General features: G+C 47.0%; 99 protein-coding genes and 1 riboswitch (1 of these 100 running past the window's edge). Of the genes, 73 read left to right on the top strand and 26 right to left on the bottom strand.

The annotated features are described in order from the left end of the window. The first annotated feature begins 396 nt into the window (after positions 1-396). Entirely contained in the window at positions 397-1,899 is a 1,503-nt protein-coding gene (locus tag AC58UW_RS26360; protein WP_497423532.1) for a LysM peptidoglycan-binding domain-containing protein, read from the top strand. A gap of 76 nt (positions 1,900-1,975) precedes the next feature. On the opposite strand, the gene sigW is transcribed toward AC58UW_RS26360, so the two are convergent. Further along, positions 1,976-2,587: an RNA polymerase sigma factor SigW gene (sigW, locus tag AC58UW_RS26365; RefSeq protein WP_145661437.1), complete on the bottom strand. Its 612-nt coding sequence runs from the start codon at positions 2,585-2,587 to the stop codon at positions 1,976-1,978. Positions 2,588-3,103: 516 nt separating this feature from the next. On the opposite strand from sigW, the gene AC58UW_RS26370 reads away from it, so the two are divergent. The 8 genes from AC58UW_RS26370 to yajC all read left to right on the top strand — a co-directional run bounded on the left by AC58UW_RS26370 (position 3,104) and on the right by yajC (position 11,284). Next, entirely contained in the window at positions 3,104-3,769 is a 666-nt protein-coding gene (locus tag AC58UW_RS26370; RefSeq protein WP_497423533.1) for a BofC C-terminal domain-containing protein, read from the top strand. 119 nt (positions 3,770-3,888) lie between these two features. Beyond that, entirely contained in the window at positions 3,889-4,392 is a 504-nt protein-coding gene (gene ruvC / locus AC58UW_RS26375; protein ID WP_167069201.1) for a crossover junction endodeoxyribonuclease RuvC, read from the top strand. After that, positions 4,389-5,018, top strand: a complete 630-nt coding sequence (ruvA, locus tag AC58UW_RS26380) for a Holliday junction branch migration protein RuvA (RefSeq protein ID WP_497423534.1) — start codon at positions 4,389-4,391, stop codon at positions 5,016-5,018. The genes ruvC and ruvA overlap by 4 nt, the downstream gene beginning before the upstream one ends. Before the next feature lie 49 nt (positions 5,019-5,067). After that, on the top strand, positions 5,068-6,075 hold the full coding sequence (ruvB, locus tag AC58UW_RS26385) for a Holliday junction branch migration DNA helicase RuvB (protein WP_497423535.1): 1,008 nt from the start codon (positions 5,068-5,070) through the stop codon (positions 6,073-6,075). 406 nt (positions 6,076-6,481) lie between these two features. Next, on the top strand, positions 6,482-8,674 hold the full coding sequence (locus AC58UW_RS26390; protein ID WP_497423536.1) for a SpoIID/LytB domain-containing protein: 2,193 nt from the start codon (positions 6,482-6,484) through the stop codon (positions 8,672-8,674). 10 nt (positions 8,675-8,684) lie between these two features. After that, positions 8,685-9,770, top strand: coding sequence for a tRNA preQ1(34) S-adenosylmethionine ribosyltransferase-isomerase QueA (gene queA, locus AC58UW_RS26395; RefSeq protein ID WP_497423537.1), 1,086 nt, complete (start codon positions 8,685-8,687; stop codon positions 9,768-9,770). A 44-nt stretch (positions 9,771-9,814) separates the two neighbouring features. Then, positions 9,815-10,954: a tRNA guanosine(34) transglycosylase Tgt gene (gene tgt / locus AC58UW_RS26400; protein ID WP_497423538.1), complete on the top strand. Its 1,140-nt coding sequence runs from the start codon at positions 9,815-9,817 to the stop codon at positions 10,952-10,954. Between the two features lie 15 nt (positions 10,955-10,969). After that, positions 10,970-11,284 (top strand): preprotein translocase subunit YajC, encoded by a 315-nt coding sequence (yajC, locus tag AC58UW_RS26405; RefSeq protein WP_497423539.1) that lies wholly within the window; start codon positions 10,970-10,972, stop codon positions 11,282-11,284. A gap of 48 nt (positions 11,285-11,332) precedes the next feature. Here the strand turns inward: yajC and AC58UW_RS26410 are convergent, their stop codons facing one another. Together AC58UW_RS26410 and AC58UW_RS26415 are read right to left on the bottom strand one after the other, a co-directional pair. Then, positions 11,333-12,172 (bottom strand): phosphatase PAP2 family protein, encoded by an 840-nt coding sequence (locus tag AC58UW_RS26410; RefSeq protein ID WP_497423540.1) that lies wholly within the window; start codon positions 12,170-12,172, stop codon positions 11,333-11,335. 94 nt (positions 12,173-12,266) lie between these two features. Then, positions 12,267-12,647 (bottom strand): TIGR04086 family membrane protein, encoded by a 381-nt coding sequence (locus AC58UW_RS26415; RefSeq protein WP_497423626.1) that lies wholly within the window; start codon positions 12,645-12,647, stop codon positions 12,267-12,269. A 109-nt stretch (positions 12,648-12,756) separates the two neighbouring features. On the opposite strand from AC58UW_RS26415, the gene AC58UW_RS26420 reads away from it, so the two are divergent. Then, on the top strand, positions 12,757-14,097 hold the full coding sequence (locus AC58UW_RS26420; protein ID WP_497423541.1) for an ArsB/NhaD family transporter: 1,341 nt from the start codon (positions 12,757-12,759) through the stop codon (positions 14,095-14,097). Between the two features lie 106 nt (positions 14,098-14,203). After that, complete coding sequence (locus AC58UW_RS26425) at positions 14,204-14,914, top strand: YetF domain-containing protein (protein ID WP_497423542.1); 711 nt, start codon at positions 14,204-14,206, stop codon at positions 14,912-14,914. 5 nt (positions 14,915-14,919) lie between these two features. On the opposite strand, the gene spoVB is transcribed toward AC58UW_RS26425, so the two are convergent. After that, the gene (spoVB, locus tag AC58UW_RS26430) at positions 14,920-16,485 is read right to left on the bottom strand and encodes a stage V sporulation protein B (RefSeq protein WP_497423543.1); all 1,566 of its coding nucleotides are present in this window, start codon (positions 16,483-16,485) and stop codon (positions 14,920-14,922) included. 166 nt (positions 16,486-16,651) lie between these two features. On the opposite strand from spoVB, the gene AC58UW_RS26435 reads away from it, so the two are divergent. The 10 genes from AC58UW_RS26435 (at position 16,652) to AC58UW_RS26480 (ending at position 28,631) form a co-directional block, all read left to right on the top strand. Beyond that, positions 16,652-17,008 (top strand): post-transcriptional regulator, encoded by a 357-nt coding sequence (locus AC58UW_RS26435; RefSeq protein ID WP_497423544.1) that lies wholly within the window; start codon positions 16,652-16,654, stop codon positions 17,006-17,008. A 101-nt stretch (positions 17,009-17,109) separates the two neighbouring features. Continuing rightward, a complete protein-coding gene (gene secD / locus AC58UW_RS26440; protein ID WP_497423627.1) occupies positions 17,110-18,342 on the top strand; it encodes a protein translocase subunit SecD in 1,233 nt (410 codons plus the stop codon). Beyond that, positions 18,332-19,258 (top strand): protein translocase subunit SecF, encoded by a 927-nt coding sequence (secF, locus tag AC58UW_RS26445; protein WP_497423545.1) that lies wholly within the window; start codon positions 18,332-18,334, stop codon positions 19,256-19,258. Before secD ends, secF begins: the two co-directional genes overlap by 11 nt. Before the next feature lie 65 nt (positions 19,259-19,323). Beyond that, on the top strand, positions 19,324-20,277 hold the full coding sequence (locus AC58UW_RS26450; RefSeq protein WP_497423546.1) for a cation diffusion facilitator family transporter: 954 nt from the start codon (positions 19,324-19,326) through the stop codon (positions 20,275-20,277). Between the two features lie 78 nt (positions 20,278-20,355). Continuing rightward, positions 20,356-22,800, top strand: a complete 2,445-nt coding sequence (recJ, locus tag AC58UW_RS26455; RefSeq protein ID WP_497423547.1) for a single-stranded-DNA-specific exonuclease RecJ — start codon at positions 20,356-20,358, stop codon at positions 22,798-22,800. After that, positions 22,797-23,309 (top strand): adenine phosphoribosyltransferase, encoded by a 513-nt coding sequence (locus tag AC58UW_RS26460; protein WP_497423548.1) that lies wholly within the window; start codon positions 22,797-22,799, stop codon positions 23,307-23,309. Before recJ ends, AC58UW_RS26460 begins: the two co-directional genes overlap by 4 nt. A gap of 232 nt (positions 23,310-23,541) precedes the next feature. Continuing rightward, positions 23,542-25,728: a RelA/SpoT family protein gene (locus tag AC58UW_RS26465; RefSeq protein WP_497423628.1), complete on the top strand. Its 2,187-nt coding sequence runs from the start codon at positions 23,542-23,544 to the stop codon at positions 25,726-25,728. 44 nt (positions 25,729-25,772) lie between these two features. After that, positions 25,773-26,213, top strand: coding sequence for a D-aminoacyl-tRNA deacylase (gene dtd, locus AC58UW_RS26470; RefSeq protein ID WP_497423549.1), 441 nt, complete (start codon positions 25,773-25,775; stop codon positions 26,211-26,213). A gap of 94 nt (positions 26,214-26,307) precedes the next feature. After that, on the top strand, positions 26,308-26,481 hold the full coding sequence (locus AC58UW_RS26475) for a hypothetical protein (RefSeq protein ID WP_175532206.1): 174 nt from the start codon (positions 26,308-26,310) through the stop codon (positions 26,479-26,481). Positions 26,482-26,666: 185 nt separating this feature from the next. Further along, on the top strand, positions 26,667-28,631 hold the full coding sequence (locus AC58UW_RS26480) for an FAD-dependent oxidoreductase (protein ID WP_497423550.1): 1,965 nt from the start codon (positions 26,667-26,669) through the stop codon (positions 28,629-28,631). Between the two features lie 106 nt (positions 28,632-28,737). On the opposite strand, the gene AC58UW_RS26485 is transcribed toward AC58UW_RS26480, so the two are convergent. Beyond that, on the bottom strand, positions 28,738-29,049 hold the full coding sequence (locus tag AC58UW_RS26485; protein WP_497423551.1) for a hypothetical protein: 312 nt from the start codon (positions 29,047-29,049) through the stop codon (positions 28,738-28,740). A gap of 348 nt (positions 29,050-29,397) precedes the next feature. Next, positions 29,398-29,787: a DoxX family protein gene (locus AC58UW_RS26490; RefSeq protein ID WP_497423552.1), complete on the bottom strand. Its 390-nt coding sequence runs from the start codon at positions 29,785-29,787 to the stop codon at positions 29,398-29,400. Between the two features lie 121 nt (positions 29,788-29,908). Between AC58UW_RS26490 and AC58UW_RS26495 the strand changes: the two genes are divergently transcribed. From AC58UW_RS26495 to AC58UW_RS26515, 5 genes are all read left to right on the top strand, one after another. Further along, positions 29,909-30,214, top strand: coding sequence for a winged helix-turn-helix transcriptional regulator (locus AC58UW_RS26495; RefSeq protein WP_497423553.1), 306 nt, complete (start codon positions 29,909-29,911; stop codon positions 30,212-30,214). A gap of 435 nt (positions 30,215-30,649) precedes the next feature. Next, positions 30,650-31,915, top strand: a complete 1,266-nt coding sequence (hisS, locus tag AC58UW_RS26500; RefSeq protein ID WP_497423554.1) for a histidine--tRNA ligase — start codon at positions 30,650-30,652, stop codon at positions 31,913-31,915. A 44-nt stretch (positions 31,916-31,959) separates the two neighbouring features. Beyond that, positions 31,960-33,738, top strand: a complete 1,779-nt coding sequence (gene aspS, locus AC58UW_RS26505) for an aspartate--tRNA ligase (protein WP_497423555.1) — start codon at positions 31,960-31,962, stop codon at positions 33,736-33,738. A 25-nt stretch (positions 33,739-33,763) separates the two neighbouring features. Then, complete coding sequence (locus AC58UW_RS26510; RefSeq protein ID WP_497423556.1) at positions 33,764-34,516, top strand: tRNA threonylcarbamoyladenosine dehydratase; 753 nt, start codon at positions 33,764-33,766, stop codon at positions 34,514-34,516. Between the two features lie 534 nt (positions 34,517-35,050). Further along, positions 35,051-36,370: a replication-associated recombination protein A gene (locus AC58UW_RS26515; protein WP_497423557.1), complete on the top strand. Its 1,320-nt coding sequence runs from the start codon at positions 35,051-35,053 to the stop codon at positions 36,368-36,370. On the opposite strand, the gene AC58UW_RS26520 is transcribed toward AC58UW_RS26515, so the two are convergent. The 3 genes from AC58UW_RS26520 to mnmA form a co-directional block, all read right to left on the bottom strand. After that, positions 36,365-36,739: a DUF3889 domain-containing protein gene (locus tag AC58UW_RS26520; RefSeq protein WP_497423558.1), complete on the bottom strand. Its 375-nt coding sequence runs from the start codon at positions 36,737-36,739 to the stop codon at positions 36,365-36,367. The two genes, AC58UW_RS26515 and AC58UW_RS26520, sit on opposite strands and share 6 nt — an antisense overlap. 143 nt (positions 36,740-36,882) lie before the next feature. Next, entirely contained in the window at positions 36,883-37,566 is a 684-nt protein-coding gene (locus tag AC58UW_RS26525) for an AlkZ-related protein (RefSeq protein ID WP_497423629.1), read from the bottom strand. A gap of 51 nt (positions 37,567-37,617) precedes the next feature. Continuing rightward, on the bottom strand, positions 37,618-38,706 hold the full coding sequence (gene mnmA / locus AC58UW_RS26530; RefSeq protein WP_497423559.1) for a tRNA 2-thiouridine(34) synthase MnmA: 1,089 nt from the start codon (positions 38,704-38,706) through the stop codon (positions 37,618-37,620). Positions 38,707-39,108: 402 nt separating this feature from the next. Between mnmA and cymR the strand changes: the two genes are divergently transcribed. From cymR to AC58UW_RS26555, 5 genes are all read left to right on the top strand, one after another. Beyond that, positions 39,109-39,528: a cysteine metabolism transcriptional regulator CymR gene (cymR, locus tag AC58UW_RS26535; protein WP_477499454.1), complete on the top strand. Its 420-nt coding sequence runs from the start codon at positions 39,109-39,111 to the stop codon at positions 39,526-39,528. A 10-nt stretch (positions 39,529-39,538) separates the two neighbouring features. Further along, positions 39,539-40,687 carry a cysteine desulfurase family protein gene (locus AC58UW_RS26540; RefSeq protein WP_497423560.1) on the top strand — a complete coding sequence of 383 codons (1,149 nt, stop codon included), beginning with the start codon at positions 39,539-39,541 and terminating at the stop codon, positions 40,685-40,687. 28 nt (positions 40,688-40,715) lie between these two features. Beyond that, positions 40,716-41,237 (top strand): PRC-barrel domain-containing protein, encoded by a 522-nt coding sequence (locus AC58UW_RS26545; protein ID WP_497423561.1) that lies wholly within the window; start codon positions 40,716-40,718, stop codon positions 41,235-41,237. Between the two features lie 10 nt (positions 41,238-41,247). Continuing rightward, positions 41,248-41,448, top strand: a complete 201-nt coding sequence (locus tag AC58UW_RS26550) for a YrzR-like zinc ribbon domain (RefSeq protein WP_079419326.1) — start codon at positions 41,248-41,250, stop codon at positions 41,446-41,448. Positions 41,449-41,595: 147 nt separating this feature from the next. Continuing rightward, positions 41,596-42,666: an AI-2E family transporter gene (locus AC58UW_RS26555; RefSeq protein WP_497423630.1), complete on the top strand. Its 1,071-nt coding sequence runs from the start codon at positions 41,596-41,598 to the stop codon at positions 42,664-42,666. A 232-nt stretch (positions 42,667-42,898) separates the two neighbouring features. Here the strand turns inward: AC58UW_RS26555 and AC58UW_RS26560 are convergent, their stop codons facing one another. Then, entirely contained in the window at positions 42,899-43,204 is a 306-nt protein-coding gene (locus AC58UW_RS26560; protein WP_497423562.1) for a DUF3951 domain-containing protein, read from the bottom strand. Between the two features lie 381 nt (positions 43,205-43,585). On the opposite strand from AC58UW_RS26560, the gene alaS reads away from it, so the two are divergent. From alaS to AC58UW_RS26610, 10 genes are all read left to right on the top strand, one after another. Further along, positions 43,586-46,213 (top strand): alanine--tRNA ligase, encoded by a 2,628-nt coding sequence (alaS, locus tag AC58UW_RS26565; RefSeq protein ID WP_497423563.1) that lies wholly within the window; start codon positions 43,586-43,588, stop codon positions 46,211-46,213. 113 nt (positions 46,214-46,326) lie between these two features. Then, a complete protein-coding gene (locus AC58UW_RS26570; RefSeq protein ID WP_028555746.1) occupies positions 46,327-46,587 on the top strand; it encodes an IreB family regulatory phosphoprotein in 261 nt (86 codons plus the stop codon). 17 nt (positions 46,588-46,604) lie between these two features. Beyond that, entirely contained in the window at positions 46,605-47,021 is a 417-nt protein-coding gene (ruvX, locus tag AC58UW_RS26575; RefSeq protein WP_497423564.1) for a Holliday junction resolvase RuvX, read from the top strand. Between the two features lie 6 nt (positions 47,022-47,027). Next, positions 47,028-47,336 carry a DUF1292 domain-containing protein gene (locus AC58UW_RS26580; RefSeq protein ID WP_056610485.1) on the top strand — a complete coding sequence of 103 codons (309 nt, stop codon included), beginning with the start codon at positions 47,028-47,030 and terminating at the stop codon, positions 47,334-47,336. After that, complete coding sequence (locus tag AC58UW_RS26585; protein ID WP_497423565.1) at positions 47,333-47,629, top strand: DUF1292 domain-containing protein; 297 nt, start codon at positions 47,333-47,335, stop codon at positions 47,627-47,629. Before AC58UW_RS26580 ends, AC58UW_RS26585 begins: the two co-directional genes overlap by 4 nt. A gap of 109 nt (positions 47,630-47,738) precedes the next feature. Further along, on the top strand, positions 47,739-48,839 hold the full coding sequence (gene mltG / locus AC58UW_RS26590) for an endolytic transglycosylase MltG (protein WP_497423631.1): 1,101 nt from the start codon (positions 47,739-47,741) through the stop codon (positions 48,837-48,839). Between the two features lie 38 nt (positions 48,840-48,877). Further along, on the top strand, positions 48,878-49,807 hold the full coding sequence (locus AC58UW_RS26595; RefSeq protein WP_497423566.1) for a peptidase U32 family protein: 930 nt from the start codon (positions 48,878-48,880) through the stop codon (positions 49,805-49,807). A 26-nt stretch (positions 49,808-49,833) separates the two neighbouring features. Next, positions 49,834-51,117, top strand: a complete 1,284-nt coding sequence (locus AC58UW_RS26600; protein ID WP_497423567.1) for a peptidase U32 family protein — start codon at positions 49,834-49,836, stop codon at positions 51,115-51,117. A 150-nt stretch (positions 51,118-51,267) separates the two neighbouring features. Further along, positions 51,268-53,484 (top strand): methyl-accepting chemotaxis protein, encoded by a 2,217-nt coding sequence (locus tag AC58UW_RS26605; RefSeq protein ID WP_497423568.1) that lies wholly within the window; start codon positions 51,268-51,270, stop codon positions 53,482-53,484. 151 nt (positions 53,485-53,635) lie between these two features. Next, entirely contained in the window at positions 53,636-55,453 is a 1,818-nt protein-coding gene (locus tag AC58UW_RS26610; protein WP_497423569.1) for a peptidoglycan D,D-transpeptidase FtsI family protein, read from the top strand. Here the strand turns inward: AC58UW_RS26610 and AC58UW_RS26615 are convergent. Beyond that, entirely contained in the window at positions 55,436-56,488 is a 1,053-nt protein-coding gene (locus AC58UW_RS26615; RefSeq protein ID WP_497423570.1) for an ATP-binding protein, read from the bottom strand. The two genes, AC58UW_RS26610 and AC58UW_RS26615, sit on opposite strands and share 18 nt — an antisense overlap. 411 nt (positions 56,489-56,899) lie before the next feature. Between AC58UW_RS26615 and AC58UW_RS26620 the strand changes: the two genes are divergently transcribed. Further along, positions 56,900-57,724, top strand: a complete 825-nt coding sequence (locus AC58UW_RS26620) for a lipoate--protein ligase family protein (protein ID WP_497423571.1) — start codon at positions 56,900-56,902, stop codon at positions 57,722-57,724. 734 nt (positions 57,725-58,458) lie between these two features. Here the strand turns inward: AC58UW_RS26620 and AC58UW_RS26625 are convergent. Further along, positions 58,459-59,190 carry an alpha/beta hydrolase gene (locus tag AC58UW_RS26625; protein WP_497423572.1) on the bottom strand — a complete coding sequence of 244 codons (732 nt, stop codon included), beginning with the start codon at positions 59,188-59,190 and terminating at the stop codon, positions 58,459-58,461. A 264-nt stretch (positions 59,191-59,454) separates the two neighbouring features. Here AC58UW_RS26625 and pdhA point away from each other — a divergent pair, with 264 nt between their 5' ends. The 4 genes from pdhA to lpdA are packed head-to-tail and all read left to right on the top strand — an operon-like array spanning position 59,455 to position 64,341. Beyond that, entirely contained in the window at positions 59,455-60,537 is a 1,083-nt protein-coding gene (gene pdhA / locus AC58UW_RS26630; protein WP_497423573.1) for a pyruvate dehydrogenase (acetyl-transferring) E1 component subunit alpha, read from the top strand. A gap of 36 nt (positions 60,538-60,573) precedes the next feature. After that, the gene (locus tag AC58UW_RS26635) at positions 60,574-61,554 is read left to right on the top strand and encodes an alpha-ketoacid dehydrogenase subunit beta (protein ID WP_497423574.1); all 981 of its coding nucleotides are present in this window, start codon (positions 60,574-60,576) and stop codon (positions 61,552-61,554) included. A 32-nt stretch (positions 61,555-61,586) separates the two neighbouring features. Further along, positions 61,587-62,921: a dihydrolipoamide acetyltransferase family protein gene (locus tag AC58UW_RS26640; RefSeq protein ID WP_497423575.1), complete on the top strand. Its 1,335-nt coding sequence runs from the start codon at positions 61,587-61,589 to the stop codon at positions 62,919-62,921. A 4-nt stretch (positions 62,922-62,925) separates the two neighbouring features. Then, positions 62,926-64,341 carry a dihydrolipoyl dehydrogenase gene (gene lpdA, locus AC58UW_RS26645; RefSeq protein WP_497423576.1) on the top strand — a complete coding sequence of 472 codons (1,416 nt, stop codon included), beginning with the start codon at positions 62,926-62,928 and terminating at the stop codon, positions 64,339-64,341. A gap of 92 nt (positions 64,342-64,433) precedes the next feature. Here lpdA and serC read toward each other — a convergent pair whose 3' ends face one another. The 4 genes from serC to AC58UW_RS26665 all read right to left on the bottom strand — a co-directional run bounded on the left by serC (position 64,434) and on the right by AC58UW_RS26665 (position 69,049). Continuing rightward, complete coding sequence (serC, locus tag AC58UW_RS26650) at positions 64,434-65,528, bottom strand: 3-phosphoserine/phosphohydroxythreonine transaminase (RefSeq protein WP_497423577.1); 1,095 nt, start codon at positions 65,526-65,528, stop codon at positions 64,434-64,436. Positions 65,529-65,811: 283 nt separating this feature from the next. After that, positions 65,812-67,197, bottom strand: coding sequence for an ABC transporter substrate-binding protein (locus AC58UW_RS26655; protein WP_497423578.1), 1,386 nt, complete (start codon positions 67,195-67,197; stop codon positions 65,812-65,814). 86 nt (positions 67,198-67,283) lie between these two features. Beyond that, positions 67,284-68,105 (bottom strand): carbohydrate ABC transporter permease, encoded by an 822-nt coding sequence (locus AC58UW_RS26660; protein ID WP_497423579.1) that lies wholly within the window; start codon positions 68,103-68,105, stop codon positions 67,284-67,286. Then, entirely contained in the window at positions 68,102-69,049 is a 948-nt protein-coding gene (locus AC58UW_RS26665; protein ID WP_497423580.1) for a carbohydrate ABC transporter permease, read from the bottom strand. Before AC58UW_RS26665 ends, AC58UW_RS26660 begins: the two co-directional genes overlap by 4 nt. A gap of 210 nt (positions 69,050-69,259) precedes the next feature. On the opposite strand from AC58UW_RS26665, the gene AC58UW_RS26670 reads away from it, so the two are divergent. The 3 genes from AC58UW_RS26670 (at position 69,260) to lplT (ending at position 73,739) form a co-directional block, all read left to right on the top strand. Next, complete coding sequence (locus AC58UW_RS26670; RefSeq protein WP_497423581.1) at positions 69,260-69,994, top strand: glycerophosphodiester phosphodiesterase; 735 nt, start codon at positions 69,260-69,262, stop codon at positions 69,992-69,994. A 402-nt stretch (positions 69,995-70,396) separates the two neighbouring features. After that, positions 70,397-72,556, top strand: coding sequence for an AMP-binding protein (locus AC58UW_RS26675; RefSeq protein ID WP_497423582.1), 2,160 nt, complete (start codon positions 70,397-70,399; stop codon positions 72,554-72,556). A gap of 13 nt (positions 72,557-72,569) precedes the next feature. Continuing rightward, positions 72,570-73,739 (top strand): lysophospholipid transporter LplT, encoded by a 1,170-nt coding sequence (gene lplT, locus AC58UW_RS26680; protein WP_497423583.1) that lies wholly within the window; start codon positions 72,570-72,572, stop codon positions 73,737-73,739. Here lplT and AC58UW_RS26685 read toward each other — a convergent pair. Beyond that, entirely contained in the window at positions 73,736-74,653 is a 918-nt protein-coding gene (locus AC58UW_RS26685) for a diacylglycerol/lipid kinase family protein (RefSeq protein WP_497423584.1), read from the bottom strand. The two genes, lplT and AC58UW_RS26685, sit on opposite strands and share 4 nt — an antisense overlap. Before the next feature lie 199 nt (positions 74,654-74,852). Here AC58UW_RS26685 and AC58UW_RS26690 point away from each other — a divergent pair, with 199 nt between their 5' ends. Next, positions 74,853-76,625, top strand: a complete 1,773-nt coding sequence (locus AC58UW_RS26690; RefSeq protein ID WP_497423585.1) for a methyl-accepting chemotaxis protein — start codon at positions 74,853-74,855, stop codon at positions 76,623-76,625. 877 nt (positions 76,626-77,502) lie between these two features. Here the strand turns inward: AC58UW_RS26690 and AC58UW_RS26695 are convergent. Further along, positions 77,503-78,192, bottom strand: a complete 690-nt coding sequence (locus tag AC58UW_RS26695) for a putative endonuclease domain-containing protein (RefSeq protein ID WP_497423586.1) — start codon at positions 78,190-78,192, stop codon at positions 77,503-77,505. 697 nt (positions 78,193-78,889) lie between these two features. Here AC58UW_RS26695 and AC58UW_RS26700 point away from each other — a divergent pair. The 15 genes from AC58UW_RS26700 (at position 78,890) to AC58UW_RS26770 (ending at position 96,679) form a co-directional block, all read left to right on the top strand. Continuing rightward, positions 78,890-79,420, top strand: a complete 531-nt coding sequence (locus AC58UW_RS26700; protein ID WP_497423587.1) for a hypothetical protein — start codon at positions 78,890-78,892, stop codon at positions 79,418-79,420. A 124-nt stretch (positions 79,421-79,544) separates the two neighbouring features. Beyond that, positions 79,545-80,000, top strand: a complete 456-nt coding sequence (locus AC58UW_RS26705; RefSeq protein WP_497423588.1) for a DMT family transporter — start codon at positions 79,545-79,547, stop codon at positions 79,998-80,000. Next, complete coding sequence (locus AC58UW_RS26710) at positions 79,981-80,436, top strand: OsmC family protein (RefSeq protein WP_497423589.1); 456 nt, start codon at positions 79,981-79,983, stop codon at positions 80,434-80,436. Before AC58UW_RS26705 ends, AC58UW_RS26710 begins: the two co-directional genes overlap by 20 nt. 76 nt (positions 80,437-80,512) lie before the next feature. Then, on the top strand, positions 80,513-82,333 hold the full coding sequence (locus AC58UW_RS26715) for a sensor histidine kinase (RefSeq protein WP_497423590.1): 1,821 nt from the start codon (positions 80,513-80,515) through the stop codon (positions 82,331-82,333). Then, entirely contained in the window at positions 82,330-83,955 is a 1,626-nt protein-coding gene (locus tag AC58UW_RS26720; protein WP_497423591.1) for a response regulator, read from the top strand. Before AC58UW_RS26715 ends, AC58UW_RS26720 begins: the two co-directional genes overlap by 4 nt. A 93-nt stretch (positions 83,956-84,048) precedes the next feature. Further along, a complete protein-coding gene (locus AC58UW_RS26725) occupies positions 84,049-85,389 on the top strand; it encodes an extracellular solute-binding protein (protein WP_497423592.1) in 1,341 nt (446 codons plus the stop codon). Between the two features lie 11 nt (positions 85,390-85,400). Beyond that, positions 85,401-86,285, top strand: coding sequence for a carbohydrate ABC transporter permease (locus AC58UW_RS26730; protein WP_497423593.1), 885 nt, complete (start codon positions 85,401-85,403; stop codon positions 86,283-86,285). Beyond that, positions 86,282-87,115, top strand: coding sequence for a carbohydrate ABC transporter permease (locus tag AC58UW_RS26735; RefSeq protein ID WP_497423594.1), 834 nt, complete (start codon positions 86,282-86,284; stop codon positions 87,113-87,115). The genes AC58UW_RS26730 and AC58UW_RS26735 overlap by 4 nt, the downstream gene beginning before the upstream one ends. Before the next feature lie 25 nt (positions 87,116-87,140). Further along, positions 87,141-88,787 (top strand): beta-N-acetylhexosaminidase, encoded by a 1,647-nt coding sequence (gene nagZ, locus AC58UW_RS26740; protein ID WP_497423595.1) that lies wholly within the window; start codon positions 87,141-87,143, stop codon positions 88,785-88,787. Continuing rightward, complete coding sequence (locus tag AC58UW_RS26745; protein ID WP_497423596.1) at positions 88,784-89,926, top strand: ROK family protein; 1,143 nt, start codon at positions 88,784-88,786, stop codon at positions 89,924-89,926. Before nagZ ends, AC58UW_RS26745 begins: the two co-directional genes overlap by 4 nt. Before the next feature lie 192 nt (positions 89,927-90,118). Beyond that, positions 90,119-91,354: an MFS transporter gene (locus AC58UW_RS26750; RefSeq protein ID WP_497423632.1), complete on the top strand. Its 1,236-nt coding sequence runs from the start codon at positions 90,119-90,121 to the stop codon at positions 91,352-91,354. A gap of 572 nt (positions 91,355-91,926) precedes the next feature. After that, entirely contained in the window at positions 91,927-93,540 is a 1,614-nt protein-coding gene (locus AC58UW_RS26755) for a LytS/YhcK type 5TM receptor domain-containing protein (protein WP_497423597.1), read from the top strand. A 6-nt stretch (positions 93,541-93,546) separates the two neighbouring features. Then, a complete protein-coding gene (locus AC58UW_RS26760) occupies positions 93,547-94,296 on the top strand; it encodes a LytR/AlgR family response regulator transcription factor (RefSeq protein ID WP_497423598.1) in 750 nt (249 codons plus the stop codon). A 114-nt stretch (positions 94,297-94,410) separates the two neighbouring features. Then, entirely contained in the window at positions 94,411-96,480 is a 2,070-nt protein-coding gene (locus tag AC58UW_RS26765; protein ID WP_497423599.1) for a carbon starvation CstA family protein, read from the top strand. A 4-nt stretch (positions 96,481-96,484) separates the two neighbouring features. Continuing rightward, positions 96,485-96,679 (top strand): YbdD/YjiX family protein, encoded by a 195-nt coding sequence (locus AC58UW_RS26770; protein WP_497423600.1) that lies wholly within the window; start codon positions 96,485-96,487, stop codon positions 96,677-96,679. Positions 96,680-96,729: 50 nt separating this feature from the next. Here the strand turns inward: AC58UW_RS26770 and AC58UW_RS26775 are convergent, their stop codons facing one another. The 5 genes from AC58UW_RS26775 to AC58UW_RS26795 form a co-directional block, all read right to left on the bottom strand. Beyond that, positions 96,730-97,485, bottom strand: coding sequence for a DeoR/GlpR family DNA-binding transcription regulator (locus AC58UW_RS26775; RefSeq protein WP_497423601.1), 756 nt, complete (start codon positions 97,483-97,485; stop codon positions 96,730-96,732). Positions 97,486-97,630: 145 nt separating this feature from the next. Further along, complete coding sequence (locus tag AC58UW_RS26780) at positions 97,631-98,368, bottom strand: (S)-benzoin forming benzil reductase (protein ID WP_497423602.1); 738 nt, start codon at positions 98,366-98,368, stop codon at positions 97,631-97,633. 676 nt (positions 98,369-99,044) lie between these two features. After that, complete coding sequence (locus tag AC58UW_RS26785; protein WP_497423603.1) at positions 99,045-99,275, bottom strand: hypothetical protein; 231 nt, start codon at positions 99,273-99,275, stop codon at positions 99,045-99,047. Between the two features lie 820 nt (positions 99,276-100,095). Further along, complete coding sequence (locus tag AC58UW_RS26790; protein WP_497423604.1) at positions 100,096-101,034, bottom strand: aldo/keto reductase; 939 nt, start codon at positions 101,032-101,034, stop codon at positions 100,096-100,098. Between the two features lie 44 nt (positions 101,035-101,078). Then, a complete protein-coding gene (locus AC58UW_RS26795; protein ID WP_497423605.1) occupies positions 101,079-102,074 on the bottom strand; it encodes a Gfo/Idh/MocA family protein in 996 nt (331 codons plus the stop codon). A 135-nt stretch (positions 102,075-102,209) separates the two neighbouring features. Here AC58UW_RS26795 and AC58UW_RS26800 point away from each other — a divergent pair, with 135 nt between their 5' ends. Further along, a complete protein-coding gene (locus AC58UW_RS26800) occupies positions 102,210-103,055 on the top strand; it encodes a helix-turn-helix transcriptional regulator (RefSeq protein WP_497423606.1) in 846 nt (281 codons plus the stop codon). Here AC58UW_RS26800 and AC58UW_RS26805 read toward each other — a convergent pair. Then, positions 103,044-103,859, bottom strand: coding sequence for a glycosyltransferase family 2 protein (locus AC58UW_RS26805; RefSeq protein WP_497423607.1), 816 nt, complete (start codon positions 103,857-103,859; stop codon positions 103,044-103,046). The genes AC58UW_RS26800 and AC58UW_RS26805 overlap by 12 nt on opposite strands. A 109-nt stretch (positions 103,860-103,968) precedes the next feature. Between AC58UW_RS26805 and AC58UW_RS26810 the strand changes: the two genes are divergently transcribed. From AC58UW_RS26810 to AC58UW_RS26840, 7 genes are all read left to right on the top strand, one after another. Further along, positions 103,969-106,410, top strand: coding sequence for an HAD family hydrolase (locus AC58UW_RS26810; protein ID WP_497423608.1), 2,442 nt, complete (start codon positions 103,969-103,971; stop codon positions 106,408-106,410). A gap of 96 nt (positions 106,411-106,506) precedes the next feature. Continuing rightward, positions 106,507-107,184 carry a DUF2238 domain-containing protein gene (locus AC58UW_RS26815; protein WP_497423609.1) on the top strand — a complete coding sequence of 226 codons (678 nt, stop codon included), beginning with the start codon at positions 106,507-106,509 and terminating at the stop codon, positions 107,182-107,184. Positions 107,185-107,253: 69 nt separating this feature from the next. Then, entirely contained in the window at positions 107,254-108,339 is a 1,086-nt protein-coding gene (locus AC58UW_RS26820; RefSeq protein ID WP_497423610.1) for a lactonase family protein, read from the top strand. 263 nt (positions 108,340-108,602) lie between these two features. Continuing rightward, positions 108,603-109,961, top strand: coding sequence for an MATE family efflux transporter (locus AC58UW_RS26825; RefSeq protein ID WP_497423611.1), 1,359 nt, complete (start codon positions 108,603-108,605; stop codon positions 109,959-109,961). 149 nt (positions 109,962-110,110) lie between these two features. Next, positions 110,111-110,551: a MarR family winged helix-turn-helix transcriptional regulator gene (locus AC58UW_RS26830; protein ID WP_497423612.1), complete on the top strand. Its 441-nt coding sequence runs from the start codon at positions 110,111-110,113 to the stop codon at positions 110,549-110,551. Positions 110,552-110,557: 6 nt separating this feature from the next. Continuing rightward, complete coding sequence (locus tag AC58UW_RS26835; RefSeq protein WP_497423613.1) at positions 110,558-111,817, top strand: MFS transporter; 1,260 nt, start codon at positions 110,558-110,560, stop codon at positions 111,815-111,817. Positions 111,818-111,901: 84 nt separating this feature from the next. Then, positions 111,902-112,312 carry a hypothetical protein gene (locus AC58UW_RS26840; protein WP_497423614.1) on the top strand — a complete coding sequence of 137 codons (411 nt, stop codon included), beginning with the start codon at positions 111,902-111,904 and terminating at the stop codon, positions 112,310-112,312. A gap of 1,009 nt (positions 112,313-113,321) precedes the next feature. On the opposite strand, the gene AC58UW_RS26845 is transcribed toward AC58UW_RS26840, so the two are convergent. Continuing rightward, positions 113,322-113,672 (bottom strand): LytTR family transcriptional regulator DNA-binding domain-containing protein, encoded by a 351-nt coding sequence (locus AC58UW_RS26845; RefSeq protein ID WP_497423615.1) that lies wholly within the window; start codon positions 113,670-113,672, stop codon positions 113,322-113,324. 168 nt (positions 113,673-113,840) lie between these two features. Further along, on the bottom strand, positions 113,841-115,274 hold the full coding sequence (locus AC58UW_RS26850; RefSeq protein WP_497423616.1) for an NAD(P)/FAD-dependent oxidoreductase: 1,434 nt from the start codon (positions 115,272-115,274) through the stop codon (positions 113,841-113,843). Positions 115,275-115,332: 58 nt separating this feature from the next. After that, positions 115,333-115,343: riboswitch (purine riboswitch) on the bottom strand (it continues 88 nt past the right edge of the window).

Here is a 115,343-nt window from a genome sequence, read left to right on the forward strand (position 1 = left end):
CACATCCTCGGGTCTACTTGGCATGCAATTGCAAGGAGCAATGGCTATATTTGCAGTGAATCTCAAGCGAATATTAAAATTAACGGATTGAATTTTATAGGGGAGATTCCCCAAATAAGACCTAAAAAAGAAGACATCTCCCACAAAAACTGGGGTAGATGTCTTCCTTTTTGATTTTGATCTTACCGCCGAAGAAAAAACAGTAAGTTTTTCAGTGCCCTCCTTTCAAGCGCGGGGGATTTTTTTTGTCCGAGAGGGGCAAAAGCCTAGAAACGTGCATAAGATGTAATATCATTGTGAATAAGTAGGTGGCTTAGCCAGCAGGTTTTCATGAGAAATTGCTTGTGAATAAGCTTTCAAAGCCAGTTTTTTCTAACGAAAAAAGGAGGTAAGGTGTTGAAAATCCATATTGTCAAAAAGGGAGATACCCTGTACGAGCTTGCAAAAAAATATCATAGTACATTGGATCAGATCATTGCAGTCAACCCGCAAATTGCAGATCCCAATGTGCTAGACATCGGCATGAAGGTGAAGATACCTTCCAAACCGAAGCCGGTCGATCCGCCTGCGTCAGAGTTCGTTTACAAGCACATTGTTCAGCAGGGTGACAGCTTATGGAAGCTTGGAAAAGCCTGGGATGTACCTCTTCAGGCGATGATTGGGGCTAATCCGCAGTTGAAGAATCCCAACGTACTTATGACAGGGGAAGTTGTCTTTGTTCCCAAAATGCATCATGAAGCTAATGGCATGAAGCCACATTCGCAGCCAAAAGCGTCGACGATGCCTTTCGATCATATGCCAGAGGCGCAGCCAATAGCTCCGAGTGATGCAAGCCCGCCGCCATATATCCCAATTCCGGAAGAAACGATGCCAGAGGCCATGCAACCGATGCCTACTGTTCCTACGCTAGAGCAGACTTTGATACCTGAAATGCCAATGGAGGATCCAGGGGTTATTACGCTGCAAGATCCATATGAGCAGCCAGCCGTTCATCCCTTCAAGCAGTTCCATATTAAAGCAACGGAAGTATTCGCCTATCCAGAGGCAACCCAGCAAGAATCCGCGACGTATCCGGCATTTATGCCGTATCAACAGAAACCGTGGGAACAAGCGCCTCATCATGCTCAGATGAATACGTTCCCTATGAACAACGAGGGTTGCGGCTGTGGAGGTCCTTCAATGATGGAACAACCATGGATGACATCCCCAGAAGGGTTTACGGCTGGCCCTGTAGGAAATCCATGGGATGGTTACCAGCACGGCTACCACCATGGCATGCCTGATATGCACACAATGCCAGCTATGCCTAACATGCCTGATATGCATACAATGCCAGCTATGCCTAACATGCCTGATATGCATACAATGCCAGCTATGCCTAACATGCCTGATATGCATACAATGTCGTCTATGCCTAACATGCCTGATATGCATACAATGCCATGTATGCCTAACATGCCAGATATGCATACAATGTCATCTATGTCTAATATGCCTGATATGCACACAATGCCGTCTATGTCTAACATGCCTTACATGCCTGACTTATACCCACAAGGCACTCCTTGGGACATGGGGCAGGCCGGACATAATCCGTATGCTTTTCAACCAGGTCCATATGGAATCCCTTATGCCGGAGGTCACTATCAAGCTCCCTTCGAGTCGCCAATGATGCCGCAGGTTCATACACATCAACTTATGAAAGAAAGCGACAAGGATGAAGTTGTAGAAATCGATATTCGCACTAACAAGCCTGCGAAATCCAAAAACAGCGGCAGCTCCTCCAAAAAAGTGAAATTGGCCGGAACTGACGCGCTCAATGCATTCGTAAGACGTCAGCAAAGAGCGACTTTGGAGACACAAGAAAGTAGACCGAACGTTCCTTGGATTAATTTCTGATAATAATAAAGAAGCCTCCTGAATCCACTGTCCGTGGATTCAGGAGGCTTCTTTATTATTGTAGCTGACGGAACACTTAAGCAATCATCCCGATGGTGAAGAAGACCATGAGGCCAACGACGAAATTCATGCCCCACTTCTTGCGGAGAAGCTCCCGCCCGCGGTGCAGACGTGTTTTGACCGTTGTAATCGGCAAGTTAAGCTTAGTACTGATTTCTTGCAGCGAAAGCTCTTCCAGATAGTAAAGCGTAATGACACTTTTATATTTGTCGGCCAGTTTATTAATAGAAGTGTGCATGTGATCTTGGATTTCTGTTTGCAGTACAGCGTGTTCAGGTGACTGATCCTGACTTGCGAGCTTACTGTAGTAGCTGTAATCATCGTCATGATCGTTCAGCTCAGCATCTAAAGACTGAACAGGCCGTTTTTTGCGCAGCAAATCAATGGCGACATTTTTGCCGATCCGATAAATCCAAGTAGAGAAGTTCTGGCTCTCATCGTAGTGATTCAAATTCAAGTAAACGCGAATAAATGTCTCTTGAACGATGTCCTCCGAATCAGGCCTGTTATGAAGCATACGGAAAGCAAGCTTTTGTATCTTGTTACGGTATAACTCGACTAATTCAACGAAAGCATTGCGATCGCCTCGTCTGGATAATTGAATTAATTGAAGTTCTGCCACATTCATGGTGTTTCCCCTCCTTAGAGTTTTCGTAAGAAAACTGTCTTCGAAAGCATAGGCTTAGCGTTTTCTTTAAGAAAACCGGCTGGTTGCCTTTTTCAAATATATATCGTTTTCCATGGATAAGTATGAGAATATTTCATCTACTTCTGACTATATCATTTCTGTGGCCACAGTCAAATTTTATAGCTATTTTATACTCAGAATATTCCCATTTGTTGCCTGATTTATGGATGTTTGGTTACTTTTCATGTCAGTGGTCGGGTATGAGGCTGAAGTTGAGCGCGGTGTGGAAACGCCTTTTTCAATTTTGAGCATTTCATTCCAAATGGCAACGACTCCCCATAATAGGACAACTCCTATAATCAGGAGTGTTGTACGCTTAATTCGTCTTTTACCTTTCATGATAGAGCTTCACCGTCCGTCTTGATTGGTTTGATGCTACTCTCCCTATGGTAAATGATGTATAGCGTCTCATGCAAATGGAAACAATACGGAAAAAGAGAATAGAAGGGGATACCAGTGAATGTACAACGTTTTTTGAAGCATTGGAAAAGAAGGCTGCGTTGGAAACGCAGTTGGTTGACATTAGGGATGATCTTCCTTGTAGGTACGGTTTGTTGGATCGGATATGCAACAGGCGGTTTTTCAGGTGCAGGCAATTCTTCGACTCAAGCTACGATGGCTCAATTAACACCGATAGACGATGAGCGTCTGAAAGAGGCGGAAGCGACGCTGAGGCGGATTACAGATACCAGAGAAAGCTACCTGCTTAAGTCTTACATTTGCGGCGAAGAGAAGAGTACACTCGGTTTGCAAACCTCAGAGCAGCTGCTGAATATGCAAATGAAGCATCCGAACTGGCTGCTCAGTGTCAGTTCCAACGGGGAGGTCACATTTACCGAAAACATCGAAGATTTGTCTCCGGCTTGCAAGGAGAAAGCGGTATTCGGCATCGATGGCAGCAGCAATCTCTCCTTGTTTAACGGCACTCCCGCGAAAGATAATGTGATACGGACATTTTTTCAACTAAACATTAAGCATTTAGAAAGCAGCCTACCTCCAGATACGGTGGAGAAGCTGCGCGAAGGCATTCGCATCTCTGATATGGAGGAGTATAATAGCGTATTATCAACATTCAGCGATTATGCCGTGGAAGAAACAGAAAAAGCGATGACAAGACCGTAAAAGAGCAAAAATAGTGAGGTAGATGAGGGGAAATCCCGAGTCTATCTCTTTTTTTTGTTATCTGCTATAATGAGAAATGACTACATATGTTCGCTTTTTTTGGATGGGAGAGAAATGCTGTGCGTATTCTGGGGATTGATCCGGGTATCGCGATTGTAGGTTTTGGCTTTATTGATAAGATTGGCAGCAAGCTTGTTCCTGTGCAATACGGTTCAATTCAGACGGAAGCACATACCGATCCAGGTCTGAGACTGAAGGATGTCTATGACGCTACAACGCAATTGATAGAAAAGTATAAACCGGACGCTATGTCCATAGAGAAGCTTTTTTTTAACCGAAATGTAACGACGGCATTCACTGTAGGGCAAGCGCGTGGTGTGATGATTCTAGCCGGTGTTCAGGCAGGTCTGCCAATTGCGGAGTATACGCCGCTTCAAGTGAAGCAGTCCGTTGTCGGCTACGGAAATGCGGAGAAGCATCAAGTCCAGGAAATGGTCAAAATATTACTCAAACTATCGCAGGTGCCTAAGCCTGATGACGTAGCGGATGCTCTGGCGATTGCTATTTGCCATGCACATTCTTCTGCTTTGCAATCTAGAATAAATGAGGTCAGAAAAAGATGATAGATTTCTTACGAGGAAAAGTTGCGCTGCGCGAGAGTGAATATGCTGTGCTGGATGTGAATGGCGTAGGTTATCGCGTATTTTGTCCTAATCCCTATGCGCTTTCGCATAAGGATAATGAGGATGTTACGATGTTTATCCATTATCACGTAAGGGAAGATGCTCATTTGCTGTTCGGTTTTATCTCGCGTGATGAGCAGGCTTTATTCCGCTTACTGCTGGATGTAACGGGGATTGGACCTAAGGTAGCTTTGGGCATTCTGGCGGCAGGCGGAAGACCGGAGGCTGTTATTTTGGCGATTAGCCAAGAAAACTTGGCATTCCTAACGAAGCTGCCCGGCATCGGCAAAAAGACGGCGCAGCGGATTATTTTGGACCTCAAGGACAAATTAGGTTCGGTGACGTTCTCAAGTCCTGAAGCTGCTGTAGCTTTAAGCGTTGTGGGCTCAGCCCAAATTACGGAGGGCGGCCAAGCTTGGACAGAAGCGAAAGAAGCTTTGATGACGCTGGGTTACACGGAAGCGGAAGCGGACCGCGCATGGCTGCAAGTGAAACCAAAAGCAAATCCTTCGGATTCTGTAGATGTTTTGATGAAGCTTGCCCTGCAAGCCCTGTATACGATGTAGCAATCAATGAAGATAGCTTTCCTAGGGGAAAGCTCTTAGGAGGATCACCATGGATAATGACCGGATTATATCAGCTAATTTGATGATGGAGGACAACGCCATAGAGTATAGTCTGCGTCCCCGTTATTTGGCTGAATATATCGGCCAGAAGCAGGCTAAGGAGAACCTCAAGATTTATATTGAAGCCGCCAAAATGCGCAAGGAAGCGTTGGATCATGTGCTGCTCTATGGACCGCCAGGGCTCGGGAAGACGACCCTGTCCAATATCATCGCCAACGAGCTTGGCGTGAGCATTCGAACGACCTCCGGCCCCGCGATTGAGCGGCCGGGCGATTTGGCTGCCATCCTGACGAATTTACAGGAGGGCGACGTGCTCTTCATCGACGAGATCCACCGCCTCCACCGTACGGTGGAAGAGGTGCTGTATCCGGCGATGGAGGACTTTGCCCTTGATATTATTATCGGCAAGGGGCCGAGCGCACGCTCGGTGCGGCTGGACTTGCCGGCGTTTACGCTGATCGGCGCGACGACGCGCGTCGGTTTGTTGTCTGCGCCGCTGCGCGACCGTTTCGGAGTCGTCAGCCGGCTGGAGTTTTATACGGTGGAGGAGCTCACCTACATCGTTTCCCGCACGGCCGACATCCTGCAGGTCGGCATCGTCGGTGAGGCTGCGCGCGAGATCGGCATGCGCTCGCGCGGAACACCGCGTATCGCGAACCGCTTGCTGAAGCGGGTTCGCGACTTCGCGCAGGTGAAAGGCGATGGCATCATCACGCTGGACATCGCCAAAGAGGCGTTGAAGCGCATCCAGATCGATGACCTGGGTCTGGATGAGATCGACCATAAGATGCTGAGGGCGATCATTCAGAGCTTCCAGGGCGGCCCTGTAGGGCTGGAGACGATCGCTGCCACCATCGGTGAAGAGAGTCAGACGATCGAAGACGTCTACGAGCCTTATTTGCTGCAAATCGGATTTTTGCAGCGTACTCCGAGAGGGCGAACCGTGACGCCGCAGGCCTATCATCATTTGGGCTTGCCGGTGCCGGAACAGCGGTGATAGGAAGAACATGAGAAGGAGCCGAGGGGCTCCTTTTTTCTTCTCTGATGTCCTCCCGCCGCACCCACCTAGTACTCCTCGTGCCCCAACAGCCCATATGGGAACTGTGATCCTCTATTCAGCGGGAATCCGGCATTTTAATTGCTGAAGCGGAACTACAGGACTCTATTTCGTCGTTTTTGACCTAATAGGGCAGTAAGACAGATCAATAAGGCCCTGTAGTTCCGTCCAATGCGCTCAACCAGCTATTTTCGACAAAATAGCGGCTCTGAGTTCCCCTAAACCACGCGCTGCGCCTGACATATTTCACACCTCAGCCTTTTTTCTTCTTCTACGAAGCAAAACTTCTGCGCCTTGCTAGAGTCTAACTTAATAGAATGCTGCAAAAGAAAGGAAATATTGTCGAATGAAACGAACAAAAAAGCTGTTAGCCCCTAGGACACTAGCTTTGATTACGACGGCTGCTTTAACTTTTGGAACAATTCCAGTGCTAGCTATTCCTGCGCAAGCAGCGGGATTATCGCATTTGGATGAAGTGCGTGTTGCCTTATTCATAGATTCTGCCAAATATAAATTAGTAGAACCGGTTACCACCCTAGGCTCGACAGGCGGTATGGATATCCTTGTACGCAGTTCAGCAGGAGCTGCCGAGCAGCTGTGGCTTTCCGTCCAAGAGAGCGCCATCCGTATGTCGCTAGATCAGTACAGTGTCATGATGCTGGAAACGACGGACTTTGCTGCAGCGAAGGGTTTAAGCGCGAAGCTCGCCACGATGTCGGCAGATGGTTATGTGCTAAGCCGGGTGAAGCAAGGGAAAACGGTGTTTCAAGTATTTTACGGCAGCTTCCCTGCGGTGGAAGCGGCAGAAAGCGCTTCAGCTCAAGCGCTTAGGGATGCGACAGTGGCTGCGTTTACGAAGCAAGCTCCTCCTGTGTTAACGGGGCCGCTACACTTAAGTGCTGGCACGTTTGCGTCAGAAGCTGCAGCTTTGCAGCAAGCGGCTGTTTATACAGGAGTTGGAATTCAAGCGGACCTGGCCTTGCAAGAAGATGCGACAGGCAAGCCAGCTTATAGTGTATGGATAGGCAATGAAGCGACTCCTGCCCAGTTAGAAGTGGTGAAGCAGGCTGCTATGCGAGCGATCCCTGCCATTCCTTTGCAAGCCGCCAATACGAAGGTATCCTATCTCATTCGCAAATCAGATGTAACAGCGTCAACGAATGGAACCACACCCGTTCCGCATTTCGCAGCAGGAGCAGGTCAGCAGAAAACGCTGATTCACTCCAAAAGTGACGCGATAACGGTAAAAGAAAAAGCAGACCGCAAGTATCGTGGCGACATGGAAATAAGTACATATCAGAATAAATTAGCATTGGTGAATGAAGTGCCGATGGAGTCATATTTATATGGCGTGCTAGGCGCAGAGCTTAGCTCCGATTGGCCTGCCGAGGCGTTGAAGGCCCAAGCCGTTGCTGCCCGTACGTTTGCCATTAAACAGGGAAATAAATACGAAATCGCTCAAGTGACGGATACGACGTTAGATCAGGCTTATTACGGTATGCAAAAAGAGTTTGCAGCAGGCAATCAAGCGGTTGATGCCACGAAAGATGAAGTCATTTCGGATAAAAGCGGATTGATTTCGCCTGTGTTCTCATCGAACTCCGGAGGCATGACAGCAGATCCGTCTGAGGTTTGGGGAAATCCTGTGGGTTATTTGCGTAGTGTGTCTAGCCCTGATCAAGGAGCGGAAAATGGCAAAGCGAACTGGTATCGCATTCAATTGGCAGATGGCCGGTTGGGTTATGTATCAGCTATGTATTTGAAAGATAGCGGCCAGAAAGATAAGAATGGCACTCCCTACTATGAGTGTACGGAACAAAACGTCAACGTTCGGTTGGCGCCGTACGTGGACAATACAGCGAATCCCTCAATTGATCAGCTTGCGGTTAAGGAAAGGGTACTCGTCGTAGGCCAGGAAAAAGAGTCAAATGCTTACTCATGGATGAGAGGCCCTTATACGGCGAGTGAGATGAAAAGTAAATTAGCAGCGGCAGGGGTAACGGTTAACGGGGAACTAACCTCATTAGAGGTATCTGCACGAGGCCCTTCTGGGAGGGTTACGGAACTCAAAGCGAATGGAGTTGTGGTGAAAGTGCCATATCCTGACGCCCTGCGCACCGTGCTTGGCGGATTACCCAGCACCCTGTTTGAAATTGAAGGAGCAGGAAGTTATACTGGTAATACCCCTCAAGGATCGAATTTGGCCATCGTGGGAGGAGGAAGTACCCAGACAGGCAACGTTAGCGCGGACTCCGTCTATGTGCTATCCGGTAATCAATCCCAGCCTACCCCACTCAAGAAAACGGATTTGACTGCTTTAGGCACCACAGGGTTGGCTAAACCAACGGATCCGTCAGGAACTCCAAACACACCTTCTGTTACCCCAACGAAAGGTAATCAATTCGTTTTCCATGGCACCGGCTATGGTCATGGCTTAGGAATGTCCCAATGGGGAGCAAAAGGTTTTGCTGAACAAGGCTATGATTATAAAAAAATACTTCAGACATATTATGCTGGAGTCAACATAACTAAGGAATGAATACACACACATGGATGTACAAGCATTTGACTTTGAATTACCTGAATCATTGATTGCCCAGACGCCGCTGCTTAATCGCACGGCGTCTAGATTGCTTACGCTGAATAAACAGACCGGAGCAATTGGTCATCAGACTTTTGAACAGCTCATTGACTATCTGGAAGCCGGGGACTTGCTCGTGATGAATGATACACGAGTTATTCCAGCACGGCTCTTTGGCGTGAAGAAAGACACGGGAGCTAAGGTCGAGCTTTTGCTTTTGAAACAGCTCGGCGAGGATCGTTGGGAAGCCCTGGTAAAGCCTGGGAAGCGCATGCAGCTGGGAGCTGTAGCCGTATTTGGCATCAACCAAGATGGCGCGCAGGATGAAGAGCCTCTATTAACGGCGGAAGTCGTTGAAGTTGGAGACATGGGAGCACGCGTGCTTCAATTCAGTTATAAGGGCATTTTTAATGAAATTTTGGATCGATTAGGGGAAATGCCCCTGCCTCCTTATATTAAGGAACAGCTGCCGGAGAGAGAACGCTATCAAACCGTGTATGCCAAACACGAGGGCTCAGCCGCGGCGCCGACGGCAGGACTTCACTTCACAGAGGCTTACTTGGATAAGCTGAGAGCGAAGGGAGTTCGCCTCGCATTCGTTACCCTGCATGTTGGACTAGGAACTTTCCGTCCTGTATCCGTAGACACCATTGAAGAGCATCAAATGCACGCGGAATATTACGTGCTTTCCTCTGAAACAGCAGCGGCGATCAATGAAACCAAAGCTACAGGTAACCGCGTAATTGCCGTAGGAACGACTTCTGCACGAACATTGGAAACCGCTGCAGGTCTCAGCCGTGAGCAAGCAGGCACGCAAGCAGGGAAGCAATTAGTTATCCAGCCCTCGCAGGGATGGACAAGCATCTTTATTTATCCGGGTTATACCTTTGGGGTCGTGGATGCTTTGTTAACGAATTTTCATTTGCCGAAATCAACTTTGCTTATGCTGATTAGCGCTCTGGCGGGCAGGACAAATGTGATGCAGGCTTATGAAGAAGCTGTTCGAGAACAGTATCGCTTTTTCAGCTTTGGGGACGCAATGCTTATTTATTAATAGAAACAAAGACTAGAGGAAGCTTAGAATAGGAAGTGGATGTAATGACAGCAGCAGTAACGTACGAACCGATTAAAACTTGTAAACAATCCGGTGCCCGCTTGGGCCGGGTTCACACCCCGCATGGTGTCATTGAAACACCGGCTTTCATGCCGGTAGGCACGCAGGCTACGGTGAAAACGATGAGCCCTGAAGAGTTGAAGACCATGGATGCTCAAATTATTTTGAGTAATACGTATCATTTATTCATTCGTCCTGGTCATGAAATCGTAAAATCCGCAGGTGGATTGCATAAATTCATGAACTGGGATCGCCCTATTTTAACAGATAGCGGTGGGTTTCAAGTTTTTAGCTTGAGCAACATGCGCAAAATCACCGAAGAAGGCGTTACATTTAAATCCCATCTGAACGGTGACAAGCTTTTTCTTTCGCCTGAAGTAGCAATGGAAATACAAAATGCGCTTGGCTCCGATATTATGATGGCCTTTGATGAGTGCCCTCCGTTCCCGGCAGAGTACGATTATGTGAAGAAATCACTGGAACGTACGACACGTTGGGCAGAGCGTTGCTTGAAAGGTCACAGCCGACCGGAAGACCAAGGTTTATTCGCAATTATCCAAGGCGGGATGCACGAGGACCTGCGCAGAATGAGCGCGGAGCAGTTGACTTCCATGGATTTCCCGGGGTATGCTATTGGTGGACTGAGTGTTGGAGAGCCTAAGCATTTGATGTATGAAGTGCTCGATTATACAGCACCTTTGATGCCGGCTAACAAACCGCGTTATCTGATGGGCGTGGGTTCTCCCGATGCATTGATTGAAGGCGCTATCCGCGGGATCGACATGTTCGACTGCGTACTGCCTACAAGGATCGCCAGAAATGGGACCTGCATGACAAGCGAAGGCCGTCTTGTGATTCGGAATGCGAAGCATGCGACCGACTTTGGTCCACTGGATCCCAAATGTTCGTGTTATACCTGCACAAATTATAGCAGAGCTTATATTCGACATTTAATTAAAGCGGATGAAACCTTTGGAATCAGATTAACAACGATTCATAACCTTCACTTTCTACTACAGCTTATGCGTGACGTAAGGGGGGCCATTATGGAAGATCGCTTGCTCGATTTCCGTGATGAATTCTTTGCTTCTTATGGGCTGAATGATAATGAAAGAGGATTTTAAGAAAGGAGGATACCTATGTTTCTATTGGCTGAAACTACAACTGCGAATACTGGAGCGGTAGGATATTTGTATACATACGGGCCGTTAGTGCTCATGTTCGTAGTTCTCTATTTCTTACTTATTCGTCCACAGCAAAAAAGACAGAAAACAAGAAATTCAATGCTTGGCTCTTTGAAAAAAGGAGATAAGGTCGTTACGATTGGCGGTCTTCACGGCACGATTATGGAGATCACAGACGACATTTGTGTGCTTCGTGTCAACGATGCAACGAAAATGACTTTTGATCGTTCTGCCATCAATGCTGTATCACAAACTGCAGCAAAGGAATAAAATAAAAAAGCGAGAACCTTCATCAGGCTCTCGCTTTTTGTTTGGCTTTTAAAGCTCATTGTTCTTTAAAGATCGTTTAAGCAGCGCTTGTTCGCCAAGAATTAGACGTCCTTCGGAAATGCGCAATCCCAATCTTGCGGCTACAACGCCGAGCACTACACCGGCACACATATCGGATAACCAATGGATACCCAGATAAAAAATGGTGAAAATGATAAAAGCAGAAGAAATCGGTACGAAAATTTTCCAAAATGTATTTCGGCTCTTCACAGCAATGACAGCCATCGATACGGAGATCGACGTATGCAGGCTAGGGAAGCAATTATCGAGCCCAGACAGCGGGCGATAGTCCTGCTCGAAGGTTGGGAATACATCCAGAATAAGCAGCTTAACACTTGGATGAAACGACCATACTTCGTTAACTGGAAAGAACAGATAAAACGGAATGGCTATCATATAGTTGAACATGAGTGCGTAACAAATCGCGTAGAACAGTTTATAGTTTTTCTTGAATGTATAAAGAGCAATGGATGTAATCATGACGGATGGAAAGATCACGACATAGAAATAACTGCTGATCACTGTCAATATATCATTATGGAAGTAATGTTGAATCGCTGAAACAAAGTTTCCTTCAATGCTGTAGATAGATTTGGTAAAATCAGCTTTATAGTCAATTCGTTTTTCGACCCACATTTCGAGCTTATTAAAAAAGAGGATTGTGATGAGTGCTACGAAGTGGATTAAATATTTACGGGACGTGAATATTTCTTGTACGAAGCTTCCGGCGATAACGAACGGATTTTTTCGTGTGGCGGCAATTAGAAAAATAATGACTGTGATAACTATATAGACCGTTGCATGTGTCATAGACTGAAACGGGCTCATGGTGTTTTCCCCCTAATATTGGAAATTATAGCGAATATAACTATGATATTATACCACAATCATAGGGGGATAGTGATATTTTCACGGAAACGTCTTATTTCTTCGTGTTAACGCCAAGGATGCCTCCAAGTGCTCCTGATGCAAATAAAATACCGAGCAATTGCAGGGATTGAAGATTCAATCCTGCGTCAAAAGCTAGAAAGCCAACCAAGAAAATAAGGATAAAATAGACGAATCCGACGAGTCCCCCGTGGTACCAGCCGCGGTTACCGGCTCTTTTGCCTGAAACCCAGCCTCCGATAAACAGCGCAGCAGCATGGATAATTGTACTTAACGTATGCAAGGAACTCTCTTGTGTGCTAGTTAGCAGCAAAAATAACGATGTTACTATTGTTCCAATTGTCATCATGCTTAATGAATAGGCGAGTCCGGAAAATAAAGGAGATGTTATTCGAACCTGACTGACCGTTTTCATGGGGTTCACAGGCACCAATCCTTTCGTATATTCGTTCTTTTCATTATCATCATTGTATGGCCAAGCACATAGAATTAGTACAGACTGTTCAAAGGGAAGGTGAATAATTATGGCGGAATTTTCTCAAGGACCCGCTCTATGGCAGGCTATTGCAGCTCTTATTATTTTTGTTGCCGCTTATGTTTGTATCTTGATTGAGAAGTGGGACCGCATGTATACGGCGCTTGGAGGAGCTATACTGATGCTTCTGCTGGGTATTATTCCGATTGGAAAAGCACTTACAACCTACGCAAATTGGCATGTTCTTATATTTCTTATTAGTTTATTTGTGATTGCCGGCCTTTTTCAGAAAACAGGACTTATCGCTTTTACGGCAAGCAAAATCATACGCGTGTTTCGGTTACAGCCCTTTACAATATTAATAGGTTTGTCGGTACTTGCAGCTGTAACTTCTGCCTTATTAAACGGTTTGCTCGCCATTGCTATTATCGTTCCGATACTGCTCAAAACGACGAAGATGATGAAATTGTCGCCTGTTCCTTTTCTGATTTCTGTGTTGTTATCAGCGAATCTCGGCGGTGCTTCAACGCTTATGGGCAATTGGTCCAATAGGTTGATTGGTGCAGCCGAGCATATAACAACCGGAGAGATGCTTATGAAGATCGGACCGCTTGTTGTTCTCATGCTGGCCATCGTGTACCTCGCGATATGGTTTCTCTATGGAAGGAAAATGATTATTCCTGAGACGTACAAGCGGGAGGTTCTTAGCTTACAGCCCGATGCTTACTTAGTAGAAGATCGTGTCCAATTTCTTGGTGGCTGCATCATTTCCGGAGCAACACTATTAGCCTTTTTACTTCAAGGTATTTTGGGCTGGCAGGCATCCTATATCGCTGCAGGTGGAGCAGTAGCGCTGCTCGCGCTCAACTACGATGACATCGTCCAACTTTTCAAAAAGAGAGACTACCGTTCCGTATGGGGTGGCTTACTCGAAACACAAGGGTTGTTTTTCCTAGGATTGTTTATCATGGTCGGTGGATTAACGTATGCCGGGATATCGGGATTCATCGCTGTTAGAGGGTTGGAAATGAGTCAAGGCTCTATTTCGTTCTTGTCGATTCTTGTGCTATGGCTAACAGGCTTTGGGTCATCGGTTGTGGATTATGTTCCTTACACCGCGGCTATGATTCCAGTAATCGAACATGTAGGAACGGACATGAAGAGTTTTTCCCAAGGATCCATCCAGCCGCTGTGGTGGTCGATCATCGTTGGTACTGCCATTGGAAGCGGGGTTACGCTCTTTGGTTCGATATCGAACATGTATGCGGCAGCGCTCACCGAGCAAGAAGGAGGAGGGCTGAATTCTCGTAACTATTTCATGATTGCAGGGCCGATCTCCTTGGTTTTATTCATCGTAGCTACGATCTATTTCAAGTTGTTTCTGCTCTAATTCCCAACAATTGAATACGTAAAATCTGCATGATGAAGTGCATCAGCGGTCAGAATACCAGTGAACTCCGAGAACAAGCAAGAAGCTTAGATCAGGGAGGCTAGCGATGGATATTCTGACCATTTTTTTACGTACCGTGCTGATCTACTTTGTCGTTTTTCTGATGCTCCGTCTCATGGGAAAACGAGAAATCGGGAAGTTATCGCTGTTTGATCTGGTTATTTCGATTATGATTGCAGAAATTGCTGTTTTCGTGCTTGAAGATGTTGAGAAGCCTGTCATGGATGGGATTGTTCCGATGGCGACACTGGTGCTCATCCAAATCATCATCGCCTATGTAACATTAAAAAATAGAAATCTCCGGATTCTATTTGACGGGGAACCTAGCGTGATTATTAAACAAGGATTGATCGACCGTGAGGAAATGAAGAAACACCGTTATAACCTGGATGATTTGATGCAGCAGCTAAGGCAGAATAAGGTCATGAATGTCGCGGACGTGGAGTTTGCCGTTCTTGAGCCTTCGGGGAAGTTAAGTGTAGTGGAGAAAAGCTTGAAAACGAAAGAGAAAGAGAAAGAGAAAGAGAAAGAGACAGCGATCGACGAACACGGCTTAAAAGGCACGATTCGTTACGAGGGTCTTCCGCTGCCTCTCATTATGGATGGCAAAGTACAGGATGATAATTTAGAGAAAATAGGAAAAACGAGATTTTGGTTAAAAAACCAGCTTCAATTCAAAGGAGCTCGCGATTTCAAAGAGGTATTTTACTGTTCCATCGATCACAGAGGCAGAATGTTTCTAGACCGTAAGAGATAAAGTAACTAACGGATTATTTTTTTACCCATATTTATAATCCGGGTCAGATCTTTCAAACTAATCAATCGGAAAACCGTAATGGAAAACATATAAACAATAAACCCTACGAGTGATGAGGTTACGAAGCGAAGCCATTCAACGGAAGTCCATGGGATATACATGATGAAGTAACAGCATAGACCGGAGAGGAACATAGCCACTCCAATTTTTCCGAAATCACTGCCTTCCATACGAAACTTCAGCAAACGCACAACACTGTTCCAATGCAGGAGTGTAACCAGCACGATATTTACATTGATGGCAAAAACAGCCCCTTGAATGCCGAGCTCCGGCTTGCTTGCCAGCCAATAAATGAGAATGAGCTTGACGGTGGAGCCTATCAAAGTATTAATCAAAGCGGACCCGGGTTTGTTCAAAGCTTGCAGAGTTGATTGCAGGGGTGCTTGGAAATAGATGAATATGGCAATAGGAGCCATCATTTTCAGCATGACACCTACATCGGGTTGATTGTACATATACCGACAGATGGGCTCAGCCAGCACGAACATGATGACAGCAAACGGAGCACCGGTGACTAAAGCCAGTTTTAAGGATTGATGCAGGCGCGCATGGATGGTTTTCATATCCTTGCGAGCAGCGGCTTCACTTAAGGAAGGGACGAGCGAGACCGATAAAGACATTGTTAGTGCACTTGGCAGCAGGATAATGGGGATGATCATACCTTGCAATGCGCCATACTGCGCTGTTGCCAGCGAAGTAGCGATGCCCGCGATAGCTAGACTCTGTGCAATTAGTATAGATTCGAACAAATAAGAGCTTGCCCCAATTAACTTACTGCCGGTAATCGGGATGGAAATGCGCATAATACGGCGGAAATTAGCTAACCGGCCATTCGTTTTCGTTGTCCCGATTTGAGCGGCTGGTATTTTTGGAGACGATTTCTTATCATACTTGAAATGGATGGCCAGGACGACAAGACCGCCAATTTCCCCGGCAAGAACGCCTATCATGGCGCCGGCGGCGGCATATTCGATCCCGTAAGGGATCATTACATACGAGCATACAAGCACCATTACAATGCGAATTAGCGTTTCCATGATCTGTGACGTAGCTGTGGGAATCATATTCTGTCTGCCTTGGAAGTATCCGCGATAAACAGCGGAGACCCCGATAATCGGGATCATTGGGCTCATGCACAGGAACGTATAATAGACGCGTGAATCGGTTAACAGATGGGAGGTGATCCAAGAGGCTCCCGCGACGCAAGCAATTGTAAACAGGATGCTCAGGCCAATTGTGATCGTTAAAGAAATTCGAAGAATACTGCGAATTCTCGATTCATTATGTTCGGCTTCGGCCTCGGCAATCAGCTTGGCAATCGCAATAGGTATTCCTCCTGTTATGATCGTCAGAATAACGGAAAGGAAAGGCCAACCCATCTGATAAATGCCAATGCCTTCTGCGCCGATGACACGCGGCAAAGTAATTCTAGGTATGAAGCCGAGAATACGGTTCAAAATGCCTGCGGCCAAAAGAATCATCGTGCCCCTGATAAACGACTGCTTGGTCATGCCATACCCTCTTCCGATACTTGTCTTACACTATGAATATGCGAGAGTTGGTCAAGCTCATGCTAACATTTTATGGACAGGTTAAAGCTAGGCAGGAAATAGGCAGGTGAATATCGAATGAAATGTCGAGTTAACGATGATAAACTGACCTTAGGAGGATCTCTCTATGAATGGAGAAGATAATGATCAAGTTCCTCATCATCCTGAGGACAAGACGAATACACAGCTCGAGGAAAGTGAATCACCCCCCCATAACGCGAACGAGGAGGAAGCTGAAGTTGCACTTTCTGATCTTGAACTGAATGAGATTATCGAGAATCTTTGCTTGAGTAAAGTTGAAGAATTTGTACTGCTTGGCTATGAACATGTCACTGGAAAAGAGATCTGGGATTGTGTGAGTGACAAATACCGTAAAACGGGTGTCCCTTCCCTACATCAAATCGTGAATGACATTTTATCACTGAAATCGACCCAGTTTATGAACTGGATGACGATAAGCATGTATAAAGGGGCCCAATTCTAAGAATAGGGCTTATTTTTTTATGAAACGACTTAAATTGACTCGATTTTCAGACCTGTATATAATAGGCATATTGAGTATTGAAGGGAGACAAGCAAGAGATGCTGGATTGGAAAAGAATATCGTTCTTTTTTCTTACGGTTGTTATTGTTCTCGGCGCAATCGGAGCAACAAGCCCTAGACTTGTAGAACGAATCAAGCTTGGATTAGATTTAAAAGGCGGATTTGAAATTTTGTACACCGCGGAGCCTCTAACGGCTGGGCAACCTTTAACGAAGGAAACGCTTACTGAAGCGGCGGAAAGTCTTGCCAAACGGGCTGACTCCCTTGGTGTAGCAGAGCCTGAAGTCTACCCGGAAGGATCAGATCGAATTCGTGTGCGTCTTGCAGGCGTGGAGAACGAAGAAGAAGTTAGAACCTTGATGTCCAAACCATCTGTTCTTACCTTCAGAGGTCCGGACGGGACAGTCTACATGAATGGTACTGACTTCGTGGAAAACGCAGCGAAATTAAGCTACGATCCGAACACGAAGCAGCCGATTGTAGAGATCAAAATGAAAAGCAGAGAGAAATTCAAGGAAGTTACGACTAAGCTAGTGGGCAGCACATTATCCATCTATTTGGATGATCAAGTGCAATCGACAGCATCCGTGAATTTCCCGATCGACAGTGATTCCGCTATCATTACACAAACAAGTGTAACGGAAGCGACTAAAGTAGCGAAAATGATTAACTTGGGGGCAATGCCGCTAAAGTTAACCGAAAAATATATTCAACGTGTTGATGCGACGCTAGGACAAGCATCCTTGCACCAAACAGCGAGAGCTGGGCTGATTGCATCGATTCTGATTTTCCTATTCATGGTTCTGTACTATCGCGCCCCAGGACTTGTTGCGGCTTTCACGCTAATCACGTACGTTTGGGTGCTTCTCGCGGTCTTCGACTTTATGAATGCAACCTTAACGTTGCCGGGTATTGCGGCTCTTGTATTAGGAGCAGGTATGGCGGTTGATGCGAACATTATTACATACGAAAGAATTCGGGAAGAAATTCGTGCGGGCAAGAGCATTCTTTCCTCTTTGAAGGCGGGCTCCAAGCATTCCTTCCGTACTATCATGGACGCCAACGTTACTAACTTGATTGCAGGTATTGTTCTTTACTATGTAGGGAACGGCGCAATTCGCGGTTTCGCGGTTATCACGATGTTAAGTATTATTATCAGTATTTTAACAAACGTTCTTTTCTCCAGATGGCTGCTTCATTTGATCATACGAGGCAACTTGCTGAAAAAGCCAAGTTATTTCGGTGTGAAGGAGGCAGAAATCCGTGGACTCTAAGAATAAATTTGATTTTGTAAGATCACGCAATAAATTTTTTGGTATTTCGATTGTTCTTCTTGTCATAGGATTAGCTGTTATGCTGTTCTCGGGGATGAACTTCGGGGTCGATTTCAAAGCAGGAACGAATATCGATCTAGTGGTAGGCAAGCAGTTGGATAAAGCCAAAGTCGATGAGATTTTGAATGGTCTTGCAACGAGCGGCGACTTGAAGTCACGCCATGCAGACCCGACAATCGGCGGGAATAATAGTGATCGCGTCTCGATCCGCTTCGATGACGTGCTTAACGATGACGCGGTTAATAAAATTCAAAAAGCGTTCGCAACAGCTTACGGGGTTGATGTTTCCAAAGAGATTAATACTGTTGACCCTCAATTAGCAAAAGAATTGCTGTTAAAAGCCGTATATGCGATAGCTATTGCCAGTGTATTGATTTGTGTGTACGTCAGCATCCGTTTTGAATGGCGTTTTGCGATTGCTGCCATTATTGCCATTCTACACGACGCATTCATGGTTATCGCCGTATTCACGATTTTCCGTCTAGAGGTTAACCTTCCGTTTCTGGCGGCGGTTTTGACGACAATTGGTTATTCCATTAATGATAAAATCGTTATTTTTGACCGTATCCGTGAAAATCTGAGATTCGCTAAGCTCAAAACGGACGAAGATCTCGTTGCCTTGGTCAACGACAGTATTTGGCAGACAATGGCGCGTAATATCAATACCGTTCTAGTGGTATTAATTGCAGCTGGCTGCTTGTACATTTTCGGAAGCGAGTCGATCAAGTTGTTCGCACTTGCGAAGCTAGTCGGATTAACGAGCGGTGCTTACTCCTCAATCGTTATTGCTTGTTCTCTATGGTACCTCTTGAAAAGAAAATCGTTACGGAGTTCTAAAAAGAAAGCTGCAGCGTAATAACCATAATAACCGGCCGCGTGAATGTTGCGCGGCCTTTGTATCCGTTCAGGGGGAGTGTCAGCGTGAAAGACGAGCGTTTTCAAAAAACGGAGCTCGCAGTATGGGGTGGTATCACCGGAAATGCAGCTCTTGCGTGTCTGAAAGGTATTGTTGGAATTATGGTGCAGAGCTCAGCCCTGTTAGCTGATGCCGCACATTCGGCATCCAGAGCTATAGCTTCATCTGCTGCACTAATTCAATTGAAATCAGATCAGCTGCCACCAGAGGATTTGGATTCCCAAGGCCCCGAAAAGAATATTTCTGTCGCAAGCATTCTGCTAGCTATCGTCGTTCTTGTTATAGGAGTCGAGATGGGGATTTCAGCGATAAATGGCTTATGGTCCGCCGAGGAACATACCAATAAGAATTACGCGCTCGCTGCGCTCGGACTTTCACTTGTCGTCAAAGAAATCATGTATCAATACATGAACAGATTGGGCAAACGAATAGGCTCTCAGGAATTAATTGCTAATAGCAGAGGGCATCGTTCCGATATATACTCAACTATTGTGGCTCTTATCGGTGTATTCGGCGACGTGTTGGCTAATCTTTTAAATGTATCATTCCTTTCCTATTTGGATCCGCTCACAGGAATCATTGTTTCTCTTTTGATCTTGAAAATGGGGTATTCGCTGATCAAGGAAGCTTTACATAGGAAGAAAGAGTACGTTCTACAGCAGGAAGATGCTGACGATCTGATTGCCGTTGTGCAACTGATTAAAGGTGTAATCACCGTAGATGACTTAAGGGCTAGAGAGCACGGACATTATGTGGTAATTACGGTCAAAATCAGCGTGAATCCAAGGGTAACCGTTTGGGAAGGGCATGAAGTTTCCAAAAGGGTCAAACAGCAGGTGATGAAAAGATTCCATCATGTTTCGGATGTGTTTGTTCATGTAGCTCCTTATGATGCAGGTTATCCTTATAAGCATTCAACGGATTCAGAGCTCAGCGAGCTCCCGTCCGTTATTCATTAATTTTGTATTACGCAATACTCTAAGCTAATGCTTACGAAGAAAGTTTTGCAAAAGCAAAACTCTGAGGAGGACACTCAAGTGCTAGCACCAAAGGCAAGATGGAGCATTGGCAATGCGGATGAAATGCTCATAGAAACTTTTGTGCGCGAGCTGCAGATCGACCCGCTTGTGGCCCGACTGCTTGTTCTCCGAGACATTCGGACGGTACCTGAAGCCGAGCAATTTATGCATGGCGGGGTTCAGTATTACCATGATCCCTATTTGCTCGACGGAATGCTCCCGGCAGTTGAACGTATCCGGAAAGCACTTCAGAACAATGAATTTATTCGAATATATGGGGACTATGATGCGGACGGCGTTAGCAGCACTTCGCTGATGTATCATTTGTTAAAAGGCTTAGGCGCCCGGTTCGATACGTATATCCCGCATCGCATTCGTGAAGGCTATGGTCTGAATCGTTCAGCGATTGACTTAGCCAAAGAGCAAGGTGTAGAACTATTAATTACTGTTGACACAGGCATTAGTGCCGTTCAAGAAATCGCCTACTGTCAAGAGTTAGGCATAGATGTAATCGTAACGGATCACCATGAGCCTCCTGAGCACCTGCCTCAGGCTTTGTCCGTTATCAATCCTAAGAAGCCCGGATGCCCTTATCCCTTTAAGCATCTTGCAGGTGTTGGTGTTGCTTTAAAGCTTGCACATGCTTTGCTGGATAGGTTGCCAGAGGAGCTGCTGGAATTTGCGGCACTTGGCACGGTGGCGGATCTAATGCCGCTTAATGGCGAGAACCGATTAATCGTCAAACAAGGGCTGCAGCGCATGCAGGATTCGGCTTACGTAGGATTTCGTTCTCTAATTGGCGTCTCGGGCATTGAACGCAAGGAAGTGACAGCAGGTCACATCGGCTTTTCGCTCGCGCCAAGAATTAATGCAAGCGGGCGATTGGAAGCAGCGGATATTGCGGTTAAATTGTTGACGACGCCCAATGAAACCGAAGCGGAGCAAATTGCTTTTGAATTGGATATGCTGAATAAAGAACGTCAGCTTATCGTTGAAGACATGGTGAAAGAAGCCTTTGTTCTGGCAGAGGAGCAGCAGACCAAAGGTTTGGACAAAGTGCTTGTCGTTGCAAAGGAAGGCTGGAATGTTGGCGTAGTCGGCATTGTAGCCTCCAAAATCGTAGAGAGATTTTACCGACCAACCTTGGTGCTCAGTATAGATCCGCAGACAGGCATTGCCAAAGGTTCAGCGCGCTCCATTGCTGGCTTTGATCTACACAAGGCTCTGACAGTCTGTGAAGAGTGGCTTGACCACTACGGGGGCCATCAAGCTGCAGCAGGAATGAGCTTAAGCAGCAGCCATTTGGAGGCTTTCACACTTAAGTTGAATGAGCTCGCAGCTGCGACTCTGACGGAGCAAGATTTTATCCCGCTTTTGAAGGCTGACGCTGTATGCAGCTTGCCAGAGGTTCCGATTGCCAGCATTGAAGCATTGGATAAGCTCGCTCCATTCGGGATGGGCAATCCGTCACCTAGATTCATGTTCACCGATTTATTGCTTGACGACATCCGGACCATGGGCAAAGAGAAGCAGCATCTGAAGCTTGCGCTCTCTCAAGCCATAGATGAAGTAAGCTGCTCGGTGGAAGCCGTTGGATTCGGCAAAGGTAGTCTGGCAGGACTCATCACGCAGTCCGCTAAGGTCGATGTGCTTGGCGAGCTGTCCATCAATGAGTGGAACGGGGTCCGCAAGCCACAAATCGTCATGCAGGATTTGAAGATAACGCATATGCAGCTCTTTGATTGGCGGGGAGCGGGGCAATTAAGCGCCAAGCTAAGTATGCTTCAAACTAACCTGGCTGCAAGCAGCGCCAACAATCAAGTACCTGGTATCGTGCTCTTTGACGAAGCGGATGTGCAAGCTTTTGCGGCCACGGCGTTCCAAATTGGCGACTCTATCCCTTACTGGGTCGTTCAAGACAGCGGCCAATTACGACCAGGCAATGAAACAGCCAGTCAGCTGGCTTTTGCTCATATGAAGGATATCATTCTGTACACGATCCCAAGGAGTTTAACTAGCTTACAAAGCGTGTTGCAGCAAGCCATTGGCATGATGCGCTGTTATCCTGTATTCGCAGAGTTAGGACCTGACAGTGGAAGCACACTGCCTTCTCGCGACATGTTCAAGATGATGTACGGCACTTTGCAAAAAGAGGGATCACTCAATGTGCAGGATGTCCGCTTAATGACCTCATTTAGCAAAAGATCGGGCCTGTCGCCAGCTATGATTCAATTCATATTATCCGTGTTTGAGGAGTTAGCTTTTATTGAAAGACAAGGCGCTTTCGTTAAGCTGCACGCATCACCCGCGAAGAAAGATCTTACGGCATCTCGCATTTATCAGCATAGAATGAATCGTCAGGAAGTTGAATCCATCGTGATGTATTCTTCAGCCAAAGAATTAGAGCAGTGGATTGCCCAGCATATCAATAAAGAAAACCACATATTGGAGGAAATTATATGAATTTCAAAGAGTACATTCGCGTCATCCCAGACTTTCCGCAACCAGGAATCCGTTTCAAAGATATCACCACGCTGCTTCAGAACGGTGCGGTCTATAAAGAAGCAATTGATCAACTGAAAGAAATGGTAAAAGAGAAAGAAATTGATGTCATTGCGGGACCTGAGGCTCGTGGCTTCGTAATCGGCGCTCCGCTTGCTTATGCACTTGGCGTAGGTTTTATTCCGATCCGCAAAAGCGGTAAATTGCCAGGCGAGACGATTGAAGTGGATTATGCCTTGGAGTACGGCAAAGATAAATTAGCGATGCACAAGGATGCCATTAAGCCTGGTCAAAAAGTTCTAATTGCCGATGACTTGCTGGCAACTGGCGGAACGATTCAATCCTCGATTGATTTGATTGAGCAGCTTGGCGGAGATATCGTAGGGGCGGCGTTCCTGATCGAGCTTTCCTATTTGGAAGGCAGAAATAAGTTTAAGGGTATAGATGTCGTTTCCTTAGTTCAATATTAAAATAAAGCGAAGAATCGAATGTTTTATTCGATTCTTTTTTGCACTTAGGTATAGGTCATTAGGAAGTAATATTTCATAGGTTTTGAGGCAAAATGATGTTTTTTGTCGAAAGGTTAGCATGGCATAGTTGACGCGGAGCCTGCCTTGCAGGCATAATGAATAAAAATCGACTAAAGATGAGCGTTTGAAAAGTTCGCTTTTTAAACAACCTCTAAAGGGAATGGGTAGATGCATGGGTATAGAGCAGCTGTTAGAGAAGGCAGCCACCTATCTGAAAGAGAATGATTTGCAGAGGATACGGGAGGCCTATGAGTTCGCGGATGAAGCCCATCATGGCCAAGTGCGCAAATCGGGGGAGCCCTATATTCTGCATCCGCTCGCTGTTGCAGATATACTGGTGAACATGCAGATGGACGTCACATCCGTGATTGCGGCGCTTCTGCATGATGTCGTTGAAGATACAACAGTTTCACTTGAAACTGTCTTAGATAAATTCGGGAAAACTTGCGCAATGCTTGTAGATGGTTTGACGAAGCTCGAACGGATTAAGTTCAAGTCCAAGGAAGAGCAACAGAACGAGAACTACCGCAAAATGTTTGTCGCTATGGCGCAAGATATTCGCGTTATTTTGATTAAGCTGGCGGATCGGCTGCACAACATGCGCACATTGAAATACCAATCGGAGGAAAGCCAGCGCCGCATAGCGGAGGAAACGCTGGAAATTTTCTGTCCGATTGCCCATAGGCTCGGGATTTCCACCATCAAGTGGGAAATGGAGGATATTGCCCTCCGTTATTTGAATCCTCAGCAGTATTACCGGATCGTGAATCTGATGCAGAAGAAGCGGACCGAGCGTGAGCAATATATTGAAGACGTCATTCATAGCATCAAAGAAAAGCTAGATGAGATGGGAATTCAAGGAGATATTTCCGGAAGGCCCAAACATCTCTACAGTATTTATAAAAAGATGAGCTCCCGCGGCAAACAGTTCAATGAGATTTATGATCTCATGGCACTGCGCGTAATTGTCGATGGCATCAAGGATTGTTATGCTTCTTTGGGCATTATTCATACATTGTGGAAACCGATGCCTGGACGATTCAAAGATTATATCGCCATGCCAAAGCCGAATATGTACCAATCTCTTCATACAACTGTGATCGGTCCCAAGGGAGAGCCTCTAGAGGTTCAGATTCGTACTTGGGAAATGCATAGAACGTCCGAGTTCGGTATTGCTGCACACTGGGCCTACAAAGAAGGCGGTTCCGTTGTCCCATCGGGCACTTTTGAAGATAAGATGAGCTGGTTCCGTGAAATTTTGGAGCTTCAGCATGAAACGAATGATGCTTCTGAATTTATGGAATCTATGAAGATGGACTTCTTCTCCGATCTTGTATTTGTGTTTACGCCAAAAGGAGAAGTCATTGAGCTTCCGGCTGGTTCTGTACCTTTGGATTTTGCTTACCGCATCCATACGGAGGTTGGGAATCGGACCATTGGCGCCAAAGTCAATTCCCGTATTGTCCCGTTGGATCACAAGTTGAAGACAGGGGACATCATTGAAATTTTGACGTCCAAACACTCTTACGGACCAAGTCAGGATTGGATCAAACTCGCGCAATCATCGCATGCCCGCAGTAAAATTAAGCAGTGGTTCAAGAAAGAGAAGCGGGAAGAGAACGTCGAAAAAGGGAAAGACATGATTGAGCGCGAGCTCAAGCGTCTAGCCATCGATCCGCCGACATTGATGAGCGATGATAAGATGATCGAAGCGGCGAAGAAGTTCAATTTTAACGATATTGAAGATATGCTGTCGGCAGTAGGTTTTGGCGGTATAACAGCTGCACAAATTTGCACGAAGCTAACTGAGAAGCTGCGTAAGGAAGCGGAAGAAGCGCAAGTGCTTCAGCTTTCTACGGAGGTTAAAGAAGTTAAGTCTCAATCCGCGACAGAGCGCAAAAGCCGACCTACAAACGGCGTGAGGGTGAAAGGTGTAGACAACCTCCTTGTGCGTTTTGCCCGTTGCTGCAATCCTGTGCCAGGTGATTTAATCATTGGGTATATCACTAGAGGTCGGGGTGTGTCTGTGCACCGTTCAGATTGTACGAATATCCCGACGAGCATGGGAGAAGAGGATCGGGTGATCGAGGTCGACTGGGCTGAAGCCGTCGAGTCTAATTTCAATGTGGAAATTGAAATTACAGGACATGACCGCCGCGGTTTCTTAAACGAGGTGCTTCAGGCCGTTTCCGAGAGCAAAACGAGCATTTCGGCAGTTTCAGGCCGATCGGATAAAAACAAGATGGCAACGGTTCATATGACCATTTTGATTAAAAATATTGATCATTTACAATCGGTTGTTGAGAAAATTAAACGTGTGAAAGACGTTTATTCCGTTCAGCGCATTATGCAAAGCTAGGCTGCTTGCTGCTGCGAACAAACGTAAGGGGATCTAGAGAAGCCATGAGAGTAGTCGTTCAGCGGTGCAAACGCGCCGAAGTAACTGTTAATGGAGCATCTGTCGGTCAGATCGAGCACGGTCTAATGCTATTAGTCGGCATTACGCACGAGGATACCGAGCAGGATGCGAAATATATAGCGGACAAAGTATCCGGACTGCGCATTTTTGAAGATGAGACCGGTAAAATGAATCTTTCCGTACTGGAGACAGGCGGTCAAATTTTATCCGTTTCCCAGTTTACGTTGTATGGGGATTGCCGCAAAGGGAAACGTCCGAACTTCATGGCAGCCGCTAGGCCTGAGATCGCGCAGCCGCTGTATGATAAGTTCAATGAACTGCTCCGCGCACAAGGCTTGCAAGTGGAAACGGGCGCATTCGGTGAAATGATGGATGTTTCGTTTACAAATTGGGGACCTGTGACTTTAATTATCGATAGCAAATAGTTGTGGATGCGAGTTGCGTAAATGGCGTAAAGGATAAGATGCAGACAGCCTGGATATACTAAAACTGTATATTCTTGCAGTTAGGAGCATCCAGATGCGTCAATCGATCAAGCACAAAGCCATGACGGCGCCAGAGCAGCAGCTGCTGCATACAACACTTGCTGAGCGGATGAGTCAGGCACCAGCGCTAGCGGACGTTGAAATTAGCGCAGAGTTCACATCCGAGCAGGAAAAGATGAAAAGCATTCCCAAGAAATCATATCGTTAATCGTAAAGCCTCGCGTTGCCTCATCAGCAATGCGAGGCTTTATTTGTTGTAGGATACAAGATTTCTCTACAACTTTAAAATGTGGTAAACTAACAAGTGATGTTTTTGGCTGACAAATTAATCGACTGCTAAAGAAAGCTTATCAAACCTTTAACCGGTAAGCTGTATGAAAAGCAGGGGACAAGGTGGGTGCTTTCGTTTTAATGGCAAATCCGAATCGTAACAATTCCGCTTCCAAAGGATGGCTTTGGTTGATGGGGATCTTGATTCTGCTCGCGGTGCTGGCAGCTGCAGCGTCATTGTATTATCAATATAAACACCACATAAGCGGTGGGCAAAGTCAGGCTAAGCAAGAAATTGAAGAAGTGAAATCCGTGAAGAAAACGAAGGAGTCGTATGACGTCATTGTCGTTGGTACCGACCCTGAGGGGGTTGCTGCGGCCGTTTCAGCTGCGCGTAATGGACTTAGTACCCTTCTGGTGGATGGACGGAATCGTGAGGTTCTGGGAGGACTGATGACACTCGGCTGGATTAACTCCATTGATATGAATTATTCCCCAAACAAGAACCTTATAGGGAAAGATGATGTGTTTAATAAAGGCTTCTTCTCTGAGTGGTATGCCAAAATTGAAGGGGATTCCTTCGATGTGAATACAGCCGCTAATGCGTTCTATGATTTGGTTAAAAATGAATCTAAAATCGATCTGCTGCTCAAAACGAAGAAGATCGATCCGCTCCTTTCCCAAGATAAAAAAGCGGTGCAAGGCGCTACAATTACCCTCGAAAATGGCAGCACGCAAGTTGTGAAGGCTGCTTCTGTCATTGATGCGACGCAGGATGGGGATTTCGCGGCAGCAGCAGGGGTTCCGTTTACGATCGGGCATGAGGATATCGGGGACCCGAATTCCAAAATGGCTGTGACGCTTGCGTTTCGTCTGAAAAATGTAACACCGGAAGTTTGGAACCTGATGGCCAAAAGGTTGAACGGCGATAACAATCCGGATACAGGAGTAAATGAAGTAAGCGTATTTGGCTATGGTGAAATGAGTAAATACCCGCCACTTAACAAAGAAAGAGCTAAGATGAGAGGGCTTAATATGGGTAGGGAAAATGACAATACCGTCCTTATTAATGCTTTGCAAATTTTTGGGGTAGATACCCTTGATCCGAAGTCTGTTCAAGAAGCTTTCGACATTGGGAAAAAAGAGCTGCCTAATATTTTAACTTATATGCAAAAAACATTCCCTGAATTCGCAAGCCTTGAGCTGGGTGGATCCGCACCAGAGCTATATGTTCGCGAAACGCGACATATGCAGGGAGAATACCGACTGAATATTGTTGACGTTTGTACGAACAATGATCAATGGGACCGCATTGGTTTCGGTTCTTATCCCGTGGATATCCAAAGGATCTCACCGACGGATTCCGGCAACGTTGTTTGTAAACCGAAGCAGTACGCGATCCCTTTCCGCAGCTTAGTGCCGCAGAAAGTGGATGGACTGCTTGTAGTAGGCAGAGCGGCCAGTTATGATACACTGCCGCACGGAAGTGCCCGCGTCATGCCTACAGGCATGGCCGAAGGGGAAGCGGCAGGAGCTGCAGCGATGTTTGCGAAGCAGGAGAAGATGACGTTCCGCCAGCTATCGGCGTCCAAAGAAGTGATTGCGAAGCTGCAGGAGCAATTGAACAAGCAAGGCATGGAGATTCATCCGATGACGCTCAAGCCGCAGCCTTTTATGGAGCACAAAGCCTATGAGGGCTTAAAATCCGCTCTTATGCTTGGTTTGGCTTCCGGTGCGTACGACAACAATTTCCACTTGGATGACCCAGCGAATCCCAAGCGGATGGTCAACCTCGTTAGCGGCGCGAAGAAAATGAAGCCGGATGCTTTCAAAGGCGATGTATCCCAGGCGATTGCGAATCTGGAGAATGCCGACAAAATCGCGTTATCTCTTGAGCAGGCTGCTTATACGATAACGCAAGCTTTGGGACTGACGGCTTCGCCAAAAGAGGCGCAAGCAAAGTTGATGGAGAATAAGCTGCTAACAGACGCTTCATTGAAGCTAGTCGAGGACAAGCAGAAATTAACGAATGCTGACACTTATGTAATCATCAAAGATTTAAAGGTTGGCTTAACAGGCAAGCCTTAATAAATAACAAATAAGAGCCTTATTACGCCGCAGTTGCATGTGGCGATAAGGCTCTTACCCTTTTTTTCGAAGCCAATGGAAGTTTTTTTGACTGCGCTTACAAATTTCAGTCAGTCTCTGAGGCATCCTCTTCGGCTTCCGCAGATTCTTCCGCTTCATCTTCGGCAGAATCATCACTATCTACTTCGGCTTCCTCGTCTGCATCAACTTCCGCTTCTTCATCCGCTTCGACTTCTTCTTCTTCAGCTGCTTCTTCTTCAGCTTCATCCGCTTCGTCCGAATCTTCAATGGCCTCTTCTTCGGCTGCTTCTGCTTCTTCGGCTACGTCATCTTCAACTTCAGCTTCGGTTTCGGATTCCTCAGAGAAGAGCACCACTAGATCCTGCCGTTCCTCTTGAAACTCGTTTTGTGTTGTCATTGTTACAGCCTCCTGGTGATAAATTCAAGGCCATTTGCCTTGTTGTACATGTATATGTGGAAAAAAGTCTGAATATACGAGGGGGAGCAAATGAAAATGATTGAAAATACAGGGAAAACACTTGTAATGAAATTGTAATTTAAATTTGACATGGCGTTAATTAACCGTGGTTATAATAAACCTCGACCCCCTTTAATTTATATATTGTCTAGAGGCCTGCCGCCACTCGTGCTGCAGGCTATTTTCTTTGTGGGCTTCGCCTGTCCACTACTTCGCCATCGAAATAGAAAAGGGCTATCACCCATCAAGTCATTTCTGACTTAAGGAGATAGCCCTTTATCTTATCTTTTAGAATAAAGCATCCAGTGAATAGTCGCCTGCACCAATAAGCGCAACGCCCAATGCAGCTGCAATCATAAGCAAGTTGTACTCGTACCCATTAGAAGTTGCCCAATAGCTTTTATAGTGAACCTTTACAATAGCAACAAGCATAGTAATGATAATAAGTGCAGCTGCAAGTGGTGTCCAAAGTCCAGCAGCAATGAGCAAGCCGCCTACAATTTCTGACAAACCGGCGACAACTGCCATCATAACACCTGGCTTAATTCCAATCGACTCGAAAAAGCCTCCTGTGCCTTTTGGTCCATAACCGCCAAACCATCCAAATACTTTCTGTGTGCCGTGCGCGGCTATTGTTAAACCTAACACCAAACGAATAATAAGAAGACCTAAAGCCATGGCTAACTACTCCTCCTTAAATAAATTTTATTTAATAACTTACTTTATGTTAGTATATTATTACCTAGCACTTACTTTTGTCAAGCGACTATGCTAAAATTGTTATAAGGAGATGATTTATATGGAAGACTATCAACTGTGCCCGAAATTCGAAAATGCATTTGAACTTCTGGGAAAGCGTTGGACGGGACTCATCGTACATGTCTTATTGACTGGACCGAAGCGGTTTAAAGACATATCCGTGCTTATACCAAGTATGAGCGATCGCATGCTTTCGGAGAGATTTAAAGAACTTGAGGCTGCAGAGATCATTGTCCGACATGTGTACCCGGAAACTCCAGTTCGTATTGAATATGAATTAACAGCTAAAGGAAAAGGGCTTAAGCCTGTTATGGACGAGTTGCAAAAATGGGCGGACACTCATTAATTAAATGAAGGCAGCAGTAAGTCGAATGGACGTATATCTCTTGACTTTACTTCTGCCAATGTTTACAATAAACAATAATTCAATACCTTTGTGATCCGTTGAAGGGATAAAGTATTTCGCCCCCACATTATCAGAGAAGGAAGTCCTGGCTGTGAGCTTCCTATGATGAGCGAATGAAAAGACCTCCCCGAGGACCTGCTGGGAACGACATGTCGACTTATATCGAACGTCTAGTAGCGGCTGTGCGTATTCGCGGGCGTTAACCGTAAAGAGCAGATTTCTGTTTGTTGTGCCTAAGGCGCAAGAGCGGACGATCTGAATGTGGGTGGTACCACGGGTGAATTTGTTAATCAAATCTCTCGTCCCTGACAAACGTCGGGGGTGGGGGGTTTTTTTGTTATATAACCAAGATCAAGATAAAGGGAGGTTGAACACATGAGCATTCAAAAGCCAAAAGGCACGCAGGACCTGCTTCCCGGCGAAGTGGAAAAGTGGCAGTACCTGGAAAGTAAGGCAAGAGACTTATGTCAAAGATTTAACTACAAAGAAATCCGTTCGCCCATTTTCGAGAGTACGGAGCTTTTCTCCAGAGGTGTTGGAGAAACTACGGATATTGTCGAGAAAGAAATGTACACATTTCTGGATAAAGGCGATCGCAGCATTTCCTTGCGTCCAGAAGGGACAGCTGGCGTTGTTCGGGCTTATGTAGAAAATAAGCTATACGGAGTGCCAGATTTGACGAAGTTGTACTATGTGGGACCTATGTTCCGCTACGAACAGCCGCAAGCAGGAAGATACCGTCAGTTCCATCAGTTCGGGATTGAGGCTTTCGGATCCGTTGATCCAAGCATCGATGCAGAAGTTATTGCGCTGGGGTACACCTTTTACAAAGAAATTGGATTAAAAGAAGTAACCGTGGAAATTAACTCAGTGGGCACACCATCCGTTAGAACGGTTTACCGCGAGAAGCTGCAGGAATTCTTTGCGCCAGTGAAACATTTGCTTTGCAAAGATTGTCAGTCTCGATTTGACCGCAATCCTATGCGAATTCTTGATTGCAAAACCGATCAGAAGTACGGGGAAGGCGCTCCTGAAATTCTGGATTATTTGGACGAAGAATGTTCCACACACTTCTCGTTGGTTAGAGAGCACCTAACCGCTATGGACATTCCATATAGGGTTAATCCTCGTCTAGTGCGCGGACTTGATTATTACACACACACTGCTTTTGAATACAAAGCAGCGGGCATTGGAGCTATCGATACAATTGGCGGCGGCGGCCGTTACAACGGTCTCGTTGAGCAAATTGGCGGTCATGGTACAGATCAGCCAGGCGTAGGTTTGGGATTAGGACTTGAGCGCATTCTGCTAGTGCTGCAAGCGCAAGGTGTTGAGATCCCGAAACCGGAGCCGCTCGATGTATACCTCATCGGATTAGGTGAGCCTGCCGAGAAAGAAGTCACGAAGCTGCTGCACCAGTTAAGGATTCAAGGCCTCAAAGCTGAGAAGGATTACCAAGGGCGCAAATTGAAGGCGCAAATGAAATCAGCAGACCGTTTTCAAGCGAAGTATGTGGGGATTCTCGGAGACGATGAGTTGGCCCACGGCGAAATTACGCTGAAGCAAATGGAAACAGGTTCTCAAGTCATTGTAAGTCTAGTGGATCTTGCCTCAAATGCTGCAAAGACACTATTCGAATAGATAGCTTTGAATGATTTAACTACTCATGAGGAGGCAATAATATTATGATGCTCAAAACACATCATTGCGGGCAGCTTACGAAAGCCCAGGTAGGACAGACTGTTATTTTAAACGGGTGGGTACAAAGAAGACGTGACTTAGGCGGCGTTCTATTTATTGATCTTCGTGACCGCAGCGGGCTTGTACAGACTGTATTTAACCCAGATTTCTCAGGGGACGCGCTAGCTATTGCTGACCGTGCACGTAACGAATATGTGCTTGCCGTAAAAGGGAAAATCGTAGAACGTGATGCGGAAACCATTAATAAAAACATCCCAACAGGTGAAATTGAAATTCAAGTAACGGAAATCGAAATCATGAACGCAGCCAAAACACCTCCGTTCTTCATTGAAGACGGTGTAGACGTGGATGAAGCCGTTCGTTTGAAATACCGCTATTTGGACCTTCGTCGTCCGGAAATGCAAAGAACATTAATGCTTCGCTCGAAAGCGTCCAAAGTTTTCCGCAATTTCTTGGATGACCAAGGATTTGTGGAAGTTGAAACACCGATTTTGACGAAAAGCACACCGGAAGGCGCTCGCGATTACTTGGTGCCAAGCCGTGTTCACCCTGGCGAATTTTTCGCACTGCCGCAATCTCCACAAATTTTCAAACAGCTGTTGATGGTTAGTGGTTTGGAGCGTTACTACCAAATCGCACGTTGTTTCCGCGATGAAGACCTTCGTGCAGACCGTCAACCGGAATTTACACAAGTCGACATTGAGACTTCATTCCTAGCACAAGATCAGCTGCTGGACATTTTGGAAGAGCTTGTCGTTAACTTGATGAGAGAGACTGCGCAAGTCGAAATTCCACGTCCATTCCAACGTATTACGCATGCAGATGCGATGGCGAAATATGGTTCAGACAAACCGGATCTGCGTTTCGGACTTGAGCTAGAAGATGTATCGGATATTGTTCAAACTTCCGGTGTTCAAGTATTTGCCAATGTGGTTACAGGCGGAGGCCAAGTTAAAGCGCTGAATGCCAAAGGTTGCGGTACTTGGAGCCGTAAAGAGATCGATGACCTGCTGCCTTTCGCGGCGCGTTACGGAGCCAAAGGCTTAGCGTGGATTCAAGTTAAAGACGGCGAATTCAAAGGGCCTATCGTGAAATTCTTTAACGAAGCTGAAATTGCTGCTTTAACTGAGCGTCTTGGCGCTGAAGAAGGAGATCTACTTCTTTTCTCCGCTGATAAAAAGAAAGTCGTAGCCGACGTTCTAGGGAATCTTCGTCTGAAAATCGGTCGTCAACTTGGACTTATCGACGATTCCAAGTTCAAGTATGCATGGGTCGTAGATTTCCCGCTGCTTGGATACGACGAAGAAGCAAAACGTTATGTGGCAGAACACCATCCGTTCACGCGTCCTAATGAAGACGACCTTCATTTCTTTGACACTGACCCAGGTCAAATTCGTGCGCAAGCGTATGACCTTGTTTTGAACGGCTATGAAGTAGGCGGCGGTTCCATGCGTATCTACCAACGTGATGTACAAGAAAAAATGTTCGGAGCACTTGGATTCTCCAAAGAAGAAGCAGCGGAGAAATTCGGCTTCTTGCTAGAAGCGTTCGAATATGGAACGCCTCCACACGGCGGTTTCGCATTCGGTTTCGACCGTTTGGTGATGCTGATTACAGGTCGTACCAACTTGAGAGAAACGATTGCATTCCCGAAAACAGCGAGCGCGACTGACCTGTTGACGGATGCACCGGGAACTGTAGATGACAAACAGCTTGATCAGCTGTCGATTCGCTTAGCGCTTAAGCAGCCTGCTAAAGCCTAAGAACATTGAAAGAGGACGTGTTTCTATGCTTCACCAATTTTCGCGGACTGAACTAGCCATTGGCCCTGAAGGTCTAGATATTATGAAAAACAGCACCGTCGCCGTTTTGGGTATCGGCGGTGTTGGTGCAATCGCTGCTGAAGCGTTGGCGCGTACAGGGGTCGGACGGCTCATTCTGATCGACAAGGATGTTGTCGACATCACGAATATCAACCGTCAGATTCATGCCCTTACGACGACCGTAGGGCAGCCTAAAGCCGATCTGATGCGCGATCGCATCAAATTGATTAATCCGGAATGCGATGTTATCTCCATGCGGATGTTCTATACAGAGGAAACCTATGAGGAAGTGTTCGCTCATCACATCGATTACGTGCTTGATGCAAGTGACACCATTTCTTATAAAATTCATCTGATTAAGCAGTGCCTGGAGCGGAAAATTCCGATCATCTCCAGCATGGGAGCCGCTAATAAAATGGACCCTTCGCAGTTTAAGGTTGCGGATATTTCCAAAACAAGCATGGATCCGATCGCTCGGGTCGTGCGTCAGAAACTGCGTAAAGAAGGCATCAAAAAAGGTGTCAAAGTCGTCTTCTCGACCGAAGAGCCGATGAAACCGCGTGAAGACGTCACGCAACAAATCGTACCAGCGAATGCGCCAGAAATTCGCAAAGCGAAGCAGCCTCCGGCGAGCAACGCTTTCGTTCCTCCGGTGGCAGGATTGATCATGGTGAGCGTCGCCGTGAAGGATCTTTTGGAGATTGGTTTGAAGAAGTAAGAAAGAGCGGAAGAGGGGCTATCTTAACAGGTCAGAAATGACCTATTGAGATAGCCCCTTTCTGCTGTCGGAACATCGTGCGAGGGAACTACAGGGCGCCACCCCAACCCCAACCCCAACCCCAACCCCAACCCCAACCCCAACCCCAACCCCAACCCATCCTGTAGACTGCGACTTGACCTGACTCCCCCTACCATTGAGCCGTACCCAACTCGACCCGTGCTAGTCCCAGTTTGATGTATTTTGTACATCAAATATGTGTACTCCAACCCTAAACCGCTCAGATCCTGCAAAATGTGCAGCAAATTCCGAGTGATTGCCCGATTTCCAACCAATTCGCGATTATTACTGTAGGTAATACAGTAACCTATCTCGAAATATCCATTTCGTATCAAACTTACTGTACAAAATACAGCTTCCCATCGCGCCTATGCCATGCCTAGCACTCATCAAAGCCGTAAGACATGACAGTCTATCCCATGAAGGGTATAATGGAAAATGTCTATTTAAACCCAATGCAAAGGAATAACCAACATGGACTTGTTTACATATGCCTCATCGCAAGAACCGACCGGCAAGCTGCTCGCCGACCGCATGCGTCCTACAACGCTGGATGAATACATCGGCCAGGAGCAAATTGTCGGCAAAGGCAAGCTGTTGCGCAGAGCCATTGAAGCGGATCAGGTGAGCTCTATCCTGCTATATGGTCCACCAGGCACAGGGAAAACCACCCTCGCGAATATCATCGCGAACCGGACAAAGGGCGAGTTCATGAAGCTGAACGCTGTCGATGCTTCGGTCAAGGATGTGCGAGAAATCATCGAGCTCGCCAAGACCAATAAAGCGATGTACGGCCGCAAGACGATCCTGTTCCTGGACGAGGTGCATCGCTTCAACACCTCGCGGCAGGATGCGCTGCTGCCTGCCGTAGAGCAGGGCATCCTCATCTTCATCGGGGCGACCACAGAGAACCCGTTTCACCATGTGAACGGGGCTCTGCTGTCGCGCTCGACGCTGTTTCAGCTCGAGCCCCTCACGGCGGAGCATGCGCTCATCGCCATGCGAAGAGCCATCGCCGATCCCGATAAGGGGCTCGGCTTCATGCGCCTCCAAGTGGACGAGGAGGCGCTAGAGCATATTGCGCAGATGGCCGTTGGCGACATCCGCCGCTCTTTGAACGCGCTGGAGCTGGCAGCGCTGACGACCTCGCCCGAACCGGATGGTACGGTTAGGATCACGCCCCTGGTGGCGGAGGAGTCGATCCGCCGCCCTATCGTGAAAGCGGACGAGTCGACGCAGTATGACGTCTTGTCCGCCTTTCACAAGAGCGTGCGCGGCTCCAGTGACGCCGCGCTGTTCTGGTTCTTGTATGCCGTCGAGAAGCTCGGCATGGACCCTATGACGTTCCTGCGGCGGCTTATCGTCGCCAGCAGTGAAGATATCGGCCTGGCCAACCCGCAGGCCATGGTGCAGTCTGTGACGGCCATGGACGCGTACCACAAGATTGGCTGGCCGGAATCGAAGTACGTCATTTCCCAGGCAATTTTATTCGCTGTAGAGAGTCCGAAATCGAATTCGATCCCAATCGCTATTTCTCGAGCGGAACAGTTGATGGAGCGCGTACAATCTGCGGACGTGCCGCTTCATTTGCGAGATACGCACTATAAGGGAGCAGAGAAGCTCGGACACAAAGGATATATGTATCCGCATGATTATCCGGGTCATTATGTGCAACAGCAGTATTTACCGGATGAGATTAAACATGAAATCATCTTTGCGGCCAACGAGCAGGGAACAGAAGATAAAATGCGGCAGAATCAACACAAAAGAAGAGGGAAGCCTGCAGATCTATAGGATCTGTAAGTTCCCTCTTCTTTCTTGTTCCATTTCAATGGTAAAAAGCTTTTCAGACACAGGGTCATACCGTATGGATACGATTAGCGGAAATTCAACGCCTTGATGTCTAACCCAGAAGCGAAATTGCTGCTGATCCACCCCAGGTGCTACATGAGAATGTCCCAAATACTTGTAATCTAGCAAGGTGTATACTTTGCCGGCTTCATGAAAAGCGATTCGGCTCCATTTGGCATAGAGGAGGTCAGGTTGTTGAGATGGAGCGGGTTGTCGGGCTATAGCTTCTAGGATATCTGTTTCCATGCTCGCTTGTGCTGCGCCGCACCAACTTAGTCCAAGCAGGAGAAACACGGCTGAGATTTTTCTCATTCGCTCACACCTTTCGTCTTTATGGTTCGCGTAGGCGCAAGGCTGCATACTTGCAGGTGCTGAGGTAAATTAGGGTACTTTTTGCAGATAGAGGGGATAAAAAAAGAGCCTCGTAAGAGGCCCTTGTCTTGTTTGCCAAACCCTTATAAATTAAAAATTTTTCCAAGATACTGAACAGCTTTTGAGCTATAACGCTCGTGCATATAGGCTCTAAACTGATTCTTCGCTTCAGGAGTAGGTGAAGAATTCACCGTTAGGCGATGAAGCTCCATCCAATGAAGTGCGGTCATGTAGCAGGTGCTATTCCAGCCGTTTTTGGTCCCATTGGCATTCAAACGCTCAGTAATTCCTGCTATGACAATGTCTGTTTTACTTTGCAGTTCAATGAGGGCGCGGTCGAAATCACTTTTGGATTCTTTGGCCTTCATCCCAATTTTGGATCGAAGTTCTTTGACATCAATACCTTCGTTCGCTTCAACAGCTTGATACAGCTCGACGGCAGATTTGGGAAGCTGCCCATCTTCATAGCGTTCTTCCACGGAGTAAGGGTCTTCTAACAAATTTTTCAACAACGGGAAGAGGTCCGCTGAAATTAATAATGGTTTCTTTGCAAAAAAACGTCCATAAGCTGCAAGTCCGTCACCTGGCAGACGATCCCGCCAAAGCCAAGGATCCGTGTCTAGGCCCGTATGCCATTGTTCTTTTGTTGTCATGGATTCAAGTGAAGGATGATCCGGTATGAAAGAAGAGAGAGGTAGAATGCCGACCTCTTTCACGATTTTTGTAACATCCTCGTACGTAGCAGCCTGCAGAGTCACTTCATTCATTTTAACCAAACTGATCATCCTTCCTTCTTGAAGTATCTATTTTACCTCGTATTATTTATGAACCTTATCGATCACACCGCCGCCTAAACAAACCTCACCATCATAGAAAACAACGGATTGTCCAGGTGTTACTGCCTTCTGCGGGGAATCAAATACGACTTGGGCCGTCCCATCCTCCATAAAGGTTAGAACAACACCTTGGTCAGGCTGACGGTAGCGGAATTTCGCTGTGCAGGTGAAAGCACCTTGGGGTCTCTTCGGAGAGATCCAGTTGACATCTGTCGCTGTAAGCCCCTTGGAGTAAATTCCAGGGTACTGCTCGCCTTGAACGACAAGAAGCTCGTTGGTTTCCAAATTTTTATCCACAACAAACCAGGGTTCGCCAGAACCTGAACCGCCAATGCCAAGACCTTGTCTTTGACCTAACGTGTAGTACATCAGCCCGTCGTGGCGGCCTTTTACCTCGCCGTTGCGGATATCAACCATGTTGCCGGGTTTAGCAGGCAAGTATTGGCTGAGGAACTCTTTGAAGTCGCGCTCGCCGATGAAGCAAATGCCCGTGCTGTCTTTTTTCTTTGCTGTTGCAAGACCAGCTGCTTCGGCAATTTTACGAACCTCAGGTTTCGGCAGATGACCGATCGGGAACATCGCTTTGGACAGCTGCTGCTGTGTTAGCACGTTGAGGAAGTAAGTTTGATCCTTGCCTGGATCATTGCCCCGCAGGAGCACGTACTCGCCATCTTGTTCTTTCACTTGGGCATAGTGGCCAGTTGCGATGTAGTCGCCGCCTAAATCTAGGACTTTCTGGAGCAATTCACCGAATTTGATTTCTCTGTTGCACATGACATCCGGATTCGGCGTACGACCTTTGGTGTACTCGTCCAAGAAATAAGCAAACACCTTATCGTAGTACTGTTTTTCAAAATTAACTGTATAAAAAGGGATTCCGAGCTGATCGCATACTCTTCGGACATCCTCTGCATCTTCTTCGGCTGTGCAATGTCCAAACTCATCAGTATCGTCCCAGTTTTTCATGAAAATGCCGATGACTTCATATCCTTGCTCTTTCAAGAGCAGTGCGGCAACAGAAGAATCGACACCCCCGGACATACCTAGAATGACACGTGTTTTTTTATTCATGGCTTGTGTTCCTCTTTTCTATCCTGTGAGACTTTTTTAGTAGATAAGAAAGTATACTTATTTTACTTTTGCTTCACTCTACCTTGACAAATGCGCTCGTCCTAAAAGGCCGGCGAAGTCGTTTATCCTTGAAACTCTTCCTATTATACATCTCTCTAGTTAAAAATTAAAATATTTCATGAGAATGTCATTGTTTTTCCCCCACAGAACAAGGAATTATGATACCATAGATACGATATACGGATGTTTAGGAATGTTTTTGTTAAAAATGGAAACGCTGTTTACCTAGATAGGGACGAGCATGATGTCTGAATATGGACAAAGCAGAAGGTAAACAACTCACAATTTCTCGTAATATCAATTAGCCCCCTTGATGGCATAAATGTTGAATGAGGTGTAATTTTGAAAATTTCCACAAAAGGCCGCTATGGTTTAACGATCATGATGGAGCTGGCCAATCGAGTAGGTGAAGGTCCGACTTCACTCAAAAGTATTGCCGAAAAGCATCAGCTATCCGAGCACTATCTCGAGCAGCTTGTTGCTCCTTTGCGTAACGCGGGATTGGTCAAAAGCATTCGTGGAGCGTACGGTGGATATATTCTCTCCAAGGCTGCTGATCAAGTGACAGCAGGTGAAGTGATTCGCGTGTTGGAAGGACCGATTAGTCCTGTTGACTTTACGGAAGAAGATGACCCGGCTAAGCGCGACTTATGGATCCGTATCCGTGACAGCATTGCGGAAGTACTAGATTCTACAACGCTTGCGAACCTAATCTCTTTCGAAGACGCAGGTCAGCACGACAATTACATGTTTTATATTTAAAGGTGATTTTATGAATCCTATTTATCTTGATCACGCGGCGACCACGCCGGTGCATCCCGACGTTATGGAAGCGATGCTTCCTTATTATACAGCCTATTTTGGCAATCCTTCCAGCACGCATAGCTTCGGCAGAGCGACGAGAACAGCACTTAACCGGTTTCGTGACGCTATGGCGAAGTCGCTTTACTGCCTCCCTGGTGAGCTCATCTTTACGAGCGGCGGGACTGAGAGCAACAATATGGCGATCTTTGGGATCATCCATGCGAGCAATAATGGCAAGAAACATATCATTACGACAGAGATAGAGCACCATGCCGTTCTGCATCCCTGTGAACGGCTGGAGAACCTCGGTTACGAGGTCACTTACCTTCCAGTAGGTCCGACTGGTCTTATTCAAGTCGAAGATGTGGAGTCGGCTATTCGTCCCGATACGGCTCTCATCTCCATCATGTATGTGAATAATGAAATTGGTACGATTCAACCGATTGTAGAAGTTGGCCGGTTAGCGCGAAGCCGGAACATTCCTTTTCACGTTGATGCCGTTCAAGCCTTAGGTAAATTGCCGCTGAATCTTCATGAATTGCCGATTGATTTACTAAGCTTATCTGCTCATAAAATTTATGGTCCTAATGGTGTGGGTGCCTTGTATGTGTCCAAGAACACGAAGCTTGTTCCTCATGTGTATGGTGGCGCACAAGAAAGAAAGCGTCGTGCGGGAACAGAGAATGTAGCTGCTATAGCAGGGTTTGCCAAGGCAATTGAGATGTTTCTCCCTATGACAGATACCCTTTATGAGCAAGCTGCTGAGCTTAGACAGTGTATGGTTGCTAGTTTGGAGCAGCAATTAGGCCGTGATCAATTTACGATAAATGGACATGCCGAGCATCAAGCTCCGCATATTCTGAACATCAGCTTTCCTGGCGTATCCACAGAGACGCTGCTTATGAATCTTGATCTAGCAGATGTGGCTGCAGCAAGCGGTTCTGCGTGTACCTCAGGTTCACTTGAGGTGTCTCACGTTCTACAAGCGATGAAACTCCCAGAAAATGTTATAGCCTCTGCCGTTCGATTTAGCTTTGGAATGGGGAATTCTAAAGATCAAATTGAAACAGCTGCCCAGAAAATTGCAACCATTGTCAAACGGCTGCGTACTAATTAGTACCGGGTGGTTCTAGGAGGAAAACACCTTGCGCAGAGCGCATGATTTGATCGGACTTCCCGTTCTGACGGTAGATTCCGGTAAACAAATTGGCCAAGTAAAAGATTTGATGATTGACCCTGAATGGAACATACGAGGCATTATTCTAGAAGCAAAGATGTGGTTTTCCTCCTTACGGTACGTACCGTGGGATGGAGTTGTCGCTGCAGGCGAAGATGCCGTTACCATACCGAACCAAAATGTCATAGTCGAGTTTGAGCAGGCAGATGAATGCCATGCTTTTCTGGAAGGAAGCCACCCAATTAAAGGTCTTCCAGTCGTTACAGTCGGTGGAGACAAATTAGGCGTGGTAGAAGATGTTTATTTAAACCAAGATTGGGGTAAACAAATAGTAGGTTATGAATTGTCCGAAGGGTTTATTTCTGATTTAAAGGAAGGGCGTAAATGGCTTCCCATGCCGGATTCGGCAACCAAAGGTGAAGATGCCATTATAGTGCCTGTACATTGCTCTCAGGAAGTAGAAGAACTCTTCGTATCCAAAGAAGAATAGGGTGAGCAAGATGCGTTGTCCAAACTGTAATTCCAAAGATATTGGAAAGATCGGTTCCCATCAATTTTATTGCTGGGGTTGCTTTATCGAACTCAGCGTTAACGGAGAGAAAATGTCCGTGTATCAAGTAGAGGAAGACGGTACGCTAAGTTCTCTGGATGATTTATTTTTTGAAGAAGAAATGCCATTGATCCAAGAACACGCTAATTAATCATAATAGCAAACGGAGACGTTACTTTTAGGCACATCTGTGCCCAAGAAGTAGCGTCTCTTTGTTTTCGTTCACAAGGTTAATTTGACCAGCATGTACATATACTGTATGAGCGTAGACATATTTAGAATCATTGGGGTGAACGAGATGGAACGTTTTTGGAGAAATCGCTGGTTTGTAGGGCTGGTGTACCTGCTTCTGGCACTGGCATGTGTGTATATGCTGCTGCTAATTAAACCAATTTTACTAAGCTTATTTACCTTTTTAAAAGCGATATTAGCGCCATTTTTCATCGCGGTGATTATTTCCTACATTTTGAATCCGATAGTGAACAAGCTGAACCAGCGCAAAGTGCCGAGAACGATTGCCGTGCTGCTGATTTATTGCGTTTTTATTTCATCACTCACTGTCATTATCATGAATATGACCCCCGTATTTATGACTCAAATCGCAGAGTTGAATGAGCACATGCCGCAGATGGAAATTCGTGCACAATCGATTGTGGATGGCTTTAATCAGAATCGGCTGCTGCCTGACAGTGTGCGAACGGGCTTTAACCACTCATTAACGAAGTTGGAAAATAGCATTTCCATGGCCATATCAAACTACATGAATCAAATTGGAAGCACGATCAGCATGTTGTTTATCGCTTTTATCGTGCCGTTCGTGGCCTTTTATATGATGAAAGACTTTCAGATTATCGAGAAAACGGCGCTTGCTATCGTACCGAAGGAGCATCGTAAGAAAACGGTTAAGCTCCTCATCGATATCGATACTGCGCTTGGGAATTATATTCGCGGCCAACTGTTGGTTTGCGTCATTATTGGAGGGCTTGCCTATTTGGGGTATTGGCTCATTGATATGCCTTATGCGCTTTTGCTCGCTAGCGTTGTGGCGGTTTTCAATATCATTCCGTACCTTGGACCATTTTTTGGAGCCGCGCCGGCGATCATCATGGCTTCAACGATTTCGCTAAAAATGGTGCTGTTCGTAGCGCTTGTGAATTTAACCGTCCAAGTTCTTGAGGGGAATGTCATTTCACCGCAGGTGGTGGGTAAAAAGCTGCATATGCATCCGTTGGTTATTATCTTTGCCTTATTGGTAGGCGGGGAAGTAGCGGGTATTGTCGGATTAATATTAGCGGTGCCCTTCTTCGCGGTCATGAAGGTTATTATTCAGCACGTGTTCTTGCATTATGTTCATAGGCCCACGACATAGCTGTTTAAGGTAAATGCACAAATAGACGCACAAAACCCCCGTGCATCATGACTTGCGGGATCATGGTACACAGGGGTTTTGCACGAGGGTTGAGGATATTAAAGGGTGTGGCGTACGTAAACCATCGAATGGGCTACGGAATAAATGTTACGTTGATTCTTATGTTGCTTCGTTCGATAATGAAAATCATTATCAATGAATTTAGTATATCTCCGTTGAGAACGATTGTCAACTACGTTTTTAGACCTTTATTTTTGTCGTCACCTTGATCGGTATTTTCTTCTTTTTCTTCCTTCTGCTCTTGAAATTCAACGCGGGTTTGACCTGTTATATAATCGAAAGGATTATATCGGCTATCCGGAATTTCCTTCTTGATGAGCGCTTTAGCCATAATATAGATCACGATTACAAAAACAGGTGTAATTAACCCTAGCAGCGTAAGTGTTGAGAAATCCATTAGCATCACTTCCTCGCGAATATGTTGGAACGTTCTTGTATTGTACTTACGATGCCCACACCAAACTGGTTCCGTGATCATTTATGAATATTGACACGGTTCAGGCATAAAGTTATAATTTGCCTTATCTAGATCTACTGCAAAAGCGTTGATGAAATTGAAGTAAGTCATAGTCCACTGTCAGAGATGAGGTTCCGGAATGCAGCTTTCATTGCGAATCCGGCTGGAAGAACCTCTCGGTGCTAGGATGGCTGAACGCTAATTTCGGAGTGTGGATGAACTCCACCGGATGGACCCGTTACAGATCCGCACAAGGAGATTGCTTGATTTCCTCTGCCGCAAGCTGGGTGGAAGGGAAACGCAATAACCAGGGTGGTACCGCGATGATTCGTCCCTGTATGTTACAGGGGCGTTTTTTGTTTGTTTTCAAACATTATAGGTAAATATGGAGGCTTGAGAGAGATGAAGGCAAGTGAAATTCGTTCCAAATGGTTGCAGTTCTTCGCAAGTAAAGGGCATAAAGTAGAGCCCAGCTCTTCGCTTGTTCCGCATAATGATCCGTCGTTGCTATGGATTAACGCCGGTATTGCGCCCTTAAAGCCTTATTTGGACGGACGGGAAATCCCGGAGAATCCGCGTATTACCAATGCTCAGAAATGTATTCGCACGAACGATATTGAGAATGTAGGGAAAACGCGCCGTCACCATACCTTTTTCGAAATGTTAGGCAACTTCTCTATCGGTGATTACTTTAAAAAAGAAGTCATTCCATGGGCATGGGAATTTTTGACGGATCCACAATGGATCGGTTTTGATCCGAATCGTATTTCCGTTACTGTACACGAAGATGATGAAGAAGCTTTTGAGATTTGGCATAAACAAATCGGTATCCCGGAAGAGCGTATCTACAAGCTCAAAGAAGATAATTTCTGGGACATCGGCGAAGGTCCATGTGGCCCTTGTACAGAGATTTTCTATGACCGTGGCGACAAATACGGCGATTTATCCGATCCTGAGTGCTGGCCAGGGGGAGAAAACGAACGCTTCTTGGAAGTGTGGAACCTTGTATTTACACAATTCAACCATAATAAGGACGGCAGCTACACACCGCTTCCTAACAAAAATATTGATACAGGAGCAGGACTGGAGCGCTTCGCTTCGATTCTGCAAGACGTAGATTCCAACTTTGACACGGATCTGTTCAAACCGATTATCGATAAGACTTGTGAGCTTACAGGTGTGACGTATCATGTGAACGATGACCACGATGTGGCGCTTAAAGTAATCGCCGATCACATTCGTACGGTTGCTTTCTCCGTCGGCGATGGTGTACTTCCTTCTAATGAAGGACGTGGCTATGTCATCCGCCGTTTGCTGCGCCGTGCTGTGCGTTACGGGAAAGTGCTTGGTCAAGATAAACCGTTCCTATTCAAACTGGTTGCTACCGTCGGTGAAATCATGGGCGTTTACTACACAGAGGTAGTAGACAAACGCGAGTTTATCGAGAAGGTCATCCGTACGGAAGAAGAGCGGTTCCATGAAACGTTAAGTGATGGTTTGGTCATCCTCGCGGAGATGGTTGAAAAGACGCGTCAAGCCGGCACGAATCAAATCAGTGGACCGGATGCTTTTAAACTATATGATACGTATGGTTTCCCGTTCGATTTGACGGAAGATTTCGCTTCAGAGAAAGGCTTAACGGTTGATCGTGCAGGATTCGACGCATCCATGCAAGAACAGCGTGACCGCGCAAGAGCAGCTAGTCAAAAAGAAGGCGGAATGAAGGTACAAGGCGGCCCGCTGTCTGAATTGACGGTTAAAAGCGAATTTGTTGGTTATAATGAATTGGTAGTTACTGCTAGTATTGAAGCTATTGTACATGAGAATGAGCTTGTTGACATCGTAGGCGTAGGCGAGACTTGCCAGGTTGTCCTGGACCGTACACCTTTCTATGCAGAAAGCGGCGGTCAGGTGAGCGACTTCGGAACAATCCGCAACAGTCAAGTTACGCTGAAGGTAGAAGATGTCATTAAAGCACCTCATGGGCAGCATGTTCATAAGGTCGTAGTGGAGTCTGGCGTTCTGCGCAAAGGTGACACGGTAGAAGCTATCGTAGCATCTGCTGAGCGTGGGGATATCATTAAGAATCATACGGCTACCCACTTGCTGCATAAAGCGCTGAAAGAAGTTCTGGGCTCGCATGTTAATCAAGCTGGGTCCCTGGTAGAACCGGATCGTTTGCGTTTTGACTTCTCGCATTTCGGCAGCATTAGCAGCGAAGAATTGCAGGATGTTGAGCAGCGCGTGAACCGACAAATTTGGAATAACATCAATGTCGATATTTCATTGAAACCAATTGCTGATGCAAAAGCGATGGGAGCTATGGCACTATTCGGCGAGAAATACGGCGATATCGTGCGCGTTGTGCAAGTCGGCGATTACAGCTTAGAGCTGTGCGGCGGCTGTCACGTTCAGAACACGGGGCAAATCGGTCTATTCAAAATCGTGAGCGAGTCCGGAATCGGATCTGGCGTACGTCGGATCGAAGCTGTTTCTGGCCGCAGCGCTTACGAGTACCTTGACGGGCAGCTGCAATTGTTGAAAGAAGCAGCAAGCATGCTCAAGACGAACGTTCAGGACGTTCCAAAACGTGTAGAAGCAGCTCTGCAGCAAGTGAAGGAGCTAGCACGTGAAAACGAGTCGCTGCGCGGCAAGCTGGGCCGTATTGAAGCAGGATCGTTAACGGATCAAGTGAAGCAAGTTGTTGGCGTTTCGATGCTAGCTGTCCAAGTGAACGCAGCAGATATGGATTCTCTTCGCAACATTGTCGATGAAATGAAGACAAAATTAGGCTCAGCTGTTATCGTTCTAGGCGCAGTGGCTGACGACAAAGTCAATTTAGTTGCAGCCGTTACACCAGATCTTGTTGCAAAAGGCTTCCATGCCGGTAAAATCATTAAAGAGGTAGCTACAGCAGTAGGCGGAAGTGGTGGAGGCCGACCAGATATGGCACAAGCAGGCGGTAAAGACGCTTCCAAATTGCAGGCTGCATTATCCGGTGTTGAGGGACTTCTGTCACAATTTGCATAATTATTTTTTTGGGGGACAGGAATTTTTAAACCCATAGAGAATATAAACCAGTATACAAGGAACAGTTTTCAAATTTTTACAAATGGTATCACAAGGAAAGTGAGGTGCTCCTGATGAGTTCCATGGATAAAACGATGAAGTTCAACGTGAAAGCAGAAGAAATTGAGACATCGCCCAAAGATGTGTTATTAGCGGTGTACGATGCTCTTCAGGAAAAAGGGTATAACCCGATCAACCAGATTGTCGGGTACTTGCTTTCCGGAGATCCTGCTTATATTCCACGGCATAATAATGCGCGCAGCCTCATTCGTAAACGGGAACGGGACGAACTGATTGAAGAGTTGGTTCGTGCTTATCTGGGTCAACACAAATAGAAGGAAATGAGAATTGCATGAGATGGATAGGCTTGGATTATGGGGATAAAACGATTGGTGTAGCGATGAGCGATGAGCTGGGATGGACCGCACAAGCGCTGGAAGTTATACATCGTCGTAAGCCAGGAGAAGACATTGACCGACTGGTTGCGATTGTCGAACAGTATGGTGTCACGAAAATTATCGTTGGCTTACCCAAAAATATGAACAACACGATCGGTCCTCGTGGCGAATTGGCCACCCAGTTCTCGAAAGAATTAGAACAAAAATTAAGTGTACCCGTACACTTGTGGGATGAGCGCTTAACGACCGTTGCGGCGACTCGCACGCTGCTTGAAGCAGATGTGAGCCGGAAGAAACGGAAGCAGGTCATTGATAAAATGGCCGCACAGATCATCCTGCAAGGGTATATGGATGCCAATATGAAGAGGTGAATGAACATGTCCAAAGAAGAATTGCGTGAAGAGGAACCAGAAATCATTTACATCCCGGACGATGAAGGCAACGAAGAAGAGTTCGAGGTTATCATGAAATTCGAAGTGGACGGTTCTGACAAGAAGTACATGATGGTGGTGCCTACTGACGGAGGAGACGAAGAATCCGACGAAGTGTATGCATTCCGTTATGAAGAAGATGACGACGGCGAAGATCTGAAGCTGTTCACCATCGACGATGAAGAAGAGTGGAATATCGTGGAAGAAACTTTTAACACATTAATGGCAGAATTCGATGAGGAAGAAGAAGCATGAGTACGACGCTTTCTGACGTATTGCGTAAAGCTTACGGGGATGATATTATTTTGTTTGATGAGCAAAATGAATCAACGGTTTATCATCTTCTTAAAGAATTCGTTTATGATAATAGAACGTATGCGGTTTTGCAATCCGATGAACTCAAGAAGGAAGACGAGGTTGCGGTTTTCCGAGTGACGCAGAATGCGGACGGCGAATACGAGCTGGAAACCATCGAAGATGACGACGAATTCGAAACCGTTTCGGAGCTTTACGACGAGATGGTATTTCCAGATCAGGATGACTTGTAAGAAGTAAACAACCGAGCGGAGCGCATCCGCTCGTTTTTGTTTGCTTGGAGAGTTTGCGATAGCAGGGTTTTGGTGCTGCAAAACGTTTAGGAGGATCATCGTGAACAACATGTTTGATCAAGAAAGCGCAGGGAATACGACGAAACGAAAGAAGCTGAAGCTAACTCTTCTGATTGCGGGTCTGTTTCTGCTCATCATTATCGGGACAGCAGGCGGTATAGGATTATATATTGCAAATGCACTGCAGCCAGTTGCAGCCTCTGAGCAAGAAGTGAGGGTGTCTATTCCCCAAGGAGCTGGATCTGTACAAATCGCGAAAGAGCTTGAAACGAAGGGACTTATTAAGAACTCATCCATTTTTACGTATTATCTAAAAGTTAAGAAGCAGGGCTCCAGGTTTCAAGCAGGCGAATACGAGATGAAGCCCGGCTTAACGTTTGATGAGATGATTGAAAAGCTGAATAAAGGGGAAACCGTTAAGGAAGAGGTTATTCGTATAACGATTCCTGAAGGATACACCGTTGATCAAATTGCTTCTAAGTTAAGTGAACAGACACCGTGGGACAAAGATGTTTTTCTGAAGCTGGCAGATGCACCTGCAGGCCTGACAGATGAAACCGCCGCGAGCGCCATTCCGGACAACAAGAATTTGAAGCACCGGCTTGAAGGGTATTTGTTCCCGGAAACCTATGAGTTTAAGAAGGGGTCGACGGAACAAGAGTTCATTGAGCGAACGCTGCAGCAGCTGGACAAAAAGCTTGCAACGCTGCCGCCAGACTGGAAGGATAAGCTCCAGGAGCGCGGACTTAGCGTGCATCAGATGCTGACGATCGCATCTTTAATTGAGCGAGAGGTTGTTCAGGACGAAGAGCGCTCTCTTGTTTCTGGTGTTATCCAAAACAGATTGAAAAAGAATATGCCCCTGCAAATTGATGCTACGGTACAATATTTATTTGATAAGTCCAAGGACCGGTTGTTGGAAAAGGATTTGCAAATACAAAGCCCTTATAATACGTACTTGAATACAGGGCTGCCCCCGGGGCCTATTGCCAGTCCGAGCCTTGCCTCTATGAAAGCTGCGATCTATCCGCAAGAAACGAAATATTTGTTTTATGTAACGAAGAAAGACGGCACGAAAGGGCATTTGTTCGCGGAGACATTTGAGGAGCACAAGAAGAATATTGCGGAAAGTAAAAAGGCCGCGAATTAATACCACGTTAGGAAGCTGACAGAAGGTAGGGTAAGCAAGTGAAAAAACCAGAGTTAGTAATTAGCTGCGGCACTGTCGCTGAATTAAAAAGAATGATTGACGCCGGCGCAGACAGCGTGATCATTGGAGAAGAGCGCTACGCTATGCGTCTGCCTGGAGACGTTAAGCTAGAGGAGATCAGAGAATCAGTAGCTTGGGCCCACGAGAAACAGGTAAAGGTGTATGTGTCTGTGAACAAAATTTTTGACAACGACTCCTTGGAGGGGCTGTCAGAGTATTTAAGCAAGCTGCAGGAGTATAACGTAGATGGCATTATTTTCGGCGATCCCGCAGTGCTTATGGCTGCGCGCACTTTACCCAAGCCGCTAGCACTGCATTGGAATGCTGAGATGACTTCAACCAATTTCGCGACAGCGAATTATTGGGGCAGACAAGGTGCAACCCGGGTTGTGCTGGCTAGAGAGCTGAACATGGAGCAGGTATTGGCTTTTAAGGAGAATACGGAGTTAGCCGTTGAAGTTCAAGTACATGGTATCACTAATATTTATCACTCTAAGCGAGAGTTAGTGAGAAATTATATCGAACACCAAGGGAAAGATGCATCCACGGAGGATCGCTCCATTGAACGCGGACTGTTCCTAATTGAGCATGAACGCCGTGATCAGCGTTATCCTGTGTATGAGGATGGTAATGGCACGCATATCATGAGTTCTGAGGATTTTTGCATGCTGGAAAATTTGCCTGAGCTTATGGATGGCGGTATCGATAGTTTCAAAATCGAAGGTCTTTTGAAATCACCCGAGTATAACGAAACGGTTGTTCGCAGCTATCGTGCTGTGATTGACGCTTATGCGGCAAACCCTGAAAACTTTGAGTTCCAGCAGGAATGGCTGGATGCTATAGCAGCATTGCAAGACCCTGAACGCGAATTGTCGTACGGGTTTTTCTATAAAGAACAGGTATATTGATAGATGGAAGAAGGTGCGTTTTCGAGATGACGACAGCATTAGAAGCACGAGCGAGAGGAAAGCGTGTTAGACTGCATAAGCCGGAATTACTAGCCCCTGCGGGCAATTTGGAAAAATTGAAATTCGCCATCCACTACGGAGCCGACGCGGTATATATTGGCGGGCAGAAATATGGTCTCCGTTCTAGCGCAGACAACTTTTCGCTTGAAGAAATGCGTGAAGCGGTTGAGTTTGCGAACGGGTACGGGGCTAAAGTGTTCGTTGCAACGAACATTTACGCGCATAATGAGGACATTGAAGGGCTGGATGAGTACTTACGGGGACTTCAAGAGGTTGGCATCTCGGCTATCATCGCAGCGGATCCGATTATTATGGAAACATGCCGGAGAGTGGCGCCTAAGCTGGAAGTTCATGTGAGCACGCAGCAGTCAGTGATGAACTGGCAAACGGTGAAGTTCTGGAAAGAGCAAGGCATTGAACGTGTGGTTCTGGCCCGCGAAGTGAGCATGGAGGAAATTGATCAGATTAAAACGCATGTCGATGTTGAGATTGAAGCTTTCATTCATGGCGCGATGTGCAGCTCTTACTCCGGCAGATGCGTGCTTTCCAATCATTTCACGGATCGCGACTCTAACCGCGGAGGCTGCTCGCAATCATGCCGTTGGAAATATGATCTATTTGCCAAAGATCAGCCTGAATCATCGCCGCTGGCGACGGATTTGCCTTTGTTTGCCGATGAAGATGATGCCTTTACGATGGGATCGAAGGATCTCAGCATGATTGAACATATTGCCGATATGATTGAATCCGGTGTAGATAGCTTCAAAATTGAAGGAAGGATGAAGAGCATTCATTATGTGGCGACGGTTGTTAATGCTTACCGACAAGCCATTGATGCTTACTTTGAGGATCCGGAACATTTCGAACTCAATCCTGTTTGGCAGGAGGAGATCCATAAAGCGGCCAATCGACCTTTGAATGAGGGCTTCTTCTACGAAGCTCCAGGTCCTGAAGATCACATTTTTGAACCAGAGGATAAAGTAGTCGGTTTTGACTTCGTCGGTCTTGTGATGTCCTATGACGAGGCAACGGGCACCGCGCTGATTCAGCAACGAAATCATTTCAAACCGGGGCAGGAAATTGAGTTCTTCGGACCAGAAGGCACGCATTTTAAACAAAAGGTTGGCGTAATCTGGAATGAAGAGGGTCAGGAGCTGGATGCAGCGAGGCATCCGCTTCAAGTGATTAAACTTAAAACGGAATTTCCTGTAAGAAAATGGGATATGATGCGTAAGAAAACAGGAAAATAGTACCATGGAAGCTTTCTCCAGACTGGGTTATATTGGAGAAAGTTTCTTTTTTTTATTTTCTTTTAGAACGAATATTAAAGGAAATTGTTACATGTTGTCGAAATGAATAAAAAAGATCAATTGTAACCCTTTTCATTTTAGGACGAAAGTATGGGGAACAATGAACAGAAACTAATGGCGGTGAAAAAGATGAAGAAGAGACTCCAAAGTATTCTCGCATTTGTAAACAAAATTGTCGTTCAAACAATCCGAACTGTTCCATGGAATCGTATGGCAGGGGCGACAGGCAAGACATCTAAGCAAATGGGCACAGTCGCTTTTAAAGAAATGAAGCAGGTTAAGCTGGAAAATCCGGTGAAGTCCGTAGGCATGAAGCTGTTTTTAATGTTTTTTATCAGCATTTTGTTCTTCGTTCTCATTGTGGGTATGATTTCTTACAGCGTGTCCAAAAGTGTCATTAAGAACAAAGTGGCAGAATCCTCATTGCAAACTGTCACACAAGCAGGTCAAAAGCTGGATTTTCTTTATCAGACCTTTGAAGACACATCTTTACAAATTATGCTAAACAAAGAGCTGCAGGACCTTCTTGAGAAAGTTCCTACGCTAGATCCAAGCTCGTACGAATCGCTAGAGGTTGTTCGCCAATTAACGGATAAATTGAATGTGGTGACCTTTGCTAACAAGTCTATTAAAACGCTTCATCTTTATCGACCGGACGGCAAACTTATTGTCATTACAGGCTCTGGCGGAAGTACGTTAAGCGAAAATTCCGGTTCGAGTGATTGGTTTAAGAAGATCGTGGAGAATGGGGGAAAAGTAGCGTGGTTGGATAGTAAAGTTAAAGGATATTCCAGCTCTTCCACCAATACATTTGCCATTGGCCGTCTTATGAGAAATACACTAACGAACAGCACGACTGCCGTGTTAATGTTGGAGCTTAGCACAGATCTCTTGAATAAAGAAATTACGGGCATGTCTCTGGGAGATGACAGTAAGGTTGTCATTACGAATGCAGAGAATAAGAACGTTGCAGTTGCAGAAATTGCAGAGCTCGAAAAAGATGCAGCCATTCAATTGACGAAAGAGCAAAGGGAAGAAGAACATGGCTCTTTTGTAACGAAAGACGATCATCTAGTAGCCTATTATAAATCAGCTCTATCTGGCTGGAATCTAGTTGGGGATATCCCAGTTAGTTCACTTGTGAAGGATGCTAAGAAAATCTTCAACTATACGCTTCTAATCGCTTTATTTGCGGCTATTGCGGCAGTATTAATCGGATTATTCGTTGCCAGAATGATTGGACGGCCGCTGATTAATCTTCGCAACTTGATGCAGCAAGGCGCAAAAGGAAAATTAACAGTGCGCGCAAACTATACAACGCAAGATGAGATTGGACAGTTGGGCGCAAGCTTCGATGTTATGATGCAGCAAATTACAACATTGGTTCAACAAACCAGCTCCTCTGCTCAGGCCGTCTTTGAAACAGCGCAAGAGTTGACGAATTCCTCCAAGGTGACAGCTACAGCGGCTAGAGAAATTGCGGTGGCTACGGATGAAATTTCCAACGGTGCCGGAGGCTTAGCGACGGAGTCCGAAAGAGGAAATGAGCTGACGCATCATATCGGCATTCAGATGAAGCAGGTTATCGAGGCAAACCTCGAGATGGGGACAGCTGCGGCAGATGTGCAGAGCTCCAGTGAGCAAGGAACGAAATATATGTCCGAGCTCATTTCGAAGACGAATTTGACCGAAGAAATGATCCGCTCAATGGTTGATAAAGTCGACAACTTGAAGGACAGCACGCGTTCGATTCGCAAAATCTTAGATGTATTGAATAATATGACGAAGCAAACGAATATTTTGTCCTTGAATGCGACAATTGAAGCTGCGCGTGCCGGAGCTGCGGGCAAAGGCTTCATGGTTGTTGCGGATGAAATTCGGAAGCTGGCTGACCAATCCCGTCAATCGATTGATGTCGTAGGTCAAATTACAGAAACGATCCAGAAAGAAATCGATGAAACGGTGAAGGTGCTTTCAACAGCTACACCTATTTTCAAAGAACAGATTCTAGCGGTAAAAGAAGCCGATATTATTTTCAAACAAGTAACGAACCATATGGGCGGTTTCATTGAGCAATTGAGCACGGTAAGCGACTCGATCTCAACATTGGAACAATCGCAAGTCGTTCTATCGGATGCCATGACGAATGTAAGTGCGGTAGCGGAGGAATCTCTTGCTACTTCAGAGGAAGTTGCATCCTTGAGCTCTGAGCAGCTTAGCATTAGCGATGGTTTAGTAAAATTGTCGGACAAGCTAGATTTGCTTTCCAAATCACTAACCGACACCTTATCCAAATTCGAAGTCTAGTTGTATACAATTCGAAGTCCATTCTCTGTTTAAGAGGGTGGGCTTTTTTTTGTTTCTGAGAGGGCGCAAGGACGGTTTGTCTACGTGCAGGAATGACGATACTGAGAACATCTTGAGATTAGGATGAATGACATGGTTAGGAGTTAGATGTATGAGGGTCAAACAGTTATCTGCACTCGAAAAACGTCGTATTTTTCTTGTTCTTCTTATCATCGTACTCTTGTTTATTGGCATAGCTGGTAAGCTATTCTGGATACAGATCGCAGCAACGGAAAACTACAGCTCACACGGGGTTAACTTGCTTAAAAACTCGGTCGTTCAAAGACAACGCGCGCTAGTGCTCGAAAGCGGCCGAGGAGAAATCCTGGATCGCCATCTGCAGCCGATGACAGGGAAGATTGTGAAATCCCTGGTTGTGTTTCCCATTCATCGTGATCTGCAAGCAAAGCCCCAGGAAGTAAATCAGCTAGTCCGGATTTTGGGGACGAATGCAGTGTCTTGGCGTTTATTCACCAAAGATCTGAAAGAGCCGCAAGTGTGGAGCACTGCCATTGGGGGCAAGCCGGTCGAGCTAACAGAGGGACAGGAAGAGCAGATTGAAGCGCTTGATTTGCCAAATGTGAAGGTGGTGCAGATGGAAGATCGCTATCCGAGCGGAATGACTGCGCGGCAGCTGATTGGATTCATTGGGCAAAATCCGGATCGCGTGATGAACCTATACGGCGCGGATTTGGAGAAAGGCAAGGTCGCACTGACAACGAAGATTGGCGGAGCAGGCCTTGAGAAAACCTTCGATCTCTGGCTTCGCGGCATCGGAGAGACATCGATCTCTTATTTTATGGACGCTGGAAAAAGGCCGCTAACAGGACTGGATGCGCGTATGATTGCGCCGAATAATGCCTTTTATCCCGTCAAGTTAGTTACGACACTTGATGTCAGTGTGCAGCAGCAAATTGAGACGCTGATGGATAAATTGAAAATACGCGATGGAGCTGCCGTCGTTCAGGAAGTCGATCAAGGGGATATCGTCGCCATGGCGAGCAGGCCCAACTATGATCCTACGTCTGTGGATCTTGCTAGCAATAGCTGGAGCAACTATGCGCTTAAAGCAACGGCTCCCGGCTCTATTTTCAAAACAATTGTGGCAGCCGCTGCTCTGGATTTAGGTGTGGTTGATCCCAAAGAGACTTTCACTTGTGAAGGAGCTCTTGGCAAGTATGGTTTTACATGCTGGAGAAAAGAGGGACATGGCCCCTTAACCTTAGAGCAAGGGTTCGCACAGTCTTGCAACATCGTGTTTGCCAAAGTCATGCAGCGCTTAACTGCTGGTCAACTAGAAAGCTTCGCGCATAAGCTTGGCGTGCTTGATGAGGTGGGATGGACAGGGAAGACGGACACGAAGCTCCTGCTCCATCAATTAGATAGCGAAGAGAGCGGACAGCTCTTTGGCGCCCATACTCCGCATGATGATGAAGGGGTGCTTATGCAGACAGCCATCGGTCAAAGAGATGTCATGATGACCCCTTTGCAGGCGTCTAATATGATTGTTACCTTGCTGCATAATGGCAAAGGCTATTCGCCGAGAGTGGTCCAAGAAATCCGGTACCAAACCGATCGAGTGATGGAGAAGTTTGAACCGCAAACGGTAAAGGACAAAGAGGGATACGTGTCTGCCTCGACAAGCCGTACGCTTTTGAGCTGGATGAGAGAAGTCGTGACCGAAGGGACAGGCCAAGGGTTGAAGGCTGCAAAGTGGCAGCTCGCAGGGAAATCCGGTACGGCTCAAACGATGGTCGGCAAACAGGAAAAAGTGAACCAATGGTTTATCGGATATGGCCCTGTGGCTTCTCCCAAGTATGCGGTATCCGTTGTTATCAAAAACACGGATCCAACCGAAAGCAACAAAGCCATACCGTTATTCAAAGGGATTATGGATATTCTTGCAAGTGAATCAAACAGCAGGCAGTGAGATTGTAAAACAGGTACCTTGATTGGGCTCGCTCGTTACTTCAATGAGACCTCCAAAGGTGCGGATGATCCGATAGGAGACCATCATGCTGAGTCCTGTGCTTTTATTTTTGGTGGAATAAAAAGGGGTTCCAAGGCGATTGATCTGTTCAGCTGTCATACCCACGCCAGTATCTGTTATTTGTAGAATAACGCGGGGGCCCCTTTTGAAGCCCATGATTTGCAACGCGCCTCCGTTCGTCATAGCCTCAATACCGTTTTTAGTTAAATTGAGCAGGCATTGCATGATTTTTTCTTCATTAGCTTGGATGATCAGGGGGGATTTCATGTCGATTTGAATATCAACCCCCCGCATAGTGGCATATGGAAGAATCAGATTGTTTAGTTTGGATGACAAGTCAGATAGGTTAAGCGGTTCAAGCTTCTCAGCCTCGGGTTTGGCAAAGGACAAATAGTCGGTAATGATACTTTGGGCCCGATCAATTTCTTCGATGACCATGGATGTGTATACATGTTTCTTCTCTTCAGTGACTTGCGATTGACTGAGGATTTGCATAAATCCCCTGGCTACCGTCATGGGGTTGCGAATTTCATGAGCGACAGAAGCTGCCAATTCACTGAGGACATTCAGTTTCTCAGAGCGCTGTATTTCTTGGCGCAATGTAATATTTTCGCGGATTCGGGCAATTAAATACGTGAGCAGCCACATCGTAAATAAGTGAATGAGACAATAAAATATCCCGTATAGCAAGAAAGTACGATCTACCGCGGCAAAAGAACCGACTCTATACAGCAGGGTGATGCAGAAAGTTGCTAGAGCACTGATGAAAGCAAGCAGGGTGGGAAACATCACTTTGGGGGTTAGGTGCTTCCAATTGCTTAGCGCAATGAAAGCCAGGATGAAGGGGACAAGAAGAGCTAATAAGGTGACGATCCACACGAAATTCGGGCCATTCATGATGTACACATAGGCGAGTATGAATCCAGAAACCGCTAGTCCTGAGCGTATGCCGCCATATAGGAAAGCAATGAGCACGGGAATAATATGGAGATCGAAATGATTGCCTATGGGTTTAAAAAAAGGATGGGTCACACAAAAAATGGCGGCTAGCGAGCAGATAAATAGGAGAAATACCTGTCGATATTTATCATAACTGTCTAGTGAGCCGGGTTTTTCGAGCCAAAAGATGTGGGTTAAAACAATGGGGACGGTTAGAACAAGGATATTAAGGAGTAAGTCGTCAAATATGTTCAAAGATCTCGCCTACTTAACAAAAATTTGATGTTCCACTTTTTATTCGACAGAAAACTTGGAATTCCTTCGAATTGTATTCTAAAATTTGATGTTTTTTGACGAAAAGAACCGATTTTTCACATTGCGGCTAACGCTCGATTCGCTTACAATTCGGATGATGAACTTAAATAGCAGGCTCAGGAGAATATGTAAATGACGAATGCACCACTTTCTTCTTCCATGGTCATCCTAGACCGAACACAGGAAACAGACTCAAGATCCATTCTATATGCCTTTGCGCTGGAGGAACTTTTGTGCCGATCGATTGGTAAAATGGCACCTCCTATCCTCCACATGTGGCGGCACCCGCGAGCTTTTGTCATGGGACTTAGAGATAGCCGACTCCCGGAAGCGGCACTTGCTAACGAGTGGTTGCTCGATCAAGGGTATGATACGGCTGTAAGAAATTCAGGAGGAGCAGCGGTTCCGCTGGATCTGAACGTTGTGAATGTCTCTTTATTGCTGCCGAAAGAGGCAGGGGACATGGAGCATCGCAAGGATTTTGAAGTGATGGTGGCCCTGATCCGTGAAGTGATGAGTAAACTTACCGAACATATCGATCAAGGTGAAGTGATGGGCTCCTTTTGTCCGGGAGAGTTCGACTTGAGTGTAGGTGGTCGTAAGTTCTGTGGGATCGCACAGCGCAGGCAGCAGCTTGCTTTATCGGTTCAGGCGTTTATTATCGTCGAAGGTGAAGGAGAGGCCAAAGCAGCGCTGGCCAGAGGCTTCTATGAGCGCGCGGCTGAATCGGCAGACCCAAGGGATTATCCTGACGTGGCACCGGGGAGCATGGCGAGTTTAGCGGAATGCTTGAATATCCCTATAACGGCAGAACAATTTACAGCGAACTTAGTTGAAGTCATGGTTGCCAGAGGGCTTCAGGTAAGGAGTCCTGAAGCAATCCCAGGGTATCCGACGGAAGGACAAATCGGTGACATGGTGGAGCTGATGAAGGAGCGATACGCGATCAAGCAATAAAAAAACAGTCTGACATCGTCATTTGACGCAAGCGGGACCGTTTTTTTTGTAGCACACCTCCATGCAACTGCCGCCAGCCCATACTTTCGACCTTCTGGGGGAAATACATGGAAAATCTCCCACTAATTCATGCTCCAAAGTGGCAGGGAGACGGAATAGCAGGAGAAGCTCCATCTAAATCGTCAGCTGCTGGCGAGAACAGCGAGATTTCGCGAAATTAGCGGTAGAAAATCCAGTTATTACGCTAAAAGTGGAGGAATTGCATGGAATAGCTGGAGTAATCGGCGTTATTTGGCCTGATGTGCTCTAAGTAGCCTGAGTAGCTCTGAGTAGCTCCGAGTAACCGTAAGTAGGCCATAGTAGCATGAAGTAGCTCCCAGTAGCTCCCAGTAGCTCCCAGTAGCCCAAGTAGCCCAAGTAGCTCCAAGTAACCGCAAATAGCACGAAGTTGTCTCTTCACCTACTGGCCATGGGGAAGGCGATTAAGGCGCCTACCCCATGGCCAAGGTAGCGGGAACGAAATACATGGAAAATCTCCCGCTAATTCATGCTTCAAAGGGCAAGGAGACGGAATAGCGGGAGAAACTCCATCTAAATCGTCGGCAGCTGCACGAGAACATCAAGATTTACCGAAATTAGAGGTAGAAAATCCAGCTATTTCGCCAAAAGTGGAGGAATTGCATGGAATAACTGGAGAAATCGGCGCTATTTGCAAGGGAACCCCTCGCTCAATTTTACCCCAGAAAATAATGCAGCGCCGCGCTCAATTCCCCTTGCCAGAACCCCCACAAATGCTTGCCAGGTTTCTCGATATAATGTAGCACCGCATTTTTTCTTTCCAAATCCTCTTTGGCCAAACGATTTTCTCTGACGAAGTCAAAGGTGCCTCGCTCGGTTTTGACATCCATTTCGTCCAAACCAATCAACATATACATTTCAAGCCAGGATAAATCGTCTGCCGCTTTAAGGCGTTCGCGGGTAATGTCGAAAAATGCGCCAGATAAGGATATAACGCGGCAAAAAAGGCTAGGATAATCTAAGGCGAGATGCAAGGAAACGGTCCCACCGAGAGAATCACCTGCGACAATCCGTTCACTGCGCTCCGTACGTACAGGATAGCGGCTTTCCACATAAGGGAGCAGCTCTTCTGCGAAAAAGCGGCAATAAGCGTCATGACGCTCACCTTCCGGCGCATATTCGGAAGTGCGGTTAGCTGCGCTCACATCCACACCTACCACAATAGCTGGCTCGAGGTCTTCATCTAAAATGCAGCGGGTAATCGTTGTGGCAATGCGTCCGAAATTAAAGAATTGCTCGCCATCTTGGCAATAGATAACCGGGTAGGAGAGCAGTTCATTGTAACCGGGAGGCAAATAAATGCGAAGCGGTCGTGTTTCTTGAAGCAGGACAGAGGTGAGTTCATCTTTCACAATGGTTCTTTGGTAGTAGCGAGCGTCATCAGACATCAAGTAATCTCCTTTTGTATCCTAGTGGGGAAAAATGGTATGTGAAGCGTAAGTTGGTAATGGTTTGGGTAAGGTGTATTATATCAGTTGTTAATTTAATGTTAACTGTATTATATATTTTCCTAAACTGTACTATTCGATTCTACGAAAAAAGGTCATATATCATAAGGATGACGGTGTACAATTCACAAAAACAGGTTTATAATAATACTATAACAGAAGTGTAGCTAGCAGGCATCAAAATCATATAAGAGGTGAAATGGTATGAGTAAGCCACTTGTCAGCCAAGCAAATTACGAAGTGACCACAGAAAAGGTTGAGCCTTTACAAGTACTGGCTCCAGACGGCACAGTTGTAAATCCAGACAAAATGCCTAAACTTAGCGATGACCAATTAAGAGAGTTAATGAGAAGAATGGTATTCACACGTGTTTGGGACGAAAGAGCAGTAAATCTCGGTCGTCAAGGACGTCTTGGTTTCTACGCGCCGGTATCCGGTCAAGAAGCTTCCATGATCGGTAGTGAATTTGCTTTAAATAAAGATGACTTTATTTGCCCGGGTTACCGCGATATGCCGCAGCTCGTATGGCACGGACTTCCGCTTTACCAAGCATTCCTATATTCCCGCGGACACCAGCATGGCGGTCAAATTCCGCAGGATGTTCACGTTCTTATGCCGCAAATCATCATTGGTGCACAAATTCTGCACGCAACTGGTGTTGCTATGGCATTCAAAAAACGTAACCAACCGCGTGTAGCGATTACGTACACAGGGGACGGAGGAAGCTCCGAGGGAGATTTCTACGAAGGGTTGAACTTTGCAGGAGCATTCAAACTGCCTGCCATTTATTTTGTTCAAAACAATGGGTATGCGATCACAACGCCTTACTCCAAACAAACAGGCGCACTATCTGTTGCGCATAAAGCACTTGCTGCAGGTATCAAAGGCGTTCAAGTAGACGGAATGGACGTTCTAGCTGTTGTTCAAGCCGTGTCCGAAGCTGCTGAAAGAGGGCGCAAAGGCGAAGGCGCTACATTGATTGAAGCATTGACATACCGTTACCGTCCGCACTCCTTGGCCGATGATACGACGAAATACCGTACCAAAGACGAGGAATCTGATTGGGAGCCTAAAGATCCGCTTACGCGCATGCGTATTTTCCTGACCAAAAAAGGTCTGTGGAGCGAAGAAGAAGAGGCTAAAGTGAAAGAAGAAGCGAAAGCAACAGTTGCTGAGCACATTAAAAAAGCTGAAGAAACTGAGAAAATGACAGTTCCAGGCTTAATCGATTCCATGTTCGAAGTTACACCTGCACATCTCGAAGAACAGAAGCAAGCGTATAAATAAAATCTGGCAAAAACTCTTAGGAGGCACGGAGAAGTCATGGCACAAATGACGATGATTCAAGCGATTAAAGACGCAATGCGCGTTGAACTGGAAAGAGATCCAAATGTAATTTTGTTCGGCGAAGACGTTGGCCATGTTGGTGGCGTATTCCGTGCTACAGAAGGTTTACAAAAAGAATTCGGCGAAGACCGCGTATTCGATACGCCGCTTGCCGAGTCTGCTATCGGCGGACTTGCTGTAGGTCTTGGCGTTCAAGGCTTCCGTCCAATCGCTGAGATTCAATTCGTAGGTTTTATTTACGAAGCGCTTGACCAAATTTGCGTGCAAGCAGCTCGTATGCGTTACCGTTCCGGCGGCCGTTACAACTCGCCAATCGTATTCCGCACGCCTTTCGGCGGCGGTGTTAAAGCGGCTGAGCTTCATACGGATGCACTTGAAGGTTTGTTGGTGCAAACTCCGGGGATTAAAGTTGTTGTTCCTTCCAACCCATACGATGCGAAGGGCTTGCTCATTTCCGCGATTCGCGATAATGACCCTGTCTTCTTCATGGAGCATCTGAACTTATACCGCGCATTCCGCGCAGAAGTACCAGAAGGTGAATACACCATTGAACTTGGTAAAGCGAACGTTGTTCGTGAAGGTTCTGACGTAACAGTCATTACTTATGGAGCAATGGTTCACACTTCTGTGAAAGCAGCTGAAGAGATCGAGAAAACACAAGGTGTGAAAGTGGAAGTTATCGACCTTCGTACCCTGCTTCCGCTTGATATCGATACGATCGTCGCATCGATCAAGAAAACGAACCGTGCAATTATCGTACAAGAAGCGCAAAAAACTTCTGGAGTAGCCGCAGAGGTTATTGCTCAAATTAATGAAAAAGCAATCCTTCACTTGGAAGCTCCAGTTCTGCGTATTGCGCCTCCGGATACCGTTTATCCGTTCGCACAAATCGAAGATGCTTGGTTGCCTAGCCCTGCAAGTGTTATTGCCGGTATTAAACAAGTACTCGAATTCTAATTCACAGTCGAAGGTAACAGGAGGTAGTACACGTGGCATTGTTTGAATACAAGTTCCCAGAGCTTGGCGAAGGCATACATGAAGGCGAAATCGTTAAGATGCTCGTTAAAGCGGGTGACACTGTAACGGACGAAACAATTCTTATGGAAGTACAGAACGACAAAGCTGTTGTTGAAGTTCCTTGTCCTGTAGAAGGTAAAGTCGTTAGCGTTGCTGTAAAAGACGGTCAAATCTGTACGATTGGCGAGCTCGTGATGACAATCGAAGTAACAGGCGAGATGCCGGCTGAGTCCATGCATCACGGCAGCTCCAACAACGCTGCGCCTGCTCCCGCAGCGACACCTGCTGCTACAGCGGTAGCCGTAGCAGAGGCTCCTGCAGCAGCGCCCGCAGCAGTTGCTGCAGCACCTACACCAGCCGCGCCAAGCGCAGGCGCAGGCCGTGAAGTGCTTGCGACGCCTAGCGTGCGCAAGCTAGCAAGAGAAAAAGGCATCACACTCGCAGAGGTGACGCCTACAGGCAAGCACGGCCGCGTAACACGCGAGGACGTGCTTGGGTTTAACGGAGCGGGCAACGCCGCGGCTCCGGCAGCAACAGAGCCAGCAGCAGCGGAAGCAGCTGGCAACGCAGCACCTGCGGCTAGCACGCAGGTCGCTGTGGGCGATCGCGTAGAAGAGCGGGTTCCGTTCAAGGGAATCCGGAAAGTGATCGCGAACGCGATGGTGAAATCCGTGTACACGGCACCGCACGTGACACTGATGGACGAAATCGACGTGAGCGCGTTAGTCGCTCTGCGTGAGCGCACGAAGCCTCTTGCTGAGAAAAAAGGCGTGAAGCTGACTTATCTTCCTTTCATCGTGAAAGCATTGGTAGCGGCTTGCCGTCAATTCCCGGCTTTGAACGCGATGATCGACGAAGAGAAACAAGAGATTGTCTACAAAAAGTACTACAACATCGGTATCGCAACAGATACAGACAACGGCTTGCTCGTACCTGTTATCCATGACGCAGACCGCAAAAATGTATGGTCGATCGCTTCTTCTATCAAAGACTTGGCTACTCGCGGACGCGATGGCAAATTATCTCCGAATGAGATGAAGGGCGGTACGATCTCCATTACGAATATTGGTTCCGTTGGCGGTATGTTCTTCACACCGGTTATCAACTTCCCTGAAGTTGCAATCCTGGGTGCTGGCCGCATTACTGAAAAGCCTGTCGTGAAAAATGGTCAAATCGTTGCAGCATCGGTAATGGCTCTTTCCTTAAGTTTCGATCACCGTATCGTAGACGGAGCGACAGCACAAAGCTTCTTGAACTACATCAAACAGCTTCTGGCTGATCCAGAGCTTCTCGTCTTGGAGGTGTAACAGCATGGTAGTAGGAGATGCTTCTTTAGATATTGATTTGCTAGTCATTGGTGCAGGACCAGGTGGTTACGTAGCTGCCATCCGCGCAGCTCAGCTTGGTCAAAATGTACTTATTGTAGATAAATCGGAGTGGGGCGGCGTCTGCTTGAACCGCGGCTGTATCCCCTCCAAAGCGTTGATCTCCGCTGCTCACACGTATGAGCATGCGCAGCACGCGGATAGCATGGGTATCTCTGTAGAGAACGTGAAAGTAGACTTTGCAAAGGTACAAGCTTGGAAAAACAGCATTGTTGCTAAACAAACGGGCGGCGTTGGCGCACTGCTCAAAGGCAACAAGATCCAAACATTCCAGGGCGAAGTGATGTTCATCAACGAGCACGAAGCACGTGTGTTCAATGATGCAGAAGCTCCGCGCTACCGCTTTAAGCACTGTATAATCGCGACGGGTTCCCGTCCAATTGAGCTGAAAGCATTCCCTTACGGCGGAAGAATTATCTCTTCCACGGAAGCCTTGAACTTGCCTGAAGTTCCGAAAAGCATGATCGTTATCGGCGGCGGCTACATCGGAGTCGAGCTTGGTCAAACTTACGCGAAGTTCGGTACCAAAGTAACCGTGCTGGAAGGTTCGGATCACGTACTGCCAGGCTTCGAGAAAGAACTGACGAAGCTAGTAGCACGCAACCTGGAGAAAGTTGGCGTTGAGGTTCATACAGAAGCGCTAGCACAATCCTGCACGAAAACAGAGAACGACGTAACCGTAACTTTCACAGTTAAAGGCGAAGAGAAGCAAGTAACTGCTGATTACGTACTTGTAACAGTGGGTCGTCGTCCGAACACAGATGGCGAGCTTGGTCTTGATCTGATTAACTTGAAATTGACGGACCGTGGTTTGATCGAAGTTGATAACCAAGGTAGAACTAGCATCCCGCACATCTTTGCGATTGGTGATGTTGTACCTGGTCTTTCCTTGGCTCACAAAGCTTCTTACGAAGCAAAGGTGGCTGCAGAAGCAATCGCAGGTCACTCTAGCATTGTAGACTACAAAGCGATTCCTGCTGTAGTGTTCTCCGATCCAGAAATTGCTGGTGTTGGCTTGAGTGAAACGGAAGCCAAAGAAAAGGGCATCAACGTAACAATCGGTAAATTCCCTTACGCAGCTAATGGCCGCGCTAACTCTTTGAACGCAGGACAAGGTTTCGTGAAGCTTGTCGGCGACAAAGAAACAGGCCAATTGCTTGGTGGTCAAATTGTTGGTCCAGAAGCATCAAACTTAATTGGCGAGCTTGCTCTTGCGGTTGAGATGGGTGCTAACCTGGAAGATATCGCGCTTACGATTCACGCACATCCAACATTGACAGAGATGATCATGGATGCAGCTGAAGGCGCGCTTGGACACCCTATTCACCAACTTGGTAAATAAGCACCATTTGAGCGGTTACCATTACCTTTAGATAAAAAGTCCCGAGAGCATGGCGCAAGCCACTCTACGGGACTCTTTTATTTTGTAAATGTTTACCCGTTTCTACGGGCAAAATCAAGCATGAATTCAGCTAAAGCTTGGCAGGATTCATAAGGGACCGCATTGTATGCGGAAGCGCGCAGACCGCCGACGCTGCGGTGTCCGGCCAAGCCCTCGAAGCCGTGAGTCTCGGATTCCGCGATAAAACGGCGTTCAAGCTCTTCATTGGCCATGCGCCAAGTGATGTTCATGGGGGAACGGTCTTTTGCATCAATAATCCCTTGATAGAAACCGCCGCTCGCATCGATAACCTCATAAATGAGATCGGCTTTTACAAGATTACGACGTTCTAATTGTTCCACGCCACCTTGCTTTTGTGCCCAATTGAGCACCAGATTTGTCATGTAAATGGCGTGGACAGGTGGTGTGTTGAACAGGGATTTGTTTTTGACAAATGTGCTGTAACGCATGATTTCCGGAATATCGTTGGAAGCTTGCTCCAGCCAGCTTTCGCGGATAACGACAACCGTGACACCAGCGGGTCCAAGATTTTTCTGGGCGCCGGCATAGATCATCGAGAATTTCTGGAGATCCAGCTTGCGGCTCAGAATTTCGCTGGTCATATCAGCAACAAGTGGCGTATCGCCGACTTCAGGAATCTCCGCGTAACGCGAGCCTTCGATGGTATTGTTCATGGTGATATGCAAGTAGGCAGCGTCTGCGCTTAGGTCTTTTGTGCCCAAGGCAGGAATTCCGCGCCAACCTTGTTCTTTGGAGCTTGCCGCGGCATGGGTACGACCAAGATACGCAGCTTCTTTATAAGCTTTTTCTGCAAAGCTGCCAGTTAGGACGTAGTTTGCCGTTAGATGGGGTTTTAAGAAATTAATTGGAAGGAAGGCGAACTGCGTGCTTGCCCCTCCGCCCATGAAGAGCACTTCATACCCTTTGGACAAATCCAGCAGTGAGAGTAGGAGGAGCTGTGTTTCGTTATTCATTTCCTCAACTGTCCGGCTTCTATGCGACATTTCGAGCAGAGAAATTCCTTTTCCATCGTAATCGACAAATTGCTGCTGAGCTTCTTCCAGAATGTCTAAAGGCAATGCAGCCGGACCTGGATTGAAATTGTACCTGCGTTTTGTTTTGTTCATGTGTGTTGCCTCCCGTAACCGATTTTTGGCCAACAAAAAAAACGCTCCTCATCCGATTGGGACGAGGAGCGTTTGCTCGCGGTGCCACCCAATTTAAGAAACATGACGTGAATGTTTCTCCACTTGGTTCCGCGGTAACGGGCGGTGCCGGTTAACTTAGCATGACCATAGCCTAACAGGCATGCTTGGCGATAACGCCTCCGAGTTGGATTCTCATCATAGGCACGATCGAATATAGAAGTTGAATTAAAGTATATGCTTCCTGATCGAAAAGGTCAATGCCTTATTTTACTGTTTTGTTATAAGCGGCAAGCTTCTCAGCTATGCTTTTTGAAGCTGCATCCAAGGCTTCTTTTGGTGCTTTTTTACCAGTGAGTGCTTCTTCAATAGCCGTTTCAACGAGTTGACGGGCTTCAGGGAATACACCCATGACCGCACCTTGTGTTGCTTTGTTAGGTTTCGTGTTGTGCAGTTGGTCGATTGCCGTTTGGAATTGCGGGTATTTCGCTAAATTATCTTTTACAAGCTGCTCATCATAGGCTTTTTTCGTAATTGGGAAGTAGCCAGTGTTAACGTGCCACCATGCTTGCGTTTGCGGATTTGTCAAGAATTTGATGAATTCCCATGCGCCTTTTTGCTCAGCTTCGGATTTGTTGTTCAAGATATAAAGACTAGCGCCACCAACAACGACACCACCGTCTTTCGCATCAGAAGGTTTAGGCATTGTGCTTGTTCCAACTTGGAATTTGCCTTCTGCACCTGTAACAATTCCACGTAAAGAAGCTGTAGAATCTAATGTCATTGCAACTTGACCAGCGAGGAACGCTTTTTTCGTATCATCGGTTTTGCGTCCAAGATTCATAGAAGATTTGTTATCAACCATGCCCTTCCACCAAGTCAATGTTTTGACGCCTGCCTCATTGTTCAGGAGAGTTTCCGTTGCTGCAGCTGTACGGCCGTTTCCGTTATTCAAGAATTCTGCCCCTTGACCAGCGAAGAATTGCTCCATGAACCAACCGTAAATGGCGAAGGATGAGCCAGCTTTACCGTCTTTGCTTAATGCTTGTGCCGCTTTTGCGACTTCTTCATAAGTCGTTGGCGGCTTCTCTGGATCTAGTCCAGCGGCTTTGAACATGTCTTTGTTGTAGTAAAGGATTGGGTTTGATGTGTTAAAAGGCATGGAATTCAATTTATCGTCAACTTTGTAGTAATTCAAAATGTTCTCTTCGAGCTGTGAAAGATCGAATTTGTCGGCATCAACGAATTTTTGAACCGGTGTAATTGCCTTGGAATCGATCATGAAACGGGAACCGATTTCGTAGACTTGAATGAGGGATGGGCCGCTTTTTGTATCCATGGAAGCCTTCATTTTGTTCAAGCTTTCGTCGTAAGTACCTTGGAAGACAGCCTCGACTTGCACATTTTTCTGGGAAGCGTTGAAATCTGCGACTAGTTTGTCTACAGCTTTGCCAAGCTCACCACTCATAGAGTGCCACCAAATAACTTTAACTGGCTCTGCTGCTTTAGTTGGTGCTGTTGTAGCGGCAGTTGTGCTTGCAGGTGCAGTACTGTTAGCTGGTGCTACTTCTGCCTTGCCGCATGCGCTAGTTATCATCATCATGACTGCTGTCGCTGTAAGAACAGAGACTCTTATGTTTACGGATTTCATTGATTTGTTTCTCTCCCTTTTTTAACTTTATTTTTATTTATGGAAATCTGACACAGCTTCATAGCTGCGCAGAGCAGCCAACAAGATTACCCTTTCACAGCCCCAGCGGTGAGTCCGCGTACGAGCTGCTTTAAACCAAGTACGAGCAGAATAAGAGATGGCAAAAGGACAATTGTTACGCCTGCCAAAACGAGGTTCCACACGGTTAATTCTTCAAATTGCAGCATGGCGATGCCGATTTGTGCAGTCCGCATTTCTTCACTGTTCGTAATGAGCAGCGGCCAGAGGTACATGTTCCATGCGTTCAGGAAGGCATAGACAGCTAGAGTCGCAAGTGCGGGTCTTCCCAAAGGCAACACGATGCGGAAAAAGATGCGGATATGACCACAACCGTCGATGCGGGCTGCTTCGAATAATTCTTTGGGCAGCTGCAGGAAAAATTGGCGCAGCAGGAAGGTACCGAATGCTGTCGCTAAGAAAGGAACTGTTAGGCCCTGCAAGCTATCGAGCCAGTCCCACTTTTTGACCGTCAAATAGTTTGGAATGATCGTGACTTCCCAAGGAATCATCATCGTCGCCATGAACAATGAGAAGATGAAAGCTTTTCCTTTAAAACGAATATTGGCAAAAGCATAAGCCGCCATTGAGGAGGTCATCAGTTGCCCGATCATGATGAGCAGCGAGACGATCAAGCTGTTTGTAATAAATGTACCTATTGGGACGAGTTGAAAGACGGCTAGAATACTTCCCACATAGAATCCGCTCGGTAAGAAGCGTGGCGGATAAGCCGAAGCTTCCTCAGGTGTCATGAAAGTGGCTGAAAACGTGTAAAAGATCGGATAAAGCACAAGTGCGGCTGCAATAGCCAACAGGATATAAACAGCTGTTTTTTGTAAGGGACGGTTCATTGATAATGCACATTCCTTTCGAACACTTTGAATTGCACAAAGGTGAAAATCAGGATGATTGTGAACAGAACAAGGGCTTGCGCGCTTCCAGTTCCAAACCGGAAGTTAATGAAAGCGTCTTGATACAAGTTATAAACGAGCACATCGGTGGAGTTGATTGGGCCGCCTTTGGTAAGAATATGAATCTGTCCGAAGGACTGGAAAGCACCGATGATCGATACAATCGTGACGAAGAACACCGTTGGTGAAAGCAGTGGCATAATAATTTGCACAAACGTACGAATTGGGCCGGATCCGTCGATTTTTGCGCTATCGTAGATTTCATCAGGAATGCCTTGCAGGCCGCTGAACAGGACGATGTAATTGAAGCCGAGATTCATCCATACGGTCATCATGGACACGGAAAGCAGCGCCCATCTTGGATCTGTTAGCCAAGCAACAGGCTCTAGTCCCACAAGTTGCAGCAGGTAGTTAAGCATGCCGACACTCGGATGAAAAAGCATCATCCAGATGACAGAGGATGTTCCTACGGACAGAACGACAGGCAAGGAGAAAATAAATTGGAAGAAACGCATCCCTTTTAGATGATTGTGTGTGAGAGCTGCGAGCAGAAGCGCAAGGGCGATGTTGGTCGGTACCGTCAGTATCGTGAATAAGCCAGTGACCTCCAAGCTTTTATAAAACTTCTCTGACGTGAAAATAGCCGTAAAGTTATCAAAGCCTACGAAGGAAGCTACCCTGCCTCTAGGGTCAGTTTCGTGCATGCTGAGATAAAAGGTTTGAATCAAAGGATAGAACAGGAAAATGCCAAAGATCAGCAGTGACGGGAATAAGAAAATATAACCAAGCAGCGTCTCCGACCATTTCGATAAAAAGATGGAACGGGTAGGAAGCTCAGTGCGTGTTGTTATTTTTTTTGGAGCAGTTGAATCCAGCGTACTCATTTATTGCCCTCCACAAGATTATTAGACTGGTTCGATCTCTATTAGCTTAACGCCCGCTTATTTGACCAATGTTAAATAGATATAAATCATTTGTTAATTTCAACGGCTTGTTTACATAACTTTTACTAATATCTACTGGGCAAAAACGGATCTACTCTACTATAATTTGAGAATAAAGCTGTTAATGATGTGAGGAGCGTGTTACGTATAATGAGCACAAATCAACCGATTGTAATAGGACATAGAGGAGCAGCCGGGGAAGCACCGGAAAATACGTTAAGATCTTTTGCACTTGCATTCGAGCAGGGAGCAGAAGGCATTGAATTGGATGTGCACCTCACGAAAGATGGCGAAATTGTCGTTTGTCATGATACAACACTTGATCGCACGACGAATGGTTCTGGCCTTATTTGCGAAAAAAACTGGGAAGAAATTAAGGGACTCGATGCTGGCTCATGGTTCTCTGACGCTTTCATTGGGGAAAGAGTGCCTCTATTGCGGGAGGTTTTTGAACTAGTGCCGCCTGGGTTTCTCATCAATGTGGAAGTGAAGCATGCGTATGAAGGTCGAATGGAGAATGCGCTGCTCGCCTTTTTGCGTGAAAGCGGCAGAATGCAAGACGTGGTCATTTCATCCTTTGATCACAAGGTGATTCATCGAATCAAGTTGGCAGAGCCTGAGGTAAAAGTAGGATTGTTGTATGCCGCCAACCTGTTGGACCATGCTGCCTATGCACAGCAAATCGGATTCGAGGTGCACTCTTTGCACCCTCAACATCATCATTTTGAAAAAGAAGATGGAGTATCGGCGGCAGAAGCAGGATTAGCCACGTATCCATGGACAGTGAACGTTGTAAGGGATTTTCAGAAGATGATCGATGCTGGCGTGACGGGCATTATTACAGACTATCCAGCCAGACTTAAGCAGTTATTAAAAGGCGAGTAAGCGGTCACGGAAAACAGAAAACAGATCGATTTGTTTCAAAAATGGGTAATGCGGATATTTAGATGGCGTTCTTCCGGGACTCCGAGGGGAATACACTAGCTTTAACGAGTGAAGTTTAGAAGTGAATAAAAGCTACAAGAAGGGCCACTGCATTTCGGATGCTGTGGTCCTTTTTTAATAAACTTCACAGTGGGAAGGAGGTCAACGAAGGCTGCAGTAGCGCGAATCCAGCGGGTGATTGGTCGTAGTACTAGGTAAAGTTAGTACTATCAGAATCGCAGCAAATGCATACAATGGGATTATGACCTGGTATTAAGAGAAGCCCAATAAATGAATGGACTCTTCATCCGTTTTACCAAGGTATTCTCAGATTTGCCATGCGAACGCTTAGGAGGAGTCACCATGATCAAATGGTTGTTTATTGTACTGTTAAGGCTTCTGCTTCCCCTGCTGCGCCCTGTCATACTAGCTAGTTTTCGTGTAAAAGTGAAGGGGATGCAGCGGCTTAATTTTACACATAAAACGGTGCTCATACCTAACCATGTTTCCTTGTTGGATGCTGTTCTGCTTGCGTTGATCCTGCCCAAGGAAGTGGCCTTCGTCGTGAATACACGAATGGCCAAACGTTTTGCTTGGCCGCTCCATTTTCGCACTCATATTCCAGTAGATCCCTTGAATCCCTATTCCGTACGGAAAATGCTCAAAACAGTGCAGAGCGGTACGCCGCTTGTCATTTTTCCGGAGGGGCGTATATCGACCACTGGCAGCATGATGAAGTTATACGGCGGCATAGGTTACATTGCATCAAAATCTCAGGCACACATGGTACCGGTCGCGATTAACGGGCTGGAGCATTCAAAATTTTCGTATCTTCGTGGCAAATTGAAACAGATATGGTTTCCGGCTGTAACCATCACAGTTGGCGAATCCTTTCAAGTGCCTGTGAATGAGCGCCTTACTAGGAGAGTTCAGAAGGAGCGTGCAACGGACCTCATCTGCAGCCGAATGCAGAGTCATTTGGTGGACAGCCGTATGAAGCCGGAGCTTAATTTATTCAATGAAATGCTCATTGCAGCCAAGCAGCATGGCTACTCAAAAATGATATGTGAAGACATCCTATCGGATACGTCAATAAGCTACCGCAAGCTGCTGCTAACCACCTATACAATGGCGGAGCGATTGAAGGAGCTGCTTGGTAATCAGAAGCGCACAGCTGTCCTGCTGCCGAATGCGGCGGCGCATGTCGTCACTTTATTTTCATTATTTCGTTTAGGAATTACCCCGGCGATCCTGAATTATACCGCAGGAAAACAAGCCATGCTGGACGCCTGTGAAACCGTGTCTGCGAAGACGATTGTTACATCTCGAGCTTTTATCGAGAAGGCGGGATTGACTGATTTTATCCATAGTGCAAGTGAAGTTTATTCAATTATTTATCTTGAAGAGGTTAAAGAGAGCATCGCTTTTCAGCATAAATGGGTAGGAATCCGTCATTTCTTGATGAAAGCGCAAGGTCCTGCCGGCGAAGGAGAGAACGAGGTTGTTCTCTTCACGTCAGGGAGCGAGAGTAAACCGAAGGGGGTTGTTCTGGCTCACCGAAATATCTTTGCTAATATCCAGCAGGCTAAGGCTGTGATTGCTTTCAATGCGGCTGATATCCTTCTTGGGGCGATGCCCATGTTCCATTCTTTCGGCTTAACAGCGGGGACGATGCTGCCGGTTCTTTCTGGCATGAAGGTGGTCATGTATCCCAATCCACTGCATTATAAAGTTATTCCAGAGATTGTGTACGATCGGAATATTACGATTTTGTTCGGTACGTCAACGTTTCTATCGGCTTACGCGAGAACGGCACATGCTTATGACTTTGCCTGCTCGTTGAAATATGTCGTAGCTGGCGCCGAGAAGTTGAAGGAGGAAGTCCGTCAAACCTGGGCCGATAAATTTGGCATTCGGATTATGGAAGGCTACGGCACGACGGAGACAGCGCCTGTTATTTCACTCAATACGCCTATGCATGTTAAAAAAGGAACAGTAGGCCGTGTACTGCCAGGTATTCAGGTCCGGATCGAGAAGGTGGATGGCATCGAGCTTGGCGGCAATTTGCTTGTCAAAGGTCCTAATGTGATGAAGGGATATTTGATTCATGGTCAGGGATTTGTTCCTTGTCCGGATTGGTACAGCTGCGGCGATATTGTACAAATCGATGAAGAAGGCTACCTGTCGATACAGGGGAGGATGCAGTCCTTTGCCAAGATTGGCGGGGAAAAGGTGTCGCTGCCGATGGTCGAGGAGCTCGTGTCGTCCAGCTTGCCGGAACAAGCTGTGTGCGCAGCCGTTGCAGTTCCAGATGCGCGAAAAGGAGAGCGGATTGTAGTGTACCACAACAGCGCGGATACGCAGCTCCAACCTCTTCGAGAATCGATGAAACAGAAAGGTCATCCGGGGATTTATATGCCTTCCGAGCTCCGATATGTGGAGAAATTACCGCTTTTGGGCAGTGGGAAAGTAGACTATGTAACCATTAAGCGAATTGCGCTAGAGGAGCATCATGCATCTTAAGGGAGAGAATAATATGAAAATGAAACCGCTTCAGACGCTAAACTTGACCCAATTTCTTTCCGCTTTTGCCGATAATATGATCCTCTTCATTACTTTGGCGATTATTAAACAGAATGCGTATCCCGACTATTACATCGGTGTTGTTCAAGCTTCCTTTCTAGTTGCTTTCGTCCTGCTCGCGCCTTTTGTCGGTGCCTTGGCTGATAAAAACTCCAAATCACGGGTTCTTCTCGTCGGAAACGCGATCAAAAGCGTTGGTATTATCGCGATGTTCCTTCATGTTGATCCTGCTGTCAGCTATGGCATCGTTGGCATAGGAGCCGCAGTTTATTCACCGGCTAAATATGGTATTCTGCCTGCGCTTACGCATTCCGATTATGGGCTTTTGAAAGCCAATGCACGCATGGAAGGCTATACGATAATGGCCATTTTGCTTGGTTCCGTTTGCGGCGGTATTTTGGCTAAAATGTCGGTATCCGGTTCGATGATCGCCTGTCTCGCACTTTACTTGATTTCTTTGCAATTGACGCTGCAAATGCCGAAGATGCAAGGAGATAGTACGATCCGTTATGGGAAGTCAGCGAGATTATTCTTTTCCGACATGAGGTCCTTGTTAAAAGACCCTGCAACCCGTTTCTCGCTTGTTGGCACTGGCTCATTCTGGATGACGTCCTCGGTCGTCCGATTGGCGATCATCGCATGGGTACCGGCTCATCTCGGCATCCAGTCAGTCGATCAAATTTCTATGCTTGTCGCTGTAACTGGGGTAGGGATCATGATTGGGGCGCTGATGACACCGAAGCTTGTTCCAGCTCAGCGTTATTACAATTCATTCATATTCGGTATTCTCATGATCATCTGCATATTGCTGTTCCCGCTAATTACCAATTTGTATACAACAATAGGACTGCTCCTACTTGTAGGATTCAGCGGCGGCGTGTTTATTGTACCTATGAATGCCGTGCTGCAAGATCGAGGCCAGGGGATGGTCGGAGCTGGGAAAACGATAGCTGTTCAAAATTTCCTGGAAAATGCGATGATGCTTGCTGGCGTCGGTCTCTATACGCAAATATCCAAGGATGGGCTGTCACCGGACTTGTCGATTACAGGGATTGCTTGTATCCTTGCTGGTTTCGTCGTGTACTTGATTGTACAGCGTGAGCGGTTGAAATTATCCGTTTAGCAAATAACAGTGATAGACGCCGGTTCCAAAGTGACATGCAGCGGTGTAGCCCCCGCGTATTCGCCATCCGCTTGAATAAGCAAAGGCATTTGTGTGCGAAGTGAAATGGATGTCCCTTTATAAAATGAGACAGCAGGATGATGAGTGTGTTTGCCTTGATACACAGTGAATAGAACAGGTAACAGCCGGAAGCGCCCTCTGCTTTGAATGATGACGATATCAGCAATACCGTCGTGAGGCGAGGCAGAAGGGCAGATTCGAATGGCGCCTCCATAAAAGGGAATATTGGCGACTGCAGCGAGCCACATATGAGGCAGCTCATGAACGGTTCCGTCCACTTCTAGCCAAGCGGTACACGGCTTATAGGTGGCGAATACACGAAGAATCGTCAGAAAATAGGACAGTTTGCCAAGTCCGAGGCGATTCAAATATTTTTTGTAGCTGGATTCATTCGTTAGCTTGGCTACCATGCCATCGAATCCGGCTCCAATGCTGTTTACAGCAATGAGCTCATTAAGGCCGCGGAGGAGGTCGATTTGCACCTTCTTTTTCTCCGATAAGGCCATGTTCAGTGCTTGAATCGGCTGTTTGGGAATGCTGTAGGCTTTCGCGAAATCGTTGCCAGTTCCCGCTGGAATGACAGCAAGGCTGCAGTGGATTCCTTCTTTTTGCAAATGTGCTAGCCCGCAGGCGGCCTCATGTATCGTTCCATCCCCTCCGATTAAGATGAGTTTACTTACCGAATGTTCCTGAATGATAGAGATGGCGAGCTCATTGGCTTCGCCAGCTTTTTTCGTTATTTTAGCGACATAGGGAATTTGGTTCAACTGAAGATACGTTTCAATCTCCTTCCAGATGCTAGCTCCTCTGCCATCACCAGAAAGCGGATTCACAATAATTCCTATTAATTGCATAACAAATATCCCCGATCTATAGATAAAGTGGTCTTAATTTACTAGGAGGAAAGTTCTATAGATATACGTTTTGTGACGAATTTTGTCTTTACATAATGTTCACTTGTTTGTAAAATAAACCATAGGTAAATTATTTTTTCTGTGTAAGGTAATCTAACATTTGGTTAGAGTATCTGCATGTGGGGAGGAGAACTGGACTTTGAAATTCAACGAGAGTTTGAATGTAAATCAACGAAAGAACGCAAGAAATAGGAAAGTCAACCTGTCCATCCTTCGCAACCTTAAACTTCGTTACAAGCTGCTATTCATGAATGCTATTGCTATTTTATTCCTTCTAATTGTAGGTATTACGGGTTATTTCTTCATGGATAAGATGTCTAATAATTCTACTAGAATGTACGAGGAAAGCCTGTTATCTGTCAAATGGATTAATCAATTAAAAACGAACTTCAATGAAACCGAATCGAATTTGCTTGAAATGATGCTATCTGTTGATGTGAAATATAAAGGTAAGTTGAAGGCCAAACTTGATGAAAACAGTGCAATGAATCAGGAGCTTGTTACGAAGCTGGCAGGCATCCGGTTAACGGAAGAAGAAACGGCTGCTTTCAAAGATTTTGAAGAGCTGAATAAGAAGTACCGCGAAATCGTCACAATGACGATCGATCATGCTACGAAGAATAATCAAGTTGCCTACCAGGTTTATAATAATGAAGTGTCTCCACATGGTGATAAAACCATCGCAGCACTCGATAAGTTGGTGCAGCTCAAAGAGACAGCAGCTGAGAATTTTCAGAAAACGAGCAGCAGCGACTCAAAAACTTCCCACTGGGTCATCATACTTACGGTTATTATCGCCATTGTTGTTATGACGGTGAATGCTCTGGCATTGAATATGATTATTACAACTCCGATTCGTAAATTACAGGAGCATATGGAGAAAGCGGCTAGCGGAGATCTCTCCGTTAAAGGGGACTATCCGTATGAGGATGAAGTCGGTAAATTAACTGGTTCGTTTAATGTTATGACGGGGAGCCTTCACTCCTTGGTGTCTCAAATCGCTGACAATGCGCTAACACTTTCGGCAAGTTCCGAAGAGCTTCTAGCGAGCTCGGAGCAAAGTTCGCAAGCTGCTAAACAGGTCGCGACGTCCAGTCAGCAGCTTTCGGAAGATTTCGAGAAGCAGTTTGCGGGTGTGAATCAAGCGAATGAGGCTGTGCAGCAAATGCTTACAAGTACGAAGTTGATTGATGAATCTGCTCAAGAAGTAGCCAAGCTTGTAGGACAGGCCACGGCTGCCGCGCAAAACGGTAAACGTTCTGTCGTATCCATCGCAGGCCAGATGGGCCAGATTTCGGAAGCGGTGCAAGAAGTGAATGGAGTCATTGAAGCATTAGGGAAAAATGCTCATAAAATTGGCGAGATTGTCAATGTCATCAATGAGATTTCCACGCAGACCAATTTGCTGTCACTGAACGCGGCGATTGAAGCTGCACGCGCGGGAGAAGCGGGCCGCGGATTCGCGGTTGTCGCTGGTGAAGTGCGCAAGCTTGCGGAGCAATCTGCTTCGTCAGCGCGCAACATTACGAATCTGGTCTCGACGATTCAGAGACAGATCAATCACGCGGTAAGCTCCATGCAAGACGGAGCGGGCAAAGTGCAGGCCGGATTAACGATTTCCGGCGAGGCTCAAGAATCGTTCATTCACATTGAGACTTCCGTAGATGAAGTCAACGCGAAGGTGGAGAGTGTGAATCAGAACATTCACCAACTGGTGGATGCCAATGTGCGCATTGAGCAGGTGATGGGCATTGTCAGCAGCGTTTCGGAAACAGGCATTTCCGTTAGTCAGGAGACGTCCGCTGCCAGCCAGCAGCAGATGTCCACGACCGAGGAAATTGAGAACTCAGCTAAGTCGCTGGCAGGACTTGCTGAGGAACTGCAAATTTCGTTGCAGAAATTTACGGTGTAGTTTGGAACCGCGGGCTTTGGCTCGCGGTTTTTTTGTTTGGCGTGGGCGGCGGGCACTGCCTCGCGCGCGAGAGCCGAAAAGGCCGCCTCCGGAGGTGAGGCGGAGGAAAAGAAGCGTGAGCCGTCCGAAAACGCCGTCTCAGCGGTGCTGGGCAGTCGGCCGTGTGCCAACGGCGAACGAGAGAGCCGAGAAGGCCGCCTCCGGAGGTGAGGCGGAGGAAAAGGTGAGCCAGCCGAGAAGGCCGTCTCAGCGGTGCTGGGCAGTCGGCCGTGTGCCAACGGCGCACGAGAGAGCCGAAAAGGCCGCCTCCGGAGGTGAGGCAGAGGAAAAGAAGCGTGAGCCAGCCGAAAAGGCCGTCTCAGCGGTTCTGGGCAGTCGGCCGTGTGCCAACGGCGCACGAGAGAGCCGAAAAGGCCGCCTCCGGAGGTGAGGCGGAGGAAAAAAGCGCGAGCCAGCCGAGAAGGCTGTCTCAGCGGTTCTGGGCAGTCGGCCGTGTTTCAACGGCGCACGAGAGAGCCGAAAAGGCCGCCTCCGGAGGTGAGGCGGAGGAAAAGAAGCGCGAGCCGTCCGAAAAGGCCGTCTCAGCGGTGCTGGGCAGTCGGCCGTGTGCCAACGGCGAACGAGAGAGCCGAAAAGGCCGCCTCCGGAGGTGAGGCAGAGGAAAAAAGCGCGAGCCAGCCGAGAAGGCTGTCTCAGCGGTGCTGGGCAGTCGGCCGTGTTTCAACGGCGCACGAGAGAGCCGAAAAGGCCGCCTCCGGAGGTGAGGCGGAGGAAAAGAAGCGTGAGCCGTCCGAAAAGGCCGTCTCAGCAGTGAACGTCAGTCGGCCGTGTGCCAACGGCGCACGAGAGAGCCAAAAAGGCTGGATTTGCTGGAGGGTTAGCAATTGTTTTTCTCCCAGATTGCATAGGCTTGTTCATGCAAATTATAACCGCGAATGCACTTTCTACCGTCGCCGGAAGGCTTGAGTAATGATTTATCGGTCATTGCCTTCAGAATTTGGTAGGACTTACGTGAACCAAAGTCTAGCAAAGCGCATACGTCGCTTGGTTTTAGGGCTCTTCCAATATTGAGTGCAAAACGAATCACCTCTTTCTCCACATAATTCAACCTCATATCCGAATGAGTTTCGTGGCCTATATAACGTCCCATGAATTGCTGCAGCATTTGTTCACACATACGCGGGCGGGCTTTGACATCATCATAGGAAAATCGGAGGATTTTCCAGCCGTCGATGATGAGATGGTTTTGGCGAATCCATTGGTCGGCGAATTGGGTTCGACTGATTTGGGAAGCGTGAGGTCCGTAACCATCTATTTCGATGGCTAACTTCAGGGAGTGCCGGAAAAAAGCAAAGTCAATAAATCGAGTCCCATCCCGAAAGTCCTTAACCTCATACTCAGGGTGCAAATCCATAAAGCTGCCGAAGGCAGGCCACCAAACCTGTTGAAGAAATAATTGTTCGGCATGACCAAGGCCCTCCTTGAGTCTGCGATACCTCTCTCCATCCCTTTTCGCGAGATGTTTGGTAAGGAGATTCTCTAATGCAATGCGAAATTGCTCATTCATGTTTGTACCCTCCAATGGATATATGAATAAAATAAGCCGCCTCCCTAGATCAGCAACAGTCCATGCTGGATCTAGAAAAGCGGCGTGTGCTTCACAGCCGAATGATATAATTGTTAATTAATTCCATAATATCACATCTGGGTTATAGGAAGTAGTTGAATTAATAGTCTTGACACTTCCGTATCATTCGTGTATATTAGATAGATTGATTGAAGTGAACCATATAAACACTTTAGGCTAAACCTCATTTACCCCCATACGGACGATTAGCGAGTAGAAAGTAACCCCCTCTCCTTGTTTGATATTTCTCCCAATGACGCAGTAAAATCAGCTCATTTCTGGTAAACCCGAGGCAGTGTCATCGTGTTTCGGCAGCAGGTGTTTGTAAAGCAATTCGTACTGGCGCGGTCATTGGAGCCGCAAGGATGGAAGAGAGGTAGGGCTTTCATTGTTTTGATTCCAACACATGAAGTATGCAATTTCATAGAGATCAATATTCGCAATTCTAAGAAGAGCCTAGCACACGAAGTGAGCAGCCTTCATCCATTGCGCTAATAGAACCGTTCTTGCCCTGAACACAGGGCGGGGGCGGTTTTTTAATTTGATGTACGATTATACATGAAAGAATACGGGCATCCATGGATTCATTTCTTCCTATTCGTTAAACTTTCAATAAATGAGTGATGGAGGAGTTGCCATGCATACGAAGTTGTTTAAATCATTGTGGGGGATGGAAGCGTACACCTATAGAGAAGCAATTGCCAAAATAGCTGGCATTCCAGTTGGCCATGAAACACACCGGCATCGCGCCATGTTTACGCCATGGACAACGGCGAGGCTGCTCCAAGCCATTCCTGATTTGAAGATCACAGCGGATTTCAGTCACTGGTGCTGCGTCTGTGAATCGCTTCTTGAAGATCAAGAGGATAATTTGCAGATCGCCTTCGGGCGGACGATTCATATCCATGCCAGAGTAGGTTACGCACAAGGACCGCAAGTTCCCCATCCAGATGCGCCAGAGTACAAGCGAGAACTAGAGACACACGAGATGTGGTGGGAGAATATCTTGAACGCTCGAACGAGCAGGGGTTTTGTTTCTACATCGATTACACCGGAATTCGGACCTCCGGGTTACATGCATACGTTGCCGTTCTCGAACGAGCCCGTGTCCGATTTATGGGAGGTATGCCTAAGAATGGCCGAAAGGCTTCGTATCAAATTTGCTTGAGATTTGATTCGATTAACAAAATATCAAAGGCTGCCGCGTGCAGCCTTTTGTTGATTTGATTAAGGTTAATTCTTGGACAACTTCTTGCCTAACGAACTGGTGAAACGCCCTCCATTCCTTTACAATGAAAACAACAAGAGTGGTGCAGAGGATGGATGAAATGGTTTGGAATTTGAATTGGACGTTTCTGCTGTTGGCTATCCTATTTGAAACGATAGGCACGACGGCGATGAAGATGTCATCTGGTTTTACAAAGGTTGGTCCCGCGGTTGTGATGGGGATTTGTTACATCGTATGTTTCACGTTGTTTACGCTAGCTTTGAAGCAGCTTGAAGTTTCTTTGGCCTATGCGATTTGGTCCGGGGCAGGGACAGCGCTGATTACGATCATCGGCATTTGGTGGTTCAATGAATCCGTATCCACGTTGAAGGTGATCTCCATTATTCTCATCATTTTAGGAGTCATTGGACTGCATATAAGCGGCGGAGATGAAACGAAAGGGAAGCAGTCTAGCAAGTCACAAGTGCCATCCGAGGCAACATTAAAAAGGAGCGATACCGATGAGCGAGCATCAATTTGATTTGAAAGCAGAGTGGACCGGCGGACTAGACGGCACAGGCTATATACGTGCGGGTAATCTGGGTGCACAGATTTCGGTACCAACACAGCTAGACGGTCCTGGCATAGGCACAAATCCAGAAGAACTCCTGCTTGGGGCCGCAGCAACCTGTTATCTCATCACGCTCGGCATGCTGGTGAAGCGTCAGGGTATTACCTCGCTTGAACTGAAATCGGAGATTTACGTTGAGAACAGCCCGGCAATGAAGGTAAATCGCATTATACACCGTCCGCTCATTTCAGTCCCCGCTCATACTCTCCCAGATCAACTGGATAAAATAAGCAGAGCAGCCTATCGCGCTGAGCAGGCATGCATGATCAGTAAAGCACTTAAAGGCAACGTAGAAGTCACGGTAGAACCCGAAATTCGATCCGATAAAGAGACGGGTCAATTATAATGTGAAAAAGCAGGTACAAGGCACCGGCACAAAGGATGGTGCCTGATTCGGGTTAGAAGGGGTCAGCCAAACGTCGATGAATTTGAACAAAAAGGTGTTTATCGGATTTCTATTTTTTATTATTATCCCTTTGTTTGTGCTGGGCACAGCTGTCTATACCGTATCCCAACAACTAATTGAGAAGAAATACGGTGATTTAACCGAAGTTACGCTGCAGGCGATTTCCCGTAATATTTATTACATGTTCAAAGAAGCAAATTATTTCTCAGACTTCTGGATGGTCAAGGATAGCATTCAAGGCATTTATCGAACGATCGATGAGGTTAGGGCGAACGAAGAAGCTCCGTCGTCCTATGATTTGAATACGTTCGATACGCTGCTGCGCGGCTCGATTTTGACCTACTCGCCGATTCAGTCGGTCGTTATTTATAACAATGCCGGCAAATCCTTCAGCGCGGGGAGAACGAGCGGAAATGCGCTGCCATGGAAGACGTTGTCGGGCAGCACGGCTTTTGAACACATAAAGGAATTGAACGGGAGTCCCATGTGGATTGGCCCCTCTGAATATAAGGAGCTGGGCGCCGGCCGCGGGGAGTTTTATCAAGCGAGGATCGTTAAGGATTTCTGGACGATGGACAATCTCGGCTACATGCTGCTGAAATTTAAGTTTAATGAGCTGGATCAAATTTTCAAATCGTTTAATACGAACGAAGATAGCTCGAAGCGGTACTTGCTCGTGAATAAGAGCGGACTTATTTTCTATGACAATAAGCAGCATTTGGAAGGCGCCAATGTGCTTCAGCTGCTGCAAGGCAAGCTGGATCTACAGCAAAGCAACCGAAGCTTTCAAGCAAATTTTCAAAATGAAAGAAGCCTAGTTTCTCTCTATCATTTAAATATTAATCAAATGGGTGTGCAGGATTGGAGTGTCGTATCGATTACGTCTTGGAAGTATGTGGCGGGAGAAATCGAAACGATCATGAAGCTAGTCGCTGGAATTACGTTTGTTTGTTTATTTTTTGCCCTCGTCTATAATTTAGTGTTTGTTCGCCGTATAGTTCAGTTAATTCTGCGTATGCTCAATTCCATGAAAAAAGTCGAACGCGGCGACCTGACAACGCGTATGGAGGAAAGCGGCAAGGATGAAACTACGGCGTTAGCTAGGGGTTTTAATAGTCTCGTTGTGAGGATCGAGGACCTTCTGGAAGAAGTCAAACTTCAGCAGGATCGTAAAAACAAGGCTGAGCTCATGCTGCTGCAGGCGCAAATTAAGCCGCATTTTCTTTTTAATACGCTGGAGTCTATCAATGTGCTCGCGATCCAAAACCAAGGGAAGAAAGTCAGTCAAATGGTGTATCGACTTGGTAATTTGCTGCGGATCGGCATGGAGAGCAAGGAAGAGATTTTGCTTAAACAAGAACTTGAGCATCTTAAGAGCTATCTCGAAATTCAGGAGTTCCGTTTTGAAGATCAGTTCCGTTATGAGATTGATTCGGACTCTGAGATTTTGGATTACAGCATTCTGAAGCTTACGCTCCAGCCTTTAGTAGAAAACGCTCTGCAGCACGGCTTTGAGCCTATCGATTATATGGGTGTAATCTCGATCAAAGTCCTAGATGAAGGGGAGCAAATCGGACTGTATGTCACGGATAACGGGATAGGCATCTCCAATGAGAAATTAGCTAAATTTCATTATAAAACAGAGCTGGAAACGCCTTTTCACGAAATTTTAGACGCCAATGTCAATGAAGAGCGCAGGGGCCTAGGCGTCAGCAATGTGGCTGACCGCATACGGATCCAGTACGGCCGGCATTACGGCATGTTTATATGCAGTATGGAAGGGCACGGGACGACAATAAAGATCGTAATTCCCAAAACAAAGGGGGCAGGCCTGTGAGACTAAAAGCGATTTTGGCGGATGATGAGCCTAACATTTTACGTAATTTACAGGCGGTTATTCCGTGGGCAGAGCTGGAGATTGATATTGTAGGTACTGCCAAGAACGGAGTCGAGGCACTGGAGCTTTCCAGTCTGCATGGGCCGGATTTGGTGATGAGCGATATTCGGATGCCTTTGATGGATGGAATAACTTTCGTCCAAAAGCTCCGTGAAATCAACGGGACATGCAAGGTGCTGATGGTGACAGGCTATCAGGATTTCGAGTATGCGCGCTCGCTCATGCGGGTTGGGGTCAGTGATTACATATTAAAGCCGATTAACTATGAAGAGTTAGAAAACTGTATACGTAAGCTAGCTTGCGAAATCAGGGAAAACAAGGCGATTAAGCAGCAGGAGCAGCAAAAGTGGGGTAAAATGAAAAATTTGGCTTATGAGAAAATCCTGCAGGATGTCCTCATGAACTATACAGAAATTTCTACGTATACGCTGCTTCCGATAGATAATATGGATTTGGAAACCATGAAGTATTCGTTCATGATGATCGATGTGGATGATTATTCGCAAAAGTCGCTGCCTTGGTCAGAGCAAGAGCGGAAGCTGTGGAATTTCGCCGTTCGAAATGTTATGCAAGATTCATTGGCCGATTTCAAAGCGGAATATTCCGTTCTCCAAATGCGTGAAGGGGAATGGTGCCTGCTTATTCAATGGGACACTTGTGGGGAAGAGACGGATGGAACCCAAGATAAGGAAGCCCATATACAGGCTAACTTATACGAAGTGGCGATTAAACTGCAAAAGGATGTACGTGAATCCGTCAAACTAGGCATTAGCGTGGGCTTTTATCCAAGTGCTGTAGGACTGCGAGCGCTCTCTGATACGTATCGGAAACTGCAGCGGTTCATGCAATTAAATCTGGATAAACAGGAGTCTGTGCTGCTATATAGAGAGTCCAAAGAGCCTTCGGATGCAAACAGCTCCTTATGGTATTTGGTTGAGGAGATTGTGACAGGTCTCAAGCAGCTGAATCGTGTGAAAACGGAGGACGCTCTGAATCGGCTGAAACTCTTGCTGGAGGGGCTGCCGAATAGTTCCTTTGCCAGAGCGTACCAAATGCTGCATTTCTTGATCCTGCATGTGCTTCGCGAATTGCGCGAGATGAATTCCCTTGATGTGCAGGAAGAAGAACAAGTGTGGCGCCAGTTGGATAAAAGCGAGAGCATTCAGCACCTGCTTCAAGTGATGGTGCAGCTCGCAGCTATCGGACTGGAAGGGACGAATAAGAAGAAGAATAGCGAGCTGCTGATGACGGCGGCGAAGGAATATATTCGAACCCATTACTCGAATGATTTCGGAATTGAAGATATTGCGAGCTCCCTCGGCATCTCCTCGAGTTATTTCAGTTTATTATTTAAGCAGCATTTCGGGGAAACTTTCGTTGAATATGTGACAAAGCATCGGATGGAGCTGGCGAAATCCATGCTGCTGCATAGCGATAAAAATATTACCGATATCGGACGATCCGTTGGTTATATGGAACGCCGTTATTTTACAAAAGTATTTCAGAAGTTTACTGGTGAGATCCCATCGGAGTATCGGGAGAAGCGCATGGAGCCGAAGTAGAGAATTTTGCCCCTATTTAAGGAATTTATCGGTCTTTAGGACGACTAGCCATTATTTTATACTTAACATGCAAGCTAAGGGAGATCTAGGAAGATGAAAATTAGAACGTTGTTACCGGTGACAGGGGTTGTGGTCGTATCGTTCATCCTGTCCGCTTGCAGCAGCTTAAACCTGACCAGCCCAAACAACGAAGCGCCTCCCCCAGGGGCAAAAGGCGAACCGGTCCAGCTGACCATCCGTCACACGCAAGTGAAAGATACGCAGAAGAAGCGTTTGGCGATGCTTCAGGAGGTTGTGAAATCTACGGAGGCGAAGGTGCCTGGCCTGTCGATTACACTGGATGGCGTAGAGGACAAGGTGAATCGGTTTGAAAAGCTGAGAGCCGAGATGGCTGCCGGGAATCCACCGGAGATCTTCGACTTGTTCGGCGGTACGGATACGAAGGATTATGTCAAAGCGAATAGGCTGCTTGATCTGACGCCCATATTGAGTGAACTGGGTTTAACGAACAAGTTCTACAGTTTTGAAGAGTTTACAGTCGACGGTAACATATATGGAATCCCGATGGCCGGATATGTCGAGGGCTTGTACTATAATAAAAAGATTTTATCGGAGCATCAAATCAAACTGCCTCAGAACTGGGATGAGCTGATTGACGCTGCGGCAAAGCTGAAAGCTCAAAAAGTAACACCATTTGCGCTGGCTGCCAAAGATTCGTGGGTCATTAACATGATGAGCAATACCATGTGGGTCCGAACGGCGGGACCCGATTCCGTCGAAGGGTTTCTGGATGGGCGCAAGCATTGGACAGATCCGGATGTCGTGGACGCTTTTGAGAAATATGATTACCTCGTGAAAAAAGGGTACTTCCAAGAGGGCAGCTTAGCACTTTCATATGCCGAGCAGCAAAACAAGTTCAGCAGCGGAGAAGCAGCGTTCATGTTTGACGGCAGTTGGGCTAACACGCCTCTGCTAGATCCGGAGAAGTCTGCCATCGTGAAGGATGTAGGGTTCATGAGCTTCCCTGACATGGGCGGCCCTGGAGACGGCTTCATCAACGGCGGGTGGTCGAACGCCTATGGTTTCTCGAAGAAAGTTACCCCAGCGCAGCTTGATGCCATTAAGGAATTCATCAGACAGATGTACACGGAGTCGATGCAAAAAAGACAGCTGGTGGAGGAAGGTATGCCGCCTGCCATGAAGCTGCAGGATACGAGCAATGTGAATCCATTGATTACGCAAATTTTGGATGTGTTTGCAAACAGCAAAGGGGCTTTCCCTGCTTTTGACTCACGCATTCAAACCAAGGTCCGTGAGAAATTGGAACGCGGTATGCAGGAATTAGTCGGCGGGAGAACAGATCCGGTCACGCTGATGACGGAAATACAAAAGCAGCAGGACGCTTCGAATAAGGAAGAAACTCATACGAATTAGTAGGATGAACCATGAACAAAGTAGGAAGAAATCGATTTGCTTATGCCATTTTTACAGTGCCTACACTGCTTCTGCTAGTGATTTTTTTCTATTATCCGATGCTGATGTCGATGCGTTACGGATTTACGGCATGGAACGGAATCCTACCTGCAAAGTGGAATGGCCTGGACAATTTCATCCAAGCGTTTCAGGATAAATATTTCTGGATCGCTGTGCGAAACAACTTATATTTTATTGCTTTTTCCATCGGCTTACAGATCCCGTTCATTGTCTGTTTAGCTCTGGTGGTGAGCAAAGTCCGGCGGTGGACTGGCTTTTATAAAACAATGATATTCCTTCCTACCATTCTATCGACGGCGGTCGTCGGTGTGTTGTGGGGATTCATTTATCATCCTGAAGCAGGCTTGCTGAATCAACTGCTGGAAGCAGTTGGCTTGGAGGCATGGAAGCATGCATGGTTAGCTGATGAATCGACAGCTATGATTTCCGTGCTCGTCACCAACGCCTGGCAGTGGGTTGGCTTTTATGTGATTCTAGTTTTGTCAGCCATTTATGCGATCCCCAAAACCATCCTGGAGGCAGCCGAAATTGACGGCGCGTCGAACTCTCGTCAAGCATGGTCAATTACGTTGCCCCTCCTTCGTCCTGTGATTATCGTGATGATCCTGCTTTCGATTACTGGCGCGATGAAAGCTCTGGATATCGTCTTTGTGATGACAGGGGGGAATCCGTACGGGATAACGGAAGTGATGGCAACTTATATGTATAAAAAGGCCTACCGAATCGGCGAATACGGCTATGCGAATGCCATCGCCTTACTCATTCTTCTGTTTACGGGTGTGCTCACTTCCGTGTTTGGCTGGTTGACGGCGAAGCAAGAGGAGGCGCGGTTTTGAAAATTTTGACCAAGCGAAAAGCAATCTCCCTCCGCGGTGCCGTCCCGCATGCTGTACTTATGGCATACATAGGAATCATCCTGTTCCCTCTGGGTTGGGTGCTCAATTCATCTTTTAAAACGAATAAAGAAATCATCGCATTCCCTTGGTCTTTCCCGGAAGAGTGGCTGCTGTCCAATTATTGGAACGCATGGACAGGCGCGCATGTCTCGCTCTATTTTACGAACAGTCTCGTGATTTCCGTTATTTCGGCTATAATGACAGTAATCCTCGGTACAAGCACCTCCTTTGCCTTGACACGAATGAAGTTCCCGAGACTGAGCAAGGTCATTAATCGAGTTCTGCTGCTAGCTTTACTTGTGCCTGCGGGCTCTTTGCTTGTCCCTCTGTATATGTTGCTTAGAAGCATTCAGCTGTATAATACGCCATTCGCCCTGATTTTGCCTTACATTACGGTGGGACTTCCGCTCACGATTTTCATGATTAGCGCGTTTTTTAAGTCCATCCCAAGTGAGCTGGAGGAAGCGGGCACAATGGATGGGTTATCCATCTATGGGCTGCTGTGCCGTGTTATTGTTCCAATTACCGTACCGCCGCTTATTCCCGTGTTTATGCTCAATTTCCTTAGCAATTGGAACGAGTTTATGATGGCGAACCTCTTCCTGACAAAAGAGAAATTTCGAACGCTGCCTGTTAGCATGGTGGCTTTTTATGACCAGTTGAATATGAACTATGGCTCGCTTTGCGCAGCTATCATGTTCAGCCTTATCCCAGTCGTGCTGATGTATGTCCTTTTGCAGAAACGAATTATTGCATGCATTAAAGCTTAACCACTATCCAAGGAGCGTGTCCACTATGTCATCGACATCCAGCAACCCGCATCAACCGTTAACGCTGCGTCAAAAAGTTGGTCAATTATTTGTTTGCGGCTTTGATGCTCTGGAGCCAAATGCAGCTATTACTCAGCTAATTGAGGAGTATGGGCTTGGCGGCGTTATCTATTTCCGGCGGAACGTGAAAGACGCGCATCAATTAGCTCATTTGTCCGCAGAATTGCAAGCGATGAGCCTTCACAGCGGGGGACAACCGTTATTTATCGCGGTAGATCAAGAGGGCGGAATGGTGTCCCGTATAGAAAAAGGAGCCACCTTGCTGCCAGGGAATATGGCGCTTGGGGCTGCTTTTGCGCCAGCAGGCGTGTACGCAAGCTCCAAAATTATGGGCAAGGAACTGCGTCAGATGGGGGTAAACATGAACTTTGCTCCATGCCTCGATATTAACAATAATCGCTTGAATCCGGTCATCGGGGTACGCTCTTACGGGGAGACCGCGGCCATCGTGGGCGATATGGGTACGCATGCAGTGAAGGGCTTGCAGGACATGGGCGTTATTGCGACGGTCAAACATTTTCCAGGTCATGGAGATACCTCAGAGGACTCACACCATGATTTGCCGCTTGTTCCACACAGCATGGAGAGGCTTATGGAGCTTGAGCTTGCTCCTTTTATCAAAGCCATTGAAGGCGGCGTTGACGCTATTATGACCGCGCATGTCGTATTCGCGGCATTGGAACAAAACGGTGTGCCCTCAACGTTATCGTATCGGATTTTAACAGAGTTGCTGCGTGAGGAACTGGACTTCAAAGGCCTTATCGTTACGGACTGTTTGGAAATGAAGGCGATTTCCGAAGGGATCGGAGTAGCTGAAGGCGCAGTTCGTGCCATAGAGGCAGGATCAGATATCATCCTGGTCAGCCATACGTTGGATCGCCAAGTATCCGCCATGGAAGCCGTAATCGCAGCTGTTGAAAGCGGGCGAATTTCGGAGTCTCGCATTGATGAGTCTGTCCTGCGAGTAATGACTCACAAATATAAACGAGATATCCAGTTTGATAAGCTGGCGCCGATTCCCGAAGGACCTATTTCAACGCCGGAGCATCAGCTTTTGGCTAAGGAGCTAAGCCGTAAAAGCATTACGTTAGTGAAGGACGAAGTCGGCAAGGTTCTGAATATGAACGAGTCGCTGCTAGTGATTTGGACGGAAGTGCAGGCGGGAACGGAAATCGATGAGGTCGTGGAGCGGCAGGGGACACTGGGCAGCACATTGTCTGAACTTACGGGGAAAGATGTCCAGGAGGTGTACTTGGGATTATCCCCTTCGGAGTCAGAGATTGCTGCGATACTTCAAGCTGCCGAAGGCAAGAAGCAAGTGGTGATGGTGACTTATAATGCTACATTTTCGCCAGGACAGATTCAGTTGGTAAAGGCTCTGGCGGTCAAAGATGATCGGCATTTCGTCGTGGCTGCAGGTAGAAATCCATATGATTTGCTTGAGTTTCCTGAGGTGAAGACGTATTTGGCCTGTTATGAGAATCGTCCGCTGGCGATGGTATCTCTGGCGAATGTGCTGCTGGGGCGTGAAAAGCCGGTTGGACGGTTGCCTGTTACTTTGTCGGAACAATATGCGATTGGATGGAGGCAGGAGGTAGGAGTGGGGAGATGAAATGGATGGAGGGACAGGACGTGAGTGAGCGGGAATTGAAGGAGGGGCAGGATTTGAGTGAGGAGATAAAACACATGAGAGGGGAGATAAAAGAGGTGAGTGAGGAGAGAAAAGACTTGAGTGAGGAGAGAATTGACATGAGTGGGGAGAGAATAAAACAAGACGTGTTCCTGCGGGAGTACTATGTTGGGGTGGACCTTGGCGGCACGAAGATGTTGGCCGCGCTCATTAGCGGCGATGGCAGCATCATCGCCAAGGAAGAGATCCCCACCCTGGCGCAGCAGGGTGAGGCGGCTGTGCTCGATCGGCTCGGCAGCCTGATCGAGGGACTGCTCGCGACCGCGCCCGGCGGTCGCGGCGTGCTCCGCGGGATTGGCGTCGCCACCGCGGGCACGCTTGATACGGCGAACGGTGTCGTCACCTTCGCCACCAATCTTGGCTGGCGCGACGTGGCCGTCGCCGCCGTGCTGACTGACCGCTTCGCTTGCGCGGTCAGGCTTGAGAACGACGCCACCGCAGCGGCGGTCGGCGAATGGCTGGCCGGCGCGGGTGAAGGCGCGCCGGACTGTGTGTTTGTGACGATCTCCACGGGGATCGGCGGGGGTATCATTTCCGGCGGGCGCTTGATCGCCGGCACGAACCATAACGCAGGGGAACTCGGCCACATTTCCATTGATGGCAATGGGCCGCTCTGTCCCTGCGGGAATGTGGGGTGCCTGGAGCTATACGCGTCAGGCACTGCCATTGGCCGCCGCGGCGCCGACTACGTGCGCCGGGCTGGCGAGGGCGCAGACGGCGCCCTCGTGCGGCTCGCGGGAGGCGACCCGAACCGCGTGGATGCGCGGTTGGTCGCGGCCGCAGCCGCGGAAGGGGATGCCGAAGCCAGCGGCATCCTGCGCGAAGCGGGCCGAGCCCTCGGCATCGGGCTCGTGAGCATCCTCCACCTGCTGAATCCGCAGGTGGTCATTCTTGGCGGCGGCGCGTCGCATATCGGCGAACCATTGTTAGGACCGATGCGCGAAATCATCGAGGAGCGCTGCTTGCCTTCGATTCGCGGCCCGGTCCGGTTCGCGGCATCTGCGCTCGGGTCCTCCGCTGGAGCGGTTGGGGCTGCGCTGCTCATGTCTCAGTCACGCTGAGACATTTAGGTTATGACTGGTCATATGACCTATGTCACTAGACGATAGGCATCTTTTTTCGTTAAAGTAGAAAAGGTTTATGAAACTTTTTTCTTCTTATTACGTAAGAAGAAGGTCTTGTTTTATAAGACTATCTTATTAATGAAGGGGTGTTCTTCTTTGTCACAAGCCATAGCTTCGGATACGCCGACGATGCGCTCGTTTTTTGCCAATCGTTTCGTGCAATCCATTATGCTGTCCGGTCTTCTTTTACAAATCGGAATCTGGGTTCGTAACTTTGCGATTCTTCTCTATGTCACCGACATGACTAATAATGATCCTTACTCGGTTTCTTTAATATCGGTGGCCGAGTTTGCGCCAATTTTTATTTTCTCGTTTATTGGCGGTGCCTTTGCGGACCGTTGGAGACCCAAATTGACGATGGTCTGGTGTGATATTCTCAGTGCAGTGTCTGTGTTTGCCATTATGGTTACACTGTATTACGGCTCCTGGAAGGCGATTTTCTTCGCCACGTTGGTCTCGTCAATTTTGTCTCAGTTCTCCCAACCGTCCGGGATGAAGTTGTTCAAGGTTCATGTGCCTGAATCCCAAATGCAGTTGGGGATGTCGTTGTTTCAATCGATGATGGCGATCTTTATGATCCTAGGTCCGATTATGGGGACATTTGTTTACTATCATTTTGGAATTGAAGTGGCGATTGCCATCATGGGCGTTTGCTTTCTGCTTTCTGCGCTTGTGCTCACATTTCTTCCTGCGGATCGTAAAAATGATGAAGCAGAAAAGTCATCTACGCATATTTTTACCGAAATGGGTCAAGGTTTTAAGTATGTCATGGGTAATAAAATGCTCGTCACCTTAGGCGGCTGTTTTGCAGTAGCAGGTCTGGCAATCGGTTTGATATCTCCGCTTGGCATCTTTCTGGTCACTGAAAATCTTGGACTGCCGAAGGAAGATCTGCAATGGTTTATGGCGGCCAACGGGATTGCGATGATACTTGGCGGCGGAGCGACTATGGGCTTCTCTAAGAAAGTGTCCTCACAAGCCCTGCTGATTATCGGGATGACGGTAAGTGTCGTGACTTTTGCCGTCTTGGGAATGACTCATTTGGTATGGCTGGCGCTCTTGATGCAATTTTTCTCTGGTCTAGTGTTGCCTGCGATTCAAATCGGGATCTCCACAATGATACTCGGTAACACGGAGGAATCTTTCGTTGGTCGTGTGAATGGAATTTTGAACCCGTTGTTTATGGGGGCCATGGTTCTTACAATGAGTTTGGCCGGAAGAATTAAAGCTTCCTTCTCGTTGGAGTCCATTTATGTCACTTCTGCCGTACTCTTCTTGATTGGTGTGTTTATCATGCTGCCTACGTTGAAGTACAAAGCAAATGCTGCACCTCAGCCGAATAACGATGAAGTTAAAGCCGGATAAGTTTTTTTGAAAAAAGGGGGACTCCCTGAGAAGGTCATTACTGACTTCTTAGGAAGTCCTTTTTTTGTTGAAGGTGGCGGCTCGCGTGTATGGCAACGATCTTTTTCAACGTTAAAGTAGTCGTAACAAGATATTACGGCGTTAATTAAAGTCCATTGGCAATTACTTTTAATGTGCCGATTGATACGGAAAGATCCCTTTTCTGATTTACATTATTGATTCTCACTGGTTGATCAGCAATAAAAGGAAATTCTACCGCTAATTTGACCCACGCAGAGCCAGAGAAAGAAACAACAGGAGAAACTACATCAAAATCGGAGATAGTTTGAGAAAAAGCTCCGATTTGACCGAAATAGCAGTAGAAATTCCAGTTACTGAGGCGAGAAATGGGTCGGAGGCGGGAATTAGAGGGAGTTATCGGCGTTAATTTTTCAAGCCATTGGCATCACTAGCCATAAGCTATGTAGATGCGATGAATAGGAGCAGAAAGTAGAAGTTAGCGTCCTAAAGCAAGCAAGCCCAACCAATTTCTGTTAGGATAACGATATGAGAATGCAAAAGGTGAGTGAGTCATGCTTCAATTGATTCAATTGTTCGTTGATATGATGGAGCGGGTTGGTTTTCTGATAGCGCTTGCGTTTGCATTTTCCCGCAGTCGATGGATGCGGAGCTATATGAGCTATCAAGGGGACAGGACGTATCAATGGCGCTTTCTGTTCTTTTTCTCCGCATATGCGATTCTTGCGACCTATTCGGGTGTGACGGTTTCCGACTATACGTACAGGCCGGCGCCATGGATTGGCGAGGTTTCGCCAACTGCGGCGATCGCGAATGCGCGTACCGTTGGTGTTGTCATAGCTGGACTGCTTGGTGGTGTCAAAAGCGGGTTTATCGTCGGTGTCGTGGCCGGCGTGCATCGCTACAGCTTAGGTGGATTTGTGGCCGTAGCCTGTATGATTGCTCCTATTCTTCAAGGTATATTGGCAGGGCTGTGCCGTAATGCTTTCAAGAAACGCTTTCGGAAGACAGCTTCCGTACAGCTGGCCTTTCTCGTTGGATTCATGGCCGAAGCCTTGCAGATGATTCTTATTCTAGCATTGGCCAAGCCTTGGGATGATGCGTTCAACTTGGTGTCGCTCATTGGTTTGCCCCAGACGCTTGCGAATAGCGTTGGTGTTGCTCTATATTTTGTGCTTTACAATACGATGGAACGTGAAGAGGCCAAAATTGGCGCGGAGCATGCGCATCAAGCGCTGCAAATTGCAGATATGACGATGCCGCTTTGGCGCTTGGATTTCGATAAGGCGGTAGCGGAAATTTCGAAGGTATTGAATGATGAAATGAAGTCTGTAGGCGTATTTTTCAGCAAAGATGGCATGTCATGGATTGCGGAGGGGAGAAAAACGCAGCATTCGAACGATCTCATCATCCGTGTGCCGAATCGGCCGCAGGTCGGGCAGTTCCGCCTGTATTTTGAGCGGGAGCAGGATGATAATCCGTCCCGCAGACGCATGCTTTCCTCTCTCGCTGAGCTGCTTTCTCAGCAATATGCGTTCGTTGAATCAGACAGGCAAACACAGCTATTGGCTGATGCGGAGATTCGTTCGCTGCAGGCGCAGATGAACCCCCATTTCCTGTTTAATGTGCTGAACACAGTCAAATCTTTTATCCGCACGAAGCCGGAAGAAGCCCGTCAGATGGTGATGCATCTATCTAAGTTTTTGCGCAAAAATATGAGCCACGGCAACCAGCGCCTAATCACCATACGTGATGAATATGAGCTGGTCATGTCATATCTGAGCTTGATCAAATCACGTCTAGGTGATCAGATGGAATTTTACGCGGAGATCGACGAAAGGCTGCTGGATCATGCCATTCCTCCGTTTACGATTCAGCCGCTGATCGAGAATGCCATTGAGCATGGTATCAAAAACAAGCGGGGCATCGGTGTCATTCGACTTTCAGTGAAGGAGGAATTGGACGAGGGTAAGCTCCATGCGCGTATTACTGTACAGGACAACGGAGTAGGTCTTGAAACGGCTGGACTGGGTAGTCAGACGGAACACGCGGGGCTAGCTTTGCGGAATATCGAGCAGCGTCTGAGTTATCACTACGGCAAAGAACATCCTTTGGAGATTGAAAGCAAGCCTGGGGAAGGCACAATCATTAAATTTTGGGTGAGGTGATGGTTGATGGGTTGGAATATTGTCATTGCCGATGACGAAGAGCCGGCTAGAGAAGAATTGATTTATCTTTTGGAAAGCAGTGAAGAGGTGGATAAAGTTACCGCGGCAACTGGCGGAATGGATGCAATTAAGAAGGTCAAAGAATTAGCGCCGGATGTCTTATTTCTCGATATGGACATGCCGGATCTTAGCGGCCTGCAGGTTGCCGAAATTGTAGGAGAAATTAACCCGCAAGTGAAAATTGTATTTTCCACTGCCTACGATCAATATGCCGTTCACGCGTTTAAGCTGCGTGCTTTTCATTATATGCTAAAGCCGTACGATGAGGAGGATATCGCGATAGTATTCAGGGAGCTGCGCAAAATACAGCCTCAGAACAGCGCAGCGACTGCGATCCAAGGCCAGACGACTTCCGTTAAGACAAGTGTAAAGCTCGCTTTAGAATTGGAGGAAGGGATCAGATATGTCTCCCCGAAGGATATTATGTATATCAGCAAAGAGGTTAAGCATGTGCAGGTTCACCTTCATGATAAGGCTTATGCTGTCTCATACACCTTATCGGAGCTTGAGCAGAAGTTGGAACCGTATGGATTTTTTCGCAGCCACAAAAGCTATCTGGTTAACCTCGCTGCCATCTCAGAAATGAAGACCTGGGTGAATGGCGCGTACAATCTACTTATGGAGGATGCTGGGCGAAGCAACATACCCGTCAGCCGAAATTATGTGAAACAGCTGCGTTTGAAACTAGAAATTTAACATCATGGGGCTCGAAAATGGCATGTTGCGCTACAGGTATTCCGCTTGTTCCCTAAACAAGCTATACTCCTTGTAAGCGCTAACAAACATGTTATCTGGAGGGTGATTATAGATATGTCACTATTAAAAAACAAATTTGCTTCCTATGTGATTTGGGCGGTCATCGCCCTGCTTGGCGCGTCAGGCTTCGCGATGCTCGCACTTTCGAGAGGCGAAAGCATCTCAGCGATATGGCTAATTATTGCTGCCATTTGTACGTATTCTTTCGGTTACCGATTCTACAGTCGTTTTATCGCTCGCAAGATTTACGAGCTTAGCGACAAGCGTGCAACACCGGCACACGTTCAAAACGACGGCAAAGACTTTGTGCCTACAAACAAGTATGTCCTCTTTGGTCACCATTTTGCTGCGATTGCAGGGGCAGGGCCGCTGGTTGGTCCGATCTTGGCCGCGCAAATGGGGTACTTGCCGAGCATCCTCTGGATTATTATTGGAGCAGTTCTTGCGGGCTGCGTACAGGACTTTGTGACACTAGTAGGCTCCATGCGCCGTGGGGGTAAGTCGCTCGGGCAGATGGCCAAGGATGAGGTCGGCCCATTCAGCGGTACTTTGGCCTCTATTGCAACGCTTGCCATTCTAATTATTATTGTCGCTGTTCTTGGGCTTGTTGTTGTGAAAGCGTTAGCAGAATCCCCATGGGGCATGTTCACCATTGCGATGACGATGCCGATTGCTATCTTTATGGGCTTTTATATGCGGTACATTCGTCCTGGTAAAGTGATCGAGGGCTCTATCATTGGCTTCGTCATGTTGATGATCGTTTTGTGGTCAGGTCAGTTTGTTGCGGAAAGTCCAGCTTTAGCTAGTATGTTTACGTTCAGTGCTCCGCAAATTGCAGTTTTGATGGTGATTTATGGACTTATTGCTTCTATTTTGCCCGTTTGGGTGCTGCTAGCTCCGCGGGATTATTTAAGCTCATTTCTGAAAATAGGCGTCATTCTTCTGCTCGCTGGCGGCATCATGGTGATTTTACCTGAACTAAAAATGCCTGCCGTAACGAAGTTTATTGATGGAACCGGACCTGTATTCTCCGGCAATTTATTCCCGTTCTTGTTCATCACGATTGCGTGCGGCGCGGTCTCCGGGTTTCACGCATTGATTTCCTCAGGCACGACGCCGAAAATGATTGACAGAGAAAGCCATGCGCCGTTTATCGGCTTTGCCGGTATGGCCGCCGAATCTTTCGTTGCGGTTATGGCATTGATTGCGGCTTGCTCCTTGGAGCCTGGTCTGTACTTCGCGATGAATTCCTCACCGGCTGTTATTGGAACCGATCCAGTTGCTGTCGCTGCCAAAATTTCATCCTGGGGCTTTACTTTGACGCCTGATCAAATTACGGGCACGGCCAAAGAAATCGGCGAGAAAACCATCCTCTCCCGAACGGGTGGAGCACCAACGCTGGCCGTAGGCATGGCGGAGATTTTCTCTTCTTTTTTAAATGGGGCCAAAGCATTCTGGTATCATTTCGCAATTTTGTTCGAAGCGGTCTTTATTCTGACTGCCGTAGATGCGGGGACACGCGTCGGCCGATTTATGCTGCAGGATTTAGTCGGCAACTTCTATAAACCTTTTGGTCAAACCAAAGATTTTAAATACAATTTCATCGCTTCTCTGATCGTTTGCTTGGCTTGGGGATACTTCCTGTATCAAGGAGCTGTCGATCCGTTTGGCGGAATCAACTCCCTATGGGCGCTTTTCGGTATTGCGAACCAAATGCTGGCTGCCATTGCTTTAGCCGTAGCGGTTACGATTATGATCAAAATGGGCAAAGCACGCTATGCTTGGGTAGGCATGATCCCTTTCGTGTTCCTGGCCGTGACGACGCTGACCGCTGGTTACCAGAAAGCATTTTCCGCGAATCCAACAATCGGATTTCTATCCGCTGCCAAAAAATATCAAGAGGGAATTGATAAAGGTCAAGTGATAGCGCCTGCCAAAAACATGGATGTTATGCACCAAATTGTAACGAATAACTATATCGATGCGGGGTTAACGATTTTCTTTGGTATCGTTGTCCTTCTGATGATCATCATTTCAATACGTTTGTGGTTCAACATTATTATTCAAAAACAAAAGCCCCAACTACAAGAATCGCCGTTCGTCCAATCCACATTTGGAGGGTGATCCCGTGAGAGCGATCGCAAGCTTTTCGCACAAGCTGAATACGACGATCAAAGTGATATTCAATATTCCGGACTATGCCAAATATGTGAAGCATCAGCAGGAACATCATCCGGGCAGTCCTATTTTGACGGAAAAAGAGTTCTACATGCAGTCTCTTCACGAGCGTTATGAAAGCGGTAAAATCAATAGGTGTTGTTAATATGAAAAAACTCGATCCCCGGCGATGAGCCGAGTGGTCGAGTTTTCTTTTTAAAGGAAGGGGGTGCCGGCGTCTTTGAAGGCTTCCTTCATTTCTGGCGTTATTTTGGAATCGCTAATAATTCCGGTCGTTTCCTGCACTTCACCGATAACGAATAGGGAGCTGCGACTGAACTTGGAATGGTCCGCCACGAGGTACGTCTCCATGGACTGTTTCATCATGCGGCGATTCGTTTCGGCTTCCAGCTCATTGTAGATCATCATACCGCGTGTTAAGGAAATACCGTCTACGCCCATGAACGTTTTGCGAATGCTGAGATTGTCGAGTGTCGCATTGGCGAGTGGTCCCGATAGCTCAAACGTTTGCGTGCGAATCACGCCGCCGGTCAGAATGAGCTGCAGCCCTTGCGTGCCAATCAGCTCGTAGGCGATATTCACCGCATTCGTGATGACGGTGAGGTTCTTGAATTGGTGCAGCTTTTTGGCGATGAACGTCGTGGTCGTCCCGCCGGTTAAGCCGATAATATCGCCGTCTTCGATGAAGTTAAGCGCTTTGTCGGCGATTTCTTTTTTTTCTTCTGTATAAAGGTCCATTTTGTTGAAAAAGGGGACTTCCACCTTTAAGCTTTCCAGCACGGCGCCTCCGAAGGTGCGGATGCAGCGTTTCTCTTGCTCCAGAATCTCAAGATCCCGTCTGGCTGTTGCTTCCGATACGCCAAATTGCTGAACGATATCGATCAAGGCGATGGAGCCTTTATCTTTGATGGCTTGCATAATGGCATCTCGGCGAATATCTGTCTTTCCCATGGAACCTCCTAAAAAGCTTTCCTCGTTGAAAGCTAGTTAACGATGTAAGTAGTGCTAGCTTCTATCTTATCATGTGGATGGATAAGCCGTCCATTGGGCGGAGGGTGAGGAACAGGCGTGGTTGCTTGCTTGATACTATGGCTAGCTAGAGGAGATCCTCAACAACTGTGCCTTGATGGAAGGAGGAGCCGAGTAATAAACTGATCAATTTGTCAGCTGTTGCATGGGGGGATGTCAGCATGCCGCGATCTTTTACCATTTTAAAAATATTAGGTGTATTCAATGCCTCGGTGCTTGTGTTCCTTGCCTGTTCTTGTAAACCTGTATCGATCATGCCCGGGTGAACGGAAACGATCTTGACAGCTGTAGATTCAGTACCCTGTTCCAATCCCACGCATGTTGAATAAATATCGAGACCAGCTTTGGCGGCCGAATACGCACTCATTCCTGGCAGTAACTGTTTGGCGGAGGCCGAGGAAATGTTTAATATGCGCTTTTCTAGCAGCAGGTGCTGCGTTAGGCGAATGAAGCTGGAGGTAAGCGCGATCGGAGCGAGTAGATTGATATGCAAGTTGTCCATTAATTCCTGGGAGGAAGCCTGCTCGATTCGGGAAAAAGGCGAGAGGACGGCCGCATTATTGATGAGATAGATGCCTTCGGCGTTAGCTAGATCGATCTTCTGGAACACTTGATCCATCAGTGTCTCAATTTCGTTGACTTTTCTTAGGTCGAATTCGTAGTAGTCTAGGTGACTACTAGCGGCTATTAAGTTATCGTTCCTTGTTCTCGAGACGCAGATCAAGTGATGATCAGGAGAGATGAGCTTAAGCGCCATCGCTTCTCCAAGACCGCGGGATGTGCCGGTAATCATAAAATATTTCATGTGGACAACTCCTTAATTAGAGTAGGTGGGGGTTAGGCTAATTTATGGAAGGTGAGACACACATGGGAAAGGGGGCTGTCTGCCTTAGCAGAGCATGAGTCCCAGTAATCTGTTGTATCTCCAGACTTTTTCGGCGAGAGAGGACTATAGTCCTCTATTTCATTCCTTGCCACCTAGCAGCGCAGATTAGGCATCTCAATCGGACGTCCCCTTGGCACTTAACGCCGATTACTCCTGTTATTTGCTGCAAATGATGCTGATTTTGGATAATAACTGGAATTTCTCCAGTTAATATCGGCAAATCAAGGTGATTTCGGCCGGCTGCCGACGATTTAGCTGGAGTTTCTCCTGTTATTGCGGTCCCTGCCACCGAGTAGCGCAGATTAACGCCAGTTTTTCCATCTGTTCTATTGGAAACAACTCAATCGGATCTTCTCCCTGGCGCAGGGCTGCTGGGGAGTTGTATTCCATTCATTAACGCCGATTACTCCTGTTAATTTCCGCAAATGAGCCTGATTTTGGATAATAACTGGAATTTCTCCAGTTAATATCGGCAATCAAGGTGATTTCGGCCAGCTGCCGACGATTTAGTTGGAGTTTTTCCTGTTATTGCGGTCCCTGCCACCCAGCAACGTAGATTAACGCCAGTTTTTCCATCTGTTTCATCGGAAACACTTCAATCCGATCTTCTCCCTGGCACTGAGGAGATGTAATCCCATTCATTAACGCCGATTACTCCTGTTATTTGCTGCAAATGATGCTGATTTTGGATAATAACTGGAATTTCTCCAGTTAATATCGGCAAATCAAGGTGATTTCGGGCTGCTACCGATGATTTAGCTGGAGTTTCTCCTGCTATTGCGTCTCTCTGCCACCGAGCAGCGCAGATTAACGCCAGTTTTTCCATCTATTCCATTGGAAACATCTCAATCGGATCTTCTCCCTGGTGCAGGGCTACCTTGGGGGGAAGTGAAGCGTGTGTGGGGGTGGAGTAACGTAATAGTGGTGAAAAGTAATTTAGGTGGGAGTAGTGATGAATAGTGGTGGGGAGCAGGTTAGGTGGGAGGAGTGATGAATAGTGTTGGAGAGTAGCTTATGTCGGAGGAGTGATGAATAGCTGGAGAGTAGCTTATGTCGGAGGAGTGATGAATAGCTGGAGAGTAGCTTAGGTGGGAGGAGAGATGAATAGTGTTGGAGAGTAGCTTAGGTGGGAAGAGTGATGAATAGTGTTGGAGAGTAACTTAGGTGAGAGGAGTGATGAATAGAAGTGGAGAGCAACTTATGTGGGAGGAGAGATGAATAGTGTTGGAGAGCAACTTAGGTTAGAGGAGTGATGAATAGTGTTGGAGAGTAGCTTAGGTGGGAGGAGTGATGAATAGTGTTGGAGAGTAGCTTAGGTGGGAGGAGTGATGAATAGCGGTGGAGAGTAGCTTAGGTGGGAAGAGTGATGAATAGTGTTGGAGAGTAACTTAGGTGAGAGGAGAGATGAATAGAAGTGGAGAGCAACTTATGTGGGAGGAGAGATGAATAGAAGTGGAGAGCAACTTATGTGGGAGGAGAGATGAATAGTGTTGGAGAGCAACTTAGGCGGGAGGAGTGATGAATAGCATTGAATAACAAGGCTAGACCGAGTGACAAGGTCGAAGAATCACCGAGTCTGCCGATGACACGGTGACAATCAACGTGAAAAAGCCCCGGCAATACCCGCCGGGGCTTCCATGATGCAGCTACACCGTAGCCGCAGTTAAATCAAGCCATGCCAACTCCTGCGGAGTGAGCACAAGCTCCGCGCCGTCGCGGCATGAGAGCATTTCGGCCTCGTTGCGCGGTCCGATGAGCGCGCAAGCCGGGAACGGCTGGCTCAGCACGTAGGCGAGCGCGATCTGAATCGCGGTTACGCCTTTTTCCTGCGCCAGTTGTTCCGCGCGGTGCAGCCGCGTCCAGTTCTCGTCGCTGTAGAACACGCGAACGAGATCGGCGTTGTCGAGCACGTCCGGCGTGTACCGGCCCGTGAAGAATCCGCGCGCCTGCGAAGACCAGGACAGCAGCGGCAGCTGTGTGGATTCGTGCCAGCGCAGCGCTTCCTCGTCGACGGAGACGCAGCCGCTCCAGAACGGCTCTTTCGCTTTCGCGAGGCTGAGGTTCGGGGAGCTGAAGCTGAAGCCGACAAGGCCGTTTTTCGCTGCGTAGTCGTTCGCTTCTTGCAGACGTGCGTGCGTCCAGTTGGAGCCGCCGAATGCGCGAATGCGTCCAGCTTCTACATGCTCGTTCAGCGCTTCCAAGATGACGCCAACCGGTACGGCCGGGTCATCGCGATGCAGCGCATAGAGGTCGATGTAGTCGGTGCGGAGACGCTCCAATGATGTGAAGAGGTCGCTGCGAATGGCATCTGCGTTCACGCGTGGACCGTTTTGATCATGGTGCGCACCTTTTGTGAAGATGTTAATGTCATCGCGGTTGCCCAGCTCATCCATCCAAATGCCAAGCGCTTGCTCGCTTTGCCCGCCGCAGTAAATGAAAGCGGAGTCAATGGTATTGCCGCCAATCGCTAAATAATGTCCAAGAACGTCACTGACTTCCTGACGGTTGTCCAGACGGAAAAAGTCAGAGCCCATAATCAGTTTGGAAACAGGTTTATCTAAGCCTTTAATTTGAATGTGTTTCATCGCAGTCATCCCAACCTTTCGTATGATAAGTCATTATGGATAGATTACAAAACAATGCGCGAACGTGTTCTTGCTGACTCCAGACAAGCGTCAAGTACTTTCATGTTAAGAATGGCATCATTTGCAGGATAGTTCGGCTGCTTCTCGCCCCAAGCGGCATAAGCCAAGTCGTCAACTTCTAACGCATATTGGTTCAGGAAAGGAACGGTTTCTACCCGACGCTCATTACGGAAATGGACAATGAATTGACCGGATTCATCCGTAGGGGTGACAAAGGCAGAAGGGACCTCAATACGGCCTGTCGCTCCGACGATTTCAATCGTATTACGGAAACCAGCCCACATGCCGCAGTCAAAGGTTAGCGCAACATTGCCGCTGAATTCCACAAGTCCGGACATCATCATATCGACATCATCATGCTCAGGGGAGAAGAAGGCGTGCGTCGTAACCGCTTCAGGCTCTCGGCCTAGAATCATTCTCGCTGCGCTGATTGGATAGCACCCAACGTCATATAGCGAACCGCCGCCCCATTCACGTTTGAAACGGACATTTTTGCTGTCGCCCGGGTTGCTGAAGGTGAACGCGCCATGAATGCCGCGAATATCGCCGATTTCTCCGGAATCAATGATCTCTTTAATTCGCGTGTAACGCGGATGATGGCGGTACATGAACGCTTCGGCAAACTGTACGCCGGCCTTCTCACAAGCCGCAACCATTTCTTCGGCATCAGCAGCAGTAAGTGAAGCGGGCTTTTCGCAAAGTACATGCTTTCCTGCCTCAGCAGCACGAATCGTCCACTCTTTATGGAGATGGTTCGGCAGAGGTATATACAAAGCGTCAATATCCGGATCAGCAATTAATTCCTCATAACTGCCGTAAGCTTTTGGAATAGTAAGCTTCTCCGCTACTTCTTGTGATTTCTGCAAATCGCGACTCGCTATAGCGCTTACAATACCAGTTTGTGACTGCACAATTCCGGGAATACACGCCCTAATTGCAATACCCGCACAGCCTAAAATTCCCCAACGAAGCTTTGTCATGACGTTATGATCTCCTTTGAAAAAAATATTTGATAGCGTTATATTGTTATTATAAAACGAGTTATTTAAAATGAATATGATAATATATTGCATTAGATATCGGAATATTGTCATTGAGGAAGGAGAGCGCGTGGAATGAAAAGGCAAGTCATGCTTCCGAGGCTGCAGCAATGTCCTTATTTTATTTTTCCAGAATCGGTTGGCTGGTATCAGGATTTTCCCGACCATTCGATTTATCGGCAGGAAGGTTATTATGATTCCTACAGCATTCATTTTATCCTGGCAGGCAAAGGCTATGTGGAGATTGAAGGGGAGCAGCACGTGCTTCAAAAAGGCGATGCTTTTCTTTATTTTCCGTTTCAAGAGCAGCGTTATTACTCCTCCAAGGATGATCCGTGGGACGTTCGTTGGGTTCACTTTTACGGGAGTCATCTGAAGGAGTTTATGTTGGAAAAAGGCTTTTTGCGTACGTTATGGACACTCAAAAGATGGAGCGAACTGGAAGAGGCGTTTCACGAGTTGCTGTTAGAAGCGGAATCGAATAGCATTCTGAAGCCGACGAATCTCTCGACGTTATCCTATAAGATTCTGAGTGAATTCATGAGCTATGCGGCACCGTTAACGAGCAACCGAGGGATAGAGTCCGTGGACCGAATTCTGGCTATACTCCCCATCATGCAGCAAAAAGCCTGCGAACCGTTCATTCTAGAAGAATGGGCGGAGCTCACAGGCGTAAGTACCTATTATTTCTGCAAATTGTTTCGCAAAGCGACCTCGATGACACCGCTCTCCTTCATTACCCTGTGCCGCATTCAATTTGCGAAGCAGCGCCTGATTGAGAAGGAAAGCCTAGCGATCAAGGAGATCGCGATTCAAGCCGGTTATACCAGCGCCAGTTATTTTAACCAGCGTTTTCAGGAGCAGGAAGGGATGACACCGAGCGAGTTTCGAAGCTTGTATGGCAAAGGTTTATTTGAATAGGCGCGAGCGAATCGGTTCTCCGTCCCAAATGATTTCGGTCTCGGCTTGACGGGCCTTAACTTCCGGTTCTTCAAGCAGGAGGAAAAAATTTTTGGTAGGCAAATCGCCGAGCCCATGCTTGACCGAGAGCATGTCCAAAAAGGGACGCATATTGTCAAGCTGCCCTGACATGTTGCTGGTGCCCGCTTGCGCAAAAGCGTAGAGGACACTGGCAATCGGCGCGCGCTTCACACGGAATTTCTCAGCAGCTCTTAAGAAGAAATCCCAGTCCCAGTAATGGAACACCTCTGTATCAAAAGGACCCAAAGCTTCAATCAACTCAGGGCGGAACATGCAGCCGGATGAGAAAAAGGTCGAGAATCTGCGCATCGCCGGCACATCGAATTCATAAGCGAAAACGAATCGGTTCGTGATGGAGCGGGCATTATTTTCATAGATATAATCGAAGATTTCGACATCCGGATAAACAAGATCATAACCTTCAACTTCTTGCAGCATGCGTTCAATATGAATGGGGAGCAGCAAATCGTCATCATCGCAGAGCATGATGTAATCGCCTTTCACCTCTTGCAGACCGCGGTTTCGAGCGTGAACGTGCTTGAGGTTTTGCGGCATATTAACGATTTGAATGGCGAGCTCTGGATAAAGCTCCTGAATGAAATCTACCGGGGGACCGGCATCGTTGACGATAATGATTTGCAGGTTTTTGTACGTTTGGCGGTATAATGATTCTGCGAGCTCAGCGAGTTCGATTCGGCGATTATACGTTGGGATAATTATGGACACCAAGGGTTGGTCAGACAACAAAGAACACCTCCGATTTATCATAGATTAAGCTTACCTCAAATTCGTCATATTTCTCAAATACATTTGTGCAAGTTGCTGCTTGCGCCAAACGCGAAGGAGGCTCTTGATGCCAAAGGAACTGCATACTCCGATAAGTTCAACTGATCTGCTTTTATGGGAAAAAGATCGTTATTTGAGCGTCTTAGCTGGACAATTACAGGATATTCGGCTGTTAAGTCTGGATATTTTTGACACACTGCTATTTCGTACATGTGCGAATCCGTCTGATGTATTTGCGAAAACTGCTCTTCAGGCACATCTTAACGGTTCACTGAAAACTTATGTTTCCCCGGAAGCATTCAAAGAAATGCGCATTCGTGCCGAGCACAAAGCGCGTGCGAAGCAAATCGCTCGAATTGGCTTCGGTGAAGTGACACTGGAGCTTATTTATGAGGAAATACCGGAAGCGATTTGCCAAAGGGACGAGCTGGTCCGGCTGGAAGTGGAAGTTGAAGCGGAAGCTTGCTATGTGAACCCGCACATCACCTCCTTGCTGTATGCCTGTAAAAAAAAGCAGATTCCAGTGGCGCTGCTATCGGATATGTACTTGTCGTCAGAGCAGCTTCGGCAAATTCTTGCGTCAGCAGGGCTTGATTTGTCTCAGGTGGATCTGCTGCTCGTTTCGTCTGAGGAGCACGAGGGCAAGTCATCGGGACATCTGTTTGCGAGACTCAAAGAGTTTTATCCGCAAATCGACAGTCGATTAATCGTTCACATTGGCGACAATGTGGCAGCAGACGTGGAAGGAGCAGCCAAAGCGGGGATCAGAGGGCTGCACTATCCAGTCATTCTGGAGCATTTTGAAAGTATTCATCATTGGGAATTTGTCAGACACGGGGATGTGCTGCCGGAATGGAAGTCCCTGCGGAAGCTGGCTGCAGCTTCGGATTTGACGGCTGGAAGCGGGGAAAGGGAGCGTACTTTCTATCAATTTGGCACAGATGTGATTGGGCCATTCCTGCACACTTTATGTGAGTGGGTGCTTGATATTTGCGTCCAAGAGGGCGTCACATGCGTGAATCCGTTGATGAGGGAAGCGTATCTGTTAGCTCCAATGCTTGAGCAAGCCGCACATTTGAGAGGCGTGGAGCTTCAAGTGAAGCCGGTTTATGTGTCTAGACAAGCTACTTTTATGGCGGGACTGGAGCATTTTGGGGAGGATGAGCTTGCTTATTTGTTAGGCATTCAAGGTTTGAAGGTGAGAGAGCTATTCGACGTGTTGGGTGTCGATTTGGGGGATGGACATTTCGAAGACTGCTTGGAAGAGTCGATTGAAACATGCAAGTACATAGCTGGTGATAATGGCGAAACCATGTATGATCTCCTGTGTAATTATCTGCTAAGCGAGCCTGGGCAAAGTATGATTTTAGCGTCTATTGAGCGTCATAGGCAGCTTTTGGTAGGTTACCTGGCACAAGAGTTTGGTTCTCCGGAACGTTTAGTGACGGTTGATATCGGGTTTCAGGGAACAATTCAGGGAGCATTAGAAAAAATTGTTAGACTCGCGGGACTGCAGCCGCAAATGATGCATCTACTCGCAGTTGGCACGAATCGGCTGGATGAGCTCCGACTGCAAGGCGTGGATATTCGCAGTATGCTTCGGTCAGGCAGTGGCGGAAGCGAGGCGGGGAAGCGGATCGCGAGGACACCGGCTTTTTTGGAGGAGCTCATGATGGGCGATTTCGGCTCAACGCTGCGTTACATCGAAGACGAGTCTGGCCGCATAAGCCCCATGCAAGCGCAGCTGCACAGAACGGAGGAAGAGTACGCAGGAAAACTAGCGTGTCAAAAAGGCGCGATCGCCTTCCAAAGCTACTATGCGTACCTGCTCCAGCAAAAAGACGGGCGGCTATCAAGAGCGTCCACGAATTCAGAAGAGTGGAGCAAGCCGCTGCATCGCGTTCTAGCTATGCCGAAGCCGGAAGAGGCGAGAGTTCTGGGAGATTTAACGCACCAGGACAATTTCTGCACGGAGTATATTGCCCCGATTTGTGGAGCTGTGGCCGAGGAGTGGTACCTGGCTGGACCGGAGGCTTTTCTGAATAGCTGCAATTATGCGCCGTCAGTGATGAATGTGAATTGGCCGCAGGGCATGGCGACCAGGAGGTTTCCCTACTATTTGTACCATTATTATTTGCAGCTGGCGGATGGATTTGGCAGTCAGGCCATGATTTTCGATACCCTTCAGAGGGTTAAAAAGGATGGCATTCACTCTTTAACGCTGTATGGAACGGGTGCATTTGCTGAGCAGGTGCTCAAAGCAGCTTGGTTTCATGGCATACATATTCCCTATTGGATTGATCCGGCTGTAGATGCAAATACGTCTCCTTGGGGTCGTTTTTCTTATAAGACCTTGGAACAGGTAAGGGAATTGTCAGAGACATCGGGAAGAACCTCCCCTGCTTTCCTGATCGCGACTCTATCCGAGCTTGAAACTTATCCGAATCGGATTTTGGAAGCTTATGAAGGTTCAAAAATAACACCAAAACTTTACCAGCTTCGTCCATAGCATAAGAGCTGTTCAGTACTACATAAAGTTAGTACTTTTGGAAAAGACTGTGGCGAGATAACCTAAGTTTGTAAGCTAAACTAGGGGGGCTCAGCCATGAAAGAGAAGGAAAACATAGGACAGAATCAGGCAATATCCTTTGGTACGAATTGGCCATTGCACGTGATGATCGTCATTTATACAGGCTTGTGGATATGGATGGCTGTTGCTCCTTACAGCAGGTTCGATTGGGTATTGGAAAATCTTTTGATTTGGGCCGCGCTTATTGCCCTCATCAGCACATATAAGCTTATAACATTCTCCAATTTTTCTTATGCATTAATTGGTTTGTTCCTGGCGCTGCATACAGTCGGGGCACATTATTCGTATAACGAGAATATCGTGGATGTTTGGCTGAAGCTGATTTTGCATACGGAGCGCGATAATTATGATCGCTTGGTGCACTTCAGTTTCGGGCTCCTGCTCGCCTACCCGCTAAGGGAAGCTCTGAGTGCGTGGACGCAGCTAAGCCGTAGATGGCTTTATGTGATGACTTGCATTACTATATTGGCGCTCGGAGCCTTTTACGAGCTTATAGAAATGTGGGTGGCTTTGCTTGTTGCTCCGGAAATTGGTACGTTATTTCTTGGAACGCAAGGTGATCAATGGGATACACACCATGACATGGCGCTAGCGCTGTATGGGGCTGTTATTGCGATGGTGGTTACGGCTGTGTTTAGGCGTAGGATGCGAAGAGCGGGCAAAGAGCAGTGTGAGGAACAAGGCGAAGAGTAATGTGAAGAGCAGTGCGGCAGCTTTTCGATACCGGGGAATTTATTATGCAAATGTGGAGGCTGATTGCTGGTGTCAGGTGAAGAACAGAAAGAATTGTATGGCTACATAGGTTCCTACACGAACGATGATCAAAAGACGGGAATTACCTTATTTAGGCTTGATCGGCAAAGCGGAGCAATCACACTGTTGGATACGTATAGCGATTTGCCCAAAGCTTCGTTCCTTGCGCTGAATGCGGACCGGACTGTCTTATATGCGGTCAGTGAGACAGATACTTATCTAGGCGGCTTCGGAGGCTCAGCCGCGGCATATGCCATCGAAGCTGAGACTTGGAAGCTGACGAAGCTGAACCAGCAGCCTACTGGCGGCACTGCGCCTTGTTATATTAGCGTGGATCAGACGAACCGTGCTGTGTTTGTGGCTAATTATTCAAGCGGAAGTGTGACTTCTTATAAGATTGAAGAGGGTGGAAGGCTGAGTGAGCCTACGCAGTTGGTCAAGCATGAAGGTACTTTAGGGCCGCGGACGGATCGCCAGGAGCGCCCGCATGCGCATTCGATTGTACTGGCGCCAGACAATCGGTATGCGATTTCCGCCGATCTGGGTCTAGATCGGCTGATCGTGAGCCGCATTGACGCGGAGGGCGGCACCCTTCAGCCGCACGGGGAAACGGCGGTGAAGCCGGGCACAGGCCCGCGGCATTTGGTGTACAGCGCGGACAGCCGGTTCGTGTACGCGGTTGGTGAGCTCGACAGCACAGTGACTGTGCTGTCTTATGAGGCGAGCGCGGGAACGCTGACCGCGCTGCAAAGTATTTCGACGCTGCCGGAGGGCTTCAGCGGCGAAAACACATGCGCGGACATCCATCTCTCCAGAGATGGCCGGCATGTGTATGCCTCAAACCGCGGACACGACAGTATCGCGGTTTATGCCGTTGACGGACAAAGCGGAACGCTGTCCGTCGTGGGTTGGCAGGCGACGCTGGGGCGGACGCCGCGGAACTTCGCCCTGACGCCGCAAGGAGACTTCCTGCTTGCGGCGAATCAGGGCTCGGACAGCATCACGGTTTTCCGCGTTGACGCGGAGTCAGGGATGCTGCAGGAAACCGGGCAAACGGCGGCGGTCCCGCGGCCGGTTTGCCTGAAGTTTCTCTAGCACATCATGTAAAAAGTGCAGCAAATTAGCGTGTTATCGTGATACTAGGAGATAATTATGTATTTCGTGCATCAAATTTATGCGATTTCCCCAGTGAATGGAGGATTTCGCCAAATTTGATGCACTTTTTGCATGATTGGGCCGAATATCGCGGAATGAGTATAACAAAAAGCATTGACTTCTCAAGAAGTGTTGTTAAAATAGATCATTGTATGTACATCGTGAACGCGTGTACACAATAATGTCAAGAACAGGAAACCGTTATGGAAACCGCAAAGAAAATGACGTTATTCGGTCTTGTATGGCCGATAATGATTGAATTATTTCTGCAATTTATGATTGGCACGGCGGATACGCTGATGGTGAGCCGGATTTCGGACGATGCGGTAGCAGTTGTTGGGATTAGCAATCAATTTTTCCAGGCGGTCATTATGCTATTCGTTCTTATTTCCAGCGGAGCGGGTATTGTCATCTCACAAAAGCTCGGAGCAGGCAAAGAGGAAGAAGCACGGAAAGTCGCTTCGATGGCTTTTACATTAACGCTGGGCTTGGGCGTCGTAGTTTCACTGCTGCTTTACTTCGGTGTGGATTTGTTCGTTTATTTCCTGCATGTCCCGGAATCTCTTCACGAGATGACACGGCAGTATATTCAAATTGTGGGCAGCGGAACGATCGTTATGGCAGCTGTACTAACATTAAGCACAATTATTCGCAGCACGGGAAACACGAAAGGCACGATGCTTGTTGCAATCGGTATGAACATCATCCACATTATCGGCAATTATGTGTTTATTTTTGGCGCGTTGGGCTTACCAAAATGGGGGCTTTTTGGCGTTTCCCTTTCCACTGTGGGAAGTCGCGTCATAGCGCTTGTTGTGCTTTTTTATATTTTTCGCAAAACATTTACCACACTTATCACTTGGAGTGACCTGCGCGTATTCCATAAGGGACTGCTGAAAGAGGTGGCGAAAGTTGGCCTACCGATGGCTGTTAGTTCAGCTTCCTGGACCCTGTCTCAGGTTGTCCTTTTTTCGATGGTCGCCACGATGGGCGCAGAGCAGCTTACGGCTAGAACCTATTTAAATACGATGGAGTCGTTCTCATTTCTGGCAGGCTGGTCCTTTGCGATGGCGGTCCAAATTCAGGTTGCGCATTTATTCGGTGCCGGGCAGATGGAGAAAGCTTATCGCAGCCTCTATAAAGCGTTATTTTGGGGCGAATTAGTCGTGGTTGCCAATACGCTCTTATTATTCTTATTAGGCAAACATATCGTAGGGGCATTTACTGAAAACAACCAAATTATCTCGATTGTCGTTGGAGTCATGGCCATGAATTTGATTCTGCAGCCGCTTAAAATGTGGAATATGCCGCTCAATAATGCGCTAAACGCTGTGGGCGACACCAAATTTGTCATGTACGTGAGCATTGGGATCATGTGGATCTTTGCGGTTGGAGGTACTTACGTATTCGGCCTAAAATTCGGATGGCTGCTCCATGGCGTTTATATCGCAATGATTTGTGATGAGGCGATTCGTGGATTCCTCGCTCAACGGCGATGGATGGCTCGTAAAAAGCTGCCGAAAGCAGCAGTTTCTACAAGTACGATGACCGCTCATTTCTGAGCAGCAATAAGACAAGGCCCTTTAAAAAGGGCCATTTTTATCTGAAAAATTGGTTGCGCATGCAACTAATCGAGCGTATGATGTATTAGTGGCAAGTGCAACGATTCGGTTAGTCCCACCATTTTGGCAGGAAGGAAGGAGATAGGATTATGATTGATGCCCGTAATAGCATTCCTAGATGGATCTCTCTGTTATATCGGTATGGACAAATGTATATAGGGGAGCATCTGAAAGCGTACGATATCGGTAAGGGGCAGCATATATTTCTCAACGCACTCTATAAGGAAGATGGACTCACGCAAGAAGATCTGGCGGACTATTTGAAGATCGATAAAGGGACGACGGCGAAAGCACTGAAAAAGCTGGAGGAGCAAGGCTACATAACGCGCACGGTCAGCGAAAAGGATAAGCGATGCAACGAAGTTCATCTGACTGAAAAGGCTCTTTTGATCAAGGAAGATGTGCGTAAAGTATTAACGGATTGGCGGGAGCGTTTGACCGACGGTCTCTCGGATGAAGAGAAGCAGATGGCACTAACCATTTTGGAGAAAATGGGTAATAATGCAGCTCGATTTGCAGAGGAGGCGTAGCTCAGAATGAATATGAGGGCAGCAGGTTCGGTTTTTATCGATCGACATTTCCATGCTTTAACTCATCGTAATTATCGATATCTTTGGACAGGGCAGTGTGTATCACTTATCGGGACATGGATGCAAAATATCGGGCAGTCTTGGCTCGTTCTTACGCTTACAGGTTCGCCGCTCAAGCTTGGTTTGGTCACCGCATGTCAATTTCTGCCGATCCTTTTATTTTCACTATTTGCGGGCATTATCGTAGATAAATTTCCAAAGAAGAATATCCTTTTGGTCACGCAGACTGTTTCCATGATTCTTGCTTTTACGCTGGCAACGCTGGTTTTGACGGACACGGTGAGGTATGAATATATTATTGTGCTTGCTCTTTTGCTGGGGCTAAATAATACGCTCGACATGCCGACCAGGCAGGCTTTTAACATTGAAATCGTTGGAAAAGAAGATCTGATGAATGCCATTGCGCTCAATTCCACAACGTTTAATATGGCAAGGATTGTAGGACCTTCCATTGGCGCAGTGATGATGGCTTGGCTTGGAGCAGGTTGGTGTTTCTTGCTTAACGGAGTTAGTTTTATTGCTGTGTTGTATGGCATACTTCAGATTCAAACAACACCTTATGTTCGGAAGAAAACCTCGCGGGATGGCGTTTTGAAGGAGATTAAAGATGGAATCGTATACATCGCAAGAGATCCAGTATTAGCTCAAACGATCTTGCTCGTTACGGTGATTGGCACTTTGGCTTTTAATTTTAACATCCTCATTCCAGTTTTCACGAGAAATGTCTTGCAATTGGGAGAGACCACATACGGTACCCTGATGTCATGCCTTGGAATCGGCTCTTTTGCAGGGGCGCTAACGATGTCATTTCGCAGTAAACAAGGTCCACGGATCAAAATAAGCATAATCGCCAGCCTAGTGGTTGCCACCTGCCTGATTCTGAATGGGCTTAGTACGTCTGTTTGGTTGTGTGGGGGATTGCTGGCTTTAACAGGATTCTTCAATATTATGTTCGCCACGAATAGCAATTCCAATCTTCAAATGAATGCCAAAGAGGAGTATCGCGCGCGGGTTATGAGTGTGTATGCGCTCGTATTTGCCGGTTCCACACCGTTCGGCAGCTTATTTGCAGGTTATGTCGCAGATCGCTATGGGGCGAATGGGGCTTTTGTCGTATGCGGGTTACTAACGGGTATTTTATGTTTAATTATTATCTGGAAATATCGGAAAACAGCCGAGAAAAAATCAATTGAGGTCATTAACTAATTTATCCAAATTTTGGATTGTCAATTAGAAGCGTTTCCATTACAATATGAGTTATATTCATGTCGTTATTGGGGAGGTAATCTTGTGCTAGGGTTTTTGAAAAGATGGATGCATTCACCTGAACATACGCCAAAGCAAGATCCTGCAAACGCTATGGATTATAAAACGATGGAGATTGACGTTGTTATTAAGTGCTTTGTGTCGGATAAGGACAGGCCTTTTCGTGTCATCTTCAAAGTAGAGAAACAAGGCTCTTTCTTTTCTAAAGATATTTTCGTGCAAAATGTGGATGCTAAGACACCTTACGAGTTGGTTCATAACTTTTCTACACTGGGTATGAATTACGAAGAGCTAAAGAAGTACGGAAGCACAGATTATGCGGAGTACAGCTTTGCTACTTTGGAAGAAGCTAAGAAGGTTAAAGATACAACAGTGGAATACATACGTTTTCTAATCCGTGAACATCAACAAGAGACAGTTGCTCAAATCTCATAGTAGGACCACATAAAGGTGTCAGCGATTTAGTCGCTGGCTCTTTTTTTATGTTCATAGGCTGAATAACTGGAATTTCTCCAGTTAAAAATGGTGTTGATGGAGGAATTGGGCAAATAACTGGAATTTCTCCAGTTAATTCTGTTGCTGCTACCTGATTCTAGGCATAACCTAAGGTATTAGCAGGATAATTTCCATTTAATCGCATGAAGTTAGCTTTAATTGAACAAATTAGCGGCAGTATTTCCCGTTAAAATTAGGGGGGGCTGGGTGTGGGGTGCTGGCTGCTGGGTGTGGGGTGCTGAGTGCTGAGTGCTGTGTGCTGTGTGCTAGGTGCTAGGTGCTGAGTGCTGAGTGCTGAGTGCTGAGTGCTGAGTGCTGAGTGCTGAGTGCTGTGTGCTAGGTGCTAGGTGCTAGGTGCTAGGTGCTAGGTGTGGGGTGTGGGGTGCTAGGTGCTGGAGGCTAGGTGTGGGGGGAGAGCTGTGAGTTATGGAGATTTAAGGTATGAGATATGAGGTGTGAGGTTTGAGGTATGGGGTACTGGGTATGGAGAATGTGAGGTGGATTTGATGTGTGAGGTATGGAGTATGGGGTAGAGATGTAAAGTGCTGGATGAAAGGTGAGGGTGTGAGGCTCGGCAGCAAGGTCGAAGTCGATGGCCTACGTTGCATTTTATACAACATAGTAGCGAGGTCAAACTGCCAATCCGCTCTTTCGTTGCACAAAATACAACCATTTGTTCCGAAAAGGTGAGATGCAAGCAGTTTACCGCTTAAATCGTTGTATAAAGTACACTATAGAGGCGCGTTAAGGCCCAATTACGGCCAAATGGTTGCACAAAATACAACATAGAACGCTGCCGTAACTTATTGCTTACTCCTAACAGCCCCAGAAGCTAAGCTCGATGTAACAAATCCCCTATGGCAATGCCGGGTTATCTCGATAACAAAAAAGCTTAGCAAGATCCCCAACATGGATCTAACTAAGCTTTTTTGCAGTTAGAAAGCGGCGATTACTTCTTCGCTGCTTCCGCTTTATGCTGCTGCACAATCTCTTTCAAACGGTATTGGCGAAGTTTGGTAACCGAGGTGAATTTGGAATCAGCGCCTTTGACCTCAAAAAATACTTTGCCATCTTGAATTTGAACAATTTTATGTGTGTTCACATAGCAATCTGTATTCACCTTGAAAAAAGCGCTGCCCGTTGTGATCTCTATAATCTGCTCAGTGGACATCCGTTTTTTGATGTGAAAATTTTTCCCATGAAAAGAGACCAGCCCATGTTCTCCGACCCGGAAGTACATTATATCTTTCTCCAGTACGAAATTCTCATAGCTGTTTCTAGTTTCGAGCGCTACAGTCATTTTATTATCCCCCTTTAAAATGATAACGCTTACAATTGAGAACGTTTTCATTATACCGCATTTATCTGGATTTTTAAAGTGTTTTTCATGTAAAAAACGGACCTCCATTTGAAAAAAAGGAGATCCGCAATCGTCTATTTCCTAGGAAATATTTAACAACATTAATGCTTATTTGATCCGCTCAAGCACGTTGCGTGCCACCCATACACCAGCCGCGCCGGCTTGGGCTAATCCTCTTGTAATCCCTGCACCGTCACCTCCGCAGAAAAGGCCTTTGATCTCAGTTTCAAAGCTTTCGCTGAGCTTCGGACGAGCGGAATAAAATTTCGCTTCAACACCGTAGAAGAGGGTATGTTCAGCGGCAATCCCTGGGGTTACTTTTTCCAGAGCGTGAATCATTTCAATTAAGCTTTTCATTGTATTGTAAGGCAGCACGAGACCTAAATCGCCAGGCACCGCTTCCGCCAAAGTCGGCTCAAGGAAGCCCTCGCGAATTCGATCAGCCGTAGAGCGGCGTCCCCGCATGATGTCTCCGAATTTCTGCACAATGACGCCGCCGCTTGATAAATCGTTCGCATGCTTGCAAATTTCCCGCGCATACTCATTCGGCTTATCGAACGGCTCAGTGAATTTGTGGGAAACGAGCAGAGCGAAGTTCGTATTGTTGGAGCCTAGCGCCGGATCCTTGTAAGAGTGACCGTTCGCGGCCATTACGCCGCTATGATTCTCAACAACAACATGACCGGACGGATTGCTGCAGAAGGTACGTACCCGTGTGCCCACAGAGGTATTGTAGATGAATTTCCCTTCATACAAATGCTCGTTAATTTCACGCATTACAACATCAGATGTTTCTATGCGCACGCCAACATCGACTTGGTTATTGTACATTTTTAAGCGTCGCTTTTTCAGTACTTGTGTTAACCACGCGGAACCGTCCCGTCCGGGAGCTAGCATCACATGATCACTATGGAGCTCCGTGCCATCTTTTAAGCGAATGCCCTGAATGATATGTTTGTCTTCCCGTTTGATCGTAATGATGTCGTCGACTTCGGCCTTGAACTGCATGTCGATTCGTGTTTTCAAATGTTCGTAGATGGATTTCAGAATCATTAAGTTCTGTTCGGTGCCTAGATGCCTGACCTGCGCGCGAAGCAGCTTAAGTCCTGCGGCGTAGGAACGCTGCTCAATATCTTTCACAGCTTCGGTCGTCGGGTCCGTGATGTTCTCCGTAGCACCATGCTCTAGATTAATACGGTCTACATACCGGATCAAATCAATTACTTGGCTAGGAGGTAATATATCCGTCATCCAACCGCCGAATTCCGTGGTGATGTTGAACTTGCCGTCGCTGTAAGCGCCAGCACCTCCGAAGCCAGCCGTAATGGAGCATGCAGGCAGACAGCCTGAGAACTCCTTTTTACCGGCAGGAGGAGGGCACAGTTTGATTTTGCTTTCCAGAATTGGACAACTACGATGGTAGATATCATGGCCTTTGTCGACGAGCAATACTTTAGCGGCAGGGTGAAGCAGTGTCATTTCATAACAAGCGAAAATACCGGCAGGTCCTGCACCAACTACGATCAAATCATAAGCGTTCATTGCGATCTCCTCTGGAACATTCATTATTGGACGCAAAAAAACCTAGCCACACGGGTATGCAAAAGCAAG

The sequence above is a fragment of the Paenibacillus sp. J22R160 genome (assembly GCF_059692135.1).

Excerpts from the sequence above, each read along its gene's own strand:
- AC58UW_RS26815 (WP_497423609.1), top strand. The coding sequence starts at position 106,507 with ATGAAAGAGAAGGAAAACATAGGACAGAATCAGGCAATATCCTTTGGT.
- AC58UW_RS26490 (WP_497423552.1), bottom strand. The coding sequence starts at position 29,787 with ATGGCTTTAGGTCTTCTTATTATTCGTTTGGTGTTAGGTTTAACAATA.
- AC58UW_RS26850 (WP_497423616.1), bottom strand. The coding sequence starts at position 115,274 with ATGAACGCTTATGATTTGATCGTAGTTGGTGCAGGACCTGCCGGTATT.
- AC58UW_RS26555 (WP_497423630.1), top strand. The coding sequence starts at position 41,596 with ATGGAACGTTTTTGGAGAAATCGCTGGTTTGTAGGGCTGGTGTACCTG.
- AC58UW_RS26560 (WP_497423562.1), bottom strand. The coding sequence starts at position 43,204 with ATGATCACGGAACCAGTTTGGTGTGGGCATCGTAAGTACAATACAAGA.
- AC58UW_RS26665 (WP_497423580.1), bottom strand. The coding sequence starts at position 69,049 with ATGAGTACGCTGGATTCAACTGCTCCAAAAAAAATAACAACACGCACT.
- AC58UW_RS26570 (WP_028555746.1), top strand. The coding sequence starts at position 46,327 with ATGAGTTCCATGGATAAAACGATGAAGTTCAACGTGAAAGCAGAAGAA.
- AC58UW_RS26710 (WP_497423589.1), top strand. The coding sequence starts at position 79,981 with ATGAGCGAGCATCAATTTGATTTGAAAGCAGAGTGGACCGGCGGACTA.
- lplT (WP_497423583.1), top strand. The coding sequence starts at position 72,570 with ATGAAAATGAAACCGCTTCAGACGCTAAACTTGACCCAATTTCTTTCC.
- AC58UW_RS26605 (WP_497423568.1), top strand. The coding sequence starts at position 51,268 with ATGGGGAACAATGAACAGAAACTAATGGCGGTGAAAAAGATGAAGAAG.
- tgt (WP_497423538.1), top strand. The coding sequence starts at position 9,815 with ATGACAGCAGCAGTAACGTACGAACCGATTAAAACTTGTAAACAATCC.
- AC58UW_RS26410 (WP_497423540.1), bottom strand. The coding sequence starts at position 12,172 with ATGAGCCCGTTTCAGTCTATGACACATGCAACGGTCTATATAGTTATC.
- AC58UW_RS26725 (WP_497423592.1), top strand. The coding sequence starts at position 84,049 with ATGAAAATTAGAACGTTGTTACCGGTGACAGGGGTTGTGGTCGTATCG.
- serC (WP_497423577.1), bottom strand. The coding sequence starts at position 65,528 with ATGAACAAAACAAAACGCAGGTACAATTTCAATCCAGGTCCGGCTGCA.
- queA (WP_497423537.1), top strand. The coding sequence starts at position 8,685 with ATGGATGTACAAGCATTTGACTTTGAATTACCTGAATCATTGATTGCC.
- AC58UW_RS26775 (WP_497423601.1), bottom strand. The coding sequence starts at position 97,485 with ATGGGAAAGACAGATATTCGCCGAGATGCCATTATGCAAGCCATCAAA.
- AC58UW_RS26810 (WP_497423608.1), top strand. The coding sequence starts at position 103,969 with ATGCCAAAGGAACTGCATACTCCGATAAGTTCAACTGATCTGCTTTTA.
- AC58UW_RS26510 (WP_497423556.1), top strand. The coding sequence starts at position 33,764 with ATGCTTCACCAATTTTCGCGGACTGAACTAGCCATTGGCCCTGAAGGT.
- AC58UW_RS26600 (WP_497423567.1), top strand. The coding sequence starts at position 49,834 with ATGACGACAGCATTAGAAGCACGAGCGAGAGGAAAGCGTGTTAGACTG.
- AC58UW_RS26460 (WP_497423548.1), top strand. The coding sequence starts at position 22,797 with ATGAATTTCAAAGAGTACATTCGCGTCATCCCAGACTTTCCGCAACCA.
- AC58UW_RS26845 (WP_497423615.1), bottom strand. The coding sequence starts at position 113,672 with ATGACTGTAGCGCTCGAAACTAGAAACAGCTATGAGAATTTCGTACTG.
- AC58UW_RS26745 (WP_497423596.1), top strand. The coding sequence starts at position 88,784 with ATGAAATGGATGGAGGGACAGGACGTGAGTGAGCGGGAATTGAAGGAG.
- AC58UW_RS26625 (WP_497423572.1), bottom strand. The coding sequence starts at position 59,190 with ATGTCTGATGACGCTCGCTACTACCAAAGAACCATTGTGAAAGATGAA.
- AC58UW_RS26750 (WP_497423632.1), top strand. The coding sequence starts at position 90,119 with ATGCGCTCGTTTTTTGCCAATCGTTTCGTGCAATCCATTATGCTGTCC.
- AC58UW_RS26465 (WP_497423628.1), top strand. The coding sequence starts at position 23,542 with ATGGGTATAGAGCAGCTGTTAGAGAAGGCAGCCACCTATCTGAAAGAG.
- nagZ (WP_497423595.1), top strand. The coding sequence starts at position 87,141 with ATGTCATCGACATCCAGCAACCCGCATCAACCGTTAACGCTGCGTCAA.
- AC58UW_RS26515 (WP_497423557.1), top strand. The coding sequence starts at position 35,051 with ATGGACTTGTTTACATATGCCTCATCGCAAGAACCGACCGGCAAGCTG.
- AC58UW_RS26420 (WP_497423541.1), top strand. The coding sequence starts at position 12,757 with ATGGCGGAATTTTCTCAAGGACCCGCTCTATGGCAGGCTATTGCAGCT.
- AC58UW_RS26660 (WP_497423579.1), bottom strand. The coding sequence starts at position 68,105 with ATGAACCGTCCCTTACAAAAAACAGCTGTTTATATCCTGTTGGCTATT.
- hisS (WP_497423554.1), top strand. The coding sequence starts at position 30,650 with ATGAGCATTCAAAAGCCAAAAGGCACGCAGGACCTGCTTCCCGGCGAA.
- AC58UW_RS26415 (WP_497423626.1), bottom strand. The coding sequence starts at position 12,647 with ATGAAAACGGTCAGTCAGGTTCGAATAACATCTCCTTTATTTTCCGGA.
- AC58UW_RS26785 (WP_497423603.1), bottom strand. The coding sequence starts at position 99,275 with ATGGAAAAACTGGCGTTAATCTGCGCTGCTCGGTGGCAGAGAGACGCA.
- AC58UW_RS26730 (WP_497423593.1), top strand. The coding sequence starts at position 85,401 with ATGAACAAAGTAGGAAGAAATCGATTTGCTTATGCCATTTTTACAGTG.
- AC58UW_RS26670 (WP_497423581.1), top strand. The coding sequence starts at position 69,260 with ATGAGCACAAATCAACCGATTGTAATAGGACATAGAGGAGCAGCCGGG.
- AC58UW_RS26755 (WP_497423597.1), top strand. The coding sequence starts at position 91,927 with ATGCTTCAATTGATTCAATTGTTCGTTGATATGATGGAGCGGGTTGGT.
- lpdA (WP_497423576.1), top strand. The coding sequence starts at position 62,926 with ATGGTAGTAGGAGATGCTTCTTTAGATATTGATTTGCTAGTCATTGGT.
- AC58UW_RS26695 (WP_497423586.1), bottom strand. The coding sequence starts at position 78,192 with ATGAATGAGCAATTTCGCATTGCATTAGAGAATCTCCTTACCAAACAT.
- AC58UW_RS26790 (WP_497423604.1), bottom strand. The coding sequence starts at position 101,034 with ATGAAACACATTCAAATTAAAGGCTTAGATAAACCTGTTTCCAAACTG.
- ruvX (WP_497423564.1), top strand. The coding sequence starts at position 46,605 with ATGAGATGGATAGGCTTGGATTATGGGGATAAAACGATTGGTGTAGCG.
- dtd (WP_497423549.1), top strand. The coding sequence starts at position 25,773 with ATGAGAGTAGTCGTTCAGCGGTGCAAACGCGCCGAAGTAACTGTTAAT.
- AC58UW_RS26760 (WP_497423598.1), top strand. The coding sequence starts at position 93,547 with ATGGGTTGGAATATTGTCATTGCCGATGACGAAGAGCCGGCTAGAGAA.
- AC58UW_RS26825 (WP_497423611.1), top strand. The coding sequence starts at position 108,603 with ATGGAAACCGCAAAGAAAATGACGTTATTCGGTCTTGTATGGCCGATA.
- pdhA (WP_497423573.1), top strand. The coding sequence starts at position 59,455 with ATGAGTAAGCCACTTGTCAGCCAAGCAAATTACGAAGTGACCACAGAA.
- AC58UW_RS26475 (WP_175532206.1), top strand. The coding sequence starts at position 26,308 with ATGCGTCAATCGATCAAGCACAAAGCCATGACGGCGCCAGAGCAGCAG.
- mltG (WP_497423631.1), top strand. The coding sequence starts at position 47,739 with ATGTTTGATCAAGAAAGCGCAGGGAATACGACGAAACGAAAGAAGCTG.
- spoVB (WP_497423543.1), bottom strand. The coding sequence starts at position 16,485 with ATGACCAAGCAGTCGTTTATCAGGGGCACGATGATTCTTTTGGCCGCA.
- AC58UW_RS26655 (WP_497423578.1), bottom strand. The coding sequence starts at position 67,197 with ATGAAATCCGTAAACATAAGAGTCTCTGTTCTTACAGCGACAGCAGTC.
- AC58UW_RS26685 (WP_497423584.1), bottom strand. The coding sequence starts at position 74,653 with ATGCAATTAATAGGAATTATTGTGAATCCGCTTTCTGGTGATGGCAGA.
- ruvB (WP_497423535.1), top strand. The coding sequence starts at position 5,068 with ATGGATAATGACCGGATTATATCAGCTAATTTGATGATGGAGGACAAC.
- AC58UW_RS26830 (WP_497423612.1), top strand. The coding sequence starts at position 110,111 with ATGATTGATGCCCGTAATAGCATTCCTAGATGGATCTCTCTGTTATAT.
- AC58UW_RS26485 (WP_497423551.1), bottom strand. The coding sequence starts at position 29,049 with ATGACAACACAAAACGAGTTTCAAGAGGAACGGCAGGATCTAGTGGTG.
- aspS (WP_497423555.1), top strand. The coding sequence starts at position 31,960 with ATGATGCTCAAAACACATCATTGCGGGCAGCTTACGAAAGCCCAGGTA.
- AC58UW_RS26610 (WP_497423569.1), top strand. The coding sequence starts at position 53,636 with ATGAGGGTCAAACAGTTATCTGCACTCGAAAAACGTCGTATTTTTCTT.
- AC58UW_RS26390 (WP_497423536.1), top strand. The coding sequence starts at position 6,482 with ATGAAACGAACAAAAAAGCTGTTAGCCCCTAGGACACTAGCTTTGATT.
- AC58UW_RS26525 (WP_497423629.1), bottom strand. The coding sequence starts at position 37,566 with ATGAATGAAGTGACTCTGCAGGCTGCTACGTACGAGGATGTTACAAAA.
- AC58UW_RS26540 (WP_497423560.1), top strand. The coding sequence starts at position 39,539 with ATGAATCCTATTTATCTTGATCACGCGGCGACCACGCCGGTGCATCCC.
- ruvA (WP_497423534.1), top strand. The coding sequence starts at position 4,389 with ATGATAGATTTCTTACGAGGAAAAGTTGCGCTGCGCGAGAGTGAATAT.
- AC58UW_RS26635 (WP_497423574.1), top strand. The coding sequence starts at position 60,574 with ATGGCACAAATGACGATGATTCAAGCGATTAAAGACGCAATGCGCGTT.
- AC58UW_RS26520 (WP_497423558.1), bottom strand. The coding sequence starts at position 36,739 with ATGAGAAAAATCTCAGCCGTGTTTCTCCTGCTTGGACTAAGTTGGTGC.
- AC58UW_RS26550 (WP_079419326.1), top strand. The coding sequence starts at position 41,248 with ATGCGTTGTCCAAACTGTAATTCCAAAGATATTGGAAAGATCGGTTCC.
- AC58UW_RS26795 (WP_497423605.1), bottom strand. The coding sequence starts at position 102,074 with ATGACAAAGCTTCGTTGGGGAATTTTAGGCTGTGCGGGTATTGCAATT.
- sigW (WP_145661437.1), bottom strand. The coding sequence starts at position 2,587 with ATGAATGTGGCAGAACTTCAATTAATTCAATTATCCAGACGAGGCGAT.
- AC58UW_RS26620 (WP_497423571.1), top strand. The coding sequence starts at position 56,900 with ATGACGAATGCACCACTTTCTTCTTCCATGGTCATCCTAGACCGAACA.
- alaS (WP_497423563.1), top strand. The coding sequence starts at position 43,586 with ATGAAGGCAAGTGAAATTCGTTCCAAATGGTTGCAGTTCTTCGCAAGT.
- AC58UW_RS26800 (WP_497423606.1), top strand. The coding sequence starts at position 102,210 with ATGAAAAGGCAAGTCATGCTTCCGAGGCTGCAGCAATGTCCTTATTTT.
- AC58UW_RS26495 (WP_497423553.1), top strand. The coding sequence starts at position 29,909 with ATGGAAGACTATCAACTGTGCCCGAAATTCGAAAATGCATTTGAACTT.
- AC58UW_RS26705 (WP_497423588.1), top strand. The coding sequence starts at position 79,545 with ATGAAAACAACAAGAGTGGTGCAGAGGATGGATGAAATGGTTTGGAAT.
- AC58UW_RS26425 (WP_497423542.1), top strand. The coding sequence starts at position 14,204 with ATGGATATTCTGACCATTTTTTTACGTACCGTGCTGATCTACTTTGTC.
- AC58UW_RS26435 (WP_497423544.1), top strand. The coding sequence starts at position 16,652 with ATGAATGGAGAAGATAATGATCAAGTTCCTCATCATCCTGAGGACAAG.
- AC58UW_RS26780 (WP_497423602.1), bottom strand. The coding sequence starts at position 98,368 with ATGAAATATTTTATGATTACCGGCACATCCCGCGGTCTTGGAGAAGCG.
- AC58UW_RS26580 (WP_056610485.1), top strand. The coding sequence starts at position 47,028 with ATGTCCAAAGAAGAATTGCGTGAAGAGGAACCAGAAATCATTTACATC.
- AC58UW_RS26765 (WP_497423599.1), top strand. The coding sequence starts at position 94,411 with ATGTCACTATTAAAAAACAAATTTGCTTCCTATGTGATTTGGGCGGTC.
- yajC (WP_497423539.1), top strand. The coding sequence starts at position 10,970 with ATGTTTCTATTGGCTGAAACTACAACTGCGAATACTGGAGCGGTAGGA.
- AC58UW_RS26585 (WP_497423565.1), top strand. The coding sequence starts at position 47,333 with ATGAGTACGACGCTTTCTGACGTATTGCGTAAAGCTTACGGGGATGAT.
- AC58UW_RS26715 (WP_497423590.1), top strand. The coding sequence starts at position 80,513 with ATGAATTTGAACAAAAAGGTGTTTATCGGATTTCTATTTTTTATTATT.
- mnmA (WP_497423559.1), bottom strand. The coding sequence starts at position 38,706 with ATGAATAAAAAAACACGTGTCATTCTAGGTATGTCCGGGGGTGTCGAT.
- AC58UW_RS26675 (WP_497423582.1), top strand. The coding sequence starts at position 70,397 with ATGATCAAATGGTTGTTTATTGTACTGTTAAGGCTTCTGCTTCCCCTG.
- AC58UW_RS26700 (WP_497423587.1), top strand. The coding sequence starts at position 78,890 with ATGCATACGAAGTTGTTTAAATCATTGTGGGGGATGGAAGCGTACACC.
- AC58UW_RS26835 (WP_497423613.1), top strand. The coding sequence starts at position 110,558 with ATGAATATGAGGGCAGCAGGTTCGGTTTTTATCGATCGACATTTCCAT.